Consider the following 115,343-nt stretch of genomic DNA (forward strand, 5'->3'; position numbering starts at 1 on the left):
ACTCGAGCAATGTGGTGTCGGTGTTCGGATCTAGCAGAAGAGGGAACTGCATACTGCCACTGCGGCTTTGGGCCTCCTCGCGATAACGTTGACCGCGTTTGGGGCAGGGTTTAATCAATACATCTAAATCGAGCTCGGTCAGAGCCTCACGCACCAAGCGGCAGTATGGACAGGCCTCAAACTCGTAGAGCACCAGCATCTGTTCGGGTTGGCGGGGAGCCGGGCGAAAGGCTGCCGTGCCTTTCCAGGCGGCCAAGCTACTGCTGGCCAGAGAGCTACCAATATCGAATGCGCGGGCGAACATAGGGGCAGATCCTGCAGGGTTGAACTTTATTATGCCGCGCTCTGCTCCTCGCCGACGGCAATGTCACCATGCTCATGCGCATCTTCCAAGCGCACGGCCTCACGAATCTGGTCGATGTTCTCCCGCAGGGCATCGGCAATCAGCTCATCGGTCCGTTCATCCAGCAAGGCCTCGTGCCCGATGCGCAAGGAGGCGGCGACGGCCGCATCAACGACCAACCCGTAAAACGGCAGCCGGGAGAATCTCTTTAGCTCTGGGTCGGCGCGGAGCTTTTCACCCAGCATAGAGCGGAGTTCGGGTTCGTTATTGGCCAGGGCATTGGCAATGTTGCGGGTGTAGGTGCCCTTGACGAGTACTGCGGCCACTTCATCGAGCACGGCGACGGTAATGACTCCGGAAAGGCTTTTGACCAGCCGGTAGCGCAAGGATTGCACCAGCTGGTGAAAGGTATGTTCCCCCCAGATACGATCGACCGCGCCACCAAAGCGCCCCAGTAGCACAATGATGCGCACCACACGGATCAGCCTGAAGGCACGCAGTGCTGGATGGGAGGCTGGCACCATGCCCAAGATTTCGTACCAGTTGCGCAGGATGAAGCCCAGGCGATCGGGGCTGCGCCATACGCGTAAGCAGAACTCCAAGGCAAAGCTGGCGCAGATGGCAAGGTCCGCCCGCAGTAGCAGTTGCCGGGTGACGCGGTCTGGGTGCCCCCAGGTATCCCAGCTGAGCAGGCCCATGGAGACCAATGCTAAGGCCAGCATCAGCCAATCCAGCAGCCCTACGCTGCGGTCCTGGCTATTCATGGTGCTCATGGGCGAGAGACGGTCAGAAGCCTAGCAGGTCGCTGTAGACCTAGATCGCCATGCTTTGATCATCGGCATCCTCTTGTCCCAGCGCGCTTGGTGGCACATGAGACAGGCGCCTGAGGGTCTGCGCAAAGCGCCGAGCATTAGGCTTGAGATGACTGATTTTGTAAGCCTCGCCAAACACGGGGCACTTGAGGCGGGTGACGTCCACGGCGCGGCCCACGTATTCGGCGCCCAGGGAACGCAAATGGCGAATGAAGCGCTGGTTGTCGGCAGCAACGTCGTAATACAGGTGATGCAGGCCGGCATGGTGCGCTTGCAGGTGCAAAACAGCGTGTAATAGCACGCCAGCACCCTTATTCATGTATTGGTCCAGAATGACGATGGCTACATCCGCTGCATCGGGCTCATGTTCCAGCCGTTGATAGCGGGCAACTCCTATACCGGGCTGGTCCGGGGCATTCAGGTCGGCTGCCCCCCAGGCCACCTCATGGGTGCCGTCGGCGTGGGTGACCTGCTCAATGATTTGGGCCGTGGTTTGCTCGCCGTCAAAAGGGAATTTACGGCGGGAGGCCAGGTGGGACAAATGATCCAAGCCCTGGTGCAGCCGGGGCGCATCTTCCGGGCGCAGAGGGCGCACAAAGCTAGGGGTGCCATCGTCGAGGGCGAATTCAAAGCCCTCGGTCGGCAATGGGCGGCTATGCAGATAATCCCAGATCAGCACGATGGCGATCTCCTCGCTGAGCATGTGGTTTCAGCATAACAGCGCCAGCGCCTTGCAGCAGGCCAAAAAAAACTGCGCCCGAGCAGCAAAGCTTCGGGCGCAGTGTGTCGCTCTACGGTGTTCAGGCTTCTAACTTGTACTCGGCGAATTGCTGGCGCAGCGTCATTTTCTGCACTTTGCCAGTCGCGCCATGCGGTAGTTCATCGACAATTTCGACCGCATCGGGTGTCCACCATTTGGCAATTTTGCCCTCAAAGAAGTCGATCAAAGCCTGCTTATCGATGCTGTGGCCAGGCTTAGCCACAGCAATCAGCAGCGGCCGCTCGTCCCACTTGGGATGCGGGACGGCAATCACGGCGGCTTCTGCGACGTCGGGGTGACTCATGGCCACGTTTTCCAGATCGATGGAGCTGATCCATTCGCCTCCAGACTTAATCACGTCCTTGGTGCGGTCGGTGATTTGCATAAAGCCTAGCTTGTCGATGGTGGCTACATCGCCAGTGTCAAACCAGCCGGCATCATCCAGTGCAGCGACGTCATCGCGCTTGTAATACCCCGAAATCACCCAGGGGCCACGCACTTTCAAGGAACCAGACGCCTCTCCATCCCATGGGAGTTCTTGGCCTTGCTCATCGAAGATGGACATTTCCACCGGGAAGACGGTGCGACCTTGCTTGGCCCGTGCTTTCCAGTATTGCTCCTCGGGCAGGTCTTCCATTCCGGGGCGCAGGGTGTTGACGGTGCCAATGGGGCTCATTTCCGTCATGCCCCAGGCGTGAATAATTTCGACCCCGTAATCCTCGAGGTATTTGCGCATCAGTGACGGTGGGCAAGCGGAACCGCCCACACCCATGCGCTGGAGCTCTTCGACCCGTTGGCCGCTGCTTTCCATGTAGTTGAGCAGGCCCAGCCAGACGGTGGGTACGCCCAGGCCTAGCGTCACTTTCTCTGCGTTGATCAGCTTACATAAGGTCTCGCCATCGCCCATTTTGGGGCCCGGGAAGACTAGCTTGGCGCCCACCATCGGAGCCACGTAGGGAATGCTCCAGGCATTGACGTGAAACATGGGGACCACGGGCAAAATGCAATCGGTGGAGCCTAGGCAGAGCACGTCCTTTTGGGCCGCAGCCATGGCGTGCAGCACAGTCGAGCGATGCGAATACAGCACGCCTTTGGGGTTGCCCGTAGTGCCCGAGGTGTAACACAGCGAGCTAGCAGCGTTCTCGTCGAGTTCTGGCCAGGGGTAATCAGTGGACTTGCCGGCAATTAACTCTTCATAGCAGAGCAGTTCCACACCCTCTGGAGCATCCGGCATGGCGTCTTTAGGCGCCAAGACAATGCCGCCCTTCAATTGCGGAGCATGCGCTTTGACGGCTGCCAGCAAGGGGACGAACATGGGGTCCAGTAACAGCCACTGATCCTCGGCATGATTGAGGATGTAAGCCAACTGCTCTGGGTGCAGACGGGGGTTGATGGTATGCAGGACCGCGCCCATGCATGACACACCATAGTAGGTCTCAAAGTGGCGATAGTCATTCCACGCTAAGGTGGCGACCCGATCCCCTTCACTGACTCCTAAGTCTTTGAGTGCGTGTGCTAATTGCGCAGCTCGGCCCAGCGCTTCGCCCATAGTGGTGCGGTGCTGCGGGTTGTCCGCGGTCACCGAGACGATTTCTACATCGGGGTTATTGCGCTGTGCGTGCCGCAGAATAGACGTAATCGTCAACGGCATTGCCATCATCTGACCGTGCATGGTTTGTCTCCTCATTGTCGGGGGAGGCGGGCAGGCCCGCCTGAGCTAGCGTTCCAGCAAATCGAGCTTGCCAGGTTTGCCGTCCCACTCAGTTGCATCGGCTGGTGGCTCTTTACGCTCACTAATCACCGGCCATTGCGCTGAGAGTTCGGCATTTAAATCCAGAAAATGGACCTGCGCTTCAGGCAGGTCGTCTTCCGCATAAATTGCGTTCGCGGGGCACTCTGGCTCACACAAAGTGCAGTCAATGCACTCTTCAGGGTCAATCACCAAGAAGTTGGGTCCTTCGTGGAAGCAGTCCACAGGACAGACTTCTACACAGTCTGTGTATTTGCACTTGATGCAGTTTTCGGTAACGACAAAAGCCATGGGTCGAGGTCAGAGAGCCGAGTAGTGGCGCAATTGTAGCGGCGTGATCAGTTGTCGTCAGTGAGACGATGCGGGAAATGGGTGAAATCTTCGGTGTGGAAGTTAAATTGGCCCCGCCGACGATCCTCGAAAAAGCGCTTCAAGGTGAACCGAACGGTGGCGAACGCGAGGTCATCCCACGGGACTTCATCTTCGTCCAACAACATAATTTCGGTACTTTCCGGCGTGATCTCGAAGCTGGAACTGCGCATCTCGGCCAAATAAAACAGATGAATCTGACCGATGTAGAGCACATTGATGAACGAGAACAGGGGGCCAATGTCCACCTCTGAGCGCGCTTCTTCCCAGGTTTCGCGCGCCGCACCCTGGATACAGGATTCGCCCAGCTCCAAGAAGCCGGCCGGCAATGTCCAGTGTCCCAAGCGTGGCTCTATGCCCCGCTTACAGAGCATGATCTTGCCTTCCCATTGCGGAATACAGCCGGTCACGACTTTGGGGTTGACGTAATGCACGTGGCCGCACTGGCGGCACACCATACGAGGCATTTGATCACCCTCAGGGGTGCTTTGATGCAGGGTGCCCCCGCAGACTTGGCAGTGGTTCAAAGGCGGTTGCATGTCTAGGGGGCTAGCGCGAAGGCGAGATTTCTTGTCATCATTACGCAGTATATTCACCAAAGAACGAGTGTGTGCATTCAGCACACACCACTATTCCGCTTGAGGGGACCAACTGGGATGAAAAAAACACACTGGCAGGCTTTGCTGGCTGGAATTGGCGTTGCGGGCAGTGCCTGGGTCGGTAGCGCGTCTGCATTGGATCTTTACGCTGGAGCTAGTTATTTACTGGCCGACGTTGCGTTGGAGCAAGATTTTGACCCGCCCGGTCGTGAGGATCGCCCGGACTCCGTGGTGCGCACTGTTCGTTCAGACTCCGATGGCTCGGCCATCATGGCGCATGTGGGCATGTGGTTGAACGAAAGTTTTGCTGTGGAGTTTCGCGGGGCTTTTCCGAGTGATGACGCAGAGCTGCCGGGGAGTGGTCAAGACACGAGTGAGGGCAACGCGGAAGCTGAAGAGCTCTACGGGGTCTACATCCTGCCCAAAGCCGAGCCCTTTTCCTGGGTGGATATGGTCTTTCCGATTGGCTACACCTTCTCCAAGGTGACCGCGCCGGTAGAGAACGACAACCAGGAAGTGAACCTGCAAACTCTGGAAGGCGACAGCCTGTCCTACGGCGTGGATTTGCGCTTTCGCGTCGGCAAGTTCTTCGCGAACGAAGATTCCATTCTGGGGAGCTTGAGTGTGAACACCGGCTTTATGATGTACACCGATGATGAAGCCCTGGAAGTGCTGGGCTATAACGCGGGTGTGCAGCTGGGTATGCGCTTTTGATGGACGCCGCATCACCACGGCGTGGATGATTTCTAAGAGCGGCTCCCTTTGGGAGCCGTTTTTATTTGCGCTGCCTCATGGCGATTCTTAGAACGGCCAGATGAACGGAGCAGCGAGGGTGGCGACCACCACGATGAGCAAATTCATGGGGATGCCCACGCGGAGAAAATCCGTCATGGTGTAACGTCCTGCGCCATACACCATGAGATTGGTCTGATAGCCCAAGGGCGTGGCGAAGCTTGCCGAAGCCGCAATCATCAGCACCATCACAAAGGGAAGAGGGTCGGCGTTGAGTTCAGCGGCGGTCGCTATTGCAATGGGGAAGCCAATGACAGCAGCCGCGTTATTGGTCACAAACTCGGTCAGAATTGAGGCGCTCAAAGCGATCAGACCCAGAGCCAGCCAGGGGTGATCCCCCACCAAGCCCACCAGTGTCCCGGCCAAGGCCCGCGCGGCACCAGTATCCCCCAGGGCTCGTCCTAGCCCAAAAGCCGCGCCAATGGTAATCAGCAGCGGAAAATCGATCTGCGCCAAAGCGGCTCTTTGGCTGCAACAACGGGTGAGCAGCATAAGCCCGCCAGCAACCAAAGCAGCCTCCAACATGGGCAGTACGCCGGTGCCAGCCAAGGCCACCATGCCGGCTAGAATGCCCAGGGCGATTCCTGCGCGGTCTTGGTTGGGCGGGGCGGCACCATCGATTTGAGAGACTAAAAAGAAATCTCGCGAGTTGCGCATGCCCACGACAAAGGAGGGCAGACATTCCACCAATAACGCATCACCAGGTTGGAGAACAATGTCTCCAATGCGTTCCCGTAGACGCTCCCCGTTTCTGGACACCGCGATAATGGCGGCGTTGTAGCGGGTACGGAATTGTCCCTCACGAATGGTTCGGCCAGCCACCGCACATTCCGGGGCCACCACGGCTTCAGCCAAGATGCGCGCCGACCGGTCAGATTGCAGCTTGAAAATTTGGTTGGTTGCCAGTTGCAAGCCTGGAATGCGCTGCAAGTCGACCACAGAGTCGACCACGCCTACGAAGATGAGTTGATCTCCGGCTTCCAGGACTTGGTCCGGCCCAACCATGGGCAGGGTTTGCCCCCGTCGGTTGATCTCTAGTAGGTAGAGTTGTGGCAAATGGCGCAATCCAGCCGCTTCTACAGTTTTTCCCACCAGTGGGCCCTTGTCGGCGACGACCATTTCCACGGCATATTCCCGAGGGTTATGGCTGGGGCTGGCATCCCCGCGTTGGCGGGGCAGGAGTACCGGGCCGACTAGCATGAGGAATAAGGCACCGACGGTAGCGCAGATCAGGCCCAAGGGCGTGATGGCGAAAAGGCCCAAGCTGTCCCGGCCAGATTCGATCCAGAGGCCATGCACGACCAAATTGGTACTCGTGCCGATCATGGTGCACAAGCCGCCCAGGATGGCCAGGTAGGACAAAGGAATCAGAATCTGGCTCAGCGCAAAGCGGCGCGTGCGCGCCCAGTCGCTTACGATAGGAATGAGCATGGCCACAACTGGGGTGTTGTTCAGGAAGGCCGAGGCGCCCATCACCGGAGCGATAAGGCGCATCCGCGCAGCATGCGCATCCTCCGGGGTGCCGAGAACGCTGCGTGCTAAGAGGGCTAGAGCTCCGGTCTGTCGTAGCCCGGCTACCAGAACAAACAGGGCCGCAATGGTCACCAAACCGGGGTTGCCGAAGCCAGCCAATGCAGCCGGTGCTGAGACGATGTCTAACACCATGAGTAGGGTGAGGCCGGCAAGCAGGATGAGGTAGGGCTGTGCCCGACCCCAGACCAATCCCGCGAAACACGCCATGACCACGGCCACAGCGATCCAAGCATCCAATGTCATGCTCTGATGGTCCTAATCTGGCAAAGGTTATTGCTTCAGCCTGTAGCCGCTGCGAAAAATCCAGCCAACGAGCACTAGGCCCAGGCCAAGCAAAACGCTGCAGAACAGTAGGCTGATCACGATATCCACATCACCCTGGCCGTAGAAGCACCAGCGAAACCCGCTGATCAGATACACGAAGGGGTTGAGTAAGGTCACCGATTGCCAAAAAGGCGGGAGCATGTCGACGGCATAAAAAGCGCCGCCCAGAAAGGTTAAGGGTGTGGCAACCAATAAGGGGAAAAACTGCAGCTGCTCAAAGCTTTGTGCCCAGATTCCCACAATAAAGCCCAGCAGGCTAAAGGTCAGCGCCATCAGCACCAGATACAGCAGCATGGCTACGGGGTGCTGGATTTCCAGGTCCACGAAAAGCGCCCCCGTGCCCAAGATGACCAGCCCAATGAGAATGGATTTGGTGGCCGCGGCCCCCACATACCCGGTGAGGGTTTCCACCGGCGACAGTGGGGCTGACAGAATCTCGTAAATGGTTCCCGAGAACTGCGGAAAGTAAATGCCAAAAGACGCATTAGATAGGCTCTGGGTGAAGATGGTGAGCATCATTAAACCCGGCACGATAAAGGCCCCATAAGGAACGCCATTGACCGCGCTCATACGTTCGCCAATGGCCGCACCAAACACCACAAAGTACAAGGTGGTGGTGAGGACAGGAGCAAATAGGCTCTGCCACAGGGTGCGCTTCCAGCGCGCCATCTCGAATGCATAGATGGCCCAGACACCGCGACGATTCATGCGGCCTCCTGTTCGTTGAGCAAACCCACAAAAATATCTTCCAAAGAGCTCTCGCTGGTGCGAATGTCCCGGTAGGCAATACCCAATTCCTGAACCCGAGCTAAAAAGCGCGGAATGAGCTGTGTATCGGTTTGGGCATCGAAGTGCAGAACCAGTTCTTCGCCCTCACGGTCTAGACGGACGTCCCAAGGACCGATATCGGCGGGGGGACGATCCAAGGCCTGCTCCAAATGTAAGCGAAGTTCCCGGCGGCCCAGCTGTCGCATCAACACGGCCGTGTCTTCTACGAGGCGGAGCTGGCCTTGTTGGATAATCCCGACCCGATCCGCAAGCTCTTGCGCTTCTTGGATGTAGTGAGTGGTCAGAACGATGGTGACTCCGCGTTGGCGTAGGCGCTCCACCTGCTCCCAGAGTGTGCGCCGTAGCTCGACGTCGACCCCGGCCGTGGGCTCGTCCAGGAAAAGAATGCGGGGCTGGTGGGCCAGCGCCTTGGCGATGAGCAGGCGACGCTTCATGCCGCCAGAGAGCATGCGGATCTGCGTGTTCTTCTTGTCCCACAGCGATAAATCACGCAATACCCCTTCCAAATAGGCGTCGTCGGGGCCTAAGCCGAACAAGCCGCGCGAAAAGCGCACGGTGGCCCAAACTGTCTCAAAAGCATCGGTGTGCAACTCCTGAGGAACTAGGCCAATCAATTTGCGGGCTTCACGATAGTCGGCTTGATGATCATGGCCATGCACCTTCACGGTGCCCTGGCTGGCGGTGACGATGCCGCAAATAATGCTGATCATGGTGGTCTTGCCGGCGCCATTAGGTCCGAGCAGAGCAAATATCTCGCCAGCGGCAATACTCAGCGACACCTGATTCAGGGCGTGGTGGCCATTGCCATAGCGTTTGCTGAGATCACGAATCTCCAGGGCAGGGATAGAGTCCATGGGGTGATACGACAAAAAGCAGCCCGCAGCATACGGCCCCTGCTGTACAAATGCAGCCTGCGCCCAGCCAACTTGCTAGGCTAGGGTGGCTCATAACGCGAATAGGACGACTGTATGACTGCCGGGGAGATGCATCCCACTGCTAAGGCATTGCTGGAGGCACATGTGGCCTTTCTGCGCCAGCAGTGCCAAGGCACCGCCTTGCGTCGATTAATTGATGCGCAGGTAGAGGGGCTACTGGACGACATTTCCTCCATGCAGTTCGCCCAGCTCATCGATGCTGAGCGTCTGCGGTCGGTGGCGGTGTATAGCGTACAGCGACTGGATCTCGGGCCCGGTCTGGCTGAGCTGGTTGGGGTGATGGCACGGCAAATTTACAGTGACCCCATCCACGATGAGTGCACTTTGGGCGATGTGGTGCCGGATGCCGCCTTCGAGGTGTTCTCGGATCAGCTGCTGCAGCTACAGGCTTTGCGTGAGGCTGTGATCGAATTATTGGTGAGTAACGCCGTATTTCGCGATCTCACCCAAGAACTGCTGCTTGGCGGCTTGCTGCGCTACTTGGACCAAACCGCGCAATCCTGGAATTTGCCGCGTGCTAGTTCTGCCGTATTGCTGGGGCGGGATTTGTTGGAGAAGCTTCGCTCCAAACTGGGCCAGGCGCTGGAGCAACAACTCAAGGAGTTTGTAGCGAACCAAACACGGGCGCATGCCGACAGTGCCCGCCAGTTTTTGCGTCACGCGCTGGATGACGCTGCCTTAAAACAGATTCTCAGAGGAGCGTGGGAGCACATCGAAGATGAGCCCATTGCCGGGTTTCGCGAGGTGCTGAGTACGGAGCAAGTGCAAGACTTGGCCATGCTTGGAACCGCCTTTTGGAAAGAGTTTCGGCAGACCGATTTCATGGCGGCGCTGATAGAGGCAGGTGTCGATGGCTTTTATGCGCGTCACTCGCAGTCCAGCGTGCAGCTCATTCTGGATGAGTTGGGGGTGACCTCGGAGCTGCTGCGAACGGTGTGCTCGCAGACCCTGCCTGGGTTGCTGAAGCAGTTAGACAATGCCGGTGTTCTGGAGCGCATGCTAAGGCGGTTGCTGGTGGACTTTTATTCCAGCCCCGAGGCGCGCTCTGTGCTGGAGTCAGCGGCGGTATCCTCCGCGTAGTCTGCAACAGCGAGGAGCTGCATGGTCGCATGCTGCGCCGGTTCGCTGCGCGACCTCCATGGAGGCCGCCGCTATCAGCGGGCAGCAGTGCGTTAATAGCGCACACGGCTGCCGCGCTCACTGAGACTGTGATGGCTGCACTCCTGCTGCCATTGAGCTCTGAGGCCCTACGCGCTTTCGCTGAGCCCCATGGCCTCATCCTCTGTGGAAGAGCGAAGGGCTGAGCAAGCTAGCCTGGTCTGCGGCGCCGGATGGCTGATGCGGGCGCTGAGTCAGGTCTGCGGCGCTGAGTGCAGTAGATCCAGCAGCTCTGGCTCCAGCCAAGACTCCAAGCGCCAGTTGTGCACATAACCACAATGGCCGCCATAACGGTGTTCGCGAATGGTCAGCCGTGGGCTTGCTTTGGCGACCGCGCGAACCTCTTGGATCGGAATTAAGGCGTCGTCCGCAGAGCTGATGATGGTGGTTGGCGTGGCCAAGTCCGCGAAGCGCTCAGCGACCAAGGTGTACTCTGCAAAATAGGCCTGGCGGGAGGCAAAGCCACAGTAGCGGGTGGCGAACTTGTCCGTGACGGCCAGCAAGGAGCGGTCTTGTAACAAATCGGCGTAATCGGGGCCATCGGGCCAAGCTTGGCGTTTGGCAGCAATGGTCTGCCGCCACTTGCGTAGGAAATACGGCAGGTAAAGCTTGGCCGCGTCTAGGGCGCGCGTTGTGGTTTCGGGGTTCATCACGGGGTTCACCGCAATGACTTGGCCTAAGGCCAGTTGCTCTTTGGGGGCCGCGATGGCCAAGCGTAGGCTGAAGTTCCCGCCTAGGGAAAAGCCCACTAAGGCGTCGAAATCCCCCCAAAGCTGCTGCAAGGCGCGAACGGCGCCATACACCTCATCCATCCGCGCGGAGTGAAAGGGTTCAGGATTGAGGTGATGGGTGCCGCCATGGTCACGCAAGTTCAATCGAGCCACGCTGTAGCCAGCATCAAACAGGCGACTGCCTAAGCTGTGCAGATAGACCGAGTCGTGGCTGCCCTCCCAGCCATGAAGGAGCAGCACCCGGCCGCGCTCGGCTTCAGTTTGGGCGCTTAGCCTGGCGGCTAAACGGACGCCTTGGCCGGCATCCAGTATGTGCTCCTGCGCCGCGCGGTCCAGATTCGGGCGCCGCCGCTTGTTCCAGCGGCGGCGTAGCGGGCTGCTGGCCAAATAGCTCTGTACAAATGGTCCCCGTAAACCCGGCACTGGACGGGTGTGTGCAGCTGTCATAGCGAACTCCCTAGGCCGTCTAAGGCCGGCACGCGCGGGCTGGGCCGCTAGCGAAGCCCGAGCGCGTTGGGAGGCCGCTGTGGGTCATGCTTCCGCGGCCTCGCGCAGCAAGTTGTTGATGCCCACTTTTGCCCGGGTTTGAGCGGTGACTTTTTTGACGATAACCGCGCAGTTGAGGTTATACACGCCGCCAGGCCCATTTTTCGGGAGGGAGCCCGCAACCACCACACTGCCCGCAGGAACGCGGCCATAGTGAATCTCACCGCTGTCGCGGTCGAAGATGGGGGTGCTTTGGCCGATAAAGACTCCCATCGAAATGACGCTGCCACGCTCCACGATGACGCCTTCGACGATTTCTGAGCGGGCGCCAATAAAGCAGTCATCTTCGATAATGGTGGGATTGGCTTGGAGTGGCTCCAACACACCACCGATGCCAACTCCGCCGGATAGGTGCACATTTTTACCAATTTGCGCGCATGAGCCCACTGTGGCCCATGTATCTACCATGGTGCCCTGGTCCACATAGGCGCCGATGTTCACATAAGAGGGCATCAGCACTGCACCGGGGGCAATGTATGAGCCCTTGCGGACCATCGCCGGGGGAACCACCCGGGCTCCCAGTGCTTGGAAGTCCGCTTCGCTCCAGCCAGCAAACTTGGAATCGACTTTGTCGAAATAGCGCGTTTCCGCGCCGTCCATGAGGCGATTGGGGTTCAAGCGAAAGGACAGGAGTACGGCTTTTTTCGCCCATTGGTTGACCACCCAACCCTCGCTACCGGGCTGCGCAACCCGAAGACTGCCGTCATCCAGGCTGGCCAAGGCTTGGTCTACGGCCTCACGCAATTCGCCAGGCGCATTATCGGCGCTGATATTGGCAGCGTTGTCAAAGGCGGTTTCGATCAGTTCTTGGGTGGCGCTCAATGGTCTTCCTTCAGGCTTGGGCTATGGCGGCGATGAGGTCATCGCGCAGGGTGTGAAACAGTGCAGGGTCGCTCAGGGGGCGGCCCAGGGTATCGGTAAAGTGGAATAGGTCTTCGGCGCGCTCACCAATGGTGCCCACCTTGGCCGAGCGTAGGTTGAGGTTGTGGCGATGTAACACCTGACCCACGCAGGACAGCAAACCTGGGCGGTCATTGGCGACCAGCTCCAATATGGAGTAACGGCCTTGAGCGTCGTTGCGGAAGAAGATTTGTGTGGGCGTATCGAAATGACGTTGGCGGGAACTAATCCGCCGGGTGACACGCGTATCGATGTCCTCAGGGTGGTCCAGGGCGTCGCGTAAGGCCTGCTCAATTTCGCTGATGCGACTCGCGTCCTGAACATCGTTGCCGTCGGCGTCGGTTACGGCATAGCTATCGGCAGTCCAGCCATCCGTGGTGTTGGAAATGCGCGCATCCAAAATATTGAAGCCAGCGCGAGCGAGAACGGCGGTACAAACCGCAAACAAGCCTGCTACGTCTGGGGCGTGAATGAACACCACCATGCCGCGACCGGTTTCGGAGCGGATCGCGATCGTAGTTTGGCCCTGGGCTTGATGCAGCACCTGACAATGCCAGCAGAGCTCGTCTGCGTTATGGCGGAGCAGGTGCTCTTCTTCCAGGCGCTGCAGTAGGCCCTCCGCCTGCTCTTTGGTGATGCCGCTCGCTTGGAGGAGCTCTACGGTGGCCTCCGCACGCTGGCGGATAAGATCGGCCTCGCGCAGGGGCTGGCCCTCACTGAGGGTCCGCTTGGTAGCAATAAACAAGCTGCGCAGTAGCCCTGCTTTGAAGCCATTCCAAAGCTTGGGATTCGTGGCGCGAATGTCGCAGACCGTGAGCAAGTACAAGTACCGCAGGTGCTCTAAGTCTGGAATCTTCTCGGCGAAGGCATTGATGACGTCGGGGTCAGACACGTCTTCGCGCTGCGCCGTGAGGCTCATCAGCAAGTGATTGCGCACCAACCAGGCCACGGTTTGTTGGTCGGCTGTGGACAGGCCATGTTCCCGGCAGAAGTTGATGGCATCGTCGGCGCCCAGGTCGGAATGGTCGCCGCCGCGGCCTTTGGCAATATCGTGAAACAAACCGGCCAGCGTGAGCAGCTCCGGCTTATCAACTTCCGCGTAGAGTGCGCTGAAATCAGGGAACTCCTGCGCAAACTCTGGCACGGCCAGTCGGCGCAGGTTGCGTACGACAAACAGCGTGTGCTCGTCCACCGTGAGCTGGTGAAAGAGGTCGTACTGCATACGCCCAATAATGCGACCAAACGGAGGCAGGTAGCGACCGAGAATTCCGTAGCGGTTCATCCGCCGTAGGCTGTGCAGTACGCCGCGAGGCATGCGCAGGATTTGCATGAACAAAGCGCGTGTATCACCACGGCTGCGAAAGCCGGCGTCGATCAAGTTACGATCCCGGCGGAGTAGGCGCAGCGTCTGCGCTGACATGCCTTTAATCTGAGCCTCGTTCTCCGCCCATAACTTGAATATCCGCAGCAGATTCAGAGGGTTGTCACGGAAGACCTCGTCATCGCGGGTGACCAGGTACTGGCCTTGCACCGCGAAGTCGGCATCCAGGGAATGACCGTGCTCTGGATCACCTTCTACCTGCTCTTCAAACAGCTGTAAGAAAATGTCGTTGAGCACCGACAGCATCTTGATGGTGCGGTAGTACAGCTGCATAAATTGCTCAACCGCGAGGTTGGCGCTTTGATCGGCATAACCGTAAAGCCCGGCAATTTGCACCTGGTGGTCAAAGAGTAAGCGGTCTTCACGGCGCCCCGTGAGCATGTGCAATGCAAAGCGCACTCTCCACAGCTGATTCCGACCATTACGAAGATCGCTGACCTCCGTGGGAGTGAGCAGATTCTGCTGCGCCAAATCCTCCAGCTTGCCCGTGCCGTAAAGGCGCTGAGATAGCCACAAAATCATTTGCAGATCACGCAGACCGCCTGGGCCTTCTTTGACATTGGGCTCCAACTTGTAGGCCGTGTCATCAAAGCGTTTGTAACGTGCGACCTGCTCGTCACGTTTGGCCTGGAAGAAGTCGTAGGCAGGCCAACACCGCTCTGGGCTGACCGACTCCGCCAATTGATTGGATAGCTCGAGCTGTCCGCATAAATGCCGCGCCTCCATGAGGTTGGTGACGACGGTGATATCAGCCGCGGCTTCGCTGGCGCATTCATCTAGGGATCGAACGCTATGCCCCAGCTCCAGGCCGCAATCCCAGCACAGCCCTACGAAAGCCTCTAAGCCCTGGCGGGTCGCATCGTCCAAGCGCTCCGGGGTGAGCAGCAGCACGTCAATATCGGAATGTGGCAGCAATTCAGCACGGCCATAACCGCCAACCGCAAGCAGAGCGCAGGCCGCCTGGCCTACGGTCGCCAGCCAGGCGCGCTGGAGTACCAAATCTACGATTTCCGTGTACTCGGCAATGAGCTCCGCAGCTTCGGTTTGCTCGCGAAAGGCCTGAAAATGTTGCTCGCGAACCCACTGCAGGGTGCTGCGCCAACGCGGTGCATCGGGCGCACCATCTGCAGGGCCTAAGCGATCAAGCAGGTCTTCGGTTGCGACGATATGGGCATTGCTCAGAATAGTCACAGGACTTCGTCCGGGCGTTGAGTTAAGACTTCATAGCCGTTCGCGGTGACGAGCACGGTGTGTTCCCATTGGGCAGATAAGGAGCGATCTCGGGTAACCACAGTCCATTGATCACTTAAGAGTTTCACTTCACGTCGTCCTGCGTTGAGCATGGGCTCAATGGTGAAGCACATGCCCTCACGCAGCTCCATACCATCGCCACGTTGACCGTAGTGAAGGATTTGCGGGTCTTCATGAAAGGCGCGGCCAATGCCATGTCCACAGTACTCACGGACTACCGAGAAGCGTGCCGCGTCTGCGACTTCTTGAATGATGGCGCCAAGGTCGCCGAGCCGCAGGCCTGGGCGAACGGCGTGAATACCAGCAAGCATTGCTTCGCGCGTCACTTCGCACAACCGACGGGCACGAATGGAGGGTTCGCCCACATAGAACATTTTGCTGGTGTCGCCATGGAACCCATCTTTGATGACGGTGACATCGATGTTGATGATGTCTCCATCGCGCAGCTTCTTAGGTCCTGGAATGCCATGACAGACCACATGATTCACTGAGGTGCAGATGGACTTGGGGAAGCCGCGGTAATTCAGTGGGGCGGGAATGCTGCCGAGTTCGTCAACAATGTAATTGTGGCAGCGCTGATCTAATTCCTCCGTTGTTACGCCAGGGCGAACATAGGGGGCAATCATGTCCAGCACTTGGGCGGCCAGGCGTCCGGCCGTGCGCATGGCATCTTGTTCTTCGGGGGTCTTAATCGTTACGGACATGCTCAATGGGGAATCAGCAGCGCCAAGCTGTAAGCCGGCCTGAGTCGATCCCCGGTGCTGGTTTTGGGTAGCCCGGTATGGTATAAATCGCGCCTCTTCGCTGCAATGGCTAACGGCTCCCTAAGGGACGCCAAATGTCTGCGGAGTGAGGAAGAAACTGACTTCGTGCCGCTTTCAATCCCGGGAACGCATTCGCGTTACCAGGCCTCTTCGGGGTCCCTGCCTGCGCAGGGCGAAGGGGTCAGAGGCGGCATTTGTTACAACCCCTAACAACGGAAAATACAGACTATGTCGCAAGTGACTATGCGTCAGCTTTTGGAAGCTGGTGCGCATTTTGGCCATCGTACCCGCTACTGGAACCCCCAGATGCGCCCTTACATCTTCGGCGCGCGGAACAAGATTCACATCATCAACCTGGAAGAAACGCTGCCTTTGCTGCGTGAAGCCTGCAATGCGGCCGGCCGCGTTGCTGCGGATGGCGGCAAGATTCTCTTCGTGGGTACCAAGCGTGCGGCCCAAGACATCGTGGCCGAAGAAGCAGCGCGCTGTGATATGCCCTACGTGAATCGGCGTTGGTTGGGCGGAATGCTGACCAACTTCAAGACAGTCAAGGGCTCGATCAAGCGTATGCAAGAGCTGCGCGAGCGCTTGGATGAAACCCAGACCAAATACCAAATCAATAAAAAAGAGCGTCTGTCGCTGACTCGTGAGTACGAAAAGCTGCTCTCCAGCTTGGGCGGTATCGAGCAAATGACCAGCTTGCCTGACGCGCTCTTCGTGATTGACGTGGGCTATGAAAACATCGCCATCAACGAGGCCCGTAAATTGGGTATTCCGGTGATCGGCATTGTCGACACCAACAACTCTCCTGAAGGCGTTGACATTGTGGTGCCCGGCAACGATGACGCTATCCGTGCTATTGCCGTTTATGCCCGCGCTATTGCGGACGCAGTGAGCGACGCTCATGGCAGCAAAACCGAAGCTCCGCGCGACGCTGAGCCAACGGACGCTGCCGAGTCGACCGACGCCCCGGCCTAACTTTTCACACCAACGATTTCGAGAACAATGGCAATTACAGCATCTTTAGTTAAAGAGCTTCGCGAGCGTACTGGCGCCGCCATGATGGATTGCAAGCGTGCCTTGCAGGCTACCGATGGGGACCTGGAAGCTGCGGTTGAAAAAATGCGAGCCGACGGTCAGGCCAAGGCTGACAAAAAGGCCAGCCGGGTTGCCGCCGAAGGCGTCGTGCGTATCGCCGTGTCTGAAGACGGCAGTGCGGCCGCGATGGTGGAGCTCAACTGTGAGACGGACTTCGTTGCCAAAAACGAAGACTTTCTGGCCTTGGCCGATAAGGCCGCGCAGATGGCTTTGAGCACCAAGACCGACGATGTAGACGCTCTCCTGGCACAGGAAGCCGATGGCCAGGCTCTAGATGCCACGCGTCGCGACCTCATCGCCAAGCTTGGCGAGAACATGACCTTACGTCGTGTGGTGTTGCTGAGCGCCGATGGCCGCATCGGTAGCTACATCCATGGTGGCAAAATTGGTGTTTTGGTGGCGTTCCAAGGTGGCGACGAGGCTTTGGGCCTTGACTTGGCACTGCATATCGCTGCTAGCAACCCGGCCTTCCTGGACGAAAACAGCGTCGATCCACAGGCCTTGGAAGACGAGAAGCGCGTGCTGATGGCCCAGGCCGAAGGCTCGGGCAAGCCGGTTGAGATCATCGAGAAGATGGTTCAGGGACGTTTGCGCAAGTACCTGGGTGAGATCACTCTGGTGGGCCAGCCCTTCGTTAAAGATCCTGACCTCACCGTAGGCAAGTTGCTGGAGCAAAAAGGCGCCAGCGTGCTTAGCTACCAGCGTCTGGTGGTGGGTGAGGGCATTGAGAAGGAAGAGAGCAACTTCGCCGATGAGGTCGCCGCGCAAGCCGCCGCAGCGAAGTAAGTGCTTGTGAAGCCTCTGTGCACTCTGGCGTCGACTCTATAGGGTCGGGCGTCCCAAGGCCCCGGTTTCCGGGGCCTTGTTGTATGCAATAGGGGCAACAGAGCTCTTCGTTTTGGTGGAGCTTGGTTTATGGTCCAAGCTCAGTGGATAATGGTGGGTTAGTGGGTATTTGCTTGTCTGCCTGGTCCGCTCAACCCTCTATGCACCGGCGCATTCGCCTCTGTTGGTTTGCTGCGTGACCGCCTCTTCACGCTACTTGTTTAAATAAGGCCATCGCTACGCCATGACTCAAGCCGCTGACTATCAATATCGCCGCGTACTGCTCAAGCTGTCGGGCGAAGCACTTATGGGTGACCATGACTACGGTATCGATCCCGCTGTATTGAACTTCATCGCCGACGAAATCAAGCCATTGATTGATGACGGAATCGAAGTGGCCATTGTTGTGGGTGGCGGCAATATCTTCCGCGGAGCTGGTCTTGCCGGCGAGGGAGTGGACCGGGTGACCGGTGACCACATGGGGATGTTGGCAACAGTCATGAACGCGCTGGCGATGCAAGACGCTTTAGAGCGGCATGGTTTGGATTGCCGCGTGCAATCCGCCCTCAGGATTAATCAAGTGTGCGAAGACTACATCCGGCGCCGTGCGGAGCGTCATCTGCAAAAGGGCAGGGTTGTGATCTTCGCGTCCGGAACCGGGAACCCCTTCTTTACTACAGACAGCGCCGCAGCACTGCGCGCCGTGGAGATCAGCGCCGATCTGATGCTTAAGGCGACCAAAGTGGACGGGGTTTACGATTCCGACCCGGTGCAGAACCCCGAAGCGGAGCGTTACGTGCGAATCAGCTACGATGATGTGTTACGTGAGGACTTACGGGTTATGGACCAGACGGCCATCGTGATGCTGCGCGATCAAGGATTGCCGCTGATGGTTTATGACATGACCCGTGCAGGTGATTTGCAACGAATTCTGCGTGGCGATACCACCGTCGGCACGCGAGTAGACGCAGGAACACAGTGAATGTTTGAAGACATTAAAAAAGACGCGAAGTCGCGCATGAGCAAGAGTGTGGACAATCTCCGCCAAGAGCTCTCCAAATTGCGTACCGGAAGGGCCCATGTGTCCTTGCTGGACCACGTGACTGTGGATTACTACGGTTCGGATGTGCCCTTGTCGCAGTGCGCGAATATTGTTGCTGAGGACGCTCGTACCATCAGCATCACGCCCTGGGAGCGCGATATGGTGGGCAAGATCGAAAAAGCCATTCTGAGCTCGGATCTGGGCTTGAACCCGAATACTGCCGGCACGACCATGCGTATTGTGGTTCCGCCTCTGACCGAAGAGCGCCGCCGCGATCTGGTCAAGGTCATGCGCGCTGAAGGCGAAAACGCCAAGATCGCGGTGCGTAACATCCGCCGTGATGCGAATAATGAGCTCAAAGAGCTGGTCAAAGAGAAATTGATCAGTGAGGACGACGAGCGCCGGGGTAATACCGAGGTGCAAAAACTCACGGACGCTGCCGTGGCTGAGGTGGACCAAATTCTCGATGCCAAAGAGCAGGAGATGATGCAGGTCTGATGAACCCGGGGATCGCTGGCGGCCCACATCATGTCGCCATCATCATGGATGGCAACGGCCGTTGGGCGCGCTCGCGGGGTAGGCCGCGTGGCTTCGGCCACCGCGCCGGAGGGCAAGCCGCCCGTCGAATCATTGAACACGCCAGTGACATCGGCCTGTCTGCGCTCACGCTGTATGCCTTCTCTGCGGAGAACTGGCAGCGCCCGCCGGCGGAGGTGTCCTTGTTGATGGAGTTGCTGTTGGTCACCCTCCGCAACGACATCCAGGAGTTTCACAAGCGCGGAGCCCGCCTGCGCATTATCGGTGATCGCGGGCGCTTTGCCCGTGAGCTCCAAGATGAAATGGAGCGCGCTGAGGAGCTCACTGCCGATAATCAGGGCATGGCCTTAAACATCGCCGCAGGCTACGGTAGCCAGCAAGACATCACTCAGGCCGTGCGTGATTTGGCGCTGGCGGTGGAGCGGGGAGATATGCAGGCGCATGACATTCGCCCGGAGCATGTTCAGCAGAGGTTGGCATTGGCCGGCATGCCGCCGGTGGATCTCTTTATTCGTACCGGCGGAGAATCCAGATTGAGTAATTTTTTACTCTGGGAGTTGGCCTACACCGAGCTGTACTTCAGCGACCAATTCTGGCCGGATTTTGGGGCGCGTGATCTGGATGAGGCCATCGCTTGGTATCAAGGGCGTGAGCGCCGCTTTGGCCGCGTAGAGGCGAGATCATGCTCCTAACGCGCCTACTCACCGCATTGGCGCTCATTCCGCTGGTGGTGGCGGCGGTCCTCTGGCTGCCACCAGCCGGGCTCGCGGTTCTGCTGGCATTGGTCGCCGCAGGTTCGGCTTGGGAATGGTCCCAATTTGCTTTGCATCCGCGCCGTGGTCGTTTGAGTTATGCCTTGGGGGTTGGCTTGCTGGCCGTATTGCTGCCACTTCAGCCCTGGTTGACCGCCGTGCTGGGCTGTGTTTTTTGGTTGTCGATGCTCATCTGGCTGGGCGTTTTTCCCCGCGGTATTCGGCAGGGAATCACGCAGCCCGCGCTGCGGCTGTTGATTGGGGCAGCGCTGTTGGTGCTCTTTGCCGCCGGGGCTTTGGCGATGGCACTGGAGCCGGCCGGCCGCGAATTAATCCTCATCACCTTGGTCCTGGTGTGGGCCATGGATGTTGGTGGCTACTTTGCAGGTAAGCGCTTTGGTCGCCGTCGGCTCGCTCCGTTGATCAGCCCGAACAAATCCTGGGAAGGTTTCTGGGGCGGGGCAGTGCTTGCCGCCATCGTGGCAGTGGTGGCCGCCTATGGCGTGCTCGGTCTGAGCGGCGCCTCGGCTATGGGGTTCGTGGGATTGGCCATGGTCGTTGCCATGCTCTCTGTGATTGGCGACCTGACCGAAAGCATGTTCAAGCGCCAAACTGGCATTAAGGACTCAGGGACACTACTTCCAGGCCACGGCGGCTTGCTTGATCGGCTCGATAGCACCTATGCGGCGATGCCGCTCATGCTCGCGGGCTCTTTGCTGCTGGAGGCCGTTTAATGCGCGGTATAGCGATTCTCGGTGCCACCGGCAGCATTGGTCGCAGTACCTTGGATGTGGTGGCACGTGCCCCAGAGGCCTTCTCGGTAGAAGTGCTCAGCGCCCAGCGAAACGTCGATGCGATGGCCGAGTTGGTGCAGCGTTTCCGGCCCCGCTTGGCCATTATGGTGGATGCCGATGCGGCGGCTGCCCTGCGCGATCGGATACACGATCTGTGTCCGGTCCTGAGTGGTCCTCAGGCCTTGGTGGAAGGGGTACAGCAGCCGGGCGTGGATATGGTGATGGTCGCCATTGTGGGAGCCTGCGGCTTAGCTCCGACATTGGCTGCCGCGCAGGCCGGCCACGACATTCTTCTGGCAACCAAAGAGGCCTTGGTGACAGCTGGTCCACTGCTGCTGGCAGCGGCAGATGCGGGTCAAGCCCGTCTGTTGCCCATCGACAGTGAACATAACGCCATCTTTCAGTGTCTACCTCAGGATTACCGTTGTGGTCAGCGTCCACAGGGGGTCCGGCGCCTCATACTCACAGCGTCCGGTGGCCCCTTCAGGAATTGGTCCTTAGAGGCCATGGCGCAGGCCACGCCAGCACAGGCTGTTGCACACCCCAAATGGGATATGGGCCGAAAAATATCTGTGGATTCCGCAACAATGATGAACAAGGGCCTGGAGCTGATCGAGGCGGCCTATTTGTATGATTTGCCGGCGGCGAGTGTGGATATTTTGATTCATCCGCAAAGCATTGTGCATTCCTTGGTGGAGTACGCGGATGGCAGCCAGCTGGCTCAGCTGGGCTCCACGGATATGCGTATTCCCATTGCTCATGCCTTACATTTCCCGGAGCGGGGCCCGTCTGGAGCTCAGAGCCTCGACCTGGCTCAGGTGGGGCAATTGGAATTCTCGGCGCCGGACACCCAGCGCTTTCCCGCATTACGTTTGGCTCGGGCCGCACTCGAAAGCGGTGGTATTGCCCCGGCGGTCCTCAATGCCGCCAATGAAATTGCGGTTGCTGGTTTCTTGGAGCAGCGCATTGGCTTTGGCGATATCAGCGCTTTGGTGGAACACACCTTGGAGACCTCACAGGCTTGGTCTCAGGACCTGCCGGACTTAGAAGCGGCGATTGCCGTCGACGCCCGCGCGCGGGACGTGGCGCGCCAGTGGGAGGCGGCGCATGCCTGAGTTTGTACAGTCCGTACTCGGTTTTGTGCTGGCCATTGGCATATTGGTCACCTTCCATGAGTTTGGTCATTACTGGGTGGCACGACGCTGCGGCGTGCGCGTGCTGTGCTTCTCCATTGGCTTCGGAAAGCCCTTATGGTCTCGGGTTGCCAAGGATGGAACCCGCTGGCAGGTGGCTGCCATTCCTCTGGGCGGCTACGTCAAAATGTTGGACGAACGCGAAGCGCCGGTGCCGGAGGAGCAGAGGCATGCTGCGTTCAATCGCAAACCGGTTTTGCAGCGCATTGCTATCGTGGCAGCAGGGCCACTGGCGAACTTCTTCTTAGCCATTATCTTCTACGCCCTGGTGCAAATGATTGGCCAACCGGCATTGCGCCCGGTCCTCGGCCCAATACCGACGCCATCCGCCGCGGCTCAAGCTGGCGTGCAGGAGGGCGATACCCTGCTGCAAGTCGCCGGCCAGGACGTTGCCACCTGGGATCGCGCTCGGCTGCGGCTACTCGAAGCGTCCTTGGGTGCGCAGTCCTTGCCCATCGTTCTGCAACGTGGTTCGGATCAGCAGCTGAGCGTGTCATTAGCACTGGTGAACGCGCCGACCGAGCCCTTGGAGTTTTTTGATTATCTTGGCTTGGTCCCACCGCAGGTGCGCTTAGAGCCTATTCTGGGCCAGATATTGGCCGACTCTCCGGCCGATCGCGCCGGACTAAGAGTTGGAGACCGCATCAGCAGTTTGGATGCGCGCGCGGTGGACTCCTGGCGGGAGCTAGTGATGCTCATTCGCGAGCGTCCAGGGCAAACCGTTCGCTTGGTTGTTGAGCGCGAAGACACGCAGCAACAGGTCTCCCTGCAGTTGGCGGAGGTCATGACCGAGCAAGGCCCAGTGGGTCAATTGGGTGCAGGCGTGGCTGAGCAGGCTCATCTATGGCAGGATTTCCGGTTTATTCATCGGCTGGGGCCTGTCCAGAGTGTGTGGGCGGGAGTGGAACAAACCCTGAGCATGTCTGTACTGACGGTCAAAATGCTCTGGCGGATGGTGTTAGGCGAAGTTTCGGTAAAAAACCTCTCCGGACCTTTGTCTATTGCGGAATTTGCTGGGGTGTCTGCTGCGGCGGGCATCGTTAGTTTTTTGGGATTTTTGGCGTTGATCAGCGTCAGCCTTGGGGTGCTCAATCTGCTGCCGGTTCCGGTATTAGATGGGGGACATCTGCTGTATTACGGCATTGAGGCAATCAAAGGCTCGCCATTATCAGAGCGTGCGCAAAGCCTAGGCCACAGTGTGGGCCTGGCCATGTTGCTCGGTTTGATGACGGTGGCGTTGTACAACGACCTAGCGCGGCTACTGAGTTGAGCCGCGTTCGCTGCGAAGGCAATCGGATCGCCTGGACGACAACATAAGTGACTAATTGGATTAAGACGCAGCGTTTGCTAACGCTGTTCGGACAGCTTTTGGTTTTAAGCTGGGGCCTGGTCTCTACGGCCTGGGCTCTAGACCCATTTCGCGTCGGCGACATTCGCGCCGAGGGCTTAGTGCGGCTCGAGGAGTCGACCATCTTCTCCTACCTGCCTTTGACGCCTGGAGATGAGCTCAACGCAGCCACCTCCCGTCAGTCGATTCGCGCCCTCTATCAAACCGGTTTGTTCGACAACGTGGTTTTGCGCCGCGAGGGCGATACCCTCATCGTGGAGGTGTCGGAGCGCCCCCTGATCTCGTCCTTTGAGATCGAAGGGAATGATAAAGTCAGTGGTGACGAGTTCGATGAGGCCTTGCGGCAGTCTGGCCTGGTCGAAGGCGAGATTTTTCGCCAGCTTTTGCTGGACCAAGTTGAACAAGAGATTCGTAACCAATACTTCGCGAACGGCTACTACTCGGTATTGGTAGAAACAACGATTACGGAAGAGCCGAACAACCGGGTGAGTTTGAAGATTGATGTGGACGAGGGTAGTCAGGCCCGGATTCGCGACATCAATATTGTGGGTAACGAAGCCTTCACGGATGCCGAGCTTTTAGAGAATTTTGAACTCGAGGCTACCAAAGCCTATAAATTCTTCGGCGCCAAGGACAAGTACTCCAAGCAGCAAATGCTGGGTGATTTAGAGGGCTTGAACTCTTACTACAAAGACCGCGGTTACCTGCGCTTTGATATTGAATCGGTTCAGGTCGCGATGACTCCGGACCGGCAGGGGATCTTCGTCACCATTAATGTGGACGAAGGAGAAACTTATGAAGTGCAGGAGCTGCGCTTTGCTGGTGAGCTTATCGTTGATGAAAGCGTACTTCGCCGTCTGGCGCCAATTCCTCCAGGGTCAATTTTCTCGCTGAAGGCTGCAACCGACGCGGCTGAGCGAATGACGGTGGCCTACTCCAATATTGGCTATGCCTTCGCCGAAGTGAATCCACTGCCCGAGCCAGTAGAAGACAGCGACAACGCCGTCATTTTGAACTTTATGGTGGAGCCTGGACCGCGTACCTATGTGCGGCGGGTGAATTTTGCTGGCCACCTGCGCACCAACGACGAAACCTTGCGTCGGGAAATGCGCCAGTTTGAAGGGGCGGTGTACTCACAAAACTTGGTGGAGCTCTCGCGTACGCGCTTGCAGCGGCTGCCGTTTTTACAGGCGGTGGAGGTCAGTACCGACCCCGTTCCTGGAACGGACGACTTGGTCGATGTGAACTTCACCGTTGAAGAGCGCGCACCAGGCAGTGTGCAGTTCGGCGTGGGCTTTTCCGGCTTACAGGGCTTTCTCATTAACGGCAGCCTGACCCATACCAACTTTATGGGGACGGGGAATCGCGTGGCGCTGAACCTGGAAAACAACCAGGTCGCGGATACCATCAGTGCCAGTTGGACCGACCCTTATGCAACCCCGGATGGGCTGGCGCGCACGGTGGCAGCCACCTACCGTCGCTCGCAGGGCATTATCCGGTTTGCATCTGGCTTCGATTCCAACACCTTGTCGGGCTCACTGACCTACGGTATCCCCATCAGTGAGTTCGCCAGCATTCGCGCAGGTTTCGGGGTCGATGCTGTCGCGGTGACCACCTTTGCCGGTAGCACGGCCGACGAAGTCTTGGAGTTCGTATCGCGTAACGGTAGCCGGTTCAATACCTACGAGTTCCGCACCGGTTTTACCCAAGACAGTCGTAACCGAACTTTCTTTGCGAGCCGGGGTGCGTTGCATCGACTCAACCTGGATGTGATTTTGCCGGGCAGCGATATTGAATACATTCGCGCTTCGTATACCTGGCAGCAGTACATCCCCATGTACAAATCCCTGTTTGCCGAGCTCAACACCTCTTTAGGCTTGGTTGAGGGTTACGGCGACACAGAAATCGTGCCGCCTTACGAGAACTTCTTTGCGGGTGGCGCTCGCTCGGTGCGTGGTTTCCGCCCTGGTACTTTGGGGCCGCGGGATTCCAATGGTTTTGCTTTTGGCGGCAACCTGCGGACGACGCTGCAAGCCAACCTCATCCTGCCAACGCCCTTGGAATCCAACAACAAATCCACGCGGTTGTCTGTTTTCTACGATATCGGCAACGTGTTTGCCAATCGTGAAGCCTTTGATACCGCTGAACTGCGGTCAGCCGTTGGTGTCGCATTTCAATGGTTCACTCCCTTCCTGGGGTTGTTGGAATTGTCTTATGCACAGCCGCTGGATGCGCAGCCCTTTGATAGGGAAGACCGCTTCCAGATTGATTTCGGCGCCGGTTTTTAAATCTGTCTGATTATGGGTATTGAAAGTATGTTCAAAGTTCGCCTCATTACACTCACCTTGCTGACGGCCTTGGTCGTGCCTGCGGCATGGGCCGAGGTGCAGATCGCGGTCATTAACTCGCAGCGTTTGCTCACCGAATCACCGCAGTATCGAGCCGCGGGCGAGTCGATGAAAAAAGAGTTTCAAAGTCGTGCGGATGACCTGGAAAAAGAAGCGCGAGATCTGGCCGAAGATCTGCAGCGATTCAAAAAAGATGCCGACATCATGTCGTCCACCGAGCGTGCTGCGCGTGAGAAAGAGTTGAATACGCGGCGCATCGACATTTCCTACTCAGAGCGCAAGCTCAAAGAGGACGTGGCCGTTCGCGAGCGGGAGCTAACCCAGAAGCTGATGGCTGAGTTCCAACAAGTGATAGAGCAGGTTGCCAAAGAAGGGAAATACACGGTGGTGCTACAAGATCCCGTGTATGCGGTGGACAGTGCAGACATCACGGGCACCGTTTTAGACCGGCTTAAGAAGAAACGCTAAGTCGCCGGTTTCGCCCATGGATTTGCTCACACTGCTTGAGCGCGTTGGTGTCCAGCCCACGCGCCATCCGCAGGCCAATCCTGATATCACCGGAGTGTGTTCACTGCAGCCGGGTCAGGCGCAGGGTGTGGCGTGGTGTGGTTCGCCGCGTTATAAAGACGCCGCTCAGTCCAGCCAGGCGGCGGCCGTCCTGGTGCCACAAAATTGGACGGTAGACTGGCCCAACGCCGTGTTTGTGGCCGACCCACAGGCCGCGTTTGCGGCGGTAGCCCAGGAGTTTGAGCAAGACCAAAGACCGGCGCCCGGCATCCATCCGACTGCTTGTATTGACCCCACAGCGCAGCTTGGAGACGGCGTCAGGGTTGGTCCAGGTGTGGTCATTGAGGCCCAGGCGCGCATCGGAGACGCGGTGTCGCTCGGCGCTCACTGTTATGTTGGCGCTGGGGTGAGTATTGGCGCGCACAGTGATCTTCACCCCCGGGTTACCGTGCGTAGCCGGGCAAACATTGGTGAACGCGCGCTCATACTTAGCGGCGCAGTGATCGGTAGCCGGGGGTTTGGCAACTATCATGACGGCCAGGCTTGGCGGGCGATTCCCCAAGTGGGCTCAGTGCAGATTGGCAATGGGGTAGAAATCGGGGCGAATACGACCATCGACTGTGGTGCACTGGAAGACACAGTGATCGGTGATAACGTACGCATAGACAATCAATGTCAAATCGCCCACAACGTGCAGATTGGAGCGCAAACGGCTATTGCGGCGCAGGTCGGAATTGCTGGGTCGACTCGCATCGGTCAGGGCTGCATGATTGGTGGCCAAGCCGGCATCTCAGGGCATATTGAGATAGCCGACAGGGTCATCCTGAACGGAGGCGCAGTGGTGCTGCAGTCGATCACGGAATCTGGTCAGTACGGCTCGGGAACGCCTTTGCTTGCTGTTGGTGCATTTCGACGTTTGCTTGTTCTGCTGCGGCGGTTGGAGCCGCGTCTGAAGGCATTGGAAAAGGCGGTATCGCGTGGCTGAGCGTATAGACATTGACCTTGATGACATCCGGCGGCTGTTGCCGCACCGCTACCCATTTTTGCTGGTCGATCGTGTGCTGGAGTGCGTGATTGGTGAACGCATCGTGGCCTTGAAGAACATCAGTCACAACGAAAGTCAGTTCCAAGGTCATTTCCCGGAGCGGCCCATCATGCCGGGGGTGTTAATACTGGAAGCCATGGCTCAAGCCTGCGGTTTGCTGGCTTCTGCCACCGCCGAGGAGGGACCCGAGCAGGGCACCATTATGGTCTTTGCTGGCATCGACCGAGCACGTTTCAAGCGTCAGGTCGTCCCTGGTGACCAAGTGCGGCTAGAGGCCACATTGGTGAAGCGCAAGCGCGATATTTGGAAGTTCTCTGCTCATGCCAGTGTGGATGAGGCCATCGTCTGCACCGCAGACATGATGTGTGCGAATCAACGATTGGAGGCCATGCGTAAATGACGCAAGCGCTCATCAGCCCACAGGCTTATGTGGACCCTAAAGCGGAGCTGGATAGCAGCGTTGAGGTCGGCCCCTTTTGTTATGTCGGCCCGCAGGTCCAGATCGGCCCGCAGACACGGTTGGTGGCCAATGTCGCGGTGCGTGGCCCGACCAAGATTGGTGCGCGCAACACCATTCATCCCTTTGCTTCCATTGGTGGTGATCCCCAGGACCTCACTTGGTCCGATGCGCCTGTCCACCTCGATATTGGCGACGACAACACGATTTTTGAGTTCGTCACCTTTAACCGTGGCACGCCCAAGGAAGAAAGTCGGACCCGCATCGGCGACCGCAACTTCATGATGGCTTATGTCCATATTGCGCATGATTGTGTGGTGGGTAACGATACGGTGCTCGCCAACAACACAACCTTGGCCGGGCATGTGCACATTCATGACCACGCCATTTGTGGGGGCTTTACCGCCATTCACCAGTTTTGCCATGTGGGCGCCTACGCCTACCTAGGGCACGGCGGTGCGGTGGTGCGCGATGTGCCGCCCTATGTCATGGTGTCCGACTACCCTCAGCGCCCACGCGGCATCAACAAAGTTGGGCTGGAACGCAAGGGCTTTTCTGCCGAGCGCATCCGCCGAATTCGTGAAGCCTTCAAGGTGCTCTACAAACAAGATCTAAGTTTGGAAGATGCCATTGCCCGTATCCGTGAGTTGGCTGATGCCGGCGATACCGACGGGGATTTGCGCCGCTTTTTAGACTTTATTAGCGCGTCAAAGCGGTCCATCATTCGTTAAACACTCGTGTGCACTGTGCACACCAGAGGTCATTACTGTGCCGGCACGTCGTTTGGCCATTGTGGCCGGGGAAAGTTCTGGGGATCAATTGGGTGCGGGTCTGGTTCGGGCTCTGCGTGAACGCCATCCGGACTTGATCATTGAGGGGGTTGCGGGACCGCACCTGCAAGCCGCCGGCTGTACTCCCTTAGCCCAAGCCGAGGAACTGGCGGTCATGGGCCTAGCGGAAGTTCTGCCTGAGGTGGCCCGTATCTGGCGTTTGCGTCAACGGCTGCTCAAGCATTGGCGGGATAACCCGCCGGATGCCTTTGTCGGCATTGATGCACCTGACTTCAACTTGGGCCTGGAGCGCCGCCTCAAAGATCAAGGCATTCCCGTCGTGCACTACGTAAGCCCTACGGTCTGGGCGTGGCGACCGCAGCGGGTGCATAAAGTGAACCGTGCCGCCCATGGTTTGCTGTGTTTGTTTCCTTTTGAGCCCGAGTGTTACCAAGAGCTGCCTATACAAACGGCCTATGTCGGTCATCCTTTTGCGCATGCCATGCGCAAGTTGCCAACGGCGGCCACCTTGCGCAAGCAGCTGCAGGTGGATTCGAGCGCCCCTGTACTGGCACTCGTGCCAGGCAGCCGTAGCGGCGAAATTGAACGCAATGCCCCAGTGATGTTTGAGGCCGCCGCAGCTTGGCAACAAGACAACCCCCGGCTGCAGTTGTTACTGGCCGCCGCAGACGCTAAACGGGCCGAGCAGCTCCAAGCTCTTAGCCAGCAATGGGGCCATCGCTTGAGCGTCACCATCACAACAGGTCGTATGCGCGAGGTTCTTTGCGCATCCGACGTGGCCTGGGTCACATCCGGCACCGCCACTCTCGAGACCCTCTTGAGCCAAACTCCGATGGTGGTGCTGTACAGGGCCGCTGCCAGTACCAATTTTCTATTGCGCGGCTTAGGGATGCTGCAATCTCGTTTTGTGTCAATGCCGAACATTCTGGCTGGCCGCAGCGTTGTTCCAGAGCTGCTACAAGAGCAAGCGCAGCCAGAGGCCTTGCTGCGTGCTGGTCGTTTATTGCTAGACAATGCCGGTGCGCGGGAGGCGCAACTCCAGGCTTTCGCGCAGATTAGCGAAGGTTTGCTGCAAGATACCGACCAGTTGGCGGCCGAGTTCGTGGAGGATATATGCGGGTGGGTGTAGATGAAGCTGGACGCGGTCCTTTAGCGGGTCCAGTGGTGGCCGCCGCCGTCATTCTTGCCGAGCCCATTACAGGCTTGAATGACTCCAAAAAACTCAGCCCTAAGCGCCGAGATGAGCTCGCAGAACTCATTCGTGAACAGGCTCAGGCTTGGGCCATTGCGGAGGCGAGTGCGGCTGAAATTGACGCATTGAACATTCACCATGCCACCCTGCTGGCCATGCGCAGGGCGGTAGAGGCCCTGCCGGAAATGGCTTCAGAAGCATTGGTGGATGGGCGTTTTGTGCCTAGCTTGAGCATGCCGGCGCGGGCCATAGTGGGTGGCGACGCGAAGGTCGCAGAGATCTCCGCTGCGTCAATTTTGGCGAAAACGCATCGCGATGCCATATTGGTGGGCCTAGATAGCCAATTTCCAGAATATGGCTTCGCCAAACACAAGGGATATCCCACTCCAGCTCATTTACAAGCGCTGCATCAGCATGGCCCTTGCGCGGCTCACCGACGCAGCTTTGCTCCTGTGGCGCAGGTGAGTCTCGCCCTGTGAGTACCGACTTCGTCCATTTGCGCCTGCATAGCGAATACTCCTTGTGCGACAGCATGGTGCGCATCAAGCCCGGCGTGGCTGCTGTGGCTGCAGCTGGCCAGGCCGCGGTAGGACTCACGGATGCCGGCAACGTTTTTGCCCTCGTCAAGTTTTATCAGGCAGCTCGGAGCGTCGGCGTTAAACCCTTGGCGGGAGCCGAGGTTCGCGTGCGGACTCCTCAGGGTCATGACCTGATCCTGCTCCTGTACTGCCGCAGCCGGGTCGGCTTGACCAGCCTGTCGAGGCTGCTCACACGCGTGCACCTTGAGGGCCGTGAGGACCCAGATAACCCGCGTCTGGAATGGTCATGGATGGCGGAGCAGGGGGCGCGCGATGACCTTGAATGCATTGTTTGCAGTGGTGATGCGCAGGCCGGAACGTGGTTGGCTGCGGCGGATCAAACCAGCCTAGAGCCATGGCTTGTTGAGTTGGCGCAGCTGTTCCCGCAGCGCTGTTGGATGGGTTTGGAGCGACTTGGACGTGACCGTGATGAGGCCGTCGTCGCCGCTGCGGTGGAACTGGCGCTGAAATACGACTGGCCGCTGCTAGCGCTGAATCAGGTCTGTTTTCTCGGTGCGGAGGATTTTGAAGCTCATGAGGCTCGGGTCTGCATCTACCAGGGGGAGAGGCTGGACGACCCTCAGCGTCCCCGTCGCCACACGCCAGAGCAATATCTGAAGTCTGGCGCGCAGATGCTGGAGTTGTTTGCTGACGTTCCTGAGGCTGTCCATAACACGGTGATCTTCGCCCAACGTTGTAACCTTCTGCTGCGTCTGGGCCATAACGTCTTGCCGGAGTTTCCTACGCCTCATGGGGAGTCGGCGGAGGATTATTTAGAGACTATTTCCAAGGACGGACTCGAGGAGCGCTTGGCCAAGGGCGTGTTGCACGCCAGCCGCGAAGAGTATGAACAGCGCCTGCAGCGGGAGCTGGGCGTTATCAACCAGATGGGTTTCCCCGGTTACTTCCTCATCGTGGCCGACTTTATTCGTTGGTCACGCGATAACGGCGTTCCCGTGGGTCCAGGTCGGGGCTCCGGGGCCGGAAGCCTAGTCGCCTGGGTATTGGGGATTACCGACCTGGACCCGCTACAGTTCGACTTGCTCTTCGAGCGCTTCCTCAACCCAGAACGGGTGTCGATGCCTGACTTCGATGTGGATTTCTGCATCGAAGGTCGAGACCGGGTGATCGACTATGTCGCACAGACCTACGGTCGCGATCAGGTCTCCCAAATCATCACCTACGGCTCCATGGCCGCCAAAGCTGTGGTGCGAGACACCGGGCGGGTGTTGGGTCATGGCTACGGTTATGTGGATGGTATCGCCAGACTCATTCCGCCCACGCTGGGGATTAGCCTGAGCGAGGCCTTGAAGGAATCGGCGGAGCTGCAAAATCGGTATCAAAACGAAGAGGAGGTAACCGAACTCGTTGATACCGCTTTGAAGCTGGAGGGTCTGGCGCGCAACGCCGGAAAACACGCCGGGGGTGTTGTCATCGCTCCGGGACCACTGACGGAGTTCTGCCCCTTATATGTGGACCCCGAAGGCCATCCAGTCACGCAGTTCGACAAGGACGACGTTGAATCGGTCGGTTTGGTCAAGTTTGACTTCTTGGGCCTTAAAACCCTCACCGTTGTTGATCGCGCCGAAGCATTGGTCAATGCGCGGCGCGAACGCGAAGGCTTGGAAGCGGTTGATATTCGGTATTTGGCTATCGATGATCCGGCCGTTTACGAGCTGCTGTGTTCCGGGCGAGTTACAGCCTGCTTCCAAATCGAATCCGCTGGGATGCGTCGCTTGGTGCGTGACCTGCGTCCGGATTGCTTCGACGACATCATCTCTCTGCTGGCCCTGTTCCGCCCGGGGCCGCTGCAAACCGGCATGGTGGAGGACTTCGTTAAACGTAAGCATGGCGAAGCCGAAATCAGTTATCCCCATCCGTCATTAGAGCCGATCCTCAAGCCCACCTACGGCGTCATCCTGTATCAGGAACAGGTGATGCAGATTGCACAGGTACTCTCCGGTTACACCCTGGGGGGCGCCGACCTGTTGCGGCGTGCCATGGGCAAGAAAAAGCCGGAGGTCATGGCCAAAGAACGTGGCAAGTTCGTGCAGGGGGCGCAGGACAATGGGGTTGACGGTCAGCTGGCGGGGCAAATTTTTGACTTGATCGAAAAATTTGCCGGCTATGGTTTCAATAAGTCACACAGTGCAGCCTATGCCTATGTGGCTTATCAGACCGCTTGGCTGAAAGTTCATTACCCCGCCGAATTTCTCTGCGCCACCTTATCCGCAGATTTGGATAACACCGAAAAGCTGGTGCCATTGATTGCGGACTGCCGAGAATGGCAGGTCCGCGTCCTGCCGCCCTGCGTGAATCACTCCGCCCTGCAATTCACGGTCCCGGCGCCCATGACCATCCGTTATGGTTTGGGGGCGCTCAAAGGCGTGGGCCGCGGCGTGGTGGAAGCACTGATTGCCGAGCGTGAGGCCCATGGGCCATTTGCCGACATGTTTGACTTGGTCAATCGTTGTGATTTACGCAAGTTGAATAAACGCGTCTTGGAGGCTTTGATCAAAGGCGGCGCCTTGGACAGCTTCGAGCCGAACCGCAAGACCTTGCTGAAGAATCTGGACTTGGCTGTGGGTTGGGCCGAGCAGCAGCACAGCCAGCGCGAAACTGGGCAGATCGACATCTTTGGAGGTGCGGCCGATGTGCCAGCGGCGCAGCCGCCAGCCTTGCAGGCGGCGCCGCCCATGAGCGCTGCTGACACCCTAAGGATGGAGCAGGAGGGTCTGGGGCTTTATTTGACCGTGCATCCTATGGATCCCTGGCGCCGCGAGTTTGCCCCACTGGCATCCAACAGTATTGCTGGGATGATCGACAACGGCGCTCCCAGCATGGAGCGGGGCGGCCGCAGCCGAGGGCGTGAGGTGGTGGCCGCAGGCGTGCTCGTGGACCTCCGTGTTTTGGGTGAGCGCCGTGCTTTTGCCTCTTTGGATGACGGCAGTGGACGCTTGAGTCTGGCCTTTTTTGATGAAGACCTGCAGCGTTTCCGCCACTTGTTAGTCAAAGAGCAGCCCTTGCTGATTCATGGTCGGTTGAGTCTGGATAGCTACGACGACAGCTTTAGGCTCACGCCGCAGACCATCCTGGATTTACGCACGCTACGCGACGCCCACGCCATTGGTTTGCGAGTGCGCCCAGCCGCCCAGCTTGCCCCGGCTCAGCTGGAACGGATTCTCGCGCCGTTCCAGGACCCTACAGGGGTTGAGGTCGCGGTGGACTTCAAAGCCCCCCATGTTCGGGGCGAGCTCCTGCTACCCTCGCAGTGGAGGGTACGCCTAGACAGCACATTATTAGACGCATTGGATGCGCACCCTGACATACAATCGTTTCGGCCCTTATACCGACGGCCGGAGTGGAACAGCGACAGCATTGAGGCGGCCGCGTGAATCTAAAGTACTTGGAGTTCGAGCAGCCCATTGCGGAGCTCGAGAGTAAAATTGAACAGCTGCGGCAGGTGGCTGACGGGGATGTGGTGAATCTGAGTGAGGATATCAGCCGGCTGGAGCGCCGGGTGAGTCAACTCACCGAGGAAATTTTTGCCGACTTAAGCCCCTGGCAGGTCACCCAGGTGGCACGTCATCCCCAGCGGCCCTATTTCCTGGACTATGTGAAGCACTTATTCACAGAGTTCACAGAGTTGCACGGGGACCGTCATTTTCGCGATGACCAAGCCTTAATCGGGGGGTTAGCTCGCTTCGAGGGTCGCCCGGTGATGGTGATCGGGCACCAAAAAGGTCGTGACACCAAAGAAAAGGTGCGCCGCAACTTTGGCATGCCGCGCCCGGAGGGCTATCGAAAAGCCTTGCGCCTCATGAAGATGGCCGAAAAATTTGCGCTACCGATACTAACCTTCATCGACACTCCAGGAGCCTATCCAGGGATTGGCGCGGAGGAGCGTAATCAAAGCGAGGCCATTGCCCGGAATCTCTTTGAGATGAGTCAATTGCGCACGCCCATTTTGTGCACCGTCATTGGCGAGGGCGGCTCCGGCGGGGCGCTGGCGATTGGTGTGGGTGATCATGTCGCGATGTTGCAGTACAGCGTGTATTCGGTGATTTCACCCGAGGGCTGCGCCTCCATTCTTTGGAAAAAAGCGGCCCACGCGGAAGAAGCCGCAGCAGCCATGGGCATGACTGCAGATTCATTGCATGCTCTGGGCCTCATTGATGAGGTGATTGCCGAGCCGGCCGGAGGGGCTCATCGCGCGCCCCAAGATGCTGCAGCGCGTCTCGCCGATACCTTGCGCACGGGCTTAGACAAGCTCGGAAGAATGTCGCGCAGTGAGCTGACGGCGCGTCGCCAGCAGCGCTTGCTGGATTATGGAGACTATGTCGACGCCGGTTAATCCGGTGTTTGAAGGTCTGCAGCTACCGCAGGCCCATTCTTATTTGCTGGGCTTAAGTGGTGGCGTGGATTCCGCCGCCTTAGCGGCGCTGCTTGCGGGTCGTGTGCGCTTACGCTGTGTGCACGTGAACCACGGGCTGGGGCCGCATGCGCAGGAGTTGGAGCAGGCAGCGGTTGGAATTGCGCGGACGCTCGGGCTACCGCTGCAATGCCTGCAGCTGCGTGACGCTCCCAATGCGAACCAAGAGGCCTGGGCACGTGAGCGACGTTATGCGGCCTGTGCGCAGCTGCTGCGGCCCGGGGAAGTGCTATTGACGGCGCACCATGCCCAAGATCAGATTGAAACCTGGTTATTGGCCGCATTGCGCGGCAGCGGAGCTGTGGGCTTATCGGCAATGCCTGTGCTCAAACCCTTTGCCCGAGGGTGGCATGCGCGGCCGGCTTTGGCCCTACCGGCAGTTGAGTTGCAACAACAGGCCGCGGGGCTTCCTTGGATGGACGACCCCACTAATGCCGATCTAGAGCTTGCGCGCAATCGGGTGCGCGTTGAGCTATTGCCTCTGCTAGAGAAAATCCATCCACGTTCCCATGCGGCCTTGCTGCGCAGCGTTGATCTTGCGCAACAGCAAAGCCGTGAGTTGCGGTTTTGGCAGCAGGCATGGATCGAGCAGCATCTTGAGATGCAGCGGCAAGCCCTGCCGCTGCAGGCTCTACAGGAGCTGGCGGCTCCACCGCGTGAGGGTTTGCTGCATGCTGCGGTACGCAGTCTGGGCGCTCCGGCGATTCCACAGCGGGTGCTTTGGCAATGGCTCAAACAAATGCAGGCACCAGATGACCGTCAGCCAGCCCTGCATTGGTCGGGCTGGTCTTTACGCCGCTATCAGGGCTGGGTCTATGTTGTGCCGCCGCTGCCACCGCCTCCACAGGCTTTGGCCGTGAGTCAGGAGGGCTGGCAGGAATGGGTGGCTGGCAGTCGGGTGTATTGTCCGCAAGGGCAAGCTGGAACACTGCGTGGTGCTGATCGCACTGCAGCCAGCTTAAGTGCTGGACACCGTTCTAAGTTGCGCGTCAAGCGGGTTTTTTCCAGTCTGGGAGTGCCGCCTTGGCTGCGTTGCTACTGGCCTATGTTGTGGCAGGGGCATCAGCTATGCAGCGTTGCGGAATGGCGTGTTCACGGGATTGACGAGGCGCAGGTGCTGCGCTGGACGAATCTGCCAGAGTGGATTCGGCCTTGGGTGAGACAAGCCAGGGAGAAGCCATTGGGCTAAAATTGTTGAAACCCCACCTTGATATTGCTGTGCCGTCTCACGCCGCCACCAGATTTGTTTTTGTTACCGGAGGCGTTGTCTCCTCCTTGGGCAAGGGAATTGCCGCTGCATCTCTAGCCGCCTTGCTGGAGTCGCGCCACCTCAAAGTGGCGATGATCAAGCTTGATCCTTATCTTAATGTGGATGCGGGGACTATGAGTCCCTTCCAACATGGTGAGGTATACGTCACCCAGGATGGCGCCGAAACCGACCTGGATCTCGGCCATTACGAGCGTTTTCTACGCAGCAAAACCTCCCGTCACAGCAACTTCACCACAGGTCAGATCTATTCTGCAGTTCTTGAGAAAGAACGTCGTGGCGACTACTTAGGCGGTACCGTGCAGGTCATTCCGCACATTACCGACGAGATAAAACGGTGCATTCTGCAAGGTGCTGAGGGCGCCGATATTTGCATGGTGGAAATTGGCGGGACAGTCGGCGACATCGAGTCCTTGCCCTTTATGGAGGCCATCCGCCAGATGGGGGTGGAACTGGGCCGCGAGCGTGCGCTGTACATGCACCTGACCTTGGTTCCCTACATTCCATCCAGTGGTGAGATGAAGACCAAGCCCACCCAGCACTCCGTCAAAGAGCTGCGGGGTATTGGTATCCAGCCGGATATTTTGATTTGTCGCTCCGATCGCGCTTTGCCACCGAATGAGCGGCGCAAAATTGGATTGTTCTGCAACGTGCCAGATCGCGCCGTTATCAGCGCCCGCGATGTGAAAGATATCTACACCATCCCGGCCCATTTCCACCAACAGGGCCTGGACGAGCTGGTGGTGGAGCACTTCGGTATCGAGGCTAGCTCCGCAGATTTGTCGGATTGGGCGCATGTGATCGAGGCCCCAACTCGCCAAGACGCAGAGGTGACTGTCGCCATGGTGGGCAAATATGTGGACTTGGCCGATGCTTACAAATCGGTCAACGAGGCCTTGTATCACGCTGGAATCCACACCAATACCCGCGTCAACATTGAGTATGTGGATTCGGAGCAATTGGAGCGTGAAGGGACCGAGTTATTAGCCGGAGTCGATGCCATTTTGGTTCCTGGCGGCTTTGGCGAACGCGGCGTCGAAGGCAAAATTTCCGCAGTGCAGTTTGCCCGGGAGAACAACATCCCTTACCTGGGGATTTGTCTGGGTATGCAAGTGGCGGCTGTGGAGTTCGCTCGCCATGTTGCTGGCCTGCCACAGGCGCATTCTTCCGAGTTTGAGCCCGGCACACCGGACCCCGTGATTGCCTTGATTACCCAGTGGCATGCCGACGGGGGGGATGTGGTGGCCGCCGATACTTCCCGTAAGGGCGGCACCATGCGCCTTGGTGCACAGCGCTGCAACCTCAGCGCTGCGACCAAATCCTACGAGCTCTACGGTGCCGATCATATTGTTGAACGGCATCGCCACCGCTACGAGTTCAATAACACCTATCGGGAACGACTCGCTCAGGCTGGGTTGGTGTTTGCCGGCGAGCAACCCGATGATGAACTCGTCGAGATTATCGAGCTCGCCGATCATCCTTGGTTTGTGGCCTGTCAGTTCCACCCGGAATTTACCTCGACTCCACGGGACGGCCATCCGCTGTTCCGCGGCTTTATCAGCGCAGCACGCGAGCAAGCGGCGAAGGCGGATTGATATGACGCAAGCACTGACTCTGGCAGGGCAGAAGATAGGGCTGGATCAGCCCTTATTCCTGTTGGCCGGTCCCGACACCTTGGAAAGCCTAGACATGTGTTTGGAGGTGGCAGGAACGCTCAAAGAGATCTGCAGCCGGCTCGGAACACCCTATGTATTCAAGGGGTCTTTTGATAAGGCCAACCGGAGCTCTCACCGTTCATACCGCGGGCCAGGCATGGAAGAAGGGCTGCGCATGCTGCAGGCCATCAAAGACCAAATTGGTGTGCCGGTGATCACCGATGTCCATGAGGACACTCCTATTGAGGAGGTGGCCAGCGTGGTGGATGTCATACAAACGCCTGCGTTTTTGTGTCGGCAGACCAATTTTATGCAACGCGTCGCCCGCGCTGGTAAGCCGGTCAACGTCAAAAAAGGCCAATTCATGTCGCCCTGGGAGATGGGCAATGTGGTGGCGAAAATGCGTGAAGTGGCGCCAGACACGCCGTATTTCTTGTGTGAACGGGGCTTTTCCTTCGGCTACAACAATTTGGTCTGCGACATGCGCGGACTAGCGGCGATGCGCGAAACGGGCTGCCCGGTGGTCTTCGACTGCACCCACTCGGTACAGCTACCAGGTGGTCAGGGCCAATCCAGTGGCGGGCAACGGGAATATATTCCGGTGCTCAGCCGAGCGGCGGTTGGTGCCGGCGTGGCCGGGCTATTTATGGAGACCCACCCCAAGCCTGACGAAGCATTGTGCGATGGACCGAATTCCTGGCCCTTGCACTTGGCCGAGCCGCTGCTGGAAAGCCTGGTCGCTCTGGATCGAGCCGTTAAAGCCCAACCACTTGCCGAAAACTTAGTTTAACCCTGTGCTCTGGCGCACCTCGCCGAGCGAAATACATCAGCAAAGGAACCCTTGCGAATCATGACGATGAGCCAAATCAAAACCGTGCACGCACGTGAAGTGTTGGACTCTCGGGGCAACCCTACCGTTGAAGCGGATGTCTGTCTGGAAGATGGCAGCATGGGGCGGGCCATTGTTCCCTCGGGTGCCTCTACCGGTGCTCGTGAAGCCGTGGAACTGCGTGATGGCGACCCTGCGCGGTATTTGGGCAAGGGTGTTCGGCAGGCCGTGGCCAATGTGAACGGTGAGATTGCGCAGGCGCTGCAGGGGATGGATGCCCAAGACCAGCAGGCTGTGGATCAGCGCATGATCGAGCTTGACGGTAGCGAGAACAAGTCGCGGCTGGGGGCTAACGCGATTTTGGCGGTGTCCTTAGCCAGTGCCCAAGCCGCCGCGGCCCAGCGCAAGCTTCCCTTGTGGGCGACACTGGCCGGTGATGGGCCTTTAGACCTCCCCGTACCGATGATGAATGTCATTAACGGTGGCGCGCACGCTGATAACAACGTGGATATTCAGGAGTTCATGATTTTGCCGGTCGCGGCGCCAAGCTTCTCTGAGGCTCTGCGGGCGGGCACCGAAATCTTTCATGCCTTGAAAAGCGTGCTCAAGTCGCAGGGGTTGAATACTGCGGTGGGTGATGAAGGGGGATTTGCTCCAGACTTGCCATCCAATGCCGCTGCTATTGATGCCTTGGCCCAAGCGGTGGACAAAGCCGGATACAGCCTTGGCCAAGATATTTTGTTAGGGCTCGATGTCGCGAGCTCCGAATTCTACAAAGATGGCCGCTACGTCCTGGCCTCGGAAAATCGCCAGTTCGACAGTGCGGAGTTCTGTGATTATTTGAGCGAGCTGTGTTCCACCTATCCCATCATCACGGTTGAAGACGGCATGGCCGAGGATGATTGGGAAGGTTGGGCCACCCTGACTGAGCGTCTTGGCGACCGCGTGCAGTTGGTGGGAGATGATTTGTTTGTCACCAACCCGCGAATCCTCAAGCAGGGCATTGACCAGAAAGTGGCCAACTCTATTCTCATTAAGGTGAATCAAATTGGCACCTTGAGCGAAACCCTGGAAGCGATTCGCTTAGCAACCGACTCTGGCTACTCGGCCGTCGTCTCGCACCGGAGTGGTGAGACCGAGGATTGCGTGATTGCCGATCTGGCCGTGGCGACCTCAGCGACTCAGATCAAGACTGGTTCTCTTTGCCGCAGTGATCGTATGTCTAAGTACAACCAGCTGCTGCGCATCGAAGAGGCTCTGGGTTCGCGAGCCGGCTATCCGGGACTAAAGGCCTTCCCGGTGCCGCGGAGCTAAAGGGTCCGCTTGTGGCGCGCGCCTGGTTGGTACTCGGTGCCTTGGCATTGGTGTATCTGCAGGCGCGGCTATGGCTCATGCCCGGTAATTGGCGCGAGGTGTGGGTGTTGCAGGAAGAGTTGCTTGCAGTCGACCAGCACAATGAACACTTAGCCGCGCGTAACGCGGACGCTGAAGCATGGGTGCGCCTCCTCGATGGTGACCCGGCTAGTTTGGAGTTCCAAGCTCGGCATGACCTGGGCCTAGTTCGCCCCGGTGAAACCCTGTACGTTATTCCCCAATGACGGCGCCGCGAACTTGGGTCATCGTCCCAGCGGCAGGGCAGGGTAGCCGCATGGGCGCTGCAGTCCCTAAGCAGTATTTGCCGCTAGCGGGGGCAGCGGTGTTGGAGCGTACGCTGCGGGTGATTTTAGCCGCAGCTGAGCCCCACTCTCTGGTTGTCGCTGTCGATGCCGATGATGCCCGTTTCAGCCAACTTCCCAGCGCGCAAGACTCTCGCGTGCTGCGCGTGATCGGCGGGGCCACTAGGGCCGCCTCTGTGTGGGCGGCAATGCAGCAGATTGCTACTCAGGCCCAAGACCACGACTTGGTCTTGGTGCATGATGCGGCGCGCCCTCTTGTTGCCGCTGAAGATCTCCAGGCACTGCTGGCTTGTTTGCGTGATCAGCCCGAAGCTGGCGCCGTGCTTGCGGCGCCGGTGGCTGATACTTTAAAAAAAGGACTGAGTCACGGCGGCGTTGCGCGCGTGCAAAGCACGCTCAACCGTGACGGAGTCTGGGCGGCGCAAACTCCGCAAGGAGCACGTTTTGGCATTCTCTATCCAGTCTTGAAGCAGGCAGACCATCAGCAGATCACCGATGAAGCAATGGCATTAGAGGCCGAATCAGTACCCGTACTATTAGTGCCCGCGACGGCGCCGAATTTTAAACTGACCCACCCGCTAGATTTGGCTTTGGCCGAAGCCTGGCTTAACGCGAATCCACTGGAGCACAGGCAATGCGAATCCGTGTAGGGCAAGGATTAGACGTGCATGCCTTTGGCCCTGGTGACGCCGTGATGCTGGGCGGCGTGCGCATCGCCCATGATCAGGGCTTGATGGCGCATTCCGATGGGGATGTGTTGCTTCATGCACTCACCGACGCGATCTTGGGCGCGGCTGCCCTGGGCGATATTGGTCAGCATTTCCCCGATACCGATGCGCAATGGGCGGGCGCCGACAGCGGCGAACTCCTCCGGCAGGCCTGGGCCTCGGTCCAAGCTCAGGGTTGGTCCTTGGCCAATGCGGACCTCACGGTGATTGGTGAACGCCCTAAGGTGAACCCCCATCGGCAAAGCATTGTTCGCAGCGTTGCTGGTCTGCTTGGTGTCCCGCCGGCACATATCAACCTCAAAGCCACCACCACCGAAAAGCTGGGCTTTTTGGGGCGTCAGGAAGGCTTGGGGGCGATGGCATGTGTCCTGCTGTGCAGCGAGGACATGGGCGCTTAGGCGGGACTGGCGGAGGTCGAAGGCGGAATTAACGTGGCCCGCGTAGCAATGCCAAGATGGCGCCATGGCCACCAGACCAAGGCGGCGCTGAGGCATAGGCCAACACCTGATCGTTGCGCCGCAGGCCCACTTCCACCCGGCTTTTGAGGACCGGCTGACCGCCGGGCGAACGATTGCCCTTGCCGTGAATGATTTTGATGCAGCGCCAGCCGCGACGCTGGGCTTCCTCAAGCAATTGGCGCACGCTTTGCGCCGCCTCGGCGCGAGTTTGCCCATGCAGGTCGATGGTGGCCTGTATAGAAAACTCCCCCCGCCGCAGTCGCCGCATCTGCGCACGATTCACGCCAGGCCGCCGGTACTCGGCTTCTTCGCCAGTATCCAGCTCATCCGGGTCGATGATGCCATCCAGCGCATCTGGCATGACCGCAGCTTCATCCTCCAGCGTCTTCAGCGCGCCGTTAAGCCGCTTGGGCGGAGGCGCTGAACGCGGGGTATCCGGAAGTGGCTGTACGCCGTCTAGGGCTGCGGCCCATAAGTCGGCTTCGTCTTCGTGTTGTGAGTTCATTACTCTGTGGAAGGTTCGCCTTTTGGCTAACATAGCCGCTTTTTGTGGGGCGTGCATGCACATCCTTTTGGCGAACGACGACGGTATCCATGCGCGGGGTATTCGCACTTTGGCCCAGGCATTGCGCACCCAGGCGCGGGTCACCATGGTCGCGCCTGACCGCAATAGATCGGGGGCCAGCCATTCCTTGACCCTGGGACGCCCTTTGCGTCTGACCCAAGTTGCGGAGGGGGATTACACCGTCGATGGCACGCCAACCGACTGTGTACATCTAGGGCTGACCTCGGTTCTTGCGGATGATCCGCCAGATCTGGTGGTGTCCGGCATTAACCATGGGGCCAACCTTGGTGATGATGTGCTCTACAGCGGAACTGTGGCGGCCGCGATGGAAGGGCGGTTTTTGGGCTTGCCGGCTGTGGCAGTGAGTTTGGTTGGTCACGATCCTGCGCATTTTGAAACCGCCGCCGGTATGGTGCTAAAACTCTTGCAACAGCTGCCAGAGCACCCGCTGCCGCCGCAAACCATCTTGAATCTCAATGTGCCCGATCGTCCTTTAGAAGAGGTTCGCGGCTTTCAGGTCACTCGTTTGGGCCATCGCCATGTCGCCGAAGGAGTAATTGAAGACCGCGACCCGCGCGGACGGAAAATTTTCTGGGTCGGCCCTGCGGGTCCGGAACAGGATGCAGGCGAGGGCACCGATTTTCATGCCGTGAGCCGCGGGTTTGTGTCGATTACACCCCTCCATACAGACCTGACCCAGCGTGATTGCTTGGGTGATATTCGCTCCTGGCTGGATAGTCAGGCCAGCAACCAGGCCTAGGCCGAAGCATGAGCGTGCAGCGCGGCCTCAGACCCGAGTTTTATCGCGCCCGCCTGGTGCGCGACTTGCATGCGCGTGGTATTCCCACGCCCATTTGTGAGGCTCTGGGGCGGATTCCGCGGCATGAATTTGCCGGCAAGGGTTGGGACTTGGAGCAGGCCTACGCAGACATCACCTTGCCAATCGGCTATGGTCAAACCATCTCCCAGCCCTATGTTGTTGCCCGCATGACGCAGTTGTTGCTCGACGAATGTCAGCGTCGCTGCGTGCTGGAGGTGGGTACCGGCTGTGGTTATCAAACGGCGGTATTGGCGGCGCTGTGCGAGCGGGTGTACAGCGTGGAACGCATCAAAAGCCTGGCCGACTCGGCGCGAGCACGCTTACAGCAACTCGGTATCCTGAGGGTTTACACCCAGCATGGTGATGGCTTTGCCGGATGGCCACAGCAAGCGCCCTTCGATGGCATTGTGGTCACCGCAGCCGCCGCCCAGGTTCCTCCGGCCCTCATTCAACAATTGGCCATTGGTGGGCGCTTGGTCATGCCGGTCGGCGAGCCTGGCAGTCAGATTTTGATGACGATTGATCGTGCTGATGACCAAACTTTGCGGGTAGGCCGCTTTGATCCGGTCACCTTTGTACCGCTATTGCCGGAGCTGGAATGAAGCCGGGTGTATTTTCGCGTCTTTATAGCTGGACCCTAGCCCTGGCAGGGCATCCGCGTGCCCCGGCTTGGCTGACCACGGTGGCGGTGGCTGAGTCTTCCTTCTTCCCTGTGCCAGTCGATGTGATGTTGGCGCCAATGGTGTTGGCAAGACCGCAACGCGCCTGGGCCTTTGCGGCGCTGGCGACCATGGGCTCGGTAGCCGGCGGAGTATTGGGCTGGATGCTGGGCTTGTGGCTTATCGATAGCTTGCTTCCAGTGCTGCAGCAATGGGGTTATGCCGAGGCCTACGCGACCTCAAGGCGTTGGTTTGCCGATTACGGTTTTTGGGCTGTTTTTGCGGCTGGTTTTACACCCATTCCATTCAAGGTTTTCACGATTGCTGCGGGCGCGGCCAATATGTTGCTCCCGCTATTTATCGTTGCTAGCGTGGTGGGCCGAGGGGCGCGCTTTTTCTTGGTGGCAGCTTTGGTTCGCTGGGGCGGGCCAAAAATTGAACCCCAATTGGCGCGCTACGCCGATCAATTGGGTTGGGCCGTTCTCATACTATGCTTGTGCGCTTTCTTGTTTGTGCAGTTCTGGCATTGATGTTGAGTTGCAGCTCGCCGTGGCTGCAATTTCAGGAGGTGCCAGCAACCCACGTCGTTCAATCCGGTGAAACGCTGCACCAGTTGGCGTTTCAGTATCGATTGAACCCGCGCACCCTGGCCCAATGGAACGGGATCGGCAGGGATGCCCGCATTTATCGCGGCGGGGTTTTGCATCTTCGACCACCTTTGCCGGGACGTATGCACCCCGTGCACGCGCCTGGACAAGGTCGGGTGGCATCTACGAGCCGGCCGGCCACTCGCCCTCGGCAATCCACGCCCGCTGCGAAGCCCGCGGTCAAGCCATCCGTCGTGTCTCCCGCGCCATCGCCGGGGGCGCAGCCTATGACCCCGTCGATCCAAACGTCGCAAGCTGGCGGACCACGGCGCTGGCAGTGGCCGGTGCGTGGTGAATTACTTCGAGGCTTTGGTGGCGGTTCGGACGGGCTCGATATCAGCGTGCCTGCAGGAACGCCAGTGAAAGCGGCTGCCAGTGGCAAGGTGGTGTATGGCGGTAGTGCGCTCAAGGGTTATGGCCTGCTGCTCATTGTTCAACATGGCACGGAGCTGATGAGCGCCTATGCGCATACCTCTGAGCTACTGATCGGGGAAGGCGAGGCCGTAGAAGCTGGGCAAACCATTGCTCGCTCGGGCTTAGGGCCGTCTCAGGTGCCCCTGCTGCATTTTGAGGTACGCCGCAGTGGCCAGCCCATAGACCCATTACCGCTATTGCCGTCTCCGTAGCCTACGCTGCTACAGAGGGCAGGGCGGTCGCCGTTGTCTGCATGGCGATGAACTGTCACCGTTGTCTGACAACGAAGCAGGCGGTTGCTCCCGTATACTTGGCGGCTGCCTGATTTTTGATTCACCTACGGCAAGGGATTGTCCATGCAAAGTGTCTTTCCGCGCATTGAGCGCCTGCCACCCTACGCTCTGTCTTCTGTTACTGAAATGAAGAAGGCGGCGCGAGCCCGTGGTGAAGACATTATTGACTTTGGCATGGGGAACCCCGACCAACCCACGCCGCAGCATATTGTGGATAAGCTCACCGAAGCGGCCCAGCGCGGTGATACTCATCGCTACTCGGTCAGCCGTGGTATTCCGCGGCTGCGGCGGGCGATTTGTCATTGGTACAAAACCAAGTTCGACGTGGATTTAGACCCGGAGTCTGAGGCCATTGTCACCATCGGCTCTAAGGAAGGCTTAGCGCATTTGGCCCTGGCTACCTTGGGGCCAGGGGATGTGGTTTTGGTGCCGAACCCGGCTTATCCCATTCACCCTTATGGGGTGGTGATTGCTGGCGCGGATGTGCGTCACGTCAAAATGGTACCGGGTGGCGATTTTTTCGCGGAGCTCGAGGGCGCCATCAAAGAATCTTGGCCCAAGCCAAAGATGATGCTGCTGTCATTTCCGGCCAATCCCACCACGGAATGCGTGGACCTTGCCTTTTTTGAGCGTGCCGTGGCGATGGCTAAGGAGTACGGCCTGTGGATTGTGCAGGACATCGCCTATGCGGAGCTGTGCTTTGATGGCTATCAAGCCCCATCGATCTTGCAGGTGCCAGGAGCGCGTGATGTGGCCGTGGAATCTTATACCTTGTCCAAAAGCTACAACATGCCTGGCTGGCGGGTGGGGTTCATGTGTGGCAACAAAGAGCTGATCGCGGCTCTAGGACGAATCAAGTCCTACCTGGATTACGGCACCTTTACCCCCATCCAAGTCGCTGCCATCGCCGCTTTAGAAGGGCCACAAGATTGTGTGGACGAAATCCGCGAGATTTATCGCAAGCGTCGTGATGTGCTCTGCGATGGACTCAATGCCATGGCTTGGCCCGTCGAAAAACCTAAGGCCACCATGTTTGTTTGGGCCCGTATCCCGGAGCCCTTTGCTCAGATGGGCTCCTTGGAGTTCTCCATGAAATTATTAAAGGAGGCCAAGGTGGCCGTGTCTCCCGGTATTGGCTTTGGGCATCATGGTGACGGTTATGTTCGCTTCTCCTTAATTGAGAATGAGCACCGTACACGCCAGGCTTTGCGCGGCATTCGGAAGATGCTTGAGCGGGGGATGGACTAATGCAGCAGCCCCTCCGAATTGGTGTTTTAGGTCTAGGCACTGTCGGTGCCGGCACTTTGCGTGTGCTCAGTGACAACGCCGCAAGTATTCAGCAACGCGCTGGTCGGCCCCTAGAAGTAGTGGCGGCTGCAGTCCGTAATCCTGCTCAGCCTCGGGATTGCCAATTGGCCGGGCTCCGCCTGGAAACCGACCCTTTGGCCGTGGCTAGGGCCGATGATGTGGATGTGGTGGTCGAGCTCATCGGCGGCACAGACCGTGCCCGAGATGCGGTATTGGCGGCGCTAGCGGCGGGCAAGCCTGTGGTCACTGCGAATAAGGCTCTGATTGCAGAACATGGGCCCGAGATTTTCACGGCCGCACGCGAAACCGGGCAGCCCCTCGCTTTTGAGGCAGCGGTCGCAGGCGGTATTCCCATCATTAAAGCCGTCCGCGAGGGCCTTGCCGGAAACGCCATCACGGAGATCAATGGCCTCATCAACGGCACTACCAATTTCATTCTGACCAAAATGCAGGCCGAAGGCGCAGATTTTGGTCCAGTGCTGGAAGAGGCTCAGCAACTGGGCTATGCCGAAGCCGATCCCACCTTCGATGTGCAGGGTATCGATGCGGCGCATAAGCTTGCGATTCTCGCGATGCTGGGCTTTGACCTGCCCTTGGATCTACAGCGCATTCGGACGCGCGGTGTGGATCAAGTGGAATCGGCCGATTTGGATGCGGCTCAAGACCTGGGCTACCGGGTCAAGCATTTGGCGGTTGCGCGGCGTTCGGCCGATGGGGTGGAAATGTACGTGGAGCCCACCTTACTCCCCGAGGGCAGCTATTTGGCCAAAGTCGATGGCGTCATGAACGGGGTGGTTATTGCCGGGTCTGCTGTGGGTAGTGCTGGCTTTTATGGGCCTGGTGCTGGCGCGCTGGCGACGGCCTCCGCGGTGGTGGCGGACCTGATTGATGTGGCTCGCGGCCGCGTACTGCCGGGACCTGGACCGGGCGAGGCTCTGCCCTATGTAGAGCCAGAAACTGTGGTTAGCCAGCATTATCTGCGGCTCAAAGTCCGTGATGAGCCTGGTGTGCTGCAAACCATCACTGGTCTACTCGCCGATGCTCAGGTCAGCGTTGAATCGCTGATTCAAAAAGAGCTGGATGGGCAAAGCGCGCAGCTGGTGCTGTTAACCCACGAGGTCAGTCTGGGGACGATCCAGGATGTCCTCCAGCAACTGAATAATTTGGATTGTGTGCAGGCTCAGCCGGTGCACTTTCGTGTATCCAACCGGAATGATTGATGAAGGTTCCTGCCTACGAGGGGCTGATTGCCCGCTATCGCGACCGCTTACCGCTGCCTGATGATGCCCAGGCTGTAGCTCTGTGTGAGGGGCGCACACCGCTCATTCAGCTACACAATATTCCCCGAGATTTGGGTTTTTCTGGGCGAATCTTCGTCAAATATGAAGGCCTCAATCCCACGGGGTCCTTCAAAGACCGTGGTATGACCGTTGCGGTCACTGCGGCCAAACATGCTGGCTCTAAAGCGATTATTTGTGCGTCTACCGGCAATACCTCAGCGGCAGCAGCGGCTTATGCAGCGCGTGCGGGGATGACGGCCTTTGTGCTCATCCCTGAGGGCAAAATTGCCTTGGGCAAGCTGGCACAAGCGGGCATTACCGGCTGCGAGGTCATTCAAATTCGCGGCAACTTTGACGACGGTATGCGCATCGTGCGCGGCATGTCCGATGCCCTGCCCATCACGGTAGTGAACTCAATTAACCCTTGGCGATTGCAGGGCCAAAAGACCGCAGCATTCGAAATCATTGAAGAGCTAGGTGAGGCGCCCGACTATCACTGTCTGCCAGTAGGTAATGCTGGAAATATCTCAGCGTATTGGTTGGGCTATCGCGAGATGGCACCGGTGCAGCCGGATGAAACGGCCATTGCGCCCCCGGAATTTGAGTATCACCGCGCCGTTGTCACGGAGCGCCGGCCGGTGATGTGCGGTTATCAGGCTGCGGGCGCCGCGCCGTTTCTGAGAGGTGAGCCCGTGGCGCAGCCGGAGACCTTGGCGACGGCTATTCGCATCGGTAACCCACAAAGCTGGGCCCATGCGGAAACCGCAGTGCGTGAGTCCCAAGGCTGGTTCGATGAATTTGCCGATGAGGACATACTGGCCGCTCAGAAGCTGCTGGCGAGTCGCGAGGGCATATTCTGCGAGCCTGCCTCCGCCACCTCCGTGGCTGGAGCCATCCGCGATATCCAGCAAGGTCGAATCGCCAGCGGTAGCACGGTGGTGTGTACCTTGACCGGCCATGGTCTTAAGGATCCAGATATTGCTATTCGTCAGAGCAGCGCTGAGCCTACTGTGGTGGACGCCGAGCCCAATGCTGTTGAGGCGGCCTTGCGCGCTGCTATGTAAATCTGGCGCTGGGGCTGATGGCGCTACGGCGCAATAGGGGGCACAGGAGTCATTCTTATGAACGCGGCCATGAGCACGGCTCCAGACCCTAGTGTGGTGTTGCGCCCTGCGAACGCGGCTGTGGAGCAAACGCTGTTGCAGCGTGGTCTGTCGCCGCACTTGGCTCAGCTGCTGTCAGTGAGATTGACGCAGGTGGTTGAAGACGATTGCCTGTGGGCGGGCAAGTTGGCGCAGCTACCCAATCCCGATGCCATTCCTGACATGCAGACTGCTGTGGCTCGCTTGCAGCAGGCGGTGCAGCAGCAACAAGTTATCGTGCTGGCTGTTGACCACGATATGGATGGGCAGGCCAGCGCGGCGGTGCTGTGGACGGCCCTGGTTGAGCTTTTTGGCCATCCCGCCCCACACCTTCATGTGCTGAGTAGCCACAGGCTACGTGAAGGCTATGGCGTAACCGCTCCTCTGGTGGGACGCATTCTTGAGCTTCAGCCTGATTTGGTAATCACTGCTGATAAGGGCAGCAGCGATGAGCCTCGCTTGGCTCAGCTACGGCAAGCGGGTATCGACGTGATCGTAACGGACCATCACCTGGTGCCGGAGGAGGGTCCGCCAGCTTCCGCGTTAGCCTGTGTGAATCCGGCACGCCACGACTCCCATTACGATCCCACCATCTGCGGAGCTGCCGTGGCTTTTTTGGTCATGGCCCGCTTGCGTCAAGCGCTGGCAAAAGCCGAGCCGGAGAAGAGTTGGCCCAAAGTGACCGGGCTACTGGATTACGTAGCGGTAGCCACCATTGCCGACTGCGTCAGTCTGCGTCCTGATAGCGCCCAAGTGAATCGCATTTTGGTGCAAGCTGGCCTGCGCCGAATTCGCCAAGCGCAACGGCCATGTTGGGCAGTGTTTATGGAGGCTCAGGACGGCTATGTGGACTCTCAGGATATTGCCTTTAAGTTAGCTCCTGCGGTTGCAGCGGCAGGGCGGCTGGATTGGGCCGAACCCGGTTTTGATTTTCTGGTGTCCAAAAGTCGGTCTGAGGCTCAACGGGCCTGGGAGTGCTTACTCAGCGAGAATGCCGCGCGTAAGGCCATTGAGGCAGATATCCGCCAGCAAGCAGAAGCTCAGCTGACGCAGGAATCGCTGGGCGCATCCATTTGCCTGCACCTAGAGCAGGGTCATAGCGGCGTCCATGGCATTACTGCGAGTCGCTTGGTAGAGCGTTATGGTCGCCCGGTGGCCTTGTTTGCCCCGCGGCCAGATAGTGCCGGGCAACTGAGTGGCTCGCTGCGCAGCATTCCAGGCTTGCATCTGCGGCAGGTTCTGCAGGCGGTCGATGATGCCCATCCCGGCCTAATGCAGCGTTTCGGAGGGCATGCCGGAGCCGCCGGCGTGAGTCTAGTTGCAGAGAGTTTCGATGCCTTCAGTGTGAGCTTTGAACAGCAGTGCGCACAGGCCTTGGGGGAGCGTGACCTGAGTCCGGTTTGCTGGGTGGATGCCTGCGTGGACCTGGGTGAATGCAATGAGCAACTGGCGCGGGATTTGGAAAACCTAGACCCTTGGGGACGCGACTTTCCACTCCCGCAGTTTTGGCTCAAGGCGCAGGTGTCTGAGCTGCAAGCCATGGGTGATGGTCGGCATGCCAGACTCCATTTGCAAAGTGCTAGCGGCGCAAGACTCGAGGCTGTGTGGTTCCAAGCGCGGACTGATGCGCAATCCGCCTGGCCAGTACACAGAGACGAAGAGGTTGGCTTGGTGGTGAGGGTTGGCCTGAATCGTTGGCGGGGGCGTGAGCGGCTTCAAATCCAGGTGGTGTTGCGCGCCGATACGCAGCCGTTGCCCGCATCACCCCAAGCTGAAGCGTTGCCGGGGAGCTAGTTCAATTTCCGGCTCATGCACATGGCTGCCCATGATGTAGTTCACCCCCAATTGCCAGAGCCTTGCCATGGCGTTGGCACTGGTGACCCGCTCTGCAATGGTGGCAATGTTCTGCTGGCGCGCAACTTCCAAAATCTTGCTAAAGGAGCCCAGATTGGATTGGCTATCGACGATGGTCTGGGTGAAGTCGGCATGCAGTTTGACGAAGTCGATGGGCACGCGTTTGAGGATTTCGTGCGACTGGGTACTGATCCCGAAATGGTCCAGGGCAGTGGCGATGCCCATCTCGCGCAACTGCTCCAGCAACGCACGGCCTTGGCGCATCTGCGTTTGCAGCATGCGCTCCCGTAAGACGATGACCAAGGATTGTGGCTCCACCTGGGCGCCTTCCCAATGAGGCTTCAACCACTGCAGAAAATCGGTGTACTGAGTCAGAGTCGCCGCGTCCAAGCGCACAAAGAACACGCGCGGCGCTTCCTCCAGGCGCTTGAGGGCATGGCTGACCACCCAGCGATCGATGGAGGGCATCATGCCTTCCGCCTGTGCGGCAGGCATGAACTTGCGCGCGGGAATGACTTCGCCTTGGGTATCCCGAAGGCGCAGCAAAACATCCACATGCTCGCGAGGGTTATCACTGAGGCAGGCGATGTTCTGAAAAGCCAGGTCGAAGCGATCGTCGCTCATGGCTTCTCGCACCATGGCTGCCCAGCGCCGCTGTTCCTCACGGCGACGCACTTGTTCGGCATGGTCGCCGATGGTTTCCAAAGCTTGATTCACGCCCCGTTGGCGCAGGTCTGCCAGGGTCTGTTGGCCTTGGTTGAGTAGCGAATCCGGATCTCGTGGCGGTGGTGGCAAGGCCTGCACAGTGGCACTGGCGGTCGCCGCCACACTCTTATCGCCATGGTCGAAGTCGTGACGTCCGATTTGCCGTTGGCGGGCCTGTACCCACTCCTGCGCGGCCTCTAACGAGCTGACCTCTGCGGCAATCGCCACGCAGGCGCCGTCGAGCGGAGCCATTTGCATGCCGGGTAAGGGGTGCGCCGAAAGCAGGTCTAGAAACTGTGAGCGAATCTCATCCAAGCCCAGCAGTCCCAGGTGTTCTTCCAGTTCGCTGGGGTTGTCCAGGCCCATGTTGATGAGGACTAAAGGATGGCTGCTATCAATGCTGTGATGCGCGATCCATTGATGGAGCCGACGCCGCTGCTCGCCAACATTGCTCGCTTCCTGCACGCTTAAACCACGAATTTCTATGGCGGGCTCATCGTCGTGCTCTACGCCGCTGAGGCGCATCGGTAAGGCCTTGGCATCTGGACTATCGGTTAGCCAGGCGATGGGAGTGTCGATGCTGGTGTTGGGGTCTTTGCGTAGGGCTCGCATGGCGTCCCGCAGGGGGCCCGAGGATGTACTGGCAATGCAATCTAAGACGGGCATGGCAATAAGCGCTTCCCGGTCCCCTTGGCCCAGTTGCTGGGCTGCGGCCAAATTGCAATGCACGATGATGCCTTCCTGCACGATCACGATGGGTTGAGCTTGGTCTTCCATCGCTGCGGCATCCTTACGCGATTGTTCGCCCAACCTGTCGCGAAGTTGACTCAATTGGCGCAGCTGCGTGCTGATCTGCCACTCGCGCTCCATGATTAATGCACTCAAGGCCTGATCAGCTCGGCTGAGGAGGCCTTGAGCACCCATCTCAAGGGCTTCCCGCAGCTGGGTGGCATCAAAAGTATCTGCCCACACCAATATGGGTAGGCTGCCTTGTTGTTGGCGTAAGTCGCGCAGTAGCTCGCGTAGACGCACTCCCGGGTGATGGCTGTCGATAATGATTCCCAGTGCCGAGGGTGTCTCCTGCAACATCGACACCAGTGTTTCCGGGCCGGGCGCCACGACGACGCGGACACTATGACCACGCTGCCGTAGCGATGCCTCCAGCGAACTAGCGTCAGCAACGGTGTCTGCTAATAGCAGGCACTCGCCCTGTAAATGAGTAGCCAAGGGCTTGTTCATAGGTTCTTTCAGAGTCCTCTTCGCTACAGCTCACCGAGAATACCGGTCATCTGTACTCACACCTCAAGCACCCAAGCATAGCAATTGTCGCATTCCATCCTTGCTGCATTGCGCGCAGGCCCGGAGCACAGGCTATGTCTGGCGCATGAGAGGGGCGCTACGGGTGCATGGTGCGAGCGTTCTAGCTTTAGCGTTATCTGCGCAAAGCGGTGTTCAGCGCAGAATGGTTTTGTGCGCGCGGCCGGGTATTTCCCGCACCAGGCGTGGCAGCAAATAGCCGGGAAGCTGCTCCTGTAGCTGCGCATGCAAGGTCATGGCCTGTTGTTCTGGCAGGTCAAAATGCGCAGCCCCTTCAACCTTATCGAGCACATGCAGGTAATAGGGGAGAGTGCCGCTGCGAAAGAGGGCGTGGGAGAGCTGGGCCAGAGTATCTACGGCGTCATTGACCCCAGCAAGCAGAACCGCTTGGTTCAAAACTGGGCCAACTCGGCGCAGTTCGCTCAGGGCAGCGTCTACCGTGGCGTCTAACTCAGCGGGATGATTACTGTGGACGATGCTAATGACTTGTAGCCGACTGCGTTGCAATCGATTCACCAAGCTGGGAGTGACGCGCTGCGGAATCACGATGGGCAGGCGAGTGTGCAGCCTTAAAGTGCGTAGGTGCGGAATTTGTTCTAAGGCAGTGATCAGCTGGTTCAGCCGCTCATCATCGAGCATGAGCGGATCGCCCCCACTTAGGATGATCTCTTGGATGTCAGGCCGCTCTTGCAAGTGGTCCAGGGCGGGCTGTAAGCGACCCTGAGCATGCTCAGAGTAGGGAAATTCGCGTCTAAAGCAGTAGCGACAGTGAACCGCGCAGGCTTGGGTGGCGATAATCAGCGCTCGTCCGGCGTATTTGTGGATGAGGCCGGGCACGGGGGTGGCCTGGGTTTCCCCGACCGGATCCTTGCCAAAGCCTGTAGCCGCTACCGTTTCCGCAGCCTGGCTAAGGACTTGCAGTAATAGAGGGTCTTGAGCATCTCCCCAGCGCATACGACTGATGTAAGGCCAAGGCGCTAGCACCGGAAAATCAATGGACGGAATGGACTGAGTTGGCAGTCCACATGCCTCGCGTAGAGCCTTTGAACTACGCAGGGAGCGACGAAATTCCGCCTGCCAATCCGATAGTGGCTCTGGGGTAGGTACAATGTCGGGCCTCGTTCGATTATCAGAGGCTGCTGCCGCGGCCGGAGTCATCATGAGTAGTTATTCCACGAATCAATTTAAAGGCGGGCTGAAGATCCTGCTCGACGGCGAACCCTACAGCATTGTCGAGCACGAGATGGTCAAGCCTGGTAAGGGACAGGCTTTCTCCAGGGTCAAGGTGCGCAACCTCAAAAGCGGTCGCGTTGTTGAGAAGACCTTTAAATCGGGTGATTCCGTCGAAGCGGCAGATGTCATGGAAATTGATCTGCAGTACCTCTACTACGACGGTGAGTTTTGGACCTTCATGGAGCCCAACACCTTCGAGCAGTATCAAGCGGACGAAAACGCCATGGTAGAGGCTAAGAAGTGGATCCGTGAGCAGGATATGTGCACGATCATGCTTTACAACGGCTCGCCATTGACCGTTGAACCGCCGAATTTTGTGGAGTTAGAAGTCACCGAAACGGACCCCGGCGTGCGCGGTGATACCTCCGGCGGCGGTGGCAAGCCAGCCACCTTGGAAACCGGAACGGTGGTGCGTGTACCCCTGTTCATCGACATTGGCGACAAGCTCAAGATTGACACCCGCAGCGGCGAATACGTCTCTCGGGCCTAAAAACCAGGGTCCTAGACGGCGCTAACGTCCTTGAGGCTTGTGTTTGCGTTCTAGCTTTGACTGCCCATGGGCAGGAGCCAACATAGTGGATATTTCTTGGCGGCCCTCTGCTGATGCCCAAGCCTTGCAGCGCCGCGCCATGCGCCATCGTCTGCTGCGCGAGCGCTTTCACCGGCAGGGCGTCATGGAGGTGGATACGCCGGTACTGTCGGCCACCACCGCTCCAGACCCTCAGGTTCCTAGCTTGGCCACGCGGCACGCAGGGCATCGCTACTGGTTGCAGCCTTCGCCTGAACATCATATGAAGCGTCTGCTGGCGGCGGGCTCAGGGTCCATTTATCGACTGGGGAGCGTGTTTCGCGATGACCCTGTCGGGCGTTGGCACAGCCCAGAGTTTTGCATGCTGGAATGGTATCGCTGCGGCTTTGACGATACGCAGTTGATGCAGGATGTGGCGGAGTTGGTGGCCGAGCTTGGTGGCCCCGTAGAGCACACCGTCCGTTCTTACAGCGAGCTAGTGGCGGCGGCGCTGGGCGAGGACCCCTTGTTGGTCTCTTTGGCCGAATTGGGTCGGTTCTGCTCCAGCCATGGTCTGTATGAAGTCAGCGCCTTGGATCGGGATGCTTTGCTCGACTTTGTCATGGGCGTGGTGGTGGGGCCAAAACTCGGTCATGACGGCCTACAGTTCGTCAGCCGCTATCCGGCCACCCAAGCCGCCTTGGCCCGTTTGGATGATCAAGATCCGCGCTATGCACGGCGCTTCGAGCTGTACTGGCAAGGGGTGGAGCTGGCAAATGGTTTCTGGGAGCTGACTGACGCCTCCGAACAAGCCCAGCGTTGGCAGGACGAAGAACGCCAGCGCGAGGAGGCCGGCGCCACCAAAGTCGAGGCGGACGCTCGTTTGCTGGCGGCCTTGAAGCACGGTCTGCCCGATTGCGCCGGTGTGGCGTTGGGACTGGACCGGCTTTACGCCCTGCTAGATCAGGAGCCTAGCTTGGCTCCAGTACAAAGCTTTTCCTGGGAGATCGCTTGATGACTGTGTTGCTAACGGCGATTGGAGCCTTGCTGCTGGGGCCCTTGATTGTGGCGCCCTTGGAGGGGCGTGCCGGAGTTCGCAATACCCTGGACGGCTTCATCTTTGTCAGCATAGGCGGGTTGGTGGCCATCGACATACTGCCCCATGTGCTCAGCGATCTGGGCGTGTTGGGTTTGCTCCTGGTAGCTGTAGGGCTGTGGGGCCCGACTTGGCTGGAAGCGCGCTTTCGCAGAGCGGCCAAGCGCACGCATATTACGGTCATGGGCATTGCCTTGGTGGGCGTACTGGTGCACACCTTAGTGGATGGCGCTGCCCTGGAGGCGACTAACAACAATAGTTTGGTGGTGGCTGTGCTGCTCCATCGTTTGCCGGTGGGCATGGCCGTATGGTGGCTGCTGCGTCCCGTGTGGGGAACCACAGGGGCCTCAGTAGTGCTCCTAGCTATGGTTGTTGCTACCAGCGTCGGCTATCTGTTGGGTCATGGTTTTGCCGAGGGCGTGCCGGAGTTAGCCGTGCTGGAGGCCGTGGTAGCTGGCTCGGTGCTCCATGTGGTGTTCAACCGGCTGCATATCAGTGCTCAGGCCCAAGCCGAGCCCGTAGAACCCCGCGCCGAAGGGCTTGGGAACTTGCTGGGTTTGGCCTTCCTCAGCGCTGCCTTTGGTTTGGTTTGGCCCCCATCCGCGGCCGTACAGAGCGTCTTTCAAACCACGCTAGAGCTGACCTTGGTTGCCGCGCCGGCTTTGTTGCTTGGGTACACCCTGGCCGGCCTGCTAGGCGGTATGGTGCCGGTGCGTTCCTTGGCCTGGATTGGGCGCGGAGGCCCGGCGCGGCAGAGTGTGAACGGCATGGCCGTGGGCTTACCCTTGCCGGTATGTTCCTGTGGCGTGGTTCCTCTGTATCGCAGTCTGATGCAGCGTGGTGTTCCCCCCTCGGCAGGTCTGGCCTTTTTGATTGCCACACCGGAATTGGGTTTGGATGCACTCATTGTGTCCTGGCCCTTATTGGGTTGGGAGATGACCCTGGCGAGGTTGGTTGCGGCTGGCTTCATTGCCTGGTGTGTGGGCTGGATTCTGGGGCGGATGATGCCGGTGATTGATGCGCCCAAACCCCACTCCTGCGGGCATTGCCACTCCGACCCACTAGACGATGCCGCCGAAGCCAGTTGGTCTATGCAAGGCTTTAAACGCGGGCTGCGTTTTGGCTACACAGAGCTCTTCGACTCCACCATGCCTTGGTTGGTGGTGGGCCTCGTCATAGCAGCCGTCGCCGCTCCCTTGTTGCAACTGGTCCCGCAATGGCAGCTCCCCAGCTTGCTGGAGGTTGCAGCCTTTGCGCTGCTTGGGATGCCGGTCTACGTCTGCGCCACGGGCTCCACACCCATTGTGGCCATGATGTTGCTCAGCGGGGTATCGCCAGGCGCGGCCTTGGCCTTTCTGATCACGGGGCCAGCCACCAATCCGGCCACTTTTGGGGTGCTGAGGCAACTACACGGTAGTGCAGCCGCCCTTCGTTTTGGCTTAATGACCGCTGGACTCGCTCTGGTCGCCGGAGTGTTGTTGAACAGCGTGCCTGGGCTGGCAGTGGAACCCGCAGAAATTGGGATGGACCACCTGAACTGGTGGCATTGGCTGAGCTTTGCGGTTCTGGTGGGTCTGTGCGCCAGTGCCATCTGGCGGCGCGGCGCCCGTGCTTTGGTTGCTGAACTCTCAGTGGGCGCGCACGCCTAAACCTGTGGCAGCGTTAGCATGTGTGGCGTTTAGGAATGCTGCGCGGGCGCCGTTGTTGGAATCGCGGCTTTGAGTTTGGGCAGTGCCCAGGCCAAGGTCAGTCCGCGGCTGCAGACGTAGACCACAAAACACATCCAAAGCCCGCTGTAGTTGTGTGCGGCATAGCGGCTGAGTAGCACAAAGACCAGCGCGGAGAGCAGAGCGCTATTGCGCATGGCCGCAGTTTTCGAGGCGCCTATGAACACTCCATCGAGTTGAAAGGCTGTTGCGGAGAGGGCGATGTAAAGAGCCGCCCAATGCTGATGCTGCAGAGCAAAGCTTTGCACCTCGTCCAAGTCGGTGAGCAAGCTCAGCAAGGCCTCGCTGCTCATCATCACAAACATGGCCATAGCAATTGCGGAGAGCTGCGTGAGCAGCCAGGATTGGCGAATGATCTGGCTTAGCTTTTTGCCCTGCTTGGCGCCCATAGCCTGGCCCACCAAGGGTTCTGCCGCGTGGGCATAGCCATCCAGGACATAGGCGCTCAAGGTCACAAATTGTAGTAGCACATGGGTGGCGGCCAGAGCGACCGTTCCCTGAATGGCGGCCATATTCAAGAAATAGCCAAAACAAGCCAGCATGGCGAAGGTGCGCAGCAGCAGATGAATATTGGTCTGTAACAGGGCCAGCCAGGCTTCGCCATGCCAAAAATGCAGATCTTGATCGGTAGTGGGTGCTCGCAATCCTTGCGCTGAGGCTATGCGATAGCATCGCCACAGGGCCCAGGTGAGACCAGACCACTCTGCGACAACCGTGCCCCAGGCAATGCCAGCCAAGCCGTAGTCTTGACACCAGCCCCAGTAGAGGTCGAGCAGCACATTGACCACATTGAGCAGGAGTTGTACCCCCAGCACTTCGCGGGTGCGGCCCAGCCCAATTAACCAGCCCATCAAAGCGAAGGTCGCCAGGGCAGCGGGGGCGCCATTGAGGCGGATACTCACGTAGTCCAAGGCATAGGCCTCGGTCTGCACCGAAGCACTTAAGGCCCAGCCCAGTGCGGCGGCCAGGGGCTTTTGGGCGAGCACAAGCACTATGCCGGCCACAAATCCGAGCATCATGGCTCTAGCGCCGCTGAGCAGCACTTCGCCATGCTGACCGCGCCCAAGCATGAGCGCAACCCGGCCTGTGGTGCCCATGCGCAGAAAACCAAAACCCCAGTACAGAAAGTTAAAGCTCAAGGCCCCTAAGGCCAGCGCCGCTAGGGCGGCAGCACTGCCCTTATGGCCCATGACCGCCGTATCGACCAGCCCCAAGGTGGGCGTGGCCGCATTGGCGAGCATGATCGGCCATGCTAGCTGCAGCAGCCGTGAATAGCCTGGCGGCAAGGACATGTAGGGTCTCTGGGCTTGGCGAGCGGTCGCTAAGACTATGCCAAATGACTGCGCGTTGGATTACCTACTGCAGTACCTTGCGTAAGCTCAGCCGCACCGGAGGGTCATCCCGCTTTTGCTGTTCAGCGCGCACCACGGCATAAGACTGACTGGGGTCTAGCCAGAAGCGCGAAAAGCGATCTTCCGCGTCGATTCTTTCTACCCTCAAGGCTTCAATACGCCCGGCCGGCACTTCGACGGTTTCGGTATCCATGACCGCAAAGGTGTATTGATCCAGACCGTCGTCATCGACGAAGCTCAATTCCAAGGGTGCCAAGGTCTGTAGATCAGCTTCGGGGGGCTGGCCACACAGCCACCGCCGTACCCGCAGCTGCAGCAGCAAAGCATCGCTGAGCTCTGGTTGCAGGGCGATGTTTGCTTGGGCTGCGCCTTGAACCACGCCTTCGGCCCAATCAAAGACCAAGTCATAGTTCTCATCTTCGGCCCCAACCCCGGTGCGGTACTGGTGGTAGCTGTAGCTGCGCAAGGTGCCGTCGGGTAGTTGGCAGAACTCACTACTTTGAGTGGCAGGCCCGCTGAGCCAGCGCAAAAAGAAATAGGGGGTGGCGACCTGCTCAAGCACGTAGCAGCCTGCAGCTTGCCCAGGCTTCAAGCGGATTTGGCCGGTGCCCAACTTGGTGTCTCCACGCTGAACCAAGTATTCGTGGGCCTGAGGCTGTAAGGGCTCACAGGCTAAAGCCGCAGGGCTGAGGCTCATGGCGGCAGCAACGACAAATGTTCGGGCAAAAGGTGTACGCATAATGGGACTGCGACCGTGTGCAGAGGGCAAAGGTTCAGGCAGCGCCCATTGTTAACGATTTTTTGACCCAGGCCTAACTTTTGCGACCTCTGGCGATGGGGCCTCTCCAAACCCGCCGCTACCGGCCGATTAAAAACGCCTTGTGGATACCTCAGCCGCCTTGGTGGCTAGGGCTTGATCAGCCCGCGGGCAAGGAGCCGCTCGCGAAGTTTAGTGACGCGCTTTTGATTCACTTTGAAGTCGTACCAGCCTATGCGCCCTGAGGAGCGTATGGCGATATGCGCATCCTGGGGGCGCCAGTGCAGCTCCAGGTCGTCTTCATACCAACCCCAAGGGCTGCTGATGACAGCATGCAAGTAATGGCTACTGGTGGTAACCACAGCGGTGCGCTCCATCTGCGCAACACTCTCGACGATGGCTTGCCACTCGGTGTTGCTCATGGTCTTAGCCACTCCGAAACCCTGGTGATGGCGCGCGCTGGTCTTGGCCATGTCGCTGCTGAGGCAGCGCGGAGCTTTGGGGCAGGGTTGCAATTGGCCTTTTTGTAGACCTACGGCATGGGTGCGAAACCAACCCGGAGCGGCGCAAGCGCTTACACTCAGCAGGCTAATGAAGACGAGAATATGTCGCACGGGAGGACTCGGGGCTGGCATAGGCTCGTAGATACTCGGGCAGGCAGGGGTGCAGATGCAAACCGGCTCAGCCCTTTAGGACTATTGCGAGGAAGATACAGATGTCGACAAGGATTTCGGCGGGCGCGCGTTTTCGCCAGGCGATGCAGCGCGAACAGCCCTTACAGGTCGTGGGTGCGATTAACGCAAACCATGCATTGCTCGCGCAGCGCGCCGGTTTTGGGGCCATATATCTATCAGGTGGCGGAGTTGCTGCAGGATCCTTGGGCTTGCCGGATTTAGGCATTAGCGGTCTGGAAGATGTGCTGATTGATGTGCGCCGAATTACCGATGTATGTGATCTACCCTTGCTGGTAGATGTGGATACCGGCTTTGGGCCCAGCGCGTTCAACGTTGCGCGTACTGTGAAGAGCCTGATTAAGGCAGGCGCAGGGGCGATGCACATTGAAGATCAAGTCGGCGCCAAGCGCTGCGGTCATCGTCCAAACAAGGAAATTGTGGGTCAGCAGGAGATGGTGGATCGAATCAAGGCGGCTGTCGACGCACGCACCGATGACGATTTTGTGATTATGGCTAGAACCGATGCCTTGGCTGTAGAAGGCTTGGACTCCGCCATCGAACGCGCTCAGGCCTGCGTCGCCGCGGGGGCCGACATGATTTTTCCCGAGGCCATGACTGAACTAGGTATGTACAAGCAGTTCGCCGAGGCTGTGGGCGTCCCTGTTTTGGCCAACATTACGGAGTTTGGCGCTACGCCTCTGTACACCACCGAAGAGTTGGGTGCGCATGGGGTGGGCCTGGTGTTGTATCCCTTATCGGCTTTCCGTGCCATGAATAAGGCGGCCGACACGGTGTATCAAGCGATTCGACGTGATGGCACGCAAAAGAATGTGGTGGACCAAATGCAAACGCGCGCTGAGCTTTATGAGGCGATTGGCTACCATGACTACGAGCAAAAGCTAGACGCCATTTTCCGCGGTCAAGGCTGAGTAAGGCCTGAGCCCTGCGCACAACATGGGGTATCGTACCTTGTGTCAGTTATCGATGCGGGGATGGCGAATACTCAATAAGCGTCGCACAGGGGTGGACCGAGCATGGGGCCGCTGGCGAAGGCACAACCAAACCCTACAGGGATGTTTAGACAATGAGTGAGACACAACCAGGCTTCAAGCCCAAGAAATCCGTTGCGCTGTCGGGCGTTGCAGCTGGTAATACAGCGTTATGCACCGTGGGTAAGAGCGGCAATGACCTGCATTACCGCGGCTACGATATTTTGGACTTAGCCGAAACCTGCGAGTTTGAAGAAATTGCTCACCTGCTGGTGCACGGCAAGCTACCTACGGCGGCAGAGCTGCGCAGCTACAAGGCCAAGCTCAAACGCTTGCGGGGTCTGCCAGCTGCTGTGAAAGCCGCGTTGGAGGCGACCCCGGCCAATGCCCATCCTATGGATGTGATGCGCACCGGTGTGTCGGTGCTGGGCACGGTGTTGCCCGAGCGGGAAGATCATAACCACGCCGAAGCCAAAGATATCGCGGATCGGCTGATGGCCTCGTTAGGTTCCATGCTGTTGTATTGGTATCACTACAGCCAGAACGGCCGGCGGATTGAGGTGGAAACCGACGACGACTCCATTGGCGGACATTTCCTGCACCTGTTGCATGGTGAAGCTCCCAGCGAGAGTTGGGAACGGGCCATGCACACCAGCCTCATTCTCTACGCCGAGCATGAGTTCAATGCCTCCACCTTCACTTCGCGGGTCATCGCCGGCACTGGCTCGGATATGTACTCAGCGATTTGCGGCGGCATTGGCGCCTTGCGTGGACCTAAGCACGGCGGCGCCAATGAAGTGGCTTTCGATATCCAGAAGCGCTACGACAATGCCGATGAAGCCGAAGCCGATATCCGCGAGCGGGTGGGGCGCAAGGAAGTCATCATCGGCTTTGGTCATCCGGTTTACACCATCTCGGATCCGCGTAACAAAGTCATCAAGAAGGTGGCCGAGCAGCTCAGCGCCGAGCAAAAGAACATGAAGATGTTCCAGATTGCCGAGCGTTTGGAGTCGGTAATGTGGGACATTAAGAAGATGTTCCCTAACCTGGATTGGTTCAGTGCGGTCAGCTACCACATGATGGGTGTACCCACGGCCATGTTCACGCCCCTGTTTGTGATTGCGCGGGCCTCGGGTTGGAGCGCGCACATTATCGAGCAGCGTATGGATGGCAAGATTATTCGCCCCAGTGCGAATTACACCGGCCCTGAAAACCGCGGCTTTGTTCCCATCGATGAACGGGACTAAGTAGCTGCTGATTGATAAGCAGTCGCCCAAAAGAAAACCCGCGCCAATGGCGCGGGTATTTTTATGTCCACTTCGGCTGGCATCAGCCCCAACCGGAGCAGGGCGACTCCATAGAGTCGCCCCATCTCTTGAGACTTAGATCCAGCGCTTGCGGCGCAGCGCCAGAGGCAGTACCAGCAGGCTCAGCAGCAGCCAGTTCAGGCTGCCGCCGCGCAGGTTCAGACCACGCGACGGTACTTCGGTGGCCGCATCACGGCTCTCGGCCCCTGTCAGTGGCAAACCAAAGACCTGGAACTCCGAGATCCGGACTTCGTTCGGACGATTGCTTGCTGCGAAGGTCGCCAGCGCCTGCAGTTGCAGGTTGGAGCCGGTGTCGCAGTCGGCATCGTTGAGCGGATCGCCCGAAGGGTTGGCTTCACGCTGATAGTTGGGCTCACCCGTGCACTGGCTATCGCGCGTGATGATGCGCATATGCGTCGCTTCGGTGTCCGGGATATTGAAGTTCTTCAACTGCAACTTGGGCGCCTTGGGACGCAGGAAGGGGGCATGGAAGGCTTCGTCCGGGCTCTGATATACCACCTCGAAACCGGCGTCGGAGCTGCAATCCGCCTTGGCGGCGTCACAGGCTGCGATGTCGAAGCTGCGCAGGGCAGTGAAGCGGTTCTGACCTTCGGGGGTCAAGAAAGCCGATACATTGATGTCGGTGACCAGCGTGCGCTCGGCCAATGCCACAGTCACGGCACGACCTTCCACAAAGGCCCCTTCAGATTTGCCCTCGGCCAATGCGGCGTCGGTGGATTGCCAGTTGGTGGACTCGGTGTCGTCAATCAACTCCACCAGGTCCTCCGGCGTATCCGCAACACCGGAAGCCACCGCACCCTGGTGCACCGAAGCGACGTTCTTACGCAGATTGAAGGTCAAGCTGCGTTCCTCACCGGCAGCAAAGGTTTCGGTGAAGCGGGTGAGGCCGTAGCCGTCAGCCTGCACGAAGAACTCATAGGTGCCAGGCACAAAGTCGTGGAAACCTGCGAAGCCGCCGTTGGGGTCGGTATCCCCAATGGGGGTAATACGAGCTTCGTAGCGGCCGACGTAAATCGTAGCGATGGGGCTGGTTCCATCGTTGGCTTCAGTGGCAAAGGTAATTTTCGCCTCATCGTCACGTAGCGGTGAACTGAAGTCCCCACGTGGGTCTACATCGCCGGTGCCGGCTGAAAAAGCGTTCTCACCCATGCCGCGGCGGGCAAAGGCATCCCACATCTCGAACTGGTTTTCACCGCCGTAGCGGATCATGTCCGAGGCCAGCATGGCATCACGGGCATCCAGCATGCCGGGGTTGGCGGGCTGAATGACTAGACCGTCAAACAGCATCTGCACCCAGCGGCGGTTACCCGGGCAGGCATGCGAGCTACGAACGCCCATGCCACATTCCTTCTGAACTTTTTTGTCTTCGAAGGGGAACTGGTCCTGGAACTTGTCGATGAGGGCTTGGCGTACTTCATAGTTCACTGCACCCCAGATCTCGGAGTCCGCATGCGGGCTGCCGAGGCCATTCGGGTCGTATTGGAAGCTGGTGAAGTTCAGCGGGCTCTTATCAATGGCGTAGTTGCGAATGCCGGCTTCGGGGTCGCCCGTGACATACACGGACATAGCGAAGGGGCTTTCGTTGGAGATTGGAGTCAGATCAAAAGCTTGCAAGTACTCAATAGCTGTGAGGTCTGACCAGGCCTCGCCCATGTTGCCGCCTTGGCCGCCACCCAGTGGGCCATCCGGGCCACCCGTCATGCGGTTGGAGATGGCATGGGTATATTCGTGAATGATGATGGCCATGTCATAGGCCCCATCCACACAAGGCGTGTAAATGGCGCCAGGCAGGGACTGCCATAGGTATTGGTTGGTAATGCCCGGAATACCATCCTGCAAGGTGAGCTGGTTGGCATTGTCACGACCGTTCACCGTGAGTCGACCAGCTTGGGATTGACCGATTTCGGGGTCATTGGCGCGAGTAATCGCGGTATTGCCGAAGTTATGCACCTGCAGGTTGGAATTGACTTCGGTAAAGCCCAGCAAGTAGCTCCAATCATGCACGATGTTGTGCATGGCGAAGAGGTTTGCTGTCGCGGCTTCAAAGTCGGCCAAATTGCGGGTGGGGTCTACGAAGCTCAGTGGGTCACAGGCGGAGTCAAACCACGCATTGGTCCACTCGAAATCGTAAGTCCGTGTCGGTGAAACAGGACGTTGGACCACGGTATCTGGGGCGATAAAGTTGGCTTGAGAAACAGCGGTGCTAGCGTTGTTGCCATGGGTGGTGAAGGTAGGCACGCCCAGGTGGGTCTCATCCCAGGGGGCACGATTCAAGAACTCCCGTAGCTCGAAGCCTTCGCAGTCCTCGGGGCTCAAGCCTTCGCTGTCTTCGATGGGGTCTTCTTCACCCTCGGCGACGTTCCAGCAGTACAGCTCACGGGTGTCTTCACCAGGAACCTGGTTGGGGTTGCGAACATCGTTGGGCACGTTCGGGAACACCTTCCAGGCTGGGTTGCCCACATAGTGTTGCACGGCATTGTCACGGGTCCAGACCTTCCCGTTTAAAGCATCCACATGCAGGATGAAGGCTTGAGGATGGCCGCGATCATCGGTGTGTGCGGAGTCCAGCAGGGTGACCTCCCAGACATGGCGCAAGCCTTCGGCGGTGGGCAGGATGCGGGGGCGCACGCGCTGCACATCGCTGAGCAGTGAACTGCCAAAGGTAATGAAGTCGCCCAGCGCATCCGGCAGCAGCTCCAACTGACCCAGTTTCATCGCGACGTTTTCGGCACCGGTACGCAGTGCTGCGATGTCACTGAGGCTGCGGCTGTTGGTTACGCGCAGATCTTTGGCCAGGCTAGAGCCCACGAAAGCCACCCGGTTTTGCGGGTCCATCGCGACGGTCACCAAGCCTTCGCGACCGGCAAAGGGCAGCCCTTCCGCCGTTTGGCGCAGCAGCACTACGTGCGGCGGGTTTTTGTCCAGCGGCTCCAGGTTCTGCGCAATGCGCTTGAAGTCTGGCGACTCATACAAAGGGGAGACCCGGAGGGTTTCCATGCTATCGATGGCCGCTGCATTCAGGCCGAAGAGTTCGGCATTGGATTTCAACCAGGTGCGGGCAGCGCTGTCGGCATCACCGGAAATGGCCCCGCTGAGGAAGCCATTGAGCTTGCTCACCACCTTAGGGGTGCCATTAGGTCCAAAACGCACCGTGGCGCCCAGAGCATCAGCCAGTTGGAGCTGACGGGCGCTAGGCTGCAGGTCGGGCCCGCGTTCATCGAAGTGGGGGACGTATCCGGGGCCTTCGCCCTGGAAACCGTGGTATTTGAAAGCCGGAGCGGAGTGGCTGACCGCAGCGAGCGCTACAGCGGGGGCCAGCAACGCCGATGCGGCGAAGATCAAGGGTTTGCGCATTGCAAGTTCTCCTAGCCTGTAGCCAAGCGCCGCACCGACAACTTGTAAAAGGGGAGTTCGGTGGCAGCTTGGAACAGGGTGGTTCACGAAAAGGTTGGTGAGGTTCTCAGGAACACCAACACTGGTTTCACCTTAGCGCGACGGGGTGGCTTACACCACCCCGCACACTATCGGAAAAAGTTAGTACTTCCAGATCAGCTCCAGGTATCCGAACTGACCGGGGAGGTCATAGAGCGAAGCGTCATAGCCGTTCAAAGAACAGCTCACGCAAATGGGTGGGTCTTCGTCCAGCAGGTTGTTAATCCCCACCGAAAACTGCACATCACCATATTCCTGCGGCGCCCAGGTCAGGCGCACGTCATGGTAAACGCGGGGGTCTAGGCGGTTGGTGCCGGCGTCTTGGTTCCCACAGACCTCAAATGCAGCGACATCGCCACACTCTTCGGTAAGGGCGGAGAGGTAACGCAGCGAGTAACTGGCGGCGTAGTCATCCTTGCCCCAGTTCATTCTCAGGGTAGAGCGGTATTCCGGGATGCCGGAGTCATTGACTTCAACACCTACGCCGCGTGGTTCAGGAAGCCCTGTGGCTTTAGACCGTGCCGTAAAGCTTTCCGTTTTTGTGGTGAGCCAATCCATGCTGAACTGGCCAAAGGTTGTTGCTGGCGCAATCCAGGAGAGGGTGAGGTCGTAACCTGAGGTCTCCAGTTCACCAAGGTTGCGCAGAGTGTTATCGAAACCAGCGATGGCCCCGGTGCTGTTGCGCTGAATGCCGCTACAGAATGTCGGGTCATTGGTCTCGGCGCAGCGATCCAATTGGGTTTGGGCATCCAGGGCTTGAATAGCGCCATCGACTTCGATCTCGTAATAGGTCAGCTCAATGTCGAAACGCTGCGTGAAGGGAAGCGATTCGGCCCAGCCTGGGCTGTATACCAAGCCATAAGTCAGGCTGTCGGATGTCTCTGGCTCCAAGTTCTCATTGCCGCCGGTGCGCACGCTGATCTGCGGGTTGGCCTGTTCGTAGTTCGCAGGCACTCCTTGGTCAGCACAGTTCTGCTGGATGGCAGGGTCGGTTGGCTGCGAGCAGGGGTCATCCAAGGTGGCATCGAAGCGCGATGGGCTGCCGAAGAGCTCGCCCACGGACGGGGCTCGGAAGCCTTCGGCATAGGTGGCGCGCAACAAAATGTCACTGCTGGCCTGCCAACGCAGGCCGACCTTGTCGGCGGTGGTGGAGCCGAAAGTGGAGTAATCGGAATACCGCGTGGCCAGACTCAGATCTAGGGACTGAGCGCCGGGCAGGTCCCGAAGCAGGGGAATTGCTAGCTCCAAGTAGGCTTCTGCAACGTCATAACCGCCGGAGGTTGGCAGTGAGGGAACACCATTGCCCTCACCGCGCACAACGACTGGGTCTGGGCTGTAGCTACCGGCCAAATCGCGGTATTCCAAGCCGGCGGCAAACTGAAGATTGCCGGCTGGCAGATAGAACAGGCCACCGGAAAGGTTAGCCGTCACAGAATCCAGGGACTGTTCACTGCGTGCCACTTCGGTAAAGCCGATGTAGTCCAGCATGGCTGGAGTGATGGTTCCGGGGCCACCGAAGAGGTTGAGCGGGACGCAGGGGTCGGTGCAATTATCAACAGGCCCAACTGCCTGGGCGATGTTGGCAATGTTGTAAGTGCCTTGAGCCGTTTGGGTGGCGCTGGCACGGGAGCGAATCAGGTTCACATCCCAGAAGAAGGCCTGATCGAGCATGTCGAAGGCACCTTCTAAGCCAGCCGAGGCGTAGAGCATGCTGACTTTCTGGGTGAAAATGCGAGGGCCGCCTTCGATGGGGCGACGACCAATCAGGATGAGATTGTCGTTGGCGTCCAGAGTGAAGCCGAAGGGGTTGAAGGGATTGCTTTCGTCAACGCTTACCGTGTCGGCCAAGCCACCACTTCCGAAACCAGGGCCCAGGAAGATGGGTTCTGGTGCAGCACGGTTTTGCGACTCCCGACTATGGGCGACTAATTTCACGTTGGCCGTGATATCGGGGCTGATATCGAAGGCCGCCTGAGTAAAGAGGTTGCTGCGCTTTTGCGGAGTAAGCAGCAGGTTAAAGGGCGAGAAGTTGAAGCGATCGTCGTTGGTGAAAGGCTTGAACCCTTCTGGAAACTCCTGCACAAAGTCCGGGCCTGTAGCTGTTCCCAGAGCAGTGATGTCACACAGAGCACGGTCGCCTTGTCCGTCGCCGTCTGTGTCGGTTAATGGACATAAGCCATTTTCGTTGTCGCTACCTGGCTGATTAAAAAAGATGCTGCGCGTCGTTGGCGTCGCCGAGCTACCAAACGCCACACCGGTTCCCGGCACGGGTACCGAGGCAGGGCCGTAGGCGGCCGATGAGATGGCGTTTTGATCAAAGAAATTCAAATCAGCAAACCAGCGCATGCGCTTGGTGCTGTTTCCCAGGGAGATACCCAAGGTGGTGGTTTGGCCATCCCCTGTGGCTTGGTCGCCAGCGTAGAGGGTAGCCGTCACAGTATTGTTCTGGGACTTGCGCGTAACGATGTTCACCACGCCAGCAATGGCGTCCGCACCATAAAGTGCTGAGGCGCCATCGGTCAGAATTTCCACGCTCTCGATGGCTGAGAAGGGAATGGTGTTCAAATCAACCGCGGCGGACACGCCAGAAGCCGAGGTTTCGTTGATCCAGCGTTGGCCATCCACCAACACCAATACCCGCTGGGCCCCAAGATGGCGCAGGCTCACCGTTGTGGAACCGGCACCAACGCCGCCACCGTCGGCAGGGAAGCCGAAGTTGCCGCTGGAGTTGAAGCGGGTATTCAGCGAAGAGCCCGTTACTGGGAGTCGTTGAAGAATATCGCCGATAGAGGTGATACCAGACTCGGCCAACTCTTCTGCGGAGAAGGTCAGGACAGGCTTAGCCCCTTCCGTGTCTGTTTTTTTGATTCTCGACCCGGTGACCGAGATGGTGCTCAGAGACACAGAGTCTTCGGCGTCGCTTGCGTCCTGCGCGTAGGCAGGAATGCTCAGCGCCAAAGTGGCAGAAAAAATAGTCGAGCCGACCAAATGGCCGTAGCGCAATCGGTTCATGATTCCCCAAGTTATATATAAAAACCCCAAGCGCGGATTATGCGTTCCACAACATTAAAAATATACCCCCCGGCCACCGGCTAATGTAATAAAGTTACATAAAAGGCTGCTTGGGCATTCTTACGAACGCTGGGTTCGGTATCCGCTTGACCCGGAATAAGCAAAGACAGTGCCAAGGCTAAGGGGCACATGTTCGGCTAAAATAGGAACGAAACGCGCCTGTAGCTCAGTTGGATAGAGCAGCCGCCTTCTAAGCGGCCGGTCGGGGGTTCGAATCCTCCCAGGCGCGCCAGTTATTTGGCATACAGCTCAATGCCATAGCAGCCATAGGCGCGGGCATGGTGTTCTCACTCCCGACTGCGTCGGGGGTTGCTGGGGCCATCCGTGGCCCCAGCCCTGCGGGCTCGCGTTGCTCGCGTCAGCGGCCCGTCCTGGGCCGCTGGTCGAATCCTCCCAGGCGCACCATTCACAAGGCTGGACTTGGCTCTTGCCTCGCCAGCCACGGCGCCCAACAAGAAGGGTCTGGGCGTCTCAGCTCCGTGAGGGAATGGTACCCATTTGGGGGGTGAGGTTATGTGCGGGTCGGCGAGGGGTTACGGGCGCTGAAGACCTGCCGGCTGCCGGCTAATAAAAGGCCAAGAAAGACTAGGCCGAGAATGAGCCAGATCAGGCCGATTCCGGCGAATAGCACTGGTGCCTTCATCATCATCGACATCAGTGACTCTTGGTAATAAAAGAACCATTGATGATCGGCCGGGAAAACGACGGTGTGGAGCCAATAAAAAATGTCTTCGGCGCCGATGGCGAGGACGGCGATGAGGCCGCTGCCGAGGATGACGCCCAGTCCCATAACCCAGCGCCGGGCGCTCGGGGGGGGAAGCTTTGTGCGCCGCATGAAGATAGAGCACAGGATCAAACTCAGCAGTCCCAGGCCGGCAAGGGTTTCGTAAATGCTGACCACGCGAGCGACGTCTTCCAGGTGGACTACTTCTGCGGGGGTGAGCAAAGGGTAGCGGCGCCCGCTGCTCCGATCGGTATAGCGCAGCTCACGCAGGCCCTCACCATCGTTGCGTATGGCGCGGCCAATGCCGGCGAAGAGCTCTTGCCGAGTAGTCACATCCGTGGTGTGAAAGCCGGGTCGTGTGGGATTTTGCGGCCCAAAGGTTTCGATATTGCTATGCATCCCTAGCGGGTGGTACAGCCAGGGGTAAGCGAAATCCACCATGGCCAGCAGGCGCCAGGCCAGCAAGCTGGCGACGAGTAACACACTCATTGCCCATACGGTTTGAGTCAAGGCGCGGCTGACGGACCCGCGTTTACCAGGTGCTTTTTTCTTTCTCACTGCGCTGAGTATGCCTGTTGAATCAAAAGGTGCTGTTGCAAGGGCGGGGGCGCGAAAGAGCCTGCGTGGCGTGGTGTCTCATGCTTTTCCCGTCGCGCTGGGTAGGCAGAGAGGGTTCAGAGGTCTTGTGGTGAGTTGGGACGGTGAGATATGTCCACGCCCCCGGTATGATGGCTAACCGTACTGCCGATGCTAGCCTGAATGGGTTTCCTCATCGCTTAATTGTCATCATGGACGTCGAAGGCCTAGTACACGAGCGAAACCTCACAGAGTTCTTTACGGAAGAACGCTGCAGTATCGTGGAGTTATCCAATGATCCGCGCGACCCGGCGGTATCGATTGCTCAGGCGCGGGTTGCCCCCGGGGTGTGTACGCAATGGCATCGGCTGGAGGGCATTGTTGAGCGTTATGTCATTGTGTCGGGTCGTGGCGAGGCAGAAGTTGGCGATCAGGACGTCGCCCGTGTGGGCCCACAGGATGTGGTGTGGATACCAGCCGGGGCGCGTCAGCGTATCCGCAATATCGGTTCCGATGATCTGATCTTCTTGGCGATCTGTACGCCGCGCTTTATACCCAGTGCGTACACCCGTCTTGAAGATGCGCTCTGAACACGGCTCGGTTGTCGGTTGCGCAGTGATAAGCGAGAGGAGGTGTCTCTCGGAGGCCGCTCGGTGTACTCCGGTCCGTACGTGAGAGCGTGCTGCGTCGCTGCGGCCGATGTTGCCGTAGCGCCGTAGGCGCCTGGCCTGACTGTGGTCAATCGGCCATGGACGGCCGATTGAGGCTTGCCGCGACAGGAAGTCGCGTCAAGCCGACCACACCAAAGGCCAGGTGCCGGAGGCAACCGCGCAGCGGCGCGCAGGCATTGGCCGCAGTGATGCAGCACGCTGTCGGCTAAGGGCCCATACCAACCGAGCCGGTTCTGAGATGGTTCCATGGCTCTGACCGAACATAAAAAAGCCAGCTCAAAGGAGCTGGCTTTTATTGTGGTGAGCTGCGACTGAAAAACTACTCCCAGCCCAAGGTGTAGAGCAGCAAATTCGGGGAGCCGGTACGGGCATTGCTCACACGGCCCTCCGTGGCGGTGGCAGTGATCGCCGCTTCCACCTGGGCCGGGAGGGCCAAGGGATTGTTTGCCAGATACAAGGCAGCAGCGCCGGCCACATGGGGGGCCGCCATGGAGGTGCCACTTAGGCTGCGGCTGCCACCATCACTGCTATGACTGGCCGAGCGAATGCCTTGCCCAGGGGCGAAAAGATCCAAACAGGTGCCGAAGTTGGAAAAGCTGGAGCGCCGGTCATCTGAGCGTGTGGCACCCACGGTGACGGCTTCAGTGACACGCGCGGGGGAAGCGTTGCAGGCATTCTGGTTTTCGTTGCCTGCAGCCACCACATAGGTGATGCCGGTGGCAATCGATGCACGCACGGCCTCATCCAGTGGCTGGAATACACCGCCACCCAGGCTCATGTTCGCCACAGCCGGGCGTTGGGCGTTCAAAGTCACCCATTCCACCCCCAGCAGGATGTTCACAATGCTGGCGGAGCGCCCACAACCAAAGACCCGCACCGGGTGCAAAGTCACGCCCTTGGCCACGCCCCAGGTGCTGCCGCCGACGGTTCCGGCCACATGGGTGCCGTGCCCGTTGCAGTCTTCCACGTCGTCACCGGCTGGGGTACTGAGCAAGCCCCCGAGCAGGTCGAAAGGGCTGAAGCTGAACACAGTCCCGCCGGCATCGTTCGAGGTGTTGAAGCCCGAGCCAATGCGGCCGGCGAACTCGTTGTGGCTGCTGCGAATGCCGCTATCGATAATGTATGCATGCACATTGGCGGCATCTGTCTCGTAGCTGTAGCTGCCGTCCAGCGGGCGTTGTTGCTGGTCGACGCGGTCCAGCCCCCAGGTCGCATTGAACTGAGTGCTGAGGTTCAGGTCCACGAGGCCGTCGCGCTGAATGTAGCGAACGCGTGGATCGCGGCGCAGCAGCTCTAGGCCGGCTTCTCTAATCCCATCCACGACGACGGCCGCCAGCGAGGCGGTGAGGGTGGCGCGAGCCTGCGCGCCGCCGAGTTGAGCGATCTCGAAGGCGACCGTAGGAATCTGAGCAGTTGGGATACTGTCGTCGAGTACAACGATATGGCGTTGTCGCTCTGTGGGCCGATCTGGCGTGTAGATCGGTGCAGTATTGATTAGGTCCAAACCCACATAGGCTTGTGCCGGGGCTTGTAACATGGCGAGTAGCAATGCGGCTGCAGAAGCCGCGCGTTTCAGGGCGAGCATGGGCATTCGTAAACGTATTGTGTTGCAAAAGCAAAGAAAGGTTCTCGGCGCGGATACTAACTGATGACGTAGCCGCGCGGCTGACGTGAAGGTGGGCCTGGATAAACATGCAATCGTCATTTGTTCGTCGCGCTTAGTTGGTCAAAGCCTGAGGGGGTGTAGAGTTGCCGGCTGAACCTTAATAACCCCTGCCCGATGCGGATGGCCTTACAAGCTCAAGACGGCGAGAGCGATGGCAGACCGGCTGTGCAAGGCAACCCCATGCTGGCCTGGGATCGCTGGCACTCTGAAGTGCATAGAGATATTCCGCAGTTCTGCAGACGTGCCTTTTGGGGGCGCGGAGTGTGGCAGATCAACCGCCATGCATTGGGTTGGGATTTGCTCCGTGCACCCGTCAACCTCTTTGTGAGTCCGCTTTGGGTGGTGTTGCAGCTTTGCGCTTTTGGTCTAAAGCGTTGTGGGGCGGTCGCTTTGAGTCGACACTTCCGTCGCTGCCCGCCAGGTCTGAGGACGCGCGCACATGTCGAGATTGATCAACAATTGGGGGCCTGGCTCCTACGCGAGCGTCCCCCACTGAATAGCGCTCAGCAGAGGGTCTGGAATATTTGCCTGCTGCGTTATCAAGCCTCTCGTCAAGCCACAGCAGAAATACTGGCCAACCTCGTGGTTTTGACCCTTGGGGGAATGCTGTTCACGCAGTTCACGCCAGGCGGACTTGGGCTTGGTCGCGTAGTGGCGCAGCAATGGCATTTCGCGAGCGCGGTCGATCACTTCTGGGCAGGACAAACCTTAGGAAGGATCTGGTTCTCCGTGTTTCCACCAGATACACCTATGGTGCTCAGTGTGGTGTGCATCATGGGTGCGCTATGCATCATTGCCCTGGTCAGCGCGGCGGCGGGCTTCATGACCGACCCACTGCAGTATTTGTTGGGCTGGCATCAGAAACGCCTACAGCGTTTGGTGGGGGCTTTGCATCAAGGCTGTGCGAAGACTGCTGACAATTCTTACCAACCATCGGAGCCCTGGCTGGCGCGGTTGTTTGACGTCTTGGACTGGCTGCGTCTGGGGAGCTAGCCCCACGCGAAGCCTAGCCTCTCAGTCATGCGCCGGTCCTTCTGCGCGCAGGCCATCATCCCTTTGCAACATTTGGCCCTTAGCTTTGGCAATGAAGCGTTGCAAGACGTCGTTTCCATAGAAACGTCACATAAGTGTCACAAAGCGCACTTAGTCTTCTGCGAACCGAAAGGATTTCGGGGCGGCCGCATGCTCGGGAGTAGGGGCTGAAGCCGAAGTCGCATCTCCGCAGCATGCTGCGTTGTCGATCACCTAATAGTTTTTACCTGGCCATTTTATGACCAACACGCTGAAGGCGATTCTTCTGGGCTTCGGCCTGATCCTCAGTTCCCAGGCATTTGCTGACGAGCTGTTGGTTTATACCTTTTTTGAAGCTCGGCCCTTCAAAGGCCTAACGGTTAAGCTGAACGAGCGGACCTTGGGCGTAACGAACGACCAGGGTAGTGTGCGTGGCAAGTTGGAGGAAGGTAGTTATACCTTGTCGGTGCTTAAGGGCGCCGCGCTGTTGGCTGAAACACAAATCATCGTCGGTGATGACGAGAGTGCAGAGGTCAGTGTTGCTTTCGCGGACTTTGACTCCGAGCCGAAGATATCCGTAGCGACCTTTGACGAAGATGGACTAGCGACGGCGCTTACAGGGTCTATTCGAGGGCTCGTGACAGATGTTGACGGCACTCCGATCGCCGGAGCTGACGTTATGCCGGCATCTGGCAGTCCTTCAACGACCACCGGTGTCGACGGGCGGTTTAGCCTGGAACTACCGCGCGGTGTTTATAACCTCGAGGTCATTCACCCCGATTTCGAAACGGCGCGGGGTGACTCCATCCGGGTCGTTGCCAACGTTGGGGTCGCTGCAACAATCCGTTTACGTCGCAACGCGGCATTGAGCGCTGGCGGACTGACTGCGGACGACTTTGCTGACGTTGAAGAGGTTGAAGTAGTTGGTACTTTCAACCCCACTGAAGATGCCGCTGATCTGGAGAAGTTCTCAGTTGCGATCACGGACTCCATTAGCATCGAAGATTTGCTGCGTTTCGGCGATAGTGATGTTGCTGCAGCCCTCAAGCGTATTGTTGGTGTGGCGGTCACTGGGGGTAAGTATGCAAACGTGCGAGGCCTCGATGGGCGGTACATTTCAAGCACATTGAACCGCAGCTTAATGCCTAGTACCGACCCCTTCCGTCGGGACGTGCAGCTAGATTTGTTCCCATCGCAGATTCTCGGCAGCATTGAGATCCAAAAGAGCTACACGCCTGACCTGCCAGGTGATACCACGGGCGGCATCATCGCGATGACTTCACGGGATATCCCCGAAGAAGACGTTGCGGGTATATCGATATCGTTGGGGGCTCAAAACGGGGCAACTGGTCAAGATTTGCTGACCTATGACGGCAGTAGTACCGATTACTTAACCTTTGATGACGGTTTGCGAGAGCTACCGGGTGACGTTCGAGCGAACCTGAGCAACGGGAACTTTCAGTTTCAAATCTGCGATGTAGAGGGGCAGCCAAACTGTGTTCCTCAAGAAGAAGCGGCTAGGCTCGGCACCTTATTCCCAAATATCTACAACACTCAAACCGAGACGGCGACGCCCAATATTGGGGCGGCCGCGAAGTACGGCCGTCGTCTTGAGAAAGAGACGGGTGAGCTGGGTTTCTACGGATCAGTCACCTATGACCAAGGGTTCGGTTCCCGGCAGAACTACACCTTTGACACGCTGGACCGACGCGGTACCTCCGACTGGGATACCTTCCGATCGAGCCTTAATGGCTACTTCGTCGCCGGTTGGGTTTCTGACAACGGCTGGGATATCACGAGCAAAACCATCCTTCTTCGGGATGCGGAAGATCGCGCCACAATCAACGACGGCTTCAACATCGATGATGACTTTGAAGAGGTAACGACCTTTTTGGAGTGGATCGAGCGTCAGTTCATCGGTCAGCAGTTCGAGGGCAACATCTCCTTGTTCGGCAACCACACACTGTCTGCGCGGCTGGGATACACGCAAACGCGTCGCTTTTCTCCTGATCGTCGTGAGTACCAATACCGTAATGGTGGGTTAGAGGTGTCTCGCGTTGAACGCAGCTACTCAGATCTTGTCGAGGACGGGCTTGACCTTGGGCTGGATTATCAGTGGCCGATCCAAATCAACGATTGGTGGTACAGCAACTTTCGGTTTGGTGTGCTTCTCAATAGCCGCGATAGAGACAATGAACTTGTTCGAATCGGTGTGCGGCTGCGTGATCTCAGCACGGACCTGACACAGAATATTGAAACTCTGCTTCGTCCTGAGAACTTTGAAAACGGCACTTTTCGTCTTGACACCACCAAGACGGCACCAACGGATAGCTATTTAGCCACCCAAGATCTATTCGCCTTGTACGCAGGTACAGAGTCCGATATTGGTTACGACTGGACTGTTGTAGCGGGGTTGCGTCTGGAACAGTTCCAGATGGACCTCGATTATCCAAACTCGACGCGAGCATCTGATTCCGAGATTTCAGACCGCGACGACAGCGATATTTTGCCCACTGTCTCCGTTATCTACCGCTGGAGCGATGATCTTCAGTTTCGTGGTGGCTACAGCCAAACCCTCTCGCGCCCCAACATTACCGAACTTGCTGGGTCGCGATTTTTCGACCAAGAGGGTCGTGAATTTATTGGCTGCCCAGACTGCTTGAACAGTTCCATCCAGAACTTTGACCTGCGTGGTGAATATTACTTTGGCGATAAGGATTCCCTGTCCATCGCTTTGTTCCACAAGATTATCGAAGACCCATTAGAGCGGGCGGTATCTGATGGCTCTGGCTCAGCAGTGTTCTCACTGACCTTCAGAAACGGTGTTGAAGCCACCGTGCAAGGTATTGAGATCGATGCTTCGAAGCGGGTACTCGATGGAATTGATCATGTGGTGAGCATCAGCGGGAACGTCTCATTCATTGAGTCGGAAATCGAACTCGCAGGTCGTGGAGCCACGCTAGAAGGCATTCGGTTTCGTGAACTCCAGGGACAGTCCCCATTCTTGGCGAACTTCCAGGTGGCCTATGACAACTACGCCTGGGACTCCACATTCACCTTTGTTGCTAACTATTTCGATGATCGAATCGACGCGGTCGATCGGGCGCCAGCTGGGCCTATTGTTGAAACAGGGCGCTTGGATATCAACCTGAACGCGGAAAAGAATTTTCGCGATGGCTCCTCTTTGAGCTTTCGGGTGCGCAACCTCCTAAACGTCGATATCGAGCGGGTCCAAGCCGGGCGCGCTTATGAGCGGTTTAATCTCGGGACGGAGTTCTCCCTGGGTTACTCGCGTGAGTTTTAAGTTTCTTTTTTGCCAACACTCTGAAGAGAGGTAATCAACATGCAACGGTATACCCATGCATTGCTCGCAAGCGCTGTAGCCGCTGGCCTAGTGGCCTGCGGTGGAAGCAGCGGTAGTAACTCGTCTGCTAACCCCAGCCCGACGCCGACTGCCGCTCCTACGGCAACGCCAGCGCCAACCGCTACTCCAACACCAGCGCCTACGCCGGCACCGACGGCGTGTTCTGAGAGCTTCGTCAACTGCTCTGGAAACACGGCCTTCCTCGTCGGCACCATCGACAAGGACTTTACGCTGACCGCGGGCGTGAACTGGGTCATCTCCGGTACGGTGACCGTCGGTGAGGGCAACGAGCCTATTGCCGATAACGACGAGGCACAGGCACTAAAAGACAACGGTGTCACCCTCACCGTAGAGCCCGGCACAGATGTCCGTGCCACCGGTAACGGTATTCTGGTGGTGACCCGTGGTTCCAAGATGAACGCCGCCGGTACCCGTGAAAACCCCATTACCTTCAGCAGCGTCGACGAAGATTTCGATGGTCTGTCTGAGTGGGGTGGTGTTGTTCTTCAAGGCTTTGCACTGCAATTCGGCGCAGGTGGCACCGGCCCTTGTAACCAGCCTGGTGACACCTTCTGTAACCTCGCTGGCGAAGGCGGTGTTGGTTTCTTCGGTGGTACCGACGATGCCGATAACAGCGGAATCATCCGTTACGTTCGTATTGCAGAGGGTGGTCTTGTTGCTGGTCCTGCTGATGAAGTGAACGGACTCACCCTGCAGGGTGTGGGTCACGGCACCACCATCGAGTACGTCCAAGTTCACAACAATCTGGACGATGGCGTGGAATGGTTCGGTGGCACCGTGAACGCGAAGTACCTGGTGCTGACCGGTAACGATGACGATGACATCGACTTCGACGAAGGTTGGCGCGGTAACGTGCAGTACGCCATCGTTGCTAAGAGCCCCAATGCCAGCCCTGTCGGCGGTAACGATCCTCGCGGCATCGAAGCGAACAGCTCCGATGAAGATTACGTTGAAGAAACCAACGGTGCACTGGCCAACATCACCATCATTGGTAACAACGTAAACAACTTCGATGGTGGTGAGCCCGGCATGCGTCTGCGTGGTGCATTGACCGTCGCGATCTACAACACTGCGGTTACCGACTTCGACCGCGGCTGTGTTCGCATCGACGATGCAGATACTCCGGACGGCACTTTCTTCTCCGATGTGTCTTTCACCAATGTGTTCGGTAGCTGTGTGGGTGGCTTCTACGAGCCTAACCGCGATGGTCCTGCAGACCCTGAAGTGAACTCTGGCGCGCAAGCCATCTCCTTCGATAGTGCGCTTGCTATTACGGAGTCGTTTGCTGAACTTGGTGCTGCTACCGCAATTCCGGCTGTCGACAATGGATCTGGTTTTGCATTCGACGCTACTGACTACGTCGGTGCAGTCGAGCCAGGTACAGCTGAGGCAGATGCTTGGTGGAACGGCTGGATCATTCCTGGGTCCTTGCCGCAATAAGCGAGCTTAAGTAGCTCAACTGAAGTGCGGCGGCTCCCTTGATGGAGTCGCCGCATTCTTTCATTCGATTGGATATGCAAGTCATGAACTCGCTGCTCTCTTTGCTGCGCCCTGGCGCGGTACTCCTCGCCGCTGGTATGGGGCTCAGTGCTACTGTCCACGCCCAAAATCTCGATAAAGTTATTGAGGAAGGCCAGCAAAAAGTGCAGGCCAACCGTGAGTCCCAAGAACGTGTCAACGATCTTGTGGCCGAGAAACAACAGAAGCTTGTTCGTTACCGGGCTCTGCTGAAGCAGATTGAAGGCCTGGAGCAATACAACACACAGCTTCGCACCCAAATTCAGGGTCAAGAGGCGTTAATCACGCGTTTTGACCGCTCCATCGCGGAAGTGGCGACCATTGAGCGCCAAATGCTTCCGCTGATTCACCGCATGGCAGACAGTCTGGCTGCTTACGTGGATCTTGACCTGCCGTTCCATGAGGCCGAGCGCTTGGAGCGCTTGGAGTTCATCAACAAGTCGGTGAATCGAGCCGACCTAGATATTGGCGAGAAGTTTCGCCAGGTGATCGAGGCTTACCAGGTCGAAAGTGAGTACGGCCGCAAAATCGATACCTATACCGACATCGTGACCATTGATGGGCGTGAAGTTGAGGTCGATATTCTGCGCTTTGGTCGTATCGCGCTGGTCGCCCAAAGCAAAGACACGGCGACCACCGCGGTGTGGAATCAGGACCAAAAGTCTTGGCAAAAGCTCGATACCGGAACTTATCGGAACAGCATTCGTAAAGGGATTCTGATGGCCAAGAAGCAGGCCTCCATTGACCTTATTACCCTTCCCATCGCCGCACCGGAGGTGGCCCAATGACTGCGTCGATGATGAAGAAAGCTGCCGTTGTGGCCTTAGGCCTAGGTGCCGTGTTGCCTTTAGGCCTTGGTGCGGAAGAGCCTGTATCCATGGACGCGTTGCTGCAAGAGGTGCGTCAAGGTCGCTTGCAAGATGCTGCTGAGAACGCAGAGCGCGAGGCCAAATTTGAGCAAAACGTTGCCCAGCAGGATGCGCTTATTGCTCAGGCAGAAGCACGGATTGCTGAGCTGGAAGCCGTCAGCGCCGAGCTTGAAGAAACCTTCAACGCCAATGAGCTTTTGGTTGAGGAAAAGCGGACCCAGCGGAACGACCGGCTGGGATCGCTTAAAGAGCTGTTTGGACATCTCACATCTGGTGCTGGGGATCTGCGTGCGCGCTTGGACGTATCGCTGACATCCAGCCAGTTCTCGGGACGTCAGGAGTTCCTCGACGCCCTGATTGCCAAGATGAACGATGACACCGATCTTCCCTCCGTCGAGGAAATCGAGTCGCTCTGGTTTGAACTGCATCGTGAGATGACAGAGACCGGACGGATTGTGAAGTACAACACCAAGGTGGGTACTGAGCCCAGCCGCGAAGTGGTTCGCGTAGGTGTGTTTAACTTGGTATCCAACGGTGAATATCTGAGCTACGACGGTGCGACCGACACCACTTCGGTGCTCCCCCGTCAGCCCGAGGCTTACACCAGCGGCGCACGTAAGCTGCAAAACGCACAAGATGGGTTTGTGGCCTTAGGTGTAGATCCAACCGGTGCTTCTGGTGGTGGCTACCTCCGCGCGCTCATCAACAACCCCACACTCATTGAACGCTGGCATCAAGGCAAGCTGGTTGGCTACGTGATTACCGTTGTTGGGCTGATTGGTTTGCTCATTGCGGCTTGGCGTTTCGTTGCTCTGGCGCAGATTGAGTCCAAGGTTCGTCGTCAGCGAAATAGCGACACCCTAAGCTTAGATAACCCATTGGGGCGCGTGTTGAAAGTCGGTCAGGACAATGCCACCGACGACATTGAGACGCTAGAGGTGAAGCTGGGTGAAGCCATTATTAAAGAGCGCCCGCAGATCCAGAAAGGGCTACCCATCATCAAGATCATTTCCATGGTGGCGCCGCTCATGGGACTGCTTGGTACGGTCACCGGGATGATTATTGTGTTCCAAGCCATCACCATTTATGGCGCTGGCGATCCCAAGGCAATGGCGGGTGGTATCTCCAGTGCGCTGGTGACTACCGTGTTGGGCTTGGTCGTAGCCATTCCCATGTTGCTCTGCCATACCTTGTTGTTCACGCGGTCGCGGTCGATTCTGCAAATTATTGAAGAGCAGACGGCAGGGATTGTGGCGCAACGGGTTGGCCGCTAAAGCCGCTTAGGAGCAGCAGAGCATGTTGATATTTCTGCTCGATGCACAGGAGGCCATCCGCGACTTTTTTGGCGCGGGTGGTCCTATCCTGCTGCTGATTGCACTGCTCACATTCATCATGTGGATGATCATTCTGGAGCGGTCTGTCTACCTACAGCGCCCCTTCAAGAGTGAATTGGCCGACGCTGTGCAGGCTTTTGAGTCGCGTAAAGACCGTTACTCCTGGTATGGCGACGCGGTGCGGCGAATGTACGTGTCTGAGTTGCGAGTTGCCGTTAACCGCAACTTGAAGCTCATCAAAGTACTCATCGCTCTGTGTCCGTTGTTTGGCCTGCTGGGCACGGTCACCGGCATGATTGAAGTGTTTACGGTGTTGTCGATTACGGGTGGTGGAGATGCGCGTTCCATGGCGGGCGGCGTCTCTCGAGCCACGATTCCCACCATGGCTGGAATGGTGGCCGCGCTGAGTGGCGTATTCGGCAATACCTATGTGGATCGTATGGTGACCCGCCGTCGGGCCCGTATCGAAGCCGCACTCCCCCGACACCACCTCGAGCCTGTAGCTCAGGAGTCTTAAGTTATGGCCCGTTATTTAGTTAGTCAGGAAGAACCAGAAGAAGAGGGTGCAGTCGACCTCACGCCCATGTTGGATGTGGTGTTCATTATGCTCATCTTCTTCATTGTGACGGCCAGCTTTATTAAAGAAGCAGGCGTAGAGGTGAATCGTCCACAAGCCAACACGGCGGAGAATAAGAACGCTTCGGTACTGGTGGCCATCAACGCCGACAATTCCATCTACATGGACGGTCGCCGCATTGATGTGCGAGCTGTACGCGCCAACATTGAGCGTATGCATGCCGAGAATCCGGAAGGTTCGGTGATTATCCAGGCCGATGAACTGGCCTCGGTGAAAACCTTTACCGAAGTGCTTGATGCAGCCCGCCAAGTGGTCCCTCCCGAGCGCGTGTCCTTAGCGACACAGCAGTAATACAAGGGAGTTGCTGACATGCGCATGATGATGGTTCTGGTACCCGCGGCCCTTATCACCTTCAGTCTACAGATGGTGATGGTGTCATTGATCACATTTGCTGATCGTGAGCTTGATAAGACCCCGCCGATCAAATTGCCTGAAATTGGCATGCCCGAGATCGAGATCAAGACGCAAAAGGCCGTTGAAAAGCCTGAGAAGCCGGAGCTCGACGATACTCCTCCGCCCGAGGTTCCTGAGCAGGCCTTCGACAACATTGATGGCTCAGCAACCGTCGGCAACCTTGGGGCAGGTGATCTAGTCGCGGGTCTAGACCTGAGTATTGGTGCTGGGATTTCGGCCTCGGACGGCGAGTACCTGCCTATCGTGAAGGTGGCGCCGCAGTATCCGCGCCAAGCTCTGAAGCGCAAGCTAGAGGGTGACGTGGTGTTGGAGTACACGGTGTCGACCAATGGTTCTGTCAAGAACCCGAAAGTGCTGTTCAGTACTGATCCTGTCTTTAACAAGGCCGCTATGCAGTCGGCTCTTCGCTACAAGTACAAGCCTCGGGTTGTGGATGGACAGGCTTTGGAAGTTCCGGGTGTTCGCACTCGCATCAAGTTCCGCTTAGGAAGCTGATCTCAGATGAAGAAACAATCTGGCGACAAAGCCTTGCGGCAGTTCTTAGCTCAGCTGTTGTTCTGCCTGCCATTGCTGGCAGCTGCCTTATGGTTGAGCCCGGTCCAGGCGCAAGGTGCTTTGGACCCGAAGACATTTGACCAGCTCAGCAAGGCCCAGCGCCTGGCTGCGGAGGGTAACCATGACGACGCCATATACATTTTGGATCGCCTGCGCGATCGCGGGCGTCTCAATAGTTATGCGCGTTCGCAGTTGTGGAACTTTTATGCCTTCATCAATGCTAGTCGAGAAGAGTTTCAGACCGCTATCGACTACTACTACAAGGTTTTAGACGAAGAGGACGTTCCTGAAGGCCTAGTGCTCACTGCCAAGTACACCATTGGCCAACTGTATTTCCAACTCGAAAATTACGACGAATGCATTCGTTTCATCGAGGACTGGCTGAGTACGGCTGAGAAGTCCACGCCAACCGCACACATCATGTTGGCTCAGGCTTACTACCAGAAGCAGGATATGGATAAAGCCCTGCTGAACGTCAATCAGGCCATTGACTTACAGCGGGCCGAAAACAAAAAAATTCAGGAAGGATGGCTACGCCTTAAAGCGGTTTTGCATTACACCGACAAAGACTATGCGGCGACCGCGGAAGTCTACGAAGAGTTGGTGAGTAATTACCCGAAGAGCTCCTACATGAAGCAGCTTGCTGGCATGTACTCCGAGCTCGGGCGGGATGAGGAGCGCTTGGCGATCTTCGACGCTGTCTACCAACATGGTGACCTCAAAACCGAAAACGATGTACTGAACCTCGCTTATATGTGGCTAGGTGGCGCCGTTCCGTACAAAGCGGGTCGCATTATCGAAGACGGTATTGCTACTGGCACCATCGAAGAGTCTGAAAAGAACATTCAGACCCTGGCCAATGCTTGGGCGCAGGCGAATGCTTACGATAAAGCTGTTCCGACATTGACGCGTGCTGCCGAAATCACGGGCGAAGGTATTTTCCATGCTCGGCTCGCCGGGGTTCACTTCAATGCCGGGGAATACGATCTGGCGGCGAAGGCAGCGCAACGCGCAGCTGAGCTGGGTGGGCTGAAGAACCGTGAGGCGAACTTCTTGTTGATGGGAATGGCTCTCTTCAACCAGCGCAAGTACGAGCCGGCCCTGCAGGCTTTCCGTCAGGCCAAACAGGACAAGTCAACCTTCAAAGCGGCCTCTAAATGGGAAGAATACACCTTGGGGGAAATACGCCGTATCCGTCAGATTGCCCAGGCGCAGGAAGATTTGGAGCGCAGGACCCGCGAAGCTTTGGAAGCGCAAGAAAACAATCAGCGGGCACTAAGTTTTTGATTGGCTTTGCCTTAGTCTTAAATTCAGGCATGAGAAAAAGGGGCTATTAGCCCCTTTTTTTCCGCTCATTTTTCGACTAAGCGCTGGGAACAGGCCTCAATCTAATTTCGCAGGACACTTGTGCGGCATTGGCCAGTCAGCGGCTGCTGTGTCTAGTAAGGGTGGGTCGGCGTGGGCTGAGTGGCTTAGTGTGACGATCAGGCGCTGACATGTTATAAAGTACGGACGCCTTAAGCTGCAGGTTTGTGGCTTCCCCCATATAGAGGTCTGTGTTCGCGTCGGCAGTACTGTCTGTCTTGCGTGGTTATCCCAAAGTGGTGGCCATGTCTGCGTCCCGATCACTGACTCTTCCAATCTTGGGAGTTGCCCGACACGTAGCCCGGTTAGCGCCATCCCTGGAGGACAGTGAGGTTCAATCCGCTACAACCTTCAGATTGGCGCATATTCACATGCAGGCGGTTTGGTCCAACCTAGCAGCGTTGGGTCAGACCTAGGAGTTGGCCCCAGGAATGACATGGTCGGGTGGTATACAGCGCAGAGTTCGACCCAATCGACTCAGCAGCGCCCTCGTGATGTGCGCGTTAGTTGTCGCACAGGCGGCTTTATTGCTGCACGGATCGACGGCGATCTCGCACGACGAGTGTCAGACCTGCTCGTTAATACGCAGTTTAGACCACCAGCCCGCATTGCCCATTCAAGCCGCTTTCATGGCGGGCGTCGTTGCCGACTCGGACTGGTGTCTTGGGCAGGCTCCAAGCTTGCTCCTTGCACAAGACACCTTTCGCTGGCCAGCCCGGGGGCCGCCCCGGCCCTAGCGGCAGAGCGTTACCAAAGATGCTGACTGCTTTTTTGCGGTGCACACGCACCCTCCACTACTCGCTGGACTGGTTCTGACAGCGCCAACCGCGATCCAGTCTGCTCCGCCGCTGGCTTCATTTTCTACATCGTATGCCGGGCCGGCGCCCGGCTCCCTACTGTTGTTCGGCTGTTCCTGAAGCAGCCTTCCTAAAAGAGGCTCGAGAACTCATGATATTGAATAGAATCGCGGTACTCCCCGCCTTGATTGGTTCCGCAGTGTTACTGACGGCCTGTGGCGGCTCTGGTGGTGGCTCTGACGGCGACCCCAACACCTTGGATATTGGCTTGCCCGGTGGCCAAAAACTCGCGTTTCTGAACTCTGCAACCAGTGACTATCACAGTTACGACACAAGCAGCTACGCCATCACGGATTTGAACCTCGCCGCGCGCACTAGCGAAGATGGCGACGTACAAAGCATGTTGATCGAAGATACCTCCACTATTGGGCACTTTTTGCACTTTCCAGACCTTCGTGGGTCTGGTGAAGATGCCTCGATCTCAAACTGGTTCGCGCTGATGAAGCCCAGCTATGTTCCGGGGTCACCTATCGATGCCGATCAGTTTGTAAAGCTTGTTCACTTGCATGACGATGAACTCGCAGCGCACTCGTCTGATGAATACGTAGATCTCGAAGAGGGAAGCCAACGCGCTGAGTTCCTGGAGAGGTTGAACGCCTTTGTTCTTGAGCAGAACGACCTGAACCAAGAAGTGGTAGAGGCATTGTCTGCGGAAGGACAAACGCTTTGCCGCGCTTATGTAGACCCTTATGTGAAGAACGGCGTTGAAGGCGGTGACGGTCACGACCATGATCATGATCACGACGGGGACGACCACGATCATGACGGGGATGATCACGATCATGACGGGGATGATCACGATCATGACGGGGATGATCACGATCATGATGGGGATGATCACGCTCATGAGCATGGTGAGTTAGTCCACTTCGGCCTGACCGATTCTGGCCGCGTCTACTTCTTCCACGAAGAAGAAGATGGCCTCGAATCCTTCCAAGGTTTCGTTACTCTGAGTGGCGTGCAGAGCATCATGGACTGCGATAAAACGACCATCTCACGGATTAGTGATGAGGCGATCTTGGTGTTTGTTCCGGTCCCTGGCAACCCCATGATTTACATGGTTGATAACCATGGTGCCGACTGGCATGAGCACGAGAGCTGGGCTGTGGCTGAGCTCAATGGCCTGACGGCTGACATGATGGCCATTCTTCCAACCTCCGCTGATCACGATCACGATCATGAGGGCGATGACCATGACCACGATGATGATCATGACCATGACGATGATCACGATCATGATGATGACGATGATGGTCATGACGACGACGGAATGGGTTCGTAATTTCGCTTAGTCCCCCATTGCGGTTCCGGGGTTATTCCCGGAACCGCACTTTTTCGGCAAGGACGCCTGGTAATGAGGTGTAAACAAGGCGCTTTAAAGCGCGCAGCATTCTGCTGTTTACTCGGTTTGTGCGGACCCGCTCCGGCGCAGGTCGAGCTAGACGATATGGTGGTTGAGGGGGAGGCCGACACGGGCACCTCCGAAGACACCCGAAAACTCGAGCGTGGGGCTGCAAATGCCACCCTCGGAAGTTTTTTGGATGATATGCCCAATGTGGACTCGGCCAGCTATGGTGAGGGCGTGGGCCGACCAGTCGTGCGCGGCATGAGCGGCTATCGGGTCAAGATCCTGCAAAACGATAATGAGGTCAGTGATCTGTCGGCCATGAGCCAGGATCATGCCGTGGCTATTTCACCGGTCGCGGCCGAGCGCATTGAGCTACTCAAAGGGCCGGCATCACTGGTTTATGCGGCGCAATCTGGTGGTGTGATCCGGATTAGTGACGCTATGGACTTCCCCTTCAAAAAGCCTGGTTTGCACGGCGAAGTGGCGGGCAACGTGCGGGCTGACCCCGCGGGCTACAATCTGAATGGGCGGGTGTCCCAAGCATCGGACACCTGGGCCTTCCAACTGAGCGCGGTCGATCAATTCTCGGATCCTTACATTGATGGCAATGGTGACCGGGTGATTGATTCCGATGTGAACACCCAGCAGGCTCAGGCCGGCGTGGGTTGGCGGCCTACAGAATCGGGCGAGTTTCAGTTCCACTCCACGCTATTGCGCAAGGAATACGGAATACCCAATCGAACCATCGCACCTTCGCGTATTGATATGAGTCGGGACGACTTTGGTTTGCGCTACATCCATTTGCCGGCTCTAAGTTGGTTGGATGAATGGCGGGTCGACCTGCTGAGCAGTGATTATCTGCACTTCGAGAACGAAGGTGGGCGGCAAGACGGTGCCTTTAGTCAGGAGCAGGCCAATGCCGCTGTGGTGGGAGAGTGGGTCACCGGCAGCTGGCGTGGGGAAAGCCGTTTGGCCTATGTGCAAAGCGAGCTACAGGTCTGTCATGAGCACGGGGCCTGCGACGATTTTCAGGATGCCGTGCGCACGGGCCGTGAGCCTGGCGAGTCGGTACTGCAACAGGCTCAAAATAACGGGTTACCGTTTTCCCATGGCAACCCTTTGCCGACCACCAACACGCAAACGGTGCAGGCCTCGACGGCGGCAGTCTGGGACTACAGTACGCAGTACGAAGTGAGCCTCGGCGCGAATGTCCTCTTTCGTGACCTAAGCGCAGATCCAGCGGTGATCCAAGAACAATGGGTATTTCCGGCTCAGCTCGATCCCGATTTCTACCGCGATGAGGCCGAGATGGGCATGAGCATGTCCGCCAGCCTCAAGCGCTACGCGCAGGCGGACAAGCCCGGTTGGGTTGTTAGCCTGAGTTATATCGAGCGGCTGCCCAGCGTGGACGAGCTATTCTGGAACGGTTATCACCACGCCACCGACACCTATCTTTTTGGTGATCGGGACCTGAACACCGAACGTAGCTTGAACTTGGACCTGGATGTCAGTCAGGAATGGGGCGCGCATCGGGTTCAGTTGTCGGCGTTTTACTACGACTTTGGCGGCTATATCTTCCAGGACCAGGGTTTTGACGAGAACGGTGAGCCGCTGCGAGATCCCTTTCATTTGAGTAATGTCTGGTTTACGCGCCAAACAGATTCGGTGTTTTTTGGGGGGTCCATACGCTACGAGCATGATCTTTCGCAGTCTCGGAGTTTGCCTATGCAGGCTTGGTTTCAGGCCGATGTGTTGGATGCTCGCCAAGCCAACGGGGATGACCTTCCACGCACCGCGCCTGCCAACACCGAGCTGGGTTTGAGCTATGAGTCGCAGGATTGGTTCGCCTCATTGAGCTGGCGTCATGTCTTTGATGCCCGCGTCGTCGCACCCAATGAAACCGACACCGATGGTTATGACTGGGTGTCGCTATTCGTCTCTAAGACTTGGAGTTTGGGTGAGCAAAACCTAGCTCTTGAGCTTAAGGCCGAGAACCTGCTCGATGCCTTTGCGCAGAACCATATTTCGGTCATTAAGGATACTGCCCCGTTACCTGGGCGCCAGGTCTTCGCCGGATTGCGCTGGAGTTTCTGAAGGACCGTACGCTGAAGGTTGCCCGTCGCGGCGGCAATTCAGTGATTGCGCACTTCTGAGCGAGGGTTGAAGCCACGGTCGAAGGCGAGTTCGCAATTGAGACCCCTCGTCAGTGTTTATTCAGGATGATGAACTCAGGTCGAGATTGGCTTAAATTCTTCGCAAGTTATGAGCAAAAAAAAACCCGGCGCTATGGCCGGGTTTTTTCTTGGTATGTAGCTAAAGCTTTGCCAATTTACTTGGCAGCTTTGCGCTCCGCAGCCTCTTTAATGACCTCGTCGGCCACGTTCTTCGGACACGGAAGGTAGTGGCTGAACTCCATGGAGAACTGGCCACGCCCGGAGGTCATGGTGCGCAGATCGCCAATGTAGCCAAACATCTCTGAAAGAGGCACATCGGCTTTGATACGCACGCCAGTTGGGCCAGGCTCCTGTGACTTGATCATTCCGCGGCGGCGGTTCAAGTCACCAATGCAGTCACCTACATGGTCTTCAGGGGTGAAGACGTCAACCTTCATGATGGGCTCGAGCAGCTGAGGGCCTGCTTTGGGTAGCGATTGACGGTAGGCAGCTTTAGCGGCGATTTCGAAAGCAATAGCAGAGGAGTCCACCGCGTGGAAGGCGCCGTCGCGCAGGGTGACTTTGTAGTCCTGCATGGGGTAGCCAGCCAGAACGCCTTCGGCGCCCATGGATTCGAAGCCTTTTTGCACAGCTGGCCAAAATTCCCGCGGTACGTTACCGCCGACCACTTTGGACTCAAACTCAAAACCGGTACCCACTTCACCGGGCTCGATGGTGTAGTCGATCTTGGCGAACTGACCAGAACCACCTGACTGTTTCTTGTGGGTGTATGAGTCCTCAACTGGCATCGTGATGGATTCACGATAAGCCACCTGTGGGCGACCGACTTCCACGTCCACGCCGTAGGTGCGGCGCAGAATATCGACCTTCACGTCCAAGTGCAGTTCGCCCATACCCGCCAAGATGGTCTCGCCGGATTCTTCGTCGGTACGCACGGTGAAAGAAGGGTCCTCTTGCGACATTTTTTGCAGAGCAAGACCCATCTTCTCGTTGCCGCCTTTGTCTTTAGGCTTCACCGCCATCGAGATCACCGGATCCGGGAACACCATGGGCTCCAGCGTGGCTGGGTTCTTGGGGTCCGCCAAGGTGTGGCCGGTCTGCGTGTTTTTCATGCCCAATACGGCGACGATGTCGCCCGCTTGCGCGGATTCGAGCTCGATGCGCTCGTCGGCGTGCATTTCCACAATGCGGCCAATACGCTCGGTTTTACCGGTGTAAGTATTCAGCACCGTGTCGCCCTTGGCGATCGTTCCGGAATAAATTCGCACGAAGGTCAGGGCGCCAAAGCGGTCGTCCATGATCTTGAAGGCCAGGGCGCGCAGGGGTTTGCTGGCGTCCACGATGGCCTTACCGCCCGTCTCGTTACCTTCCAGGTCAACTTCCGGTTGGGGCTCGACCTCGGTCGGTGAGGGAAGGTAGTCCACGACGGCGTCCAGAACTAACTGAATGCCTTTGTTCTTGAAGGAAGAGCCACAGTAGGTGGGGAAGAAGTCCACAGCCAGGGTGCCTTTGCGAATGCAGCGCTTGAGGTCCTCAATGCTGGGTTCTTCGCCTTCGAGGTAGGCTTCCATGAGGTCGTCGTCTTGCTCGACGGCAGTTTCAACCAACTTCTCGCGCCATTCCTTGGCTTGGTCCATCAGCTCAGCCGGAATGTCAGTGATTTCGTAGTTGAGGGGGTCGCCGGTGGCGTCCCAGACCCAAGCCTGCATGTTCAGCAGATCGACAACACCGGTGAATTCATCTTCACGGCCAATGGGTAGCGTCATCACCAACGGGGTGGCGGCGAGCACGTCCTCCACCTGTTTAACAACGCGGAAGAAGTCGGCACCCAAACGATCCAGCTTGTTGACGTAAATCAAGCGGGACACGTTGGCGTCGTTGGCGTAGCGCCAGTTGGTTTCGGACTGGGGCTCTACGCCGCCTGAGCCGCAGAACACGCCCACGCCACCGTCGAGAACTTTGAGTGAACGGTACACCTCAATGGTGAAGTCCACGTGTCCTGGCGTGTCGATGATGTTGAAACGGTGATCTTTCCAGAAGGTGGAGGTCGCAGCAGACTGGATAGTGATACCGCGCTCGCGCTCCTGATCCATGAAGTCGGTGGTGGCCGCGCCATCGTGCACCTCGCCCATTTTGTGGATCTTGCCAGTCAGGCTGAGGATGCGCTCGGTGGTGGTGGTCTTACCTGCATCCACGTGGGCGAAGATGCCAATGTTTCGATATTTGCTGAGGTCGGTCATGGTTTATGGGTGGCTTTGGCCGTGATTGAAAAAAAACCGGCCGCGCAAGCAGGGCAAGCGCGGCGCGACTGTTTCTGAATTCTTGGGTCAACTTTGTGACTAACCCCCAATTTTAGCATTTCCATTGGCGAATGCCACTGATCGAGGTATTGGGCCCGTATCTTGCGCTACTATTCGCCGATGAGCCCTTGCGCACTCCAACTTGCCGCGCTGGTTTGGGTTTTCGCCCCCCTGCACCTGCACGATCATCACATGACTGACGATGGTGTCGAAGGGGCCGTGTGCGTTAGTTGCCCGATTGCTCAAAATCAAAGTGCGGGTATGCCCAACGCGGCTCTACAGATGCCACTGGCTGCCGAAGCAGAGTCTTTGGTGGAGGCGATGTGTCCCCAGGTTTTGGCATTGCGGCAAAGCTTAGGTCTTGAATCTCGAGGTCCACCTGGAATGTCTTGAAATCAACGTTGTTGTTCCTGCACCCATGCTTGACCGGCTGCCCCTGCGCCGGTGCTAACGATTGGTAGAGATCTCATGAAAACTTCCGCCCTTGTTCTTGGCAGCTTGCTCATAGCTGCCACTTGGTCTTCGTTTGCGGATGAAGTCGCCCCTGCGACCTCTGGCACTCAGCTGCCCACTGTGACGGTCACGGCAGATCCATTTGCCGATCGCAGCGCTGTTGAGGCTACCCAACCCGTGACCGTTCTATCCGGTGAGGAGCTAGCCCGCCAACGCGGTCAAACCATTGGTGAAACCCTGCAAAACCAACCAGGTGTGCATAGCGCCGATTTTGGCCTCGGTGCCAGTCGGCCGGTGATTCGCGGACAAAGCGGCCCCCGCGTCCGTGTGCTGGATGGCGGCCTGGGAGTCATCGACGCTTCTACCGTTAGTCCAGACCACAATGCCTCTGTCGAACCCTTTCGCGCGCAGCAGCTGGAAGTACTCAAGGGGCCAGCGAGCTTGCTCTATGGCTCAGGTGCGATTGGCGGCGTGATTAATGTGGTCAGCGACCTTTTGCCCTCGGCTCCTGTGGAGACCCTGAGTGGTTCTCTGGGCGGACGCTATTCCTCGGTCGACCAAGGACAAGCTGTGTTCGGCCATGCCGAGGGCGGCAATGGTCGCTGGGCATTTCATGTCGATGGACTGACCCGAGAAACGGAGAACTACGATATTCCGGGTCGGGCCGAGGCGGAAGAGCATGATCATGAGGATGAGCACGAGCATGACCACGCCACGCAGGCCAAGGCCGAAGAACACCATGCAGAGCATGACGATGCGGTGAGTGGCGTTGTACCGAGCTCCGCGACCTCAACGGACACCTTTGCGGCCGGCGTGTCCTATGTGGGCGAGCGCGGCTTCATTGGCTTTGGTGCGACCTCTTATGAAACGGTCTATGGCGTTCCGGGGCATGCGCATGGGGAGGAAGACCATGAAGAACACGGCGATGAACTGGCCAAGATTCTGCGTGGGTCGGCCAATAAGGCGGAAGAGGAGCACGCTGACGAGGAGCATGACCTCGACGCTGAGGAAGAAGTCTTCATTGATCTCATCCAGCGTCGTTATGAGTTGCGCGGGGGGCTGGATCAAGGCTTCGGATGGTTAGAGCGCGCACGGGGCAGCCTGGTTTTCACCGAGTATGAGCACCGGGAGATTGAGTCTGCCGGAGCTCACGGCGGAATGGCCGAAGAGCATGCTGATGGCGAAGAGCATGGGGATGATTCGGCCGAAGAACACGCTGAGGAGCATGGGCACATGCCGACGACCTTCAGTAACGACGGGGTGGAGTTTCGTGTGGAGCTCACCCATGTGCCCGTGTTCGGGGGCTGGCGCGGCGTGTTTGGCCTGCAAGCCGTGGAGCAGGAGTTCGCCGCGATTGGGGAAGAGGCCTTTGTGCCCGCCGTGGATACCAGCAATCTGGGGCTGTTCTGGGTAGAAGAGCGGCAGACGGTTCTAGGCCGATTCAGCGTGGGGGCGCGGCTGGAGACGGTGGAGCACCGTGCGTCTGGCACCAACCCGGACCGCGACTTTGAGCTGTATAACGTCTCCGCCGGCTGGCATGCCGAATTTGGGGTGGACGAGCACCTGAACCTGAACATCAGCCATGCCGAACGTGCGCCAGACATGTTGGAGCTCTACGCCAATGGGCCTCATCTGGCCACCCAGACCATCGAGCAGGGCGATGTGAACCTGAGCAAAGAGCGGGCGTTGAACGTGGACCTGGGTTGGTCTGGAAGCCGTGGGCAGCTGCATTGCGCCTTCGATGTGTTCTACACGCGTTATCAGGACTACATCTTTGCCGAAGAGCGGCACGCACATGCGGCGGAAGAGGATCACGCGGATGAGCATCACGCGGCGCATCATGACGAGGTCAAGCGCAGAGCTGCTGCGGCCAAGGCCGAGCATGAGCACGATGACGATCATGGACATGGCGAAGAGGGCCTGACGCCGGTTGCCTACGTCGCTGAGGACGCCGACTTCTACGGTTTTGAAGTCGAAGTGGGCTACCAGCTCAGCCCCATGCTCGACATCACCGCCTTTGCGGATTCGGTGCGCGCCGAGCGCGCGGATGGCAGCGTGTTGCCGCGCATCCCCGCAGATCGCCTAGGATTGCGGGTGGACGGTGTTCGAGGAGCCTGGAGTTACGGAGCCCGAGTGGTGCGGGTGGCCGAACAGGATCGGGCGACCGAACTGGAGGGCGCTACCGCCGGCTATACGCTGCTGGGTGCAGACCTTCGCTACAGCCTGCCGACCAGAGCGGGCGTCTTGGATCTGGCCCTACGTGGACGCAACCTGCTCGACGAGCAAGCGCGCAATCATGTCTCCTTCCTCAAAAACCAAGCGCCCCTACCAGGAGTGAACTTGATCTTTGACGCAGAACTGCGTTTCTAAAACGCGGGATCAAGCGGGCGTTCAGGAGCACGGTGTGGTGCAACGCCCGCACTCTTGGGCGCCCTTATAGATGGCGGCACACCGCGTTCTGACTCGCTGATATATAACGAACTTCGGAGACAGGACACTAGCGTTGGCCGTGCAGCGCGCCGTGGACTATGGCGAACTGGGTATGCGCTTCAGGTGGTTTCCATGGGGCAGCTCCATGGTCGGGCGAATTATCGCGTGCAAAGCATGTGTCACGAGCAGCCTGCATACTGGCGACAGACGACCCCGTTTTTACTGCTCATTTGCGACCCCGCATGACCAAAGCTGCTTTGCTCACTTTACTGCGCTCGGAAGGAGGAACAACCCTCTCGGTGGTGATACTGGGCGTCATCGCGGGCGAAGTGTTTGGCCATCCCATGGCCGGGTTGGCCTTAGCCTTGGCCGGTTTGCTGGCCATGCATTTATGGTACGCCGCACATTTGCGGCTGTGGCAGCAGTCTCCCAAGGCGAATGAGCTCCCTGCCGGATACGGCATTTGGGAGATCATTTACGACGACGCGTACATGCGCTACCGGCAGGCGCGCAAACGCAAGAAACGTCTGGCCGCCATTCTCAAGGAATTTCGTGCCTCCACCGGAGCACTTCCCGATGCTGCTGTTGTTTTGGACAAAAGTGCGCGTATCACTTGGTTTAATGCGGCCGCTAACCGCATGCTGGGGTTTCAAAGCAGCCGTGATGTGGGTCAGCGTGTGGCCAACCTGATTCGCAATCCGGACTTTTTGCAGTACTTGGAGTCTGAGGAGGGCGGGCCTGAGGGCGTGGAGATCCCCAGCCTTGAAAGCCCTGACAACACGCTCTGGGTACGTTTGGTGCCCTATGGCAAAAGCCAGCGTCTGCTCATTGCTCGGGACATTACCGATCGAAAGCGCATAGAGCAGATGCGGCGTGACTTCGTAAGTAACGCCTCACACGAACTACGAACGCCGTTGACGGTCGTTAGTGGGTATTTGGAAATGTTGGTGGCAGAGGCGGAGATGGCTGCGCCGGGTCTGGAGAGCTGGGCTCAGCCCTTACGCGAGATGCGGCGTCAATCTGCGCGTATGGAAAGCATTATTAAGGACATGCTGAAGTTGGCGCGCTTAGAGGCAAGCTCCCGCGTGGCGGAGCGTGAACCCATTTCAATGGCGCGATTACTGGGGGATGCAGTCAAAGAAGCGCAGGCTTTGAGTGATGGCCAGCACACGATTCATGCCGATATTGATGAGACGGTGGGCCTCTCGGGTCAGCCGGCGGAAATACAAAGTATTGCGGGAAATTTACTCTCGAATGCCGTGCGCTACACCCCGGAAGGGGGAGAGATATTCTTACGCTGGTACGCCGATGATGAGGGGCGTTGGTTGGAGGTACGAGACACCGGAATTGGCATTGACCCGCGCGACTTACCCCGGCTTACTGAGCGATTTTATCGTGCGGATGTGGCGCGCTCTCGTGAAACAGGGGGCACCGGGCTAGGCCTTGCCATCGTCAAGCATGCTCTAGAGCGGCATGACGCCGTGCTCCACGTGCAAAGTCAACAGGGCGAGGGAAGTTGCTTTCGCTGCCAATTCCCGACATGACACGCTTAGTCGCCAGTTTATGGATGGGCATGGCGATGGCCCTCGGCGCCTGTTCGGCACCCACATCAGTCTCGGGGCCGGATGCTACCACCGTAGCCGCACCAGCAAGCATGCCAGCCCAAGGCGCTGAACCTGCGGGAGGGAAGCTATCCGCATATCCGAGTTTTAGGCCACAGTGGAATCTGAGTGGGACCTTGAGCGCGGTGGGTTCAGACAGCATGTCCAACCTCATGGCCTTATGGAGTGAGGCTTACCGAAATGCGCATCCTGGGGTCAGAGTTCAGGTGCAAAGTGCTGGCTCAGCTACTGCCGCCCCGGCGCTCATTCAGGGAGTCGCTGACCTGGGGCCGATGAGCCGTTTGATGAGCGCTGATGAAGTGGAGCGTTTCACGCATCGCTATGGCTATGCCCCTCGCGCCGTTCCGGTGGCTCTGGATGCCCTGGCGGTCTATGTCCATCGCGATAACCCCCTGCCTGAGTTGGACTTGAGAAGCTTAGATGCCATTTTTGGGCGCAATTTCCGCTGTGGCGGGGAAGGCAGGATCGATCATTGGCAATCGTTGCTAGCGGCCGGCAGTGGCCTGTCCGGGAAGATGGTCCTGTACGGCAGAAACTCCGCGTCAGGGACCCATGCTTATTTTCGTTCCGCCGCCTTATGTGGGGGAGATTTTTTGGCACGCGTGAATGAGCAGCCGGGTTCTGCTTCGGTGGTGCAGGCCGTCGGCGCCAGTCTGCAGGCCATGGGCTATTCCAGCGCGGGCTACCTGACGCCTGGGGTTCGTGCGCTGCCTCTGAGGCGAGGGGCCGCCACGCAAGCGTTAGCACCGAGGCCGGAGTACATTCTCAGTGGGGCATATCCACTGTCCAGGACCTTGTACATCTACCTGAATATGCCGCCAGGCCGCAGCCTTTCGCCGGTAGTTGCGGATTTTTTGCGCATGGTGCTCTCGGCCGACGGTCAGTCGGTGGTGCGTAAAGATGGCTACGTTCCTTTGCCAGTCGACCGCGTAGTAGAGCTTCGGCAAACTCTGGGACTCACTCGGTCATGACGGACTTGCCCTTGCGCCAATGGCGGCGGCGTGGCCTAGACCAAGCGTTTCGGGCCTTGGTGCGCCTGGCAGGCGTGGTTGTGGTGGCCGTCCTCATCCTGCTTTTTGGCTATCTGTTGTCTGCGGTAGCCCCGCTGTTTCGTCCGGCATCACTCAGCTTGGTGTCGAGCCAGGCGGGCTTGGTGGCGCACGGTGAAACCGCATATTTGCAGGTTTTGAGTAATGGCAGCAGCGCGCTTCGCGTGAGCGCCGGTGGCCAGCTGGAATGGCTTGGTTTTGTGCCGGAGTTTGAGGTGCTCGCGCAGCTGAGTTTAGATAGGCCTGTAAGCTCGGTGCGACCGTTAACTACTTCTGGTCAACTGCTGGCACTGCAGACCGTTGATCAGCACCTGCAAGTCTGGGAGCTGCGACCAGCACTTTCTGGCAGCGATGCGTCAGCGTGGCAACAGCATCATCCGGAGCTGTTTGCGGCGGTATCTGTCTCTGAGGTGTGGGATATCCGGCGCAGCGAAGCCGGTTATCTCTTGGCCCAAGTCGCTGCTCAGTTCATCGAACTCCAACAGCTCTCGGCGGGGCAGGATCATCGCTCTTTGGCACGCATAGCCTTACCCGAAGAGATGGCTCAAGTGGATGAGCTGCACCTCGATCCTCAAGGTCAGTGGATGTTTGCGGTCGAACATGCCAGCGGCATCATTGCGGCTTGGTTGCTCGACTCAAAAGGCCAGAGCTTAGCGAGCATGCTGAGCCACGACCTGGGCCCGATCGCCCAGACGGAATTATTGGTCGGTGGTTTGAGCTTGGTTGTGCATACCGCCTCCGGAGATCTGCATAGAGTCTTTCCACAACGCCGCGCCAACGGTTGGGCTCTGTCCAGCACCCTGCAGTTTGAGCATTCTGGCCAGAGCAAAGGTGAGCTATTCGCGGAGGCGGGTCGGAGGGTGGTGTACTTTGCCGGCGCCGAGCAACTGACGATGTGGTTTGCTCAGCGTCCCAGAGCCCTACTGGAACAATCCTGGGAGCCGCCCTTGTCATTGGCCGTGAGTGTGGCGCCCAATGGGAGTTGGTTGCTAAGACAGACCCCAGAGGCTTGGCAGCGCTATCAACTGAGCAATGCGCACCCAGAGCTGAGTCTTCGGTCTATTTGGTCCGAGCTGTGGTACGAGGCGTATGCCCAGCCTGCTCAAGTGTGGCAAGCCAGCAGTCATATGCTTGGCGCGGAGACCAAGCTGTCGCTTGCACCCCTCTTGCATGGCACCCTAAAAGCTGCCGTTTACGCCATGCTCTTTGCGGTGCCTCTAGCCATCGGTGCCGCTTTGTATTCGGCGTATTTTCTTGCGCCGAGATTACGCCAGCTTGTGAAGCCGGGCATAGAAATCATGGAGGCCTTACCCACTGTAGTCTTAGGCTTTATTGCTGGCTTGTGGTTGGCACCCTTACTGGAAGATGTGTTTGCGGCGGTCATGCTGTTCCTGATGCTGGCCGCAGTGACTTTGGCTTTGCTGGCCTCTCTTGGTCCACGCTTATTGCCTCAGCGTTGGCGGTTTGTGGTGTATGGCCGAGAGTTAATCTGGTTGATCCCCTTGTTCATCGTGCTTGTTGTGCTGGCAGCGTGGTGGGGGCCATTACTAGAGAGATATTGGTTCGATAGCAATCTCCTAGCCTGGGTTGCCGCAGCTATGGACATTTCTTATGCCCAGCGCAACGCAGTCATTGTGGGATTCGCTATGGGCTTTGCCATCATCCCCACCATCTATTCATTAGCAGAGGATGCGATTTATGGCGTTCCTCAGCACCTCTCCCAAGGCTCTTTAGCGTTGGGGGCAACCCCCTGGCAAACCTTACGCGGTGTGGTGTTGCCTGCCGCCGCACCAGGTATTTTTTCGGCACTCATGGTGGGTATGGGGCGTGCTGTGGGCGAGACCATGATTGTGCTGATGGCGAGCGGGAACACGCCTGTATTGGACTGGAGCCTATTCAATGGCATGCGCAGCATGGCGGCAAACGTGGCGATGGAGATGCCTGAAGCGGCTGTGGGCAGTACGCATTTTCGCGTGCTCTTCCTTGCCGCCTTAGTGCTATTGGCCATGACCTTCTTGTTGAACACCTTGGCCGAAGTGGTTCGCCAGCGGATGCGCCGTAGGTACCGACTGCTATGACTACCATGGTTTCTGGACGGTATGGCGTACGCGCGCAGGGGCGGGCATGGGTGTGGGCCAGTGCAGCAGCAGTGAGTCTGTGCTTGGCGCTGGTTGGAGGCCTGTTGCTACTACTGCTGTCACAAGCGGCTCCTCATTTCTGGCCGCGCGTTGTTTACGCGGTGGAGGCATTAGAGCCGCAAGACACAGAGCAGCCCCTATGGGGTCAGCTATGGCGTAGCGAAGGCGAGGGCGATGATGCGCGCTGGCTGATGAAAATCGGTCGCCGGGAGGCCGGTCCAGATTTCGTCTATCTTCAGCCTCCATCAATGCAGGAGCTAAGCCGGCCCAGCCAGGTGGCGGTATGGGAACGGCGGGAGTGGGGTGACCTTCTCGGTCGTTTACTCGCCGTGTATCGCGATGGAGAGCGTATGGCGCAGGGGCCGCGCGCCTGGCCCTGGATGTTGGAAATGGTGCGTAGCGCCGAACGCCAGCAGACTGTGATTCAGAGCTTGAAGGAGCGTCGCATTCCCCGTTTGGCGGCCAGCGCAGACCCGAATGAACGCGCCGAGTTTTTAGCAGCGGAAGCGGAACTGCGTCGTCTGCAGGCCGACCTTCATGAAGATCAGCTACTGATCGAGCTCGCAGATGGTTCTACGACCTTATTGCCTGCGGCAGAGGTGGTACGTGCCTATAGGCCGAATGTCATGAGTCTTTGGGATAAGACAGGATGGATGTTGGCCTCCGTGTGGCGCTTCCTCAGCGAGCCTCCGCGGGAGGCCAATACGGAGGGCGGAGTCTTCCCGGCGATAGTTGGAACCGTGTTATTGGTTTTTTCGATGACTATTTTTGTGGCGCCATTGGGTGTGTTGGCTGCCATCTACCTGCATGAATACGCGCGGAATGTGTGGTGGGTGCGACTGCTTCGCGTGACCGTGCATAACCTCGCAGGGGTGCCGTCCATTGTGTATGGCGTCTTTGGCTTGGGGTTTTTTGTCTACGGCTTGGGCGGATGGTTAGACCAACACTTTTTCGCCCAAAGTCTGCCGAATCCCACATTTGGCACCGGTGGTTTGCTGTGGGCCTCGCTCACCATGGCATTGCTGACCTTGCCGGTGGTCATCGTGGCCACCGAAGAGGGGTTGGCACGTATCTCCCCCGCCCTAAGACAAGCCAGTTTTGCCCTGGGTGCCACTCAGGCTGAAACCTTATGGAAAGTGGTCTTGCCCATGGTTCGTCCGGCCATGCTGACCGGGCTTATTTTGGCGATTGCGCGCGCAGCAGGGGAGGTGGCTCCATTGATGTTGTTAGGCGTGGTGAAGCTTACCCCCGAGCTTCCTTTGGATTCGGCCTTGCCCTTTATTCACCCTGAGCGCAAATTCATGCATCTGGGTTTCCATCTATACGATGTGGGTTTTCAAAGCCCGAATGTAGAGGCAGCTCGGCCCCTGGTCTACGCCGTAGCATTTTTACTGGTTCTGATTGTGATTGCCTTAAACCTATTTGCCGTACGCCTGCGTCACCAGCTGCGTGAGCGGTATCGCCACTTAGAGGAGACTCCTGGATGATGCCTGTGGAGTCCACTTCCGCTGCGATCCCTCCGGCGCTGGAAGTTGTCAATCTGAGCCTGCACTACGACCAACAGGTGGCGCTCAGAGATATTTCCATTACCGTCGCCGCCAACAAAGTCACAGCGTTCATCGGCCCATCCGGCTGCGGAAAAAGTTCGTTATTACGGTGCTTCAACCGGATGAACGACCTAGTGCAGGGGGCCAAGGTACGCGGGGAAATACGGCTGGCGGGGGAAAACATATACGCACCGACTGTGGATGTGGCGCACTTGCGGCGACGTATTGGCATGGTTTTTCAAAAACCAAACCCCTTTCCAATGAGTGTGTATGACAATGTGGCCTATGGCCTGCGTCTTACCCAGCGCTGGCGCCGCCGTGCTCTGGATGATGCTGTCGAGTGGGCCCTCAAGGGGGCGGCGCTGTGGGACGAGGTCAAAAATCGCTTAGATGCCCCGGCATTAGGCTTGTCCGGCGGCCAACAACAGCGCTTGGTGATCGCCCGCGCGATTGCACTCAAACCAGAAGTGTTACTGCTGGATGAGCCCGCATCGGCACTGGACCCCATCTCAACCTTGCGCATCGAAGAGCTCATCAATGAGCTCAAGACCCAGTACACGGTCATCATCGTGACGCACAACATGCAGCAGGCTGCGCGGGTATCCGACGATACGGCCTTCATGTATGAAGGTGAGGTCATTGAACATGGCAGCGCCGACACTTTATTCACAAATCCCCGTCACCGGCGCACGGAGGATTACATTACGGGCCGCTACGGCTAGTCACGAATTTGCTAGTCTGCTGGTCTTCATTCCCCTCGGGTTTAGGAGTGTCACGCCGTAGCCACGGTCTTCGTGGTGAGGTCGGACGTCCACAGCTCAGTTAGGGGCCATAGACCGTATTTAGTCGGAGCGCCGCGCATGGCATTTGCCTCCCATCCAGACCACTACAAGCGCCACATCTCGGAGCAATTTAATGCTGAGCTGGAGGACGTTCGCCAACGTATTCTGGCGATGGGAGGGTTGGTGGAAGAGATGATCCTGGATGCCGTGAAAGCGCTGATTCACGCGGATGTGGGCTTGGCGCGGCATGTTCTGGCCAGAGATGATCAAGTCAACAGTATGGAGGTGCAATTAGACGAAGATTGCCACCGCATTCTGGCGCGACGCCAACCCGCAGCCTCGGACCTGCGTTTGGTGATGGCCTGCGTGAAGACCATTAATGATTTGGAGCGGATGGGTGACGAGGCCGGGCGCGTCGCGAAGATGGCCTTAGATCTCGCCGGTGGCGGGCATCCACCCAGTGCGCAGCATGCCGTTCAAGCTCTTGGTAGGCAGGTGGCAGATATGCTCCATGCTGTTTTGGATGCCTTTGCGCGTATGGATTCCGAGGCGGCAGTGGCGGTGAGTGCGCGTGACGATGATGTGGATCGTGAGTACGAAGCAATTTTGCGCCAATGCATCACTTTTATGATGGAAGACCCGCGTTCCATCTCCCGGGTACTCGACATCATTTGGTCCGTACGCTCACTGGAGAGAATCGGCGATCACAGTAAGAATATCGCCGAGTACATTGTGTATTTCGTGCATGGCAAAGACGTGCGCCATGTCAGCCTTCAGGAGATGGCTGACGAGGTGGCCGAGCCTGACGCTGCCACAGAGGCTAACCCAGCGGCTAAGCCAGAGGAACACTCATGAAGGCCACCCAAGTTGGTGATGATCGAATCGTTGTCGAGCCCGAGATCGCGGCGAATGCCGCTGTGATTTGGATGCACGGTTTAGGAGCGGACGGCAATGACTTCGTACCTTTGGTGCCGGAGTTGGAATTATCTTCTGGGATTGCCTTGAGATTTATCTTCCCACATGCGCCGGTGCGCCCAGTGACACTCAATGGCGGAATGCCGATGCGGGCCTGGTTCGACATTCTGCAGTTAGGCTCGTTTGAAAAGCAGGACGAAGAGGGCATCGTCGCCAGTCAAGAGCGGATCTTTGCGCTGATCGATGAGCAGCTATCCGCTGGTATAGATAGTCGGCGCATCATCCTGGCTGGGTTCTCTCAGGGCGGCGCTATGGCCTTGCATGCAGGCCTACGCTACCCCAAGCCCTTGGCCGGGATTTTGGGCTTGTCCACCTTTCTGCCAGTGCACAACAAACTGGCAGAGCAGGCGCATAGTGCCAACGCGGCCACGCCTATCCAGCTTTGCCATGGTGACTTCGATCCGGTTCTTCCCCGTATGCTGGGTGAGTGGAGTCGGGACATGTTGCGACAACAGGGCTATCAGGTGGCTTGGAATAGCTACCCCATGGCTCATCAAGTCTGCGCGCCAGAAATTACCCAGATCTCTGAGTTTTTCAATAGTTTGCTGAGTTAGCCTGGTGGGCGATGCCGGCACTGAAACCCGTGCCGCGGTTGCATGTCACGCAAGAGCGCAATGGCTGCGTGGCGTATCTTCATTTCGGCTGTCTACGGCCATCAAGCTTGTCCGAACCAACAGCACACTAAGGCTCGTCTGACTCCAGAACCACAAAAATCTTGACAGCGACCAATGTCAAGAATAATGTGACATCAACTGGTGGTACATCACATGGAGTGACTACGATGTCTGAAGTAATGAGTCCCGCTCAACCGGCCACAGGCGCCGTGCATACGCATTGGCCTAAAGGTGCACCTTTTCCAGTGCGTAAGCCGAATTTAGCCTTTGAAGAGGTGGCACCCAGGTGGTTTAAGAACAACCCCATTCTGACCCGGCACATGGACACGCTGTCGTCTCTGTTCCCCGATGGAGAGCGCTTTTTCGTGGAGGCGGTGCGGGCTTATCAAAAAGACGTTAAGGATCCTGCTCTGGCCCGTGAAATTCGCGCCTTTATCGGTCAGGAGGCCCGTCACTCTGAGCAGCATACGCATTACAACGCCGGTGCCGGCGATGTTGTGGAGTGGTCGCGCAAGCGTTGCGAGCGCTTGGTGAAATGGGGTCGCAAACGGCTTTCGAAACGGCTGCAACTTGCTGCGACTGTGTGCGCCGAGCATTTCACGGCCACCCTGGGCGAACATTTATTGCGACGCGAAGATATCCACCAAACCTTCGCTGATCCGAACATGCAGCGCATGTGGCTGTGGCATGCCGTAGAAGAAAATGAACATAAAACCACGGCCTTTGCTGTATTTAAAGAACAGGGCTACTCAGAGTGGCTGCGTATTTTGGCGATGCCCCCAACCACCTTGGCCTTGTTGTATCTGATTGTTCCAGCACATGTAGAAATGGTGCGCCGGGACGGGCATATGCGAGATTGGCGTAGCTGGATGCAAGGCTTACAGACCATGTTAGGTCCGAATGGCTTTTACACCCGGGCCATTGCTGATTACTTGGATTGGTATCGACCAGGATTCAAGCCTGAAGACCACGACACCCAGGCCTTGCTCGCACAGTGGAAACGGGAACTGGGCTTTGACCAAACCGATGGCGTCGGTGGCTTGCACTAAGCCATAGGGCCAAAGAGGCCACCGCTATGGGGCCACAAGGGCTGCGAGGCCCTTGTGGTTTTTTTATGAACAGTGGGGTGATCTCCTCACATCACGGCAAGCCCAGGGGCGATGCTCGTCATGGATGCGCTGAAGTGGGCATAGCGGTGAGTGCTAACAATTCTTAAGGCCTAAGCCCCTTAGCGGTTGTGGGCCTGTGCGAAAATAGCGACTGATCTTTGATGCGTTGAGTCGCAGTGCAACGTCCCACCCCTAAAAAACTCATCCTGGGCCTACTTTTAGCAGGCCAGGGCAAGCCCCTGAGCGTGCGAGATGCCATTCGTGCCTGCGCCTTGTTCGATTTGAGTGAGAACAATGTCCGGGTCACTATGGTCCGCCTCTCGGCCGAAGGTTTGATTCAAAGCCCGGAGCGGGGCTACTACGCCTTGGGGCCAGCCGCTGAGGATCTTGCCAAAGACGTAGGGTCTTGGCGCGAGTTACCGCAGCGCCTACAGCCTTGGCAGGGGGATTGGTTGTGCTGCGATCTTGGTACAGCCGGTCGTTTGGAACGTAAAGCCAAGCGTCTTTCGCTACGCGCTTTGGATATGACTGGTTTACGTCAGCTTGAAGGAAGCTTGTATCTGAGGCCGGCAAACTTGAAAGGATCTGCTCCGCATTTACATCAGCGCCTGGTGGCTCTGGGCCTGCCTCGCAGGACATTGGTGGCGTGTTTAAGCGAGCTGGATGAGGGCCGTCACAACGGTGCCCGCCACTTGTGGGACCCCCAGGCCTACTCAGACAACTATCAGCGTCGTACCGAACAACTGCGTGGCTGGCTTTCGCGGCATGACAAACTTGAGCTTGATGAAGCGGCCAGAGAGAGCTATCTCTTGGGCGCGGAGGCTATTCGCGAGGTGGTCTTTGACCCCTGGCTGCCGGAAGACTTTATCGATGCTGTTAGCCGCCAAGCCTTTTTCGACACCGTGTTGGAGTTTGACGCGGCTGGCCAAGAGCTGTGGCGACGTTTCTACAGTCAGGGAGGAGGCATGCCCGTAGGCGGAGGTGAGTCCTTTTCCTTAGCAAGACGATAAGCGCTGATCCTGCATGGGCAGCGTTGAAGCTGCAGCCTCCCGTACTGACCCTGTAACGACTTTTTATTGGACCAATATCAATGACATTAAATGGCGCTCGACGGCGCGAACTTCGAGCCGCGGCTCATTCCCTCAAACCTGTAGTACAGCTCGGAGCCAAGGGGCTAACGGATGCTGTTCATGGGGAAATTGATCTGGCGTTGAATGCGCATGAGCTGATTAAGGTGCGCTTGGCAGGAATGGACAAAACCCAGCGGCGCAGCAGTGCAATGCTCATTGCCGAGCGACATGCAGCGGACATTGTCGGAGAAATTGGCAATATCGCCATTTTCTATCGCCCACAGCCTGAGCAGAGCGTGGAGCCTTAAAATGGCGAGTGTGACGCTGACAGATTTCGCCCGCCGACGCCTGTTCCCGCAGCCATTGCGTAATACATCTGTGCAAGACCTTGGGCCTGAAGAGTTTGAGGCTATGTTGAATGAGCAGGAGCCGGAACGCGTGATTCCCGGCTATGCGCCGTTTTGCCAGCTATGGGTGTACCCAAACCATACCCAAACACGGTGTTCGGTGATTCCTATTACCGCGCACAATCAACATGCTTTGAGAAGTGCTTATGAGGCCCGGAGCCCGCGAGAGCTTCCCGTGCTCGTGCGCTGGTTTGAAGGTCAGGAGGCGCCGCGAGCACGGTACCTTTTGCCGATTCTATACAGCCAGGAACAGCTGGCCAAAGAGGGCAGCCCTATCGACGCGCAATGGGGCGTTGTTGGCTGCTTGTACACCTTAGAGCCTGCGGAAATTCCCATGGCGCCTATCACCATGCTGCGCAATGCCTTAGGAGTGGAGGAGGGTGGCTCCGGCGTTCAGCTAGATCGCGAGGCTTACGCCACTAGCGTGGAATTCTGGCAGCAGCATGCCAATTGGCGTTAGGCGCTGAAGCCGAATAGCTGTGATGCCCAGCGGTATTGGCCAGGAGCTCACTCAGGGCTCAAGCTGGCTTTAGAGCAAAAGTCGGTCTACCTTGGCAGCGCAAATCAGGTCGTTGCGACTGATTCCGTCCACAGAGTGCGTCTGCCAATGCATGTGCACCGTGTTGTACCCAAACTGGATATCGGGGTGATGGTCTTCGCGATTTGCAATGAAGGCAACGGCGTTCAAGAAGGCCATGGTCTGATAGTAATTTTTAAACTTAAAACTGGCCTCGAGTCGACGCTCATCCGCATTGTGGGTCCAGCGCGCGTCAAGTGGTGCCATCAGTGTGCGGACCTGTTGCGCATCCAGCGCCGCTTCTTGGCCCTCACAGGCTTCGCAGTGGGCTTCATGTAGATCACTCATCCCCGTCTCCAGTTTGCAAACAAGTTTGATTCGCAAGGTAACATGCAGTCTATGAAGAACGCTTTAAATTTAGTGTGGTTGGATCTGGAAATGACGGGGCTGGACCCCGAGAATCACCGCATTATCGAAATTGCTACGGTAGTGACGGACTCCAATTTACAGGTCTTGGCAGAGGGGCCGTCGCTTGCCATTCATCAACCTGATGAAGAACTGCAGAAGATGGACGATTGGTGCGTGCGCACCCACGGTGCCAGTGGCCTCACCGAGAGGGTGCGGCAAAGCTCGGTGACTTGTGCCCAGGCCGAGCAGCAAACCTTGGAGTTTTTGCAGCGTTGGGTGGAGCCAGGACAATCCCCTTTATGTGGCAACTCTATTGGCCAGGACCGGCGTTTTCTGCGACGGTACATGCCCGATCTTGCGGCCTTTTTCCACTATCGCAATCTTGATGTGAGCACGCTCAAAGAGTTAGCTCGGCGCTGGGCCCCTGAGGTGTTTAAGGGCATTGAAAAGGAGGGGCGTCATCTTGCTTTGGATGATGTGCGCGACTCCATCGCTGAACTCGCATACTACCGGCGTCACCTTTTTCTTCCGGATTATCACTAGGCTGGCCCTGATATTATTTGACGCAGCTATTTGGTGGGTGGACGTCCAAAAAAAAACGCCAGCGACGCTGGCGTTTTGTTTATTGGTTTTAGCGCCTTTTGACTTCTACTTTGAAGTACAGGTTGGCTGCGCTGCAGGCCGACGTCTTCGATCTGCAAGAAAGTCGCTATGCCAACATTGCAGGCCAAGGGCGTTTTAGATTTCCAGCGACTCCATGGAGCCACCTGCTGCCAAATGGGCTTCGACCCACTTGGGCTTGCGTCCGCGCCCAGACCAGGTCGTAGCCGGATTGTTGGGGTCGCGGTACTTCGGCGCAACTTTACTGCCCCGAGTCGAGCTACCGCCGCGTGCACGTGGCAAATCGTCCCAGCTCATGTTGTTTTCGGCCAAGATGCCGCGAATTTGGTCGATAACGCGTTGGCGCTCTTCAGCGCGGCGAGCCGCGATGGTTCCGTCAATAGACTCACGTAACTTCTCTAGCTCGGCAGCAGATAACGTAGAAATATCGATGCTCATCTGTAATACCCTGTTGTTTTAGCAATCTTTATGTAGCGAACAAGTGTTCGCTAGGGCGCCATTTATACGTTAAAGCAGGGTGTAATTCAACGCTTTAATGTGCCGTCAATTACTCAACGGGTTGTCAAAGCGCTTTTACAATCCGCAAAACATCATTGTTCGTCTCGAGGGAGAGTGTTGCCATTGGTAATGTCATCTGTTCAGGCTTGTTGCTGATGGTGCTTCATGCCGACCTAGAGCTGCGAGTACGGGACTAAAGTCTTGCGCCTGCGGGTGAGCAAGATCAAGCTGAGTAAAGCCATCCAACCCAGACCTCCTGCGCTTGTAGTAAGCGAATTCTGCCGGTTTGGGTTGTCGCAGCCGGCTCTGATGTCGCCGCACTCATGGATAGTCCCCTGTTGATCAGGAAAAAAACGTGCGGAGCGGTAATAAAAACTGTAAAACGACTGCCAAGCCGCATCGTCCAATAAGCGTTCATCAGCGTTGGTATAACCAGCTTCGCCGGGCCGTTTTAACCAGCGGTCAAACCATGCCAAGGAATAATGCTCGGCCATGGCTAGCCCCAAGCCGTCTGCACATTGACTGCCGTCGTCCTCAGGACACCAGGAAGACGCAGGGAAGGTGGGAATGAGCGACCATTCGTAATGGGTGGAGCCTTGCGGCGTAATTTGGTACACCGGTAGACCAGCGGCTTGCCAGTTCGCAAAAGCGGTTTTGTGTGCTTCTGGGTCTGGAGCGCTGCTATTCGGAACAGGCGTCAAGCCGTATTCGGATGTATGCCCCATGGCCGGGACCCGCGGCGTCACGCTTGAGGATAGGCTGTCCCAGGCCACAATCACATCTACGGGATTGTGATCGTCGATCAAGCCAGGCCAATCAGGTGCACCTTCGGCGCCGTACTCTTGCACGATGGACACGCCTCTTGCGCCCAGGGAATGCCCGGCCAAACCCAAGCGCTCCAGGTCCATTTTGTCCCAGTAAGGATTATGAGGGGTGGTGGGAGTCGGGTAGGTGCCTTCGCAGCGGAGATTATGCGGGTAGGGCTGCTCTGGGGAGGAGCGGAAAAAGTCGATAGCGTTGACCAGTCCTTCCCAGAACACGGTGGAGTTCACATTGCCGCCCTGTTCGCCGTCGGGGCTTTGAAAGTCCGAACGTCCCTGACCGCGCACGTCAAATGTCATGGTCACATAGCCAGCGCGTACCAGTGCTTGCGCCATCCACCAATACAAAGGTTCAGGGGCTTGAACAGATCCTGTTTCGATGACCACTGTAGGCAAGTTCGCACCAGCATCGGCACCTAAAGGTGCCCAAACACGGCCCGATATGCGCGCACATTGTGCGTCGTAGAAGACCACCTCCTGGAATTCCCCATCCAGGTCATAAAAGGGGTCCACGCCAGGGTAGCGGAAAGGATCTCCAGCGCATTGCTCCATCCAACTTGTGCACAGGGGGCTGACATTGGTGTTCCCGCTGCGTGGATCTAACCAACTAGGGTCGTTTGCGGCGCGTTGCAGCCACTGCAATTCATTCTGCAAGCTTTGTGTTTGCAGGCGTAGCTGGAAGCTGGGTCTGAGTTGCTCCACCGGTGCGCTCAAGGCGCGAGCATAGTTTTGTAGTTCGCGTGCCTGCCATTCTGGGGTGCCTGGCTCGGGCCCTTCGGGAATGGCCAGGCTGAGCAGCGGCCAGCCCAATAGTAGAACTATCCAGGTGTGTCGCATTGTCGGTCTCCTCAATGCTGCGCGGGGTATTAATGAGCGGCAGCACTTGATGCAGTATAGGACCTTCTATGTCAAAGACAGCGCAGGGAACACCATGGCAACCATCATATTCACAGCCGTCTTGAGCAGCTTGCTCACCGCCACCTTCGCTGCCTTGGTGCTTGCTTGGTGGTTGCGTCGACATTATCAGCGCGAAGAGGCGCGTCTCGCGGAGTTGGTGCAGGAGCGCGTCCGTGCCGGTGTTGCGCAGGCCGGTGAGGAATTGCTGCCTGAGTTTCGTGCGGAGGTCACGGCGGGGTTCATCGATGCTGTTAAACGGCTACCGCAGGCTGGTGTCATGGGCGAAGCAGCGCGAAATATGGCGCGTAGTGGCGCGGATTTGCTGGGAGCAGGACTAGAGGGCTTCAGTGGGCGTGGACGGCGACCTAAATCATGACCGAAGCCTTGCTGCACACGGTGGCGCGTCTACGCGAGGCTCAGCAGATCTTGGTCCTCACTGGGGCCGGCATGTCGGCGGAGTCTGGTCTGCCCACCTACAGAGGGCAGGGTGGTCTGTATAACCGGGGCCAGCGTCTACAGGGGTTCACTATTGAGGAATGCTTGTCTGCCAGCATGCTCAGGCGGCGCCCCGATATTTGCTGGATGGCCTTGCATCAGCTACTGGACGCAGGTGCTCAGCCTCAGCCACACGCAGGACATCTGGCACTCGCGCAGATGGAAACACTACTGCGTGGTTTGACCGTGGTCACGCAAAATGTAGACGGCCTGCACCAAATGGCTGGCAGCCACAGCGTTGTGGAGATGCACGGGCATATTCATGGCCTGCGATGCGATACCTGTAGAGATCAGGATGCGGCGGCCAAAAATAGGGCCTGGCGCCAGCGGCGGGAAGTCCCCATCTGTGGACACTGTGGCGGTGTGCTCCGCCCGCCCGTGGTGCTTTTTGAAGAGGCGCTTCCCCTAGGCGCCGTGGAGTCCTATGAGGCCTGCTTAGCCTTGCGCCCGGAGGTCGTTTTAGTGGTTGGTACCAGCGCTGGTTTTGCCTACATACAGCAGCCAGTTTGGCAGCTGCAGGCCGAAGGCGCTTGGGCTGTCGACATCAACCCCGTGCCCAGTGCTGTTAGCCCTGCGGTGAACTGGCATTGGCAAACCACTGCCGCTCAGGGCCTGACACAACTCGCTCAGGCCCTGAGGGACACAACTACAGTCGCTTAAGCGGTCGCGGGCGTCCCGCCCTCTAACACCCGGCGTAGTTCCTCCAGTAGGCGAGGGTGCGCGGCCACAATATCGCCACTATGCATGACGTCGGTGTCGTCTAAACCGTAGACCGCGGCGCCGGCTTCTCGGCAAAGCACAATTCCGGCAGCAATATCCCAGGGCTTCAAACCCAGCTCCCAAAAGGCATCCAGCCGTCCACTGGCCACATAGGCCAAGTCCAATGCGGCAGCGCCAGCACGCCTGATGCCACCCGAATGGCCGAGCAGGGCGTTGATCTGCGGCCGGTAACGGTCTAGCCGTGGGCCGGGCGTGAAGGGCTCGCCAGTTCCTACCAGAGCCTCAACCAACTTCTTGGGTCGCTTGCTGATCCGGATGCGACGGCTATTTAAAAGTGCCCCTTCCCCTTTGCTGGCGGAAAACAAATCTTGCCGGTATGGGTCGTAGATGACTCCGTGAACCAGTTTGCCGTTCTCGCGCACGCCGATGCTGACTGCGAAATGCGGCAGGCCATGCAGGTAGTTGTTCGTACCATCCAGTGGATCAATAATCCACTCAACGGGGTTTTCACCTAGCGCCCCGCCTTCTTCGCCCAAAATGGAGTGGTCTGGATAGGCTTTGTGGATGATGCGTATGATTTCGGCCTCGGCGGCGCGGTCTACATCGGATACAAAGTCGCGCGGACCCTTGCGCTCTACGCGCAATTGATCCAGTTTTTCCATGGACTGCAGGATGATATTTCCTGCGCTACGGGCCGCTGAGACCCCAATATTGACCAAAGGATGCATACAGTGCCGGACCCGGCTGTAACGAAAACGCACAATGATAAAGCAGCGGCGCTGCGAATCGTGATGAGTCACCCCACGCACCCCGGAAATATTGGGGCAACGGCGCGTGCCATGAAGGTCATGGGCCTTGCGGATTTGGTGTTAGTGAACCCCAAACCCGGCATCTTTCCCAGTGAAGAGGCGACCGCGCGGGCGGTGTCTGCGGACGATATTTTGGCCCAGGCTCATGTAGTGTCTAGCGTGGAAGAGGCGCTTGCCGACTGCAACTGGGTGGTGGGTACCACGGCGCGTCTGCGCCATATTGGTCCGCCGGTGATCAGTCCTCGAGAATGGGCCGAAGATGGGGCCAAGCGTCGGGAGCATTTGCGGCCAGCCATTCTTTTTGGCACCGAGCGCGTGGGCTTGAGCAACGAGGAAATATCCTTATGCCAAGCACTGGTCCGCATTCCGACCAACGAGGGTTTCTCCTCACTCAATGTCGCCATGGCCGTGCAGTTGTTTTGCTACGAGTGGTTTGTGGCCCACAACGGCACTGCTGCAGAGGCTCCACCGTTGGAGGCGCCGTTAGCCACCCATGCGGAGCTGGAGGGGTTTCTGGGTCATCTGCGCGGCTTATCTGATGATGTGGAGTTCTTCGCGCGCAAAAACCCCGACGCCGTTCATCGTCGACTTAAGGCCTTGTTTGCCCGCGCCCAAATGGATCGTAACGAGATCAATATTTTGCGCGGCCTATTGCGGGATATTCAAAAAGCACTAGCAGGGCGTACGTCGGTTGGGTCGCGGCCTTTAGAATAGGGGGCCCGCCCCAACAAAGCCGGTATGTTTAGCCAGCTCCGCGACGATCTTCGCAGCGTTTTTGAACGCGACCCCGCCGCCCGATCCTTCTGGGAGGTGGTGTTTTGTTACCCCGGGCTGCATGCGGTCTGGTGGCACCGCCTTGCTCACCGTTTGTGGGGATGGAGAATGTACTGGTTGGCGCGCTTCGTAGCCCATATATCGCGCTGGCTGACGGGAATCGAGATTCACCCCGGTGCACGAATTGGTCGGCGTTTCTTCATTGACCATGGCATGGGTGTGGTTATTGGCGAAACCACAGAAATTGGCGATGACGTCACCCTCTACCAGGGAGTCACTTTGGGTGGTACCAGCTGGAACGGCGGTAAGCGTCATCCCACCTTGGCCAACGGCGTTGTGGTGGGTGCGGGGGCCAAGGTTTTAGGGCCTTTCGTGGTGGGGGAGAATGCGCGTATCGGCTCTAATGCCGTGGTGACACGCGCCGTTGCCCCAGGCCAAACGGTGGTCGGTGTCCCCGCCAAAAGTACTCAGCGCAAGGTTCCAGAAATGTCGGCAAAAAGTGCCGAAATGGCTGCGCGCATGGGTTTCGACGCCTATGGCGTTAGCCGGGATGTTTCAGATCCGGTCGCCCAAACAATCAACGCCATGCTCGAGCATATGCATGCTCAGGATGAAAAAATCACCCAGCTTTGTGCTGCGCTGCGTCAGTCAGCGGCGGTGGGCGATCAAGATGCGCAGGCAGCGGAGTTGCCGGAACTCAAGGCTGAGCCCTTGAGTGATGGCGGAGAGAATCGATGATCTACCTGGATCACAATGCCACGACCGCATTGCGTCCAGGTGTATTGGCAGCTATGCAGCCTTGGTTTGAGCAGCATTATGGAAATGCCAATAGCCAACACCGCGCTGGTCGCTTAGCGCGTCAAGCGGTTGAGCAAGCCAGAGCTCAAGTTGCCGCATTGGTTCACTGCGAAGCCGCGGAAGTATTTTTCACCTCCGGCTCCACAGAGTCCATCAACTGGGCTCTTCGAGGGTTGTGTCCGGATGCGCCGCGGTTGGTCGGTTCCACAGATCATGAAGCCGTGCTCGAAACTCTGCCCCATTGTGAGCGGTTGGCTGTGGACCAGGCCGGGCGTCCGGATCTTCGTTCACTCAAGGCTTGGTTACAGGAGCATCCGCGCGCACTGGTCAGTGTGATGGCCGCGAACAACGAAACCGGTGTGCTGGCCAATCTTGCCGAGATCTCGGCGGTGGTGAAGTCAGCAGATGGTCTGCTGCATACCGATGCCACCCAAATGTGCGGCAGGTTGCCTGTGGATTTTCGGCATGCCGAGCTGGCCGCCATGAGCGTGTCGGCGCATAAGCTTGGTGGTCCCAAAGGAGTCGGTGCCCTCATCCTTCGTCGTGGCCAAGAGATTCTGGCCATACAGCGGGGTGGTAAGCACGAACAAGGCCTGCGCGCCGGGACTCTCAACGTACCTGGCATTGTTGGCTTCGCAGCAGCCTGCGAGCATGCCCAGGCGCACATGGCTGAGGAGGCCCTGCGCCACGCTCAATGGCGGGATGCGTTTGAGCAGGAGCTTTGCAAACGCCACCCGCAGGCAGAAATATTTGGGCTTGAGGCAAAGCGTCTACCGAACACGAGTTTCTTTGCGCTACCTGGTTGGCATTCAGAGGCTTTGTTGATGGCCTTGGATAAGGCGGGTTTTGCGCTTGCGAGCGGTTCTGCCTGTACCAGCGGCACGGATGTGCCATCCCATGTGCTGACCGCCATGGGGGTGCCAGCACAGCGGGCGCTAGGTGCAGTGCGGATGAGCTTAGGTCATAACTCTCTGGAGTCTGATTTGCCGGCTTTGCTCGATGCTTTGGACGCAATCGTTAAGCCAGTTTCTCAGGGAGGCGCAGCCTTTGCCGGGCTGCTCAATCAATGATTTATCTGGACCATGCGGCCACGACCCCATTGCGGCCTGAGGCGCGAGCCATCCTGGCGGAGTTCGCGCAAGCGGATGGGCCATTTGCAAACCCGGCATCAGCGCATGCGCTGGGCCAGCAAATGGCGGCCAGGGTGGCTAAGGCTCGAGAGGATTTTGCCGACATTCTCGGCGTTCAGCCCACGGAAATCGTGTTTACCTCGGGCGCGACCGAGGCGGATAATCTTGCCGTCATGGGGCGTGCCCGCTTTGCGCAAAACAAGGGGCGGCGGCTGACGGTACCCCGGACCGAGCACAAGGCGGTGATCGATCCGGTCCGACATTTGCAGGGCCAAGGCTGGCAAGTGGATTGGATAGACCCCGGAGCTGCGGGCGTATGTACTGCTGAGGCAGTTGACGCGGCGTTGCAGCCAGACACGACCCTAGCGTGCGCTATGGCTGTGAATAATGAAACGGGCCATATCCATGATCTGCCGGCGATTGCGCTTGCGTGTCAGGATCGGGGCGTCCCACTGCATGTTGATGCGGCTCAGGCCCTAGGGAAGATTCCGCTACAGACTTGGGCTGGCGTTGGCAGCATGGCCTTTTCGGGGCACAAATTGGGCGCTCCGGCCGGCATCGGGGCCTTGTATTTACGCGGCCGTCCCCGCCTGGGTGTGGAGCCCTTGGTGTTCGGCGGCGGGCAGGAGAGGGGAATGCGCTCGGGCACCCTGCCAGCCATGCTGATTCTGGCCTTTGTGGCGGCTGCCAAAGCGGCAGCGTCCGCGCAGGCACAGGAACATGCGCGGTTGTTGGAGCTACGGGAGCAGCTCTGGCGCAGGGTCTCCCGGCAAGTGCCTCACCTGATTCGGAACAGCCCGGAAAACAGCAGCTCCCCGCACATCCTTAATATCAGCGTGCCCCATGTGCAAGGCGATAGTTTGCGTGCCTTATTGCCGGACATTGCTCTATCCAGTGGGAGCGCATGTGCAGCGGCGCAGGCTGAGAGTTCCTACGTGCTTCGAGCGATGGGGCATGATGATGCGCAGGCCAACGCCTCTTTGCGCCTCTCCTTTGGGCATAACACGCATGCTGCGGAGGTAGACCAAGCTGCTGAGCAGATCATTGCAGCGATACAACGTCTACAGTCTTGGCATCCTGAGGCTAAGTAATGGCTGCGTATCCTGAGTGGGTGCTGCGCGCGCTGGCCGAGCCGAGTCAGGTTTTGCCCAGCCCGCGCCCAACAGCGGCGCGAAGAGTAGCCTCGGCGGATACGCCAGCCTCGGAGGAAAAAGCGGTGTTGTACTGTGAGCCAACCGCGCAGCGCTGGTATTGGCGCGCGGTGGCCAGTCCATGGCTGCTCGCCATGCTGGAGGGGGTGTGTTCGCGCTTGCAAACCCAAGGGGTCGATGCGGCCGCAGCGTGGCTTGAAGAACTGGAGATACCCCCCACAAAGCGTTACTGTGTAGTACTAACGCGCAGCCTCCTGAGCGCTGTGCGAGAACTGGAGAATGACGATGGCTGAATTGAGTCTGACGGAAGCGGCGGCCAGCCGTATTCGCGAACAACTCGAACAACGCGGCCGCGGTTTGGGTATCCGTTTGCAGGTGAAGCCGACCGGCTGCTCCGGATGGATGTATCAAGTGGAGTATGCCGATGATCAAGCGCCCGACGATGTTCGTGTAGAGCATGCTGGGGCGGTTCTGCTGGTGCCCACAAAGAGTCTGCCGGCCCTGCAGGGGACCGTTGTGGATTTTGTCGGCGATGGGTTCAGCAAGCGCTGGCAGTTCAACAACCCTAACGTCGAGGCTGATTGCGGCTGCGGCGAAAGTTTCGCCCTGCGGGATTCGTCGGCTTCGCGTTAAAATACCGAGTTGGCCGGCCGCCTGATGGCGGCCTTGTTTATTTTTCGGTATTGCATTCGCAACAGGGCGATTTCCCACATGGCAACCCAACGTACACTTTCCATTATCAAGCCAGACGCCGTCGCAAAGAACGTTATTGGCGAGATCTACACCCGCTTTGAGAAGGCCGGGCTGCGCGTCGTCGCAGCGAAAATGAAGCAGCTCAGCCGCGCCGAAGCCGAAGGTTTCTATGCGGTGCACCGTGAGCGCCCGTTCTTTAATGACCTCGTAGAGTTCATGATTTCCGGCCCGGTGATGGTGCAGGTTCTTGAGGGCGAGAACGCCATCAGCAAGAACCGGGAAATCATGGGAGCCACCAACCCCAAAGAGGCCGCCCCAGGAACCATCCGCGCCGACTTTGCAGACTCCATCGATGCCAACGCTGTGCATGGCTCCGATGCTGAAGAAACTGCCGCTGTCGAGGTGGCCTACTTCTTCGCAGCGACCGAGCTCTGCGCGCGCTAAGCGGCGCTCCTTGAGTGCCTGGGCATGACTGACGCGCCAACCAATCTCTTAGGTCTAGACCGTGGTGGTCTGGAGGACTGGTTCGCTCAACGTGGCGAAAAGGCTTTTCGTGCGCGTCAGCTCATGCCTTGGGTCTATCAGCGCGGCGTGAGCGATTTTGCCCAGATGACTGATCTGGGCAAATCCCTGCGCGAGCGTTTGGAGACCGAGGCCGTCATCCAAACCCCGCGGCTGATTACCGAAGAAATCTCTAGTGACGGTACTCGTAAATGGGTGCTGGGCTTAGAGAGCGGTAACGCTGTTGAGACGGTGTTCATTCCCGAGGCTGATCGCGGCACCTTGTGCATTAGCTCGCAGATTGGCTGCGCCATGGACTGCCAGTTCTGTGCGACAGCCACCCAGGGCTTTGCCCGCAATCTGACGGCGGCCGAGATTATCGCCCAGGTGTGGTACGCGCAGAAAGCGCTAGGTGCCGTTCCGCGTGAAGGGCGGGTGATTTCGAACAT

At 58.0% G+C, this 115,343-nt stretch carries 102 protein-coding genes and 1 tRNA gene (2 of these 103 running past the window's edge); 75 read left to right on the forward strand and 28 right to left on the reverse strand.

Translation table 11 applies throughout. From position 1 onward, the window contains the following. The 6 genes from KI787_01080 to KI787_01105 form a co-directional block, all read right to left on the reverse strand. Positions 1 to 304, reverse strand: the start of a protein-coding gene (locus KI787_01080; protein MBV6628522.1) for a glutathione S-transferase N-terminal domain-containing protein. The gene continues 470 nt to the left of window position 1, outside the view; 304 of the gene's 774 nt are visible here — the first part of the coding sequence; its start codon is at positions 302 to 304; its stop codon lies off the left edge, out of view. A gap of 29 nt (positions 305 to 333) precedes the next feature. Then, positions 334 to 1,107: an ion transporter gene (locus KI787_01085; protein ID MBV6628523.1), complete on the reverse strand. Its 774-nt coding sequence runs from the start codon at positions 1,105 to 1,107 to the stop codon at positions 334 to 336. Between the two features lie 49 nt (positions 1,108 to 1,156). After that, positions 1,157 to 1,858, reverse strand: coding sequence for a GNAT family N-acetyltransferase (locus KI787_01090; GenBank protein ID MBV6628524.1), 702 nt, complete (start codon positions 1,856 to 1,858; stop codon positions 1,157 to 1,159). 97 nt (positions 1,859 to 1,955) lie between these two features. Beyond that, positions 1,956 to 3,587, reverse strand: a complete 1,632-nt coding sequence (locus KI787_01095; GenBank protein MBV6628525.1) for a long-chain-fatty-acid--CoA ligase — start codon at positions 3,585 to 3,587, stop codon at positions 1,956 to 1,958. 45 nt (positions 3,588 to 3,632) lie between these two features. Next, complete coding sequence (locus KI787_01100) at positions 3,633 to 3,956, reverse strand: ferredoxin family protein (GenBank protein MBV6628526.1); 324 nt, start codon at positions 3,954 to 3,956, stop codon at positions 3,633 to 3,635. Positions 3,957 to 4,003: 47 nt separating this feature from the next. Further along, the gene (locus KI787_01105) at positions 4,004 to 4,657 is read right to left on the reverse strand and encodes an NUDIX hydrolase (protein ID MBV6628527.1); all 654 of its coding nucleotides are present in this window, start codon (positions 4,655 to 4,657) and stop codon (positions 4,004 to 4,006) included. A gap of 33 nt (positions 4,658 to 4,690) precedes the next feature. On the opposite strand from KI787_01105, the gene KI787_01110 reads away from it, so the two are divergent. Further along, positions 4,691 to 5,347 carry a hypothetical protein gene (locus KI787_01110; protein MBV6628528.1) on the forward strand — a complete coding sequence of 219 codons (657 nt, stop codon included), beginning with the start codon at positions 4,691 to 4,693 and terminating at the stop codon, positions 5,345 to 5,347. 87 nt (positions 5,348 to 5,434) lie between these two features. Here the strand turns inward: KI787_01110 and KI787_01115 are convergent, their stop codons facing one another. The 3 genes from KI787_01115 to KI787_01125 are packed head-to-tail and all read right to left on the reverse strand — an operon-like array spanning position 5,435 to position 8,925. Then, complete coding sequence (locus tag KI787_01115) at positions 5,435 to 7,201, reverse strand: SLC13 family permease (GenBank protein ID MBV6628529.1); 1,767 nt, start codon at positions 7,199 to 7,201, stop codon at positions 5,435 to 5,437. A 27-nt stretch (positions 7,202 to 7,228) separates the two neighbouring features. Next, entirely contained in the window at positions 7,229 to 7,990 is a 762-nt protein-coding gene (locus tag KI787_01120) for an ABC transporter permease (protein MBV6628530.1), read from the reverse strand. Then, positions 7,987 to 8,925 carry an ABC transporter ATP-binding protein gene (locus tag KI787_01125; GenBank protein MBV6628531.1) on the reverse strand — a complete coding sequence of 313 codons (939 nt, stop codon included), beginning with the start codon at positions 8,923 to 8,925 and terminating at the stop codon, positions 7,987 to 7,989. The genes KI787_01120 and KI787_01125 overlap by 4 nt, the downstream gene beginning before the upstream one ends. 114 nt (positions 8,926 to 9,039) lie before the next feature. Between KI787_01125 and KI787_01130 the strand changes: the two genes are divergently transcribed. Beyond that, a complete protein-coding gene (locus KI787_01130; protein ID MBV6628532.1) occupies positions 9,040 to 10,086 on the forward strand; it encodes a hypothetical protein in 1,047 nt (348 codons plus the stop codon). A 272-nt stretch (positions 10,087 to 10,358) separates the two neighbouring features. Here the strand turns inward: KI787_01130 and KI787_01135 are convergent, their stop codons facing one another. From KI787_01135 to map, 4 genes are all read right to left on the reverse strand, one after another. Continuing rightward, positions 10,359 to 11,342 (reverse strand): alpha/beta fold hydrolase, encoded by a 984-nt coding sequence (locus KI787_01135; GenBank protein MBV6628533.1) that lies wholly within the window; start codon positions 11,340 to 11,342, stop codon positions 10,359 to 10,361. Positions 11,343 to 11,426: 84 nt separating this feature from the next. After that, the gene (gene dapD, locus KI787_01140) at positions 11,427 to 12,263 is read right to left on the reverse strand and encodes a 2,3,4,5-tetrahydropyridine-2,6-dicarboxylate N-succinyltransferase (protein ID MBV6628534.1); all 837 of its coding nucleotides are present in this window, start codon (positions 12,261 to 12,263) and stop codon (positions 11,427 to 11,429) included. A gap of 10 nt (positions 12,264 to 12,273) precedes the next feature. Next, positions 12,274 to 14,913 (reverse strand): [protein-PII] uridylyltransferase, encoded by a 2,640-nt coding sequence (gene glnD / locus KI787_01145; GenBank protein ID MBV6628535.1) that lies wholly within the window; start codon positions 14,911 to 14,913, stop codon positions 12,274 to 12,276. Further along, positions 14,910 to 15,677 carry a type I methionyl aminopeptidase gene (gene map / locus KI787_01150; protein ID MBV6628536.1) on the reverse strand — a complete coding sequence of 256 codons (768 nt, stop codon included), beginning with the start codon at positions 15,675 to 15,677 and terminating at the stop codon, positions 14,910 to 14,912. Before map ends, glnD begins: the two co-directional genes overlap by 4 nt. Positions 15,678 to 15,965: 288 nt before the next feature. On the opposite strand from map, the gene rpsB reads away from it, so the two are divergent. From rpsB to ispF, 24 genes are all read left to right on the forward strand, one after another. Further along, positions 15,966 to 16,715, forward strand: a complete 750-nt coding sequence (gene rpsB / locus KI787_01155) for a 30S ribosomal protein S2 (GenBank protein ID MBV6628537.1) — start codon at positions 15,966 to 15,968, stop codon at positions 16,713 to 16,715. 27 nt (positions 16,716 to 16,742) lie between these two features. Continuing rightward, positions 16,743 to 17,621 carry an elongation factor Ts gene (locus tag KI787_01160; GenBank protein MBV6628538.1) on the forward strand — a complete coding sequence of 293 codons (879 nt, stop codon included), beginning with the start codon at positions 16,743 to 16,745 and terminating at the stop codon, positions 17,619 to 17,621. A 283-nt stretch (positions 17,622 to 17,904) separates the two neighbouring features. Then, a complete protein-coding gene (gene pyrH / locus KI787_01165) occupies positions 17,905 to 18,642 on the forward strand; it encodes a UMP kinase (GenBank protein ID MBV6628539.1) in 738 nt (245 codons plus the stop codon). Beyond that, positions 18,643 to 19,200 (forward strand): ribosome recycling factor, encoded by a 558-nt coding sequence (frr, locus tag KI787_01170; protein MBV6628540.1) that lies wholly within the window; start codon positions 18,643 to 18,645, stop codon positions 19,198 to 19,200. Next, positions 19,200 to 19,931 (forward strand): di-trans,poly-cis-decaprenylcistransferase, encoded by a 732-nt coding sequence (uppS, locus tag KI787_01175; GenBank protein MBV6628541.1) that lies wholly within the window; start codon positions 19,200 to 19,202, stop codon positions 19,929 to 19,931. The genes frr and uppS overlap by 1 nt, the downstream gene beginning before the upstream one ends. Further along, a complete protein-coding gene (locus tag KI787_01180; GenBank protein MBV6628542.1) occupies positions 19,922 to 20,725 on the forward strand; it encodes a phosphatidate cytidylyltransferase in 804 nt (267 codons plus the stop codon). Before uppS ends, KI787_01180 begins: the two co-directional genes overlap by 10 nt. Further along, positions 20,725 to 21,900 (forward strand): 1-deoxy-D-xylulose-5-phosphate reductoisomerase, encoded by a 1,176-nt coding sequence (locus KI787_01185; GenBank protein MBV6628543.1) that lies wholly within the window; start codon positions 20,725 to 20,727, stop codon positions 21,898 to 21,900. The genes KI787_01180 and KI787_01185 overlap by 1 nt, the downstream gene beginning before the upstream one ends. After that, positions 21,893 to 23,248, forward strand: a complete 1,356-nt coding sequence (gene rseP, locus KI787_01190; GenBank protein ID MBV6628544.1) for an RIP metalloprotease RseP — start codon at positions 21,893 to 21,895, stop codon at positions 23,246 to 23,248. The genes KI787_01185 and rseP overlap by 8 nt, the downstream gene beginning before the upstream one ends. Positions 23,249 to 23,295: 47 nt before the next feature. Then, entirely contained in the window at positions 23,296 to 25,614 is a 2,319-nt protein-coding gene (bamA, locus tag KI787_01195) for an outer membrane protein assembly factor BamA (GenBank protein ID MBV6628545.1), read from the forward strand. A gap of 27 nt (positions 25,615 to 25,641) precedes the next feature. Beyond that, positions 25,642 to 26,142: an OmpH family outer membrane protein gene (locus tag KI787_01200; GenBank protein ID MBV6628546.1), complete on the forward strand. Its 501-nt coding sequence runs from the start codon at positions 25,642 to 25,644 to the stop codon at positions 26,140 to 26,142. 16 nt (positions 26,143 to 26,158) lie between these two features. Continuing rightward, positions 26,159 to 27,166 carry a UDP-3-O-(3-hydroxymyristoyl)glucosamine N-acyltransferase gene (gene lpxD, locus KI787_01205; protein ID MBV6628547.1) on the forward strand — a complete coding sequence of 336 codons (1,008 nt, stop codon included), beginning with the start codon at positions 26,159 to 26,161 and terminating at the stop codon, positions 27,164 to 27,166. Between the two features lie 4 nt (positions 27,167 to 27,170). Continuing rightward, on the forward strand, positions 27,171 to 27,626 hold the full coding sequence (gene fabZ, locus KI787_01210; GenBank protein ID MBV6628548.1) for a 3-hydroxyacyl-ACP dehydratase FabZ: 456 nt from the start codon (positions 27,171 to 27,173) through the stop codon (positions 27,624 to 27,626). Next, entirely contained in the window at positions 27,623 to 28,414 is a 792-nt protein-coding gene (lpxA, locus tag KI787_01215; protein MBV6628549.1) for an acyl-ACP--UDP-N-acetylglucosamine O-acyltransferase, read from the forward strand. The genes fabZ and lpxA overlap by 4 nt, the downstream gene beginning before the upstream one ends. Before the next feature lie 37 nt (positions 28,415 to 28,451). Next, positions 28,452 to 29,603 carry a lipid-A-disaccharide synthase gene (gene lpxB / locus KI787_01220; GenBank protein ID MBV6628550.1) on the forward strand — a complete coding sequence of 384 codons (1,152 nt, stop codon included), beginning with the start codon at positions 28,452 to 28,454 and terminating at the stop codon, positions 29,601 to 29,603. Then, positions 29,588 to 30,145 carry a ribonuclease HII gene (gene rnhB, locus KI787_01225; protein MBV6628551.1) on the forward strand — a complete coding sequence of 186 codons (558 nt, stop codon included), beginning with the start codon at positions 29,588 to 29,590 and terminating at the stop codon, positions 30,143 to 30,145. Before lpxB ends, rnhB begins: the two co-directional genes overlap by 16 nt. Continuing rightward, complete coding sequence (gene dnaE / locus KI787_01230; GenBank protein MBV6628552.1) at positions 30,142 to 33,639, forward strand: DNA polymerase III subunit alpha; 3,498 nt, start codon at positions 30,142 to 30,144, stop codon at positions 33,637 to 33,639. Before rnhB ends, dnaE begins: the two co-directional genes overlap by 4 nt. Beyond that, the gene (locus KI787_01235) at positions 33,636 to 34,598 is read left to right on the forward strand and encodes an acetyl-CoA carboxylase carboxyltransferase subunit alpha (protein ID MBV6628553.1); all 963 of its coding nucleotides are present in this window, start codon (positions 33,636 to 33,638) and stop codon (positions 34,596 to 34,598) included. Before dnaE ends, KI787_01235 begins: the two co-directional genes overlap by 4 nt. Continuing rightward, the gene (gene tilS, locus KI787_01240; protein ID MBV6628554.1) at positions 34,582 to 35,865 is read left to right on the forward strand and encodes a tRNA lysidine(34) synthetase TilS; all 1,284 of its coding nucleotides are present in this window, start codon (positions 34,582 to 34,584) and stop codon (positions 35,863 to 35,865) included. The genes KI787_01235 and tilS overlap by 17 nt, the downstream gene beginning before the upstream one ends. A 29-nt stretch (positions 35,866 to 35,894) precedes the next feature. Next, complete coding sequence (locus tag KI787_01245) at positions 35,895 to 37,538, forward strand: CTP synthase (protein ID MBV6628555.1); 1,644 nt, start codon at positions 35,895 to 35,897, stop codon at positions 37,536 to 37,538. A gap of 13 nt (positions 37,539 to 37,551) precedes the next feature. After that, the gene (gene kdsA / locus KI787_01250) at positions 37,552 to 38,388 is read left to right on the forward strand and encodes a 3-deoxy-8-phosphooctulonate synthase (protein MBV6628556.1); all 837 of its coding nucleotides are present in this window, start codon (positions 37,552 to 37,554) and stop codon (positions 38,386 to 38,388) included. A gap of 66 nt (positions 38,389 to 38,454) precedes the next feature. Further along, positions 38,455 to 39,741, forward strand: a complete 1,287-nt coding sequence (gene eno, locus KI787_01255) for a phosphopyruvate hydratase (GenBank protein MBV6628557.1) — start codon at positions 38,455 to 38,457, stop codon at positions 39,739 to 39,741. 11 nt (positions 39,742 to 39,752) lie between these two features. Continuing rightward, entirely contained in the window at positions 39,753 to 40,025 is a 273-nt protein-coding gene (locus tag KI787_01260) for a septum formation initiator family protein (GenBank protein MBV6628558.1), read from the forward strand. Positions 40,026 to 40,075: 50 nt separating this feature from the next. Further along, entirely contained in the window at positions 40,076 to 40,753 is a 678-nt protein-coding gene (locus tag KI787_01265) for a 2-C-methyl-D-erythritol 4-phosphate cytidylyltransferase (GenBank protein ID MBV6628559.1), read from the forward strand. Continuing rightward, positions 40,738 to 41,229 carry a 2-C-methyl-D-erythritol 2,4-cyclodiphosphate synthase gene (gene ispF / locus KI787_01270; GenBank protein ID MBV6628560.1) on the forward strand — a complete coding sequence of 164 codons (492 nt, stop codon included), beginning with the start codon at positions 40,738 to 40,740 and terminating at the stop codon, positions 41,227 to 41,229. The genes KI787_01265 and ispF overlap by 16 nt, the downstream gene beginning before the upstream one ends. A 28-nt stretch (positions 41,230 to 41,257) precedes the next feature. Here the strand turns inward: ispF and KI787_01275 are convergent, their stop codons facing one another. Further along, positions 41,258 to 41,794: a Smr/MutS family protein gene (locus KI787_01275; protein MBV6628561.1), complete on the reverse strand. Its 537-nt coding sequence runs from the start codon at positions 41,792 to 41,794 to the stop codon at positions 41,258 to 41,260. 55 nt (positions 41,795 to 41,849) lie between these two features. Here KI787_01275 and surE point away from each other — a divergent pair, with 55 nt between their 5' ends. The 8 genes from surE to KI787_01315 all read left to right on the forward strand — a co-directional run bounded on the left by surE (position 41,850) and on the right by KI787_01315 (position 50,211). Beyond that, positions 41,850 to 42,614, forward strand: coding sequence for a 5'/3'-nucleotidase SurE (gene surE / locus KI787_01280; GenBank protein ID MBV6628562.1), 765 nt, complete (start codon positions 41,850 to 41,852; stop codon positions 42,612 to 42,614). An 8-nt stretch (positions 42,615 to 42,622) separates the two neighbouring features. After that, complete coding sequence (locus tag KI787_01285; GenBank protein MBV6628563.1) at positions 42,623 to 43,276, forward strand: protein-L-isoaspartate(D-aspartate) O-methyltransferase; 654 nt, start codon at positions 42,623 to 42,625, stop codon at positions 43,274 to 43,276. After that, the gene (locus tag KI787_01290; protein ID MBV6628564.1) at positions 43,273 to 43,863 is read left to right on the forward strand and encodes a DedA family protein; all 591 of its coding nucleotides are present in this window, start codon (positions 43,273 to 43,275) and stop codon (positions 43,861 to 43,863) included. Before KI787_01285 ends, KI787_01290 begins: the two co-directional genes overlap by 4 nt. Further along, positions 43,863 to 44,606: a peptidoglycan DD-metalloendopeptidase family protein gene (locus tag KI787_01295; GenBank protein ID MBV6628565.1), complete on the forward strand. Its 744-nt coding sequence runs from the start codon at positions 43,863 to 43,865 to the stop codon at positions 44,604 to 44,606. Before KI787_01290 ends, KI787_01295 begins: the two co-directional genes overlap by 1 nt. Before the next feature lie 144 nt (positions 44,607 to 44,750). Beyond that, on the forward strand, positions 44,751 to 45,935 hold the full coding sequence (alaC, locus tag KI787_01300) for an alanine transaminase (protein ID MBV6628566.1): 1,185 nt from the start codon (positions 44,751 to 44,753) through the stop codon (positions 45,933 to 45,935). Continuing rightward, positions 45,935 to 47,215 carry a homoserine dehydrogenase gene (locus KI787_01305; protein ID MBV6628567.1) on the forward strand — a complete coding sequence of 427 codons (1,281 nt, stop codon included), beginning with the start codon at positions 45,935 to 45,937 and terminating at the stop codon, positions 47,213 to 47,215. The genes alaC and KI787_01305 overlap by 1 nt, the downstream gene beginning before the upstream one ends. Beyond that, the gene (locus tag KI787_01310; GenBank protein ID MBV6628568.1) at positions 47,215 to 48,339 is read left to right on the forward strand and encodes a threonine synthase; all 1,125 of its coding nucleotides are present in this window, start codon (positions 47,215 to 47,217) and stop codon (positions 48,337 to 48,339) included. Before KI787_01305 ends, KI787_01310 begins: the two co-directional genes overlap by 1 nt. Positions 48,340 to 48,396: 57 nt before the next feature. Continuing rightward, entirely contained in the window at positions 48,397 to 50,211 is a 1,815-nt protein-coding gene (locus KI787_01315) for a hypothetical protein (protein MBV6628569.1), read from the forward strand. Here KI787_01315 and KI787_01320 read toward each other — a convergent pair. Then, entirely contained in the window at positions 50,179 to 52,215 is a 2,037-nt protein-coding gene (locus KI787_01320) for an EAL domain-containing protein (GenBank protein ID MBV6628570.1), read from the reverse strand. The genes KI787_01315 and KI787_01320 overlap by 33 nt on opposite strands. A 213-nt stretch (positions 52,216 to 52,428) precedes the next feature. Then, positions 52,429 to 53,451 carry an EF-P beta-lysylation protein EpmB gene (epmB, locus tag KI787_01325; protein ID MBV6628571.1) on the reverse strand — a complete coding sequence of 341 codons (1,023 nt, stop codon included), beginning with the start codon at positions 53,449 to 53,451 and terminating at the stop codon, positions 52,429 to 52,431. Position 53,452: 1 nt separating this feature from the next. Between epmB and efp the strand changes: the two genes are divergently transcribed. The 3 genes from efp (at position 53,453) to KI787_01340 (ending at position 56,779) form a co-directional block, all read left to right on the forward strand. Further along, positions 53,453 to 54,016, forward strand: a complete 564-nt coding sequence (gene efp, locus KI787_01330) for an elongation factor P (GenBank protein ID MBV6628572.1) — start codon at positions 53,453 to 53,455, stop codon at positions 54,014 to 54,016. Positions 54,017 to 54,101: 85 nt separating this feature from the next. Next, a complete protein-coding gene (gene genX, locus KI787_01335; GenBank protein MBV6628573.1) occupies positions 54,102 to 55,049 on the forward strand; it encodes an EF-P lysine aminoacylase GenX in 948 nt (315 codons plus the stop codon). Continuing rightward, positions 55,049 to 56,779, forward strand: coding sequence for a permease (locus tag KI787_01340; protein ID MBV6628574.1), 1,731 nt, complete (start codon positions 55,049 to 55,051; stop codon positions 56,777 to 56,779). The genes genX and KI787_01340 overlap by 1 nt, the downstream gene beginning before the upstream one ends. Before the next feature lie 29 nt (positions 56,780 to 56,808). Here KI787_01340 and KI787_01345 read toward each other — a convergent pair whose 3' ends face one another. The 3 genes from KI787_01345 to KI787_01355 form a co-directional block, all read right to left on the reverse strand. Beyond that, entirely contained in the window at positions 56,809 to 58,149 is a 1,341-nt protein-coding gene (locus tag KI787_01345) for an MATE family efflux transporter (protein ID MBV6628575.1), read from the reverse strand. 64 nt (positions 58,150 to 58,213) lie between these two features. Further along, positions 58,214 to 58,948 (reverse strand): DUF3108 domain-containing protein, encoded by a 735-nt coding sequence (locus KI787_01350; protein ID MBV6628576.1) that lies wholly within the window; start codon positions 58,946 to 58,948, stop codon positions 58,214 to 58,216. Positions 58,949 to 59,115: 167 nt separating this feature from the next. Continuing rightward, positions 59,116 to 59,580 (reverse strand): DUF1499 domain-containing protein, encoded by a 465-nt coding sequence (locus tag KI787_01355; protein ID MBV6628577.1) that lies wholly within the window; start codon positions 59,578 to 59,580, stop codon positions 59,116 to 59,118. Positions 59,581 to 59,681: 101 nt separating this feature from the next. Here KI787_01355 and prpB point away from each other — a divergent pair, with 101 nt between their 5' ends. Both prpB and prpC read left to right on the forward strand, forming a co-directional pair. Further along, a complete protein-coding gene (gene prpB, locus KI787_01360) occupies positions 59,682 to 60,569 on the forward strand; it encodes a methylisocitrate lyase (GenBank protein MBV6628578.1) in 888 nt (295 codons plus the stop codon). A 155-nt stretch (positions 60,570 to 60,724) separates the two neighbouring features. After that, positions 60,725 to 61,876: a 2-methylcitrate synthase gene (gene prpC / locus KI787_01365; GenBank protein ID MBV6628579.1), complete on the forward strand. Its 1,152-nt coding sequence runs from the start codon at positions 60,725 to 60,727 to the stop codon at positions 61,874 to 61,876. Positions 61,877 to 62,011: 135 nt separating this feature from the next. Here the strand turns inward: prpC and KI787_01370 are convergent, their stop codons facing one another. Together KI787_01370 and KI787_01375 are read right to left on the reverse strand one after the other, a co-directional pair. After that, a complete protein-coding gene (locus KI787_01370; protein ID MBV6628580.1) occupies positions 62,012 to 65,311 on the reverse strand; it encodes a M36 family metallopeptidase in 3,300 nt (1,099 codons plus the stop codon). 180 nt (positions 65,312 to 65,491) lie between these two features. Continuing rightward, positions 65,492 to 68,401, reverse strand: coding sequence for a TonB-dependent receptor (locus KI787_01375; GenBank protein ID MBV6628581.1), 2,910 nt, complete (start codon positions 68,399 to 68,401; stop codon positions 65,492 to 65,494). Positions 68,402 to 68,616: 215 nt separating this feature from the next. Here KI787_01375 and KI787_01380 point away from each other — a divergent pair. Continuing rightward, positions 68,617 to 68,693 (forward strand) — tRNA-Arg (locus tag KI787_01380). Between the two features lie 279 nt (positions 68,694 to 68,972). On the opposite strand, the gene KI787_01385 is transcribed toward KI787_01380, so the two are convergent. Next, positions 68,973 to 69,674, reverse strand: coding sequence for a DUF1461 domain-containing protein (locus KI787_01385; protein MBV6628582.1), 702 nt, complete (start codon positions 69,672 to 69,674; stop codon positions 68,973 to 68,975). A 299-nt stretch (positions 69,675 to 69,973) separates the two neighbouring features. Here KI787_01385 and KI787_01390 point away from each other — a divergent pair, with 299 nt between their 5' ends. Beyond that, a complete protein-coding gene (locus tag KI787_01390; GenBank protein ID MBV6628583.1) occupies positions 69,974 to 70,351 on the forward strand; it encodes a cupin domain-containing protein in 378 nt (125 codons plus the stop codon). A gap of 400 nt (positions 70,352 to 70,751) precedes the next feature. Here the strand turns inward: KI787_01390 and KI787_01395 are convergent, their stop codons facing one another. Next, entirely contained in the window at positions 70,752 to 72,017 is a 1,266-nt protein-coding gene (locus tag KI787_01395) for a S8 family peptidase (GenBank protein ID MBV6628584.1), read from the reverse strand. Between the two features lie 195 nt (positions 72,018 to 72,212). Between KI787_01395 and KI787_01400 the strand changes: the two genes are divergently transcribed. From KI787_01400 to KI787_01450, 11 genes are all read left to right on the forward strand, one after another. Next, positions 72,213 to 73,091 (forward strand): hypothetical protein, encoded by an 879-nt coding sequence (locus KI787_01400; protein MBV6628585.1) that lies wholly within the window; start codon positions 72,213 to 72,215, stop codon positions 73,089 to 73,091. A gap of 277 nt (positions 73,092 to 73,368) precedes the next feature. Continuing rightward, positions 73,369 to 76,413 (forward strand): TonB-dependent receptor, encoded by a 3,045-nt coding sequence (locus KI787_01405; GenBank protein MBV6628586.1) that lies wholly within the window; start codon positions 73,369 to 73,371, stop codon positions 76,411 to 76,413. Between the two features lie 39 nt (positions 76,414 to 76,452). Then, entirely contained in the window at positions 76,453 to 77,934 is a 1,482-nt protein-coding gene (locus KI787_01410) for a hypothetical protein (protein MBV6628587.1), read from the forward strand. Positions 77,935 to 78,017: 83 nt separating this feature from the next. Continuing rightward, a complete protein-coding gene (locus KI787_01415; GenBank protein MBV6628588.1) occupies positions 78,018 to 78,800 on the forward strand; it encodes a DUF3450 domain-containing protein in 783 nt (260 codons plus the stop codon). An 8-nt stretch (positions 78,801 to 78,808) separates the two neighbouring features. Continuing rightward, complete coding sequence (locus KI787_01420) at positions 78,809 to 80,155, forward strand: MotA/TolQ/ExbB proton channel family protein (protein MBV6628589.1); 1,347 nt, start codon at positions 78,809 to 78,811, stop codon at positions 80,153 to 80,155. Positions 80,156 to 80,177: 22 nt separating this feature from the next. Further along, complete coding sequence (locus KI787_01425) at positions 80,178 to 80,732, forward strand: MotA/TolQ/ExbB proton channel family protein (protein MBV6628590.1); 555 nt, start codon at positions 80,178 to 80,180, stop codon at positions 80,730 to 80,732. A 3-nt stretch (positions 80,733 to 80,735) separates the two neighbouring features. Next, entirely contained in the window at positions 80,736 to 81,143 is a 408-nt protein-coding gene (locus KI787_01430) for a biopolymer transporter ExbD (GenBank protein MBV6628591.1), read from the forward strand. Between the two features lie 24 nt (positions 81,144 to 81,167). Continuing rightward, complete coding sequence (locus KI787_01435) at positions 81,168 to 81,761, forward strand: energy transducer TonB (GenBank protein ID MBV6628592.1); 594 nt, start codon at positions 81,168 to 81,170, stop codon at positions 81,759 to 81,761. A gap of 6 nt (positions 81,762 to 81,767) precedes the next feature. Beyond that, positions 81,768 to 83,108 carry a tetratricopeptide repeat protein gene (locus tag KI787_01440; protein MBV6628593.1) on the forward strand — a complete coding sequence of 447 codons (1,341 nt, stop codon included), beginning with the start codon at positions 81,768 to 81,770 and terminating at the stop codon, positions 83,106 to 83,108. A gap of 1,026 nt (positions 83,109 to 84,134) precedes the next feature. After that, positions 84,135 to 85,325, forward strand: coding sequence for a hypothetical protein (locus tag KI787_01445; protein MBV6628594.1), 1,191 nt, complete (start codon positions 84,135 to 84,137; stop codon positions 85,323 to 85,325). 126 nt (positions 85,326 to 85,451) lie between these two features. Next, entirely contained in the window at positions 85,452 to 87,485 is a 2,034-nt protein-coding gene (locus KI787_01450) for a TonB-dependent receptor (protein ID MBV6628595.1), read from the forward strand. A 235-nt stretch (positions 87,486 to 87,720) separates the two neighbouring features. Here the strand turns inward: KI787_01450 and KI787_01455 are convergent, their stop codons facing one another. After that, positions 87,721 to 89,805 (reverse strand): elongation factor G, encoded by a 2,085-nt coding sequence (locus KI787_01455; GenBank protein ID MBV6628596.1) that lies wholly within the window; start codon positions 89,803 to 89,805, stop codon positions 87,721 to 87,723. 528 nt (positions 89,806 to 90,333) lie between these two features. Between KI787_01455 and KI787_01460 the strand changes: the two genes are divergently transcribed. The 12 genes from KI787_01460 to KI787_01515 all read left to right on the forward strand — a co-directional run bounded on the left by KI787_01460 (position 90,334) and on the right by KI787_01515 (position 104,521). Beyond that, positions 90,334 to 92,688 (forward strand): TonB-dependent receptor, encoded by a 2,355-nt coding sequence (locus KI787_01460; protein ID MBV6628597.1) that lies wholly within the window; start codon positions 90,334 to 90,336, stop codon positions 92,686 to 92,688. Between the two features lie 302 nt (positions 92,689 to 92,990). Continuing rightward, complete coding sequence (gene phoR, locus KI787_01465) at positions 92,991 to 94,292, forward strand: phosphate regulon sensor histidine kinase PhoR (protein MBV6628598.1); 1,302 nt, start codon at positions 92,991 to 92,993, stop codon at positions 94,290 to 94,292. A 218-nt stretch (positions 94,293 to 94,510) separates the two neighbouring features. Then, positions 94,511 to 95,341, forward strand: a complete 831-nt coding sequence (locus KI787_01470) for a phosphate ABC transporter substrate-binding protein (GenBank protein ID MBV6628599.1) — start codon at positions 94,511 to 94,513, stop codon at positions 95,339 to 95,341. Then, a complete protein-coding gene (locus KI787_01475; protein MBV6628600.1) occupies positions 95,338 to 97,497 on the forward strand; it encodes an ABC transporter permease subunit in 2,160 nt (719 codons plus the stop codon). The genes KI787_01470 and KI787_01475 overlap by 4 nt, the downstream gene beginning before the upstream one ends. Positions 97,498 to 97,502: 5 nt before the next feature. Beyond that, positions 97,503 to 99,044 (forward strand): phosphate ABC transporter permease PstA, encoded by a 1,542-nt coding sequence (pstA, locus tag KI787_01480; protein MBV6628601.1) that lies wholly within the window; start codon positions 97,503 to 97,505, stop codon positions 99,042 to 99,044. Then, positions 99,041 to 99,826: a phosphate ABC transporter ATP-binding protein gene (pstB, locus tag KI787_01485; GenBank protein MBV6628602.1), complete on the forward strand. Its 786-nt coding sequence runs from the start codon at positions 99,041 to 99,043 to the stop codon at positions 99,824 to 99,826. Before pstA ends, pstB begins: the two co-directional genes overlap by 4 nt. Before the next feature lie 138 nt (positions 99,827 to 99,964). Then, the gene (phoU, locus tag KI787_01490) at positions 99,965 to 100,741 is read left to right on the forward strand and encodes a phosphate signaling complex protein PhoU (GenBank protein MBV6628603.1); all 777 of its coding nucleotides are present in this window, start codon (positions 99,965 to 99,967) and stop codon (positions 100,739 to 100,741) included. After that, entirely contained in the window at positions 100,738 to 101,415 is a 678-nt protein-coding gene (locus KI787_01495) for a carboxylesterase (GenBank protein MBV6628604.1), read from the forward strand. The genes phoU and KI787_01495 overlap by 4 nt, the downstream gene beginning before the upstream one ends. A 227-nt stretch (positions 101,416 to 101,642) precedes the next feature. Next, positions 101,643 to 102,524 carry a metal-dependent hydrolase gene (locus KI787_01500; protein ID MBV6628605.1) on the forward strand — a complete coding sequence of 294 codons (882 nt, stop codon included), beginning with the start codon at positions 101,643 to 101,645 and terminating at the stop codon, positions 102,522 to 102,524. Positions 102,525 to 102,760: 236 nt separating this feature from the next. Beyond that, positions 102,761 to 103,594: a hypothetical protein gene (locus KI787_01505; protein ID MBV6628606.1), complete on the forward strand. Its 834-nt coding sequence runs from the start codon at positions 102,761 to 102,763 to the stop codon at positions 103,592 to 103,594. An 80-nt stretch (positions 103,595 to 103,674) separates the two neighbouring features. Then, a complete protein-coding gene (locus tag KI787_01510) occupies positions 103,675 to 103,962 on the forward strand; it encodes a YhbY family RNA-binding protein (GenBank protein ID MBV6628607.1) in 288 nt (95 codons plus the stop codon). 1 nt (position 103,963) lies between these two features. After that, positions 103,964 to 104,521 carry a DUF3228 family protein gene (locus KI787_01515; protein MBV6628608.1) on the forward strand — a complete coding sequence of 186 codons (558 nt, stop codon included), beginning with the start codon at positions 103,964 to 103,966 and terminating at the stop codon, positions 104,519 to 104,521. A 69-nt stretch (positions 104,522 to 104,590) separates the two neighbouring features. On the opposite strand, the gene KI787_01520 is transcribed toward KI787_01515, so the two are convergent. After that, a complete protein-coding gene (locus KI787_01520) occupies positions 104,591 to 104,926 on the reverse strand; it encodes a 4a-hydroxytetrahydrobiopterin dehydratase (GenBank protein MBV6628609.1) in 336 nt (111 codons plus the stop codon). 51 nt (positions 104,927 to 104,977) lie between these two features. Between KI787_01520 and orn the strand changes: the two genes are divergently transcribed. After that, entirely contained in the window at positions 104,978 to 105,529 is a 552-nt protein-coding gene (gene orn, locus KI787_01525) for an oligoribonuclease (protein ID MBV6628610.1), read from the forward strand. A 195-nt stretch (positions 105,530 to 105,724) separates the two neighbouring features. On the opposite strand, the gene KI787_01530 is transcribed toward orn, so the two are convergent. Together KI787_01530 and KI787_01535 are read right to left on the reverse strand one after the other, a co-directional pair. Then, entirely contained in the window at positions 105,725 to 106,045 is a 321-nt protein-coding gene (locus tag KI787_01530; GenBank protein ID MBV6628611.1) for an H-NS histone family protein, read from the reverse strand. Between the two features lie 233 nt (positions 106,046 to 106,278). Beyond that, positions 106,279 to 107,763, reverse strand: a complete 1,485-nt coding sequence (locus KI787_01535; GenBank protein ID MBV6628612.1) for a hypothetical protein — start codon at positions 107,761 to 107,763, stop codon at positions 106,279 to 106,281. Positions 107,764 to 107,812: 49 nt separating this feature from the next. On the opposite strand from KI787_01535, the gene KI787_01540 reads away from it, so the two are divergent. Next, positions 107,813 to 108,199, forward strand: a complete 387-nt coding sequence (locus KI787_01540; protein MBV6628613.1) for a hypothetical protein — start codon at positions 107,813 to 107,815, stop codon at positions 108,197 to 108,199. Continuing rightward, a complete protein-coding gene (locus tag KI787_01545; protein ID MBV6628614.1) occupies positions 108,196 to 108,978 on the forward strand; it encodes an NAD-dependent protein deacylase in 783 nt (260 codons plus the stop codon). The genes KI787_01540 and KI787_01545 overlap by 4 nt, the downstream gene beginning before the upstream one ends. On the opposite strand, the gene KI787_01550 is transcribed toward KI787_01545, so the two are convergent. Next, a complete protein-coding gene (locus tag KI787_01550) occupies positions 108,975 to 109,766 on the reverse strand; it encodes an inositol monophosphatase (GenBank protein MBV6628615.1) in 792 nt (263 codons plus the stop codon). The genes KI787_01545 and KI787_01550 overlap by 4 nt on opposite strands. 63 nt (positions 109,767 to 109,829) lie before the next feature. On the opposite strand from KI787_01550, the gene KI787_01555 reads away from it, so the two are divergent. The 8 genes from KI787_01555 to rlmN form a co-directional block, all read left to right on the forward strand. Then, a complete protein-coding gene (locus KI787_01555) occupies positions 109,830 to 110,561 on the forward strand; it encodes an RNA methyltransferase (GenBank protein ID MBV6628616.1) in 732 nt (243 codons plus the stop codon). A 24-nt stretch (positions 110,562 to 110,585) separates the two neighbouring features. Next, positions 110,586 to 111,359 carry a serine O-acetyltransferase gene (gene cysE, locus KI787_01560; protein MBV6628617.1) on the forward strand — a complete coding sequence of 258 codons (774 nt, stop codon included), beginning with the start codon at positions 110,586 to 110,588 and terminating at the stop codon, positions 111,357 to 111,359. After that, the gene (locus KI787_01565) at positions 111,356 to 112,489 is read left to right on the forward strand and encodes a cysteine desulfurase (protein MBV6628618.1); all 1,134 of its coding nucleotides are present in this window, start codon (positions 111,356 to 111,358) and stop codon (positions 112,487 to 112,489) included. Before cysE ends, KI787_01565 begins: the two co-directional genes overlap by 4 nt. Further along, positions 112,486 to 113,640 carry a cysteine desulfurase gene (locus KI787_01570; protein MBV6628619.1) on the forward strand — a complete coding sequence of 385 codons (1,155 nt, stop codon included), beginning with the start codon at positions 112,486 to 112,488 and terminating at the stop codon, positions 113,638 to 113,640. The genes KI787_01565 and KI787_01570 overlap by 4 nt, the downstream gene beginning before the upstream one ends. Next, the gene (locus KI787_01575) at positions 113,640 to 113,993 is read left to right on the forward strand and encodes a hypothetical protein (protein MBV6628620.1); all 354 of its coding nucleotides are present in this window, start codon (positions 113,640 to 113,642) and stop codon (positions 113,991 to 113,993) included. Before KI787_01570 ends, KI787_01575 begins: the two co-directional genes overlap by 1 nt. Then, positions 113,986 to 114,333 (forward strand): iron-sulfur cluster assembly accessory protein, encoded by a 348-nt coding sequence (locus KI787_01580; GenBank protein ID MBV6628621.1) that lies wholly within the window; start codon positions 113,986 to 113,988, stop codon positions 114,331 to 114,333. The genes KI787_01575 and KI787_01580 overlap by 8 nt, the downstream gene beginning before the upstream one ends. A 78-nt stretch (positions 114,334 to 114,411) precedes the next feature. Then, on the forward strand, positions 114,412 to 114,837 hold the full coding sequence (gene ndk / locus KI787_01585; protein ID MBV6628622.1) for a nucleoside-diphosphate kinase: 426 nt from the start codon (positions 114,412 to 114,414) through the stop codon (positions 114,835 to 114,837). 24 nt (positions 114,838 to 114,861) lie between these two features. After that, positions 114,862 to 115,343: the beginning of a 23S rRNA (adenine(2503)-C(2))-methyltransferase RlmN gene (gene rlmN, locus KI787_01590; protein MBV6628623.1), read on the forward strand. 616 nt of this gene lie beyond the right edge of the window; the window shows 482 of its 1,098 coding nt (coding positions 1–482); it begins with the start codon at positions 114,862 to 114,864; its stop codon lies off the right edge, out of view.

Origin of the sequence: Oceanococcus sp. HetDA_MAG_MS8, from assembly GCA_019192445.1 — a bacterium.
GTDB lineage: Bacteria > Pseudomonadota > Gammaproteobacteria > Nevskiales > Oceanococcaceae > MS8.

Coding starts and splice junctions, on each gene's coding strand:
- KI787_01390 (MBV6628583.1), top strand. CDS start 69,974: ATGGACGTCGAAGGCCTAGTACACGAGCGAAACCTCACAGAGTTCTTT.
- rpsB (MBV6628537.1), top strand. CDS start 15,966: ATGTCGCAAGTGACTATGCGTCAGCTTTTGGAAGCTGGTGCGCATTTT.
- phoR (MBV6628598.1), top strand. CDS start 92,991: ATGACCAAAGCTGCTTTGCTCACTTTACTGCGCTCGGAAGGAGGAACA.
- KI787_01180 (MBV6628542.1), top strand. CDS start 19,922: ATGCTCCTAACGCGCCTACTCACCGCATTGGCGCTCATTCCGCTGGTG.
- prpB (MBV6628578.1), top strand. CDS start 59,682: ATGTCGACAAGGATTTCGGCGGGCGCGCGTTTTCGCCAGGCGATGCAG.
- KI787_01090 (MBV6628524.1), bottom strand. CDS start 1,858: ATGCTCAGCGAGGAGATCGCCATCGTGCTGATCTGGGATTATCTGCAT.
- rnhB (MBV6628551.1), top strand. CDS start 29,588: ATGCGGGTGGGTGTAGATGAAGCTGGACGCGGTCCTTTAGCGGGTCCA.
- ispF (MBV6628560.1), top strand. CDS start 40,738: ATGCGAATCCGTGTAGGGCAAGGATTAGACGTGCATGCCTTTGGCCCT.
- KI787_01115 (MBV6628529.1), bottom strand. CDS start 7,201: ATGACATTGGATGCTTGGATCGCTGTGGCCGTGGTCATGGCGTGTTTC.
- KI787_01130 (MBV6628532.1), top strand. CDS start 9,040: ATGACTGCCGGGGAGATGCATCCCACTGCTAAGGCATTGCTGGAGGCA.
- KI787_01125 (MBV6628531.1), bottom strand. CDS start 8,925: ATGGACTCTATCCCTGCCCTGGAGATTCGTGATCTCAGCAAACGCTAT.
- KI787_01275 (MBV6628561.1), bottom strand. CDS start 41,794: ATGAACTCACAACACGAAGACGAAGCCGACTTATGGGCCGCAGCCCTA.
- KI787_01340 (MBV6628574.1), top strand. CDS start 55,049: ATGACTGTGTTGCTAACGGCGATTGGAGCCTTGCTGCTGGGGCCCTTG.
- KI787_01510 (MBV6628607.1), top strand. CDS start 103,675: ATGACATTAAATGGCGCTCGACGGCGCGAACTTCGAGCCGCGGCTCAT.
- KI787_01315 (MBV6628569.1), top strand. CDS start 48,397: ATGAACGCGGCCATGAGCACGGCTCCAGACCCTAGTGTGGTGTTGCGC.
- KI787_01405 (MBV6628586.1), top strand. CDS start 73,369: ATGACCAACACGCTGAAGGCGATTCTTCTGGGCTTCGGCCTGATCCTC.
- KI787_01570 (MBV6628619.1), top strand. CDS start 112,486: ATGATTTATCTGGACCATGCGGCCACGACCCCATTGCGGCCTGAGGCG.
- map (MBV6628536.1), bottom strand. CDS start 15,677: ATGTCCGTAACGATTAAGACCCCCGAAGAACAAGATGCCATGCGCACG.
- epmB (MBV6628571.1), bottom strand. CDS start 53,451: ATGACTCCGGCCGCGGCAGCAGCCTCTGATAATCGAACGAGGCCCGAC.
- KI787_01545 (MBV6628614.1), top strand. CDS start 108,196: ATGACCGAAGCCTTGCTGCACACGGTGGCGCGTCTACGCGAGGCTCAG.
- pstB (MBV6628602.1), top strand. CDS start 99,041: ATGATGCCTGTGGAGTCCACTTCCGCTGCGATCCCTCCGGCGCTGGAA.
- KI787_01430 (MBV6628591.1), top strand. CDS start 80,736: ATGGCCCGTTATTTAGTTAGTCAGGAAGAACCAGAAGAAGAGGGTGCA.
- lpxA (MBV6628549.1), top strand. CDS start 27,623: ATGACGCAAGCGCTCATCAGCCCACAGGCTTATGTGGACCCTAAAGCG.
- KI787_01535 (MBV6628612.1), bottom strand. CDS start 107,763: ATGCGACACACCTGGATAGTTCTACTATTGGGCTGGCCGCTGCTCAGC.
- pstA (MBV6628601.1), top strand. CDS start 97,503: ATGGTTTCTGGACGGTATGGCGTACGCGCGCAGGGGCGGGCATGGGTG.
- KI787_01395 (MBV6628584.1), bottom strand. CDS start 72,017: ATGCTCGCCCTGAAACGCGCGGCTTCTGCAGCCGCATTGCTACTCGCC.
- KI787_01440 (MBV6628593.1), top strand. CDS start 81,768: ATGAAGAAACAATCTGGCGACAAAGCCTTGCGGCAGTTCTTAGCTCAG.
- KI787_01375 (MBV6628581.1), bottom strand. CDS start 68,401: ATGAACCGATTGCGCTACGGCCATTTGGTCGGCTCGACTATTTTTTCT.
- KI787_01565 (MBV6628618.1), top strand. CDS start 111,356: ATGATCTACCTGGATCACAATGCCACGACCGCATTGCGTCCAGGTGTA.
- uppS (MBV6628541.1), top strand. CDS start 19,200: ATGAACCCGGGGATCGCTGGCGGCCCACATCATGTCGCCATCATCATG.
- KI787_01400 (MBV6628585.1), top strand. CDS start 72,213: ATGCGGATGGCCTTACAAGCTCAAGACGGCGAGAGCGATGGCAGACCG.
- KI787_01135 (MBV6628533.1), bottom strand. CDS start 11,342: ATGACAGCTGCACACACCCGTCCAGTGCCGGGTTTACGGGGACCATTT.
- phoU (MBV6628603.1), top strand. CDS start 99,965: ATGGCATTTGCCTCCCATCCAGACCACTACAAGCGCCACATCTCGGAG.
- KI787_01475 (MBV6628600.1), top strand. CDS start 95,338: ATGACGGACTTGCCCTTGCGCCAATGGCGGCGGCGTGGCCTAGACCAA.
- frr (MBV6628540.1), top strand. CDS start 18,643: ATGTTTGAAGACATTAAAAAAGACGCGAAGTCGCGCATGAGCAAGAGT.
- KI787_01530 (MBV6628611.1), bottom strand. CDS start 106,045: ATGAGCATCGATATTTCTACGTTATCTGCTGCCGAGCTAGAGAAGTTA.
- KI787_01200 (MBV6628546.1), top strand. CDS start 25,642: ATGTTCAAAGTTCGCCTCATTACACTCACCTTGCTGACGGCCTTGGTC.
- KI787_01185 (MBV6628543.1), top strand. CDS start 20,725: ATGCGCGGTATAGCGATTCTCGGTGCCACCGGCAGCATTGGTCGCAGT.
- KI787_01295 (MBV6628565.1), top strand. CDS start 43,863: ATGTTGAGTTGCAGCTCGCCGTGGCTGCAATTTCAGGAGGTGCCAGCA.
- KI787_01160 (MBV6628538.1), top strand. CDS start 16,743: ATGGCAATTACAGCATCTTTAGTTAAAGAGCTTCGCGAGCGTACTGGC.
- KI787_01385 (MBV6628582.1), bottom strand. CDS start 69,674: ATGAGTGTGTTACTCGTCGCCAGCTTGCTGGCCTGGCGCCTGCTGGCC.
- tilS (MBV6628554.1), top strand. CDS start 34,582: ATGTCGACGCCGGTTAATCCGGTGTTTGAAGGTCTGCAGCTACCGCAG.
- orn (MBV6628610.1), top strand. CDS start 104,978: ATGAAGAACGCTTTAAATTTAGTGTGGTTGGATCTGGAAATGACGGGG.
- pyrH (MBV6628539.1), top strand. CDS start 17,905: ATGACTCAAGCCGCTGACTATCAATATCGCCGCGTACTGCTCAAGCTG.
- KI787_01085 (MBV6628523.1), bottom strand. CDS start 1,107: ATGAATAGCCAGGACCGCAGCGTAGGGCTGCTGGATTGGCTGATGCTG.
- efp (MBV6628572.1), top strand. CDS start 53,453: ATGAGTAGTTATTCCACGAATCAATTTAAAGGCGGGCTGAAGATCCTG.
- KI787_01425 (MBV6628590.1), top strand. CDS start 80,178: ATGTTGATATTTCTGCTCGATGCACAGGAGGCCATCCGCGACTTTTTT.
- KI787_01550 (MBV6628615.1), bottom strand. CDS start 109,766: ATGCATCCTTTGGTCAATATTGGGGTCTCAGCGGCCCGTAGCGCAGGA.
- KI787_01305 (MBV6628567.1), top strand. CDS start 45,935: ATGCAGCAGCCCCTCCGAATTGGTGTTTTAGGTCTAGGCACTGTCGGT.
- KI787_01555 (MBV6628616.1), top strand. CDS start 109,830: ATGAGTCACCCCACGCACCCCGGAAATATTGGGGCAACGGCGCGTGCC.
- KI787_01370 (MBV6628580.1), bottom strand. CDS start 65,311: ATGCGCAAACCCTTGATCTTCGCCGCATCGGCGTTGCTGGCCCCCGCT.
- KI787_01420 (MBV6628589.1), top strand. CDS start 78,809: ATGATGAAGAAAGCTGCCGTTGTGGCCTTAGGCCTAGGTGCCGTGTTG.
- alaC (MBV6628566.1), top strand. CDS start 44,751: ATGCAAAGTGTCTTTCCGCGCATTGAGCGCCTGCCACCCTACGCTCTG.
- cysE (MBV6628617.1), top strand. CDS start 110,586: ATGTTTAGCCAGCTCCGCGACGATCTTCGCAGCGTTTTTGAACGCGAC.
- KI787_01265 (MBV6628559.1), top strand. CDS start 40,076: ATGGGCGCTGCAGTCCCTAAGCAGTATTTGCCGCTAGCGGGGGCAGCG.
- KI787_01415 (MBV6628588.1), top strand. CDS start 78,018: ATGAACTCGCTGCTCTCTTTGCTGCGCCCTGGCGCGGTACTCCTCGCC.
- KI787_01460 (MBV6628597.1), top strand. CDS start 90,334: ATGAAAACTTCCGCCCTTGTTCTTGGCAGCTTGCTCATAGCTGCCACT.
- eno (MBV6628557.1), top strand. CDS start 38,455: ATGAGCCAAATCAAAACCGTGCACGCACGTGAAGTGTTGGACTCTCGG.
- KI787_01285 (MBV6628563.1), top strand. CDS start 42,623: ATGAGCGTGCAGCGCGGCCTCAGACCCGAGTTTTATCGCGCCCGCCTG.
- KI787_01350 (MBV6628576.1), bottom strand. CDS start 58,948: ATGCGTACACCTTTTGCCCGAACATTTGTCGTTGCTGCCGCCATGAGC.
- KI787_01520 (MBV6628609.1), bottom strand. CDS start 104,926: ATGAGTGATCTACATGAAGCCCACTGCGAAGCCTGTGAGGGCCAAGAA.
- lpxD (MBV6628547.1), top strand. CDS start 26,159: ATGGATTTGCTCACACTGCTTGAGCGCGTTGGTGTCCAGCCCACGCGC.
- surE (MBV6628562.1), top strand. CDS start 41,850: ATGCACATCCTTTTGGCGAACGACGACGGTATCCATGCGCGGGGTATT.
- KI787_01445 (MBV6628594.1), top strand. CDS start 84,135: ATGATATTGAATAGAATCGCGGTACTCCCCGCCTTGATTGGTTCCGCA.
- KI787_01435 (MBV6628592.1), top strand. CDS start 81,168: ATGATGATGGTTCTGGTACCCGCGGCCCTTATCACCTTCAGTCTACAG.
- KI787_01100 (MBV6628526.1), bottom strand. CDS start 3,956: ATGGCTTTTGTCGTTACCGAAAACTGCATCAAGTGCAAATACACAGAC.
- KI787_01455 (MBV6628596.1), bottom strand. CDS start 89,805: ATGACCGACCTCAGCAAATATCGAAACATTGGCATCTTCGCCCACGTG.
- KI787_01345 (MBV6628575.1), bottom strand. CDS start 58,149: ATGTCCTTGCCGCCAGGCTATTCACGGCTGCTGCAGCTAGCATGGCCG.
- KI787_01540 (MBV6628613.1), top strand. CDS start 107,813: ATGCAGTATAGGACCTTCTATGTCAAAGACAGCGCAGGGAACACCATG.
- KI787_01310 (MBV6628568.1), top strand. CDS start 47,215: ATGAAGGTTCCTGCCTACGAGGGGCTGATTGCCCGCTATCGCGACCGC.
- KI787_01470 (MBV6628599.1), top strand. CDS start 94,511: ATGTCCAACCTCATGGCCTTATGGAGTGAGGCTTACCGAAATGCGCAT.
- KI787_01290 (MBV6628564.1), top strand. CDS start 43,273: ATGAAGCCGGGTGTATTTTCGCGTCTTTATAGCTGGACCCTAGCCCTG.
- KI787_01320 (MBV6628570.1), bottom strand. CDS start 52,215: ATGAACAAGCCCTTGGCTACTCATTTACAGGGCGAGTGCCTGCTATTA.
- KI787_01500 (MBV6628605.1), top strand. CDS start 101,643: ATGTCTGAAGTAATGAGTCCCGCTCAACCGGCCACAGGCGCCGTGCAT.
- KI787_01110 (MBV6628528.1), top strand. CDS start 4,691: ATGAAAAAAACACACTGGCAGGCTTTGCTGGCTGGAATTGGCGTTGCG.
- KI787_01095 (MBV6628525.1), bottom strand. CDS start 3,587: ATGCACGGTCAGATGATGGCAATGCCGTTGACGATTACGTCTATTCTG.
- KI787_01515 (MBV6628608.1), top strand. CDS start 103,964: ATGGCGAGTGTGACGCTGACAGATTTCGCCCGCCGACGCCTGTTCCCG.
- KI787_01575 (MBV6628620.1), top strand. CDS start 113,640: ATGGCTGCGTATCCTGAGTGGGTGCTGCGCGCGCTGGCCGAGCCGAGT.
- KI787_01410 (MBV6628587.1), top strand. CDS start 76,453: ATGCAACGGTATACCCATGCATTGCTCGCAAGCGCTGTAGCCGCTGGC.
- KI787_01580 (MBV6628621.1), top strand. CDS start 113,986: ATGGCTGAATTGAGTCTGACGGAAGCGGCGGCCAGCCGTATTCGCGAA.
- prpC (MBV6628579.1), top strand. CDS start 60,725: ATGAGTGAGACACAACCAGGCTTCAAGCCCAAGAAATCCGTTGCGCTG.
- ndk (MBV6628622.1), top strand. CDS start 114,412: ATGGCAACCCAACGTACACTTTCCATTATCAAGCCAGACGCCGTCGCA.
- KI787_01120 (MBV6628530.1), bottom strand. CDS start 7,990: ATGAATCGTCGCGGTGTCTGGGCCATCTATGCATTCGAGATGGCGCGC.
- rseP (MBV6628544.1), top strand. CDS start 21,893: ATGCCTGAGTTTGTACAGTCCGTACTCGGTTTTGTGCTGGCCATTGGC.
- KI787_01495 (MBV6628604.1), top strand. CDS start 100,738: ATGAAGGCCACCCAAGTTGGTGATGATCGAATCGTTGTCGAGCCCGAG.